At 69.1% G+C, this 112,761-nt stretch carries 112 protein-coding genes and 2 pseudogenes (2 of these 114 only partly in view); 67 read left to right on the forward strand and 47 right to left on the reverse strand.

The genetic code is table 11. From position 1 onward, the window contains the following. Window positions 1-862: the 5' portion of an ethanolamine permease gene (eat, locus tag ABFX45_RS26185; protein ID WP_109637787.1), read on the reverse strand. Its footprint begins 563 nt before the window's first position; 862 of the gene's 1,425 nt are visible here — the first part of the coding sequence; its start codon is at window positions 860-862; the stop codon falls past the left edge of the window. Window positions 863-973: 111 nt separating this feature from the next. On the opposite strand from eat, the gene ABFX45_RS26190 reads away from it, so the two are divergent. The 6 genes from ABFX45_RS26190 (at window position 974) to ABFX45_RS26215 (ending at window position 7,654) form a co-directional block, all read left to right on the forward strand. Then, on the forward strand, window positions 974-2,314 hold the full coding sequence (locus tag ABFX45_RS26190) for a glutamine synthetase family protein (RefSeq protein ID WP_346132561.1): 1,341 nt from the start codon (window positions 974-976) through the stop codon (window positions 2,312-2,314). Beyond that, a complete protein-coding gene (locus ABFX45_RS26195; RefSeq protein ID WP_215732628.1) occupies window positions 2,301-2,993 on the forward strand; it encodes a gamma-glutamyl-gamma-aminobutyrate hydrolase family protein in 693 nt (230 codons plus the stop codon). The genes ABFX45_RS26190 and ABFX45_RS26195 overlap by 14 nt, the downstream gene beginning before the upstream one ends. After that, window positions 2,990-4,342: an aldehyde dehydrogenase family protein gene (locus ABFX45_RS26200; RefSeq protein WP_346132564.1), complete on the forward strand. Its 1,353-nt coding sequence runs from the start codon at window positions 2,990-2,992 to the stop codon at window positions 4,340-4,342. The genes ABFX45_RS26195 and ABFX45_RS26200 overlap by 4 nt, the downstream gene beginning before the upstream one ends. Before the next feature lie 14 nt (window positions 4,343-4,356). Beyond that, the gene (locus ABFX45_RS26205; RefSeq protein ID WP_109637790.1) at window positions 4,357-5,124 is read left to right on the forward strand and encodes a 3-oxoacyl-ACP reductase; all 768 of its coding nucleotides are present in this window, start codon (window positions 4,357-4,359) and stop codon (window positions 5,122-5,124) included. Next, window positions 5,124-5,819: a FadR/GntR family transcriptional regulator gene (locus tag ABFX45_RS26210; RefSeq protein ID WP_346132566.1), complete on the forward strand. Its 696-nt coding sequence runs from the start codon at window positions 5,124-5,126 to the stop codon at window positions 5,817-5,819. The genes ABFX45_RS26205 and ABFX45_RS26210 overlap by 1 nt, the downstream gene beginning before the upstream one ends. Window positions 5,820-6,004: 185 nt before the next feature. Further along, window positions 6,005-7,654: an AMP-binding protein gene (locus tag ABFX45_RS26215; RefSeq protein WP_109637978.1), complete on the forward strand. Its 1,650-nt coding sequence runs from the start codon at window positions 6,005-6,007 to the stop codon at window positions 7,652-7,654. Window positions 7,655-7,791: 137 nt separating this feature from the next. Here ABFX45_RS26215 and ABFX45_RS26220 read toward each other — a convergent pair whose 3' ends face one another. After that, window positions 7,792-8,427, reverse strand: coding sequence for a hypothetical protein (locus ABFX45_RS26220; RefSeq protein ID WP_346132569.1), 636 nt, complete (start codon window positions 8,425-8,427; stop codon window positions 7,792-7,794). Further along, window positions 8,424-8,738, reverse strand: coding sequence for a hypothetical protein (locus ABFX45_RS26225; protein ID WP_109637793.1), 315 nt, complete (start codon window positions 8,736-8,738; stop codon window positions 8,424-8,426). Before ABFX45_RS26225 ends, ABFX45_RS26220 begins: the two co-directional genes overlap by 4 nt. A 199-nt stretch (window positions 8,739-8,937) precedes the next feature. On the opposite strand from ABFX45_RS26225, the gene ABFX45_RS26230 reads away from it, so the two are divergent. The 10 genes from ABFX45_RS26230 (at window position 8,938) to ABFX45_RS26275 (ending at window position 17,678) form a co-directional block, all read left to right on the forward strand. Then, window positions 8,938-9,429, forward strand: a complete 492-nt coding sequence (locus tag ABFX45_RS26230; protein WP_346132571.1) for a GNAT family N-acetyltransferase — start codon at window positions 8,938-8,940, stop codon at window positions 9,427-9,429. Between the two features lie 75 nt (window positions 9,430-9,504). Further along, entirely contained in the window at window positions 9,505-11,511 is a 2,007-nt protein-coding gene (gene thrS / locus ABFX45_RS26235; protein ID WP_109637795.1) for a threonine--tRNA ligase, read from the forward strand. Continuing rightward, window positions 11,508-12,056, forward strand: coding sequence for an HIT family protein (locus ABFX45_RS26240; protein WP_428834189.1), 549 nt, complete (start codon window positions 11,508-11,510; stop codon window positions 12,054-12,056). Before thrS ends, ABFX45_RS26240 begins: the two co-directional genes overlap by 4 nt. A gap of 48 nt (window positions 12,057-12,104) precedes the next feature. After that, entirely contained in the window at window positions 12,105-12,284 is a 180-nt protein-coding gene (locus ABFX45_RS26245; protein ID WP_346132575.1) for a hypothetical protein, read from the forward strand. A 294-nt stretch (window positions 12,285-12,578) separates the two neighbouring features. Beyond that, complete coding sequence (locus ABFX45_RS26250; RefSeq protein ID WP_109637798.1) at window positions 12,579-13,418, forward strand: helix-turn-helix domain-containing protein; 840 nt, start codon at window positions 12,579-12,581, stop codon at window positions 13,416-13,418. Window positions 13,419-13,575: 157 nt separating this feature from the next. Continuing rightward, a complete protein-coding gene (gene pgsA / locus ABFX45_RS26255; RefSeq protein ID WP_346132577.1) occupies window positions 13,576-14,178 on the forward strand; it encodes a phosphatidylinositol phosphate synthase in 603 nt (200 codons plus the stop codon). Further along, window positions 14,175-15,077, forward strand: a complete 903-nt coding sequence (locus tag ABFX45_RS26260; RefSeq protein ID WP_109637800.1) for a phosphatidylinositol mannoside acyltransferase — start codon at window positions 14,175-14,177, stop codon at window positions 15,075-15,077. Before pgsA ends, ABFX45_RS26260 begins: the two co-directional genes overlap by 4 nt. After that, window positions 15,074-16,186, forward strand: a complete 1,113-nt coding sequence (locus ABFX45_RS26265) for a glycosyltransferase family 4 protein (protein ID WP_346132580.1) — start codon at window positions 15,074-15,076, stop codon at window positions 16,184-16,186. The genes ABFX45_RS26260 and ABFX45_RS26265 overlap by 4 nt, the downstream gene beginning before the upstream one ends. Then, window positions 16,183-17,133, forward strand: a complete 951-nt coding sequence (locus ABFX45_RS26270) for an NUDIX hydrolase (protein ID WP_346132582.1) — start codon at window positions 16,183-16,185, stop codon at window positions 17,131-17,133. Before ABFX45_RS26265 ends, ABFX45_RS26270 begins: the two co-directional genes overlap by 4 nt. 122 nt (window positions 17,134-17,255) lie before the next feature. Next, window positions 17,256-17,678 (forward strand): hypothetical protein, encoded by a 423-nt coding sequence (locus ABFX45_RS26275; RefSeq protein WP_346132584.1) that lies wholly within the window; start codon window positions 17,256-17,258, stop codon window positions 17,676-17,678. A gap of 30 nt (window positions 17,679-17,708) precedes the next feature. Here ABFX45_RS26275 and ABFX45_RS26280 read toward each other — a convergent pair whose 3' ends face one another. Continuing rightward, the gene (locus ABFX45_RS26280; protein ID WP_346132586.1) at window positions 17,709-19,787 is read right to left on the reverse strand and encodes a tetratricopeptide repeat protein; all 2,079 of its coding nucleotides are present in this window, start codon (window positions 19,785-19,787) and stop codon (window positions 17,709-17,711) included. 59 nt (window positions 19,788-19,846) lie between these two features. Between ABFX45_RS26280 and ABFX45_RS26285 the strand changes: the two genes are divergently transcribed. After that, complete coding sequence (locus ABFX45_RS26285) at window positions 19,847-20,338, forward strand: hypothetical protein (RefSeq protein WP_346132588.1); 492 nt, start codon at window positions 19,847-19,849, stop codon at window positions 20,336-20,338. A 45-nt stretch (window positions 20,339-20,383) separates the two neighbouring features. Here the strand turns inward: ABFX45_RS26285 and ABFX45_RS26290 are convergent, their stop codons facing one another. The 8 genes from ABFX45_RS26290 to ABFX45_RS26325 form a co-directional block, all read right to left on the reverse strand. Further along, window positions 20,384-21,376, reverse strand: a complete 993-nt coding sequence (locus ABFX45_RS26290) for a TIGR03842 family LLM class F420-dependent oxidoreductase (protein ID WP_346132590.1) — start codon at window positions 21,374-21,376, stop codon at window positions 20,384-20,386. Between the two features lie 11 nt (window positions 21,377-21,387). Further along, window positions 21,388-22,773, reverse strand: coding sequence for a dihydropyrimidinase (hydA, locus tag ABFX45_RS26295; RefSeq protein ID WP_109637807.1), 1,386 nt, complete (start codon window positions 22,771-22,773; stop codon window positions 21,388-21,390). Then, window positions 22,770-23,612 carry a nitrilase-related carbon-nitrogen hydrolase gene (locus tag ABFX45_RS26300; RefSeq protein ID WP_109637808.1) on the reverse strand — a complete coding sequence of 281 codons (843 nt, stop codon included), beginning with the start codon at window positions 23,610-23,612 and terminating at the stop codon, window positions 22,770-22,772. The genes hydA and ABFX45_RS26300 overlap by 4 nt, the downstream gene beginning before the upstream one ends. Continuing rightward, on the reverse strand, window positions 23,609-25,114 hold the full coding sequence (locus ABFX45_RS26305; RefSeq protein WP_346132593.1) for an NCS1 family nucleobase:cation symporter-1: 1,506 nt from the start codon (window positions 25,112-25,114) through the stop codon (window positions 23,609-23,611). The genes ABFX45_RS26300 and ABFX45_RS26305 overlap by 4 nt, the downstream gene beginning before the upstream one ends. Before the next feature lie 168 nt (window positions 25,115-25,282). Further along, window positions 25,283-25,780, reverse strand: coding sequence for an RDD family protein (locus tag ABFX45_RS26310; RefSeq protein ID WP_346132595.1), 498 nt, complete (start codon window positions 25,778-25,780; stop codon window positions 25,283-25,285). 51 nt (window positions 25,781-25,831) lie between these two features. Next, window positions 25,832-26,440 carry a class I SAM-dependent methyltransferase gene (locus tag ABFX45_RS26315; RefSeq protein ID WP_112231573.1) on the reverse strand — a complete coding sequence of 203 codons (609 nt, stop codon included), beginning with the start codon at window positions 26,438-26,440 and terminating at the stop codon, window positions 25,832-25,834. 10 nt (window positions 26,441-26,450) lie between these two features. Further along, complete coding sequence (locus ABFX45_RS26320) at window positions 26,451-27,104, reverse strand: hypothetical protein (protein WP_346132597.1); 654 nt, start codon at window positions 27,102-27,104, stop codon at window positions 26,451-26,453. An 80-nt stretch (window positions 27,105-27,184) separates the two neighbouring features. Beyond that, a complete protein-coding gene (locus ABFX45_RS26325; protein ID WP_346132745.1) occupies window positions 27,185-27,817 on the reverse strand; it encodes a MerR family transcriptional regulator in 633 nt (210 codons plus the stop codon). A gap of 205 nt (window positions 27,818-28,022) precedes the next feature. On the opposite strand from ABFX45_RS26325, the gene ABFX45_RS26330 reads away from it, so the two are divergent. Then, the gene (locus tag ABFX45_RS26330; RefSeq protein WP_112231577.1) at window positions 28,023-28,469 is read left to right on the forward strand and encodes a hypothetical protein; all 447 of its coding nucleotides are present in this window, start codon (window positions 28,023-28,025) and stop codon (window positions 28,467-28,469) included. 29 nt (window positions 28,470-28,498) lie between these two features. On the opposite strand, the gene ABFX45_RS26335 is transcribed toward ABFX45_RS26330, so the two are convergent. Next, window positions 28,499-30,091, reverse strand: a complete 1,593-nt coding sequence (locus ABFX45_RS26335; protein WP_346132599.1) for a PucR family transcriptional regulator — start codon at window positions 30,089-30,091, stop codon at window positions 28,499-28,501. 108 nt (window positions 30,092-30,199) lie between these two features. On the opposite strand from ABFX45_RS26335, the gene ABFX45_RS26340 reads away from it, so the two are divergent. From ABFX45_RS26340 to ABFX45_RS26350, 3 genes are read left to right on the forward strand one after another with little or no spacing between them, the layout of a single operon-like run. Next, a complete protein-coding gene (locus ABFX45_RS26340) occupies window positions 30,200-31,483 on the forward strand; it encodes an aspartate aminotransferase family protein (protein WP_346132601.1) in 1,284 nt (427 codons plus the stop codon). After that, a complete protein-coding gene (locus ABFX45_RS26345) occupies window positions 31,480-32,961 on the forward strand; it encodes a CoA-acylating methylmalonate-semialdehyde dehydrogenase (protein WP_346132603.1) in 1,482 nt (493 codons plus the stop codon). Before ABFX45_RS26340 ends, ABFX45_RS26345 begins: the two co-directional genes overlap by 4 nt. Window positions 32,962-32,983: 22 nt before the next feature. Continuing rightward, window positions 32,984-33,622: a class I SAM-dependent methyltransferase gene (locus ABFX45_RS26350; protein WP_346132604.1), complete on the forward strand. Its 639-nt coding sequence runs from the start codon at window positions 32,984-32,986 to the stop codon at window positions 33,620-33,622. On the opposite strand, the gene ABFX45_RS26355 is transcribed toward ABFX45_RS26350, so the two are convergent. After that, window positions 33,577-35,634 (reverse strand): elongation factor G-like protein EF-G2, encoded by a 2,058-nt coding sequence (locus ABFX45_RS26355; protein ID WP_109637979.1) that lies wholly within the window; start codon window positions 35,632-35,634, stop codon window positions 33,577-33,579. The genes ABFX45_RS26350 and ABFX45_RS26355 overlap by 46 nt on opposite strands. Window positions 35,635-35,841: 207 nt before the next feature. Between ABFX45_RS26355 and pdxS the strand changes: the two genes are divergently transcribed. Further along, a complete protein-coding gene (gene pdxS, locus ABFX45_RS26360; RefSeq protein WP_109637819.1) occupies window positions 35,842-36,774 on the forward strand; it encodes a pyridoxal 5'-phosphate synthase lyase subunit PdxS in 933 nt (310 codons plus the stop codon). A gap of 56 nt (window positions 36,775-36,830) precedes the next feature. Here the strand turns inward: pdxS and ABFX45_RS26365 are convergent, their stop codons facing one another. Beyond that, entirely contained in the window at window positions 36,831-37,091 is a 261-nt protein-coding gene (locus ABFX45_RS26365; protein ID WP_346132607.1) for a hypothetical protein, read from the reverse strand. A gap of 82 nt (window positions 37,092-37,173) precedes the next feature. Here ABFX45_RS26365 and ABFX45_RS26370 point away from each other — a divergent pair, with 82 nt between their 5' ends. After that, window positions 37,174-38,058 carry a hypothetical protein gene (locus tag ABFX45_RS26370; RefSeq protein WP_346132609.1) on the forward strand — a complete coding sequence of 295 codons (885 nt, stop codon included), beginning with the start codon at window positions 37,174-37,176 and terminating at the stop codon, window positions 38,056-38,058. Between the two features lie 5 nt (window positions 38,059-38,063). Here the strand turns inward: ABFX45_RS26370 and ABFX45_RS26375 are convergent, their stop codons facing one another. Genes ABFX45_RS26375 through helR form a run of 3 tightly spaced genes read right to left on the reverse strand, consistent with a single transcriptional unit; the run spans window position 38,064 to window position 40,974 of the window. Then, window positions 38,064-38,468 carry a type II toxin-antitoxin system VapC family toxin gene (locus ABFX45_RS26375; protein ID WP_109637822.1) on the reverse strand — a complete coding sequence of 135 codons (405 nt, stop codon included), beginning with the start codon at window positions 38,466-38,468 and terminating at the stop codon, window positions 38,064-38,066. Continuing rightward, a complete protein-coding gene (locus tag ABFX45_RS26380) occupies window positions 38,465-38,755 on the reverse strand; it encodes a hypothetical protein (RefSeq protein WP_146231605.1) in 291 nt (96 codons plus the stop codon). The genes ABFX45_RS26375 and ABFX45_RS26380 overlap by 4 nt, the downstream gene beginning before the upstream one ends. A 35-nt stretch (window positions 38,756-38,790) precedes the next feature. Beyond that, the gene (gene helR / locus ABFX45_RS26385) at window positions 38,791-40,974 is read right to left on the reverse strand and encodes an RNA polymerase recycling motor ATPase HelR (protein WP_428834190.1); all 2,184 of its coding nucleotides are present in this window, start codon (window positions 40,972-40,974) and stop codon (window positions 38,791-38,793) included. A 233-nt stretch (window positions 40,975-41,207) separates the two neighbouring features. Between helR and ABFX45_RS26390 the strand changes: the two genes are divergently transcribed. Beyond that, on the forward strand, window positions 41,208-42,500 hold the full coding sequence (locus tag ABFX45_RS26390; protein WP_346132613.1) for an FG-GAP repeat domain-containing protein: 1,293 nt from the start codon (window positions 41,208-41,210) through the stop codon (window positions 42,498-42,500). A 45-nt stretch (window positions 42,501-42,545) separates the two neighbouring features. Then, window positions 42,546-43,367 carry a hypothetical protein gene (locus ABFX45_RS26395; RefSeq protein ID WP_346132615.1) on the forward strand — a complete coding sequence of 274 codons (822 nt, stop codon included), beginning with the start codon at window positions 42,546-42,548 and terminating at the stop codon, window positions 43,365-43,367. Here the strand turns inward: ABFX45_RS26395 and ABFX45_RS26400 are convergent. After that, window positions 43,364-43,918 carry a helix-turn-helix domain-containing protein gene (locus tag ABFX45_RS26400; protein WP_233439615.1) on the reverse strand — a complete coding sequence of 185 codons (555 nt, stop codon included), beginning with the start codon at window positions 43,916-43,918 and terminating at the stop codon, window positions 43,364-43,366. The genes ABFX45_RS26395 and ABFX45_RS26400 overlap by 4 nt on opposite strands. Window positions 43,919-43,975: 57 nt before the next feature. On the opposite strand from ABFX45_RS26400, the gene ABFX45_RS26405 reads away from it, so the two are divergent. From ABFX45_RS26405 to ABFX45_RS26420, 4 genes and pseudogenes are all read left to right on the forward strand, one after another. Then, complete coding sequence (locus ABFX45_RS26405; RefSeq protein ID WP_109637826.1) at window positions 43,976-44,671, forward strand: AzlC family ABC transporter permease; 696 nt, start codon at window positions 43,976-43,978, stop codon at window positions 44,669-44,671. Then, a complete protein-coding gene (locus ABFX45_RS26410; protein ID WP_109637827.1) occupies window positions 44,650-44,958 on the forward strand; it encodes an AzlD domain-containing protein in 309 nt (102 codons plus the stop codon). The genes ABFX45_RS26405 and ABFX45_RS26410 overlap by 22 nt, the downstream gene beginning before the upstream one ends. Before the next feature lie 144 nt (window positions 44,959-45,102). Beyond that, window positions 45,103-45,492 (forward strand): annotated as a pseudogene (locus ABFX45_RS26415) (ATP-binding protein); the annotation flags it as partial. Between the two features lie 51 nt (window positions 45,493-45,543). After that, window positions 45,544-45,675, forward strand: a complete 132-nt coding sequence (locus ABFX45_RS26420) for a LuxR C-terminal-related transcriptional regulator (protein WP_346132747.1) — start codon at window positions 45,544-45,546, stop codon at window positions 45,673-45,675. Here the strand turns inward: ABFX45_RS26420 and ABFX45_RS26425 are convergent. Then, on the reverse strand, window positions 45,672-46,112 hold the full coding sequence (locus ABFX45_RS26425; protein ID WP_109637830.1) for an Lrp/AsnC family transcriptional regulator: 441 nt from the start codon (window positions 46,110-46,112) through the stop codon (window positions 45,672-45,674). The genes ABFX45_RS26420 and ABFX45_RS26425 overlap by 4 nt on opposite strands. 74 nt (window positions 46,113-46,186) lie before the next feature. Here ABFX45_RS26425 and ABFX45_RS26430 point away from each other — a divergent pair, with 74 nt between their 5' ends. The 5 genes from ABFX45_RS26430 to ABFX45_RS26450 all read left to right on the forward strand — a co-directional run bounded on the left by ABFX45_RS26430 (window position 46,187) and on the right by ABFX45_RS26450 (window position 50,722). After that, the gene (locus tag ABFX45_RS26430; RefSeq protein ID WP_346132619.1) at window positions 46,187-47,374 is read left to right on the forward strand and encodes a trans-sulfuration enzyme family protein; all 1,188 of its coding nucleotides are present in this window, start codon (window positions 46,187-46,189) and stop codon (window positions 47,372-47,374) included. A gap of 139 nt (window positions 47,375-47,513) precedes the next feature. Next, the gene (locus ABFX45_RS26435; protein WP_233439643.1) at window positions 47,514-48,857 is read left to right on the forward strand and encodes an amino acid permease; all 1,344 of its coding nucleotides are present in this window, start codon (window positions 47,514-47,516) and stop codon (window positions 48,855-48,857) included. Between the two features lie 115 nt (window positions 48,858-48,972). After that, the gene (locus tag ABFX45_RS26440) at window positions 48,973-49,269 is read left to right on the forward strand and encodes a hypothetical protein (protein WP_109637833.1); all 297 of its coding nucleotides are present in this window, start codon (window positions 48,973-48,975) and stop codon (window positions 49,267-49,269) included. A gap of 80 nt (window positions 49,270-49,349) precedes the next feature. After that, window positions 49,350-49,976 carry a pyridoxal 5'-phosphate synthase glutaminase subunit PdxT gene (pdxT, locus tag ABFX45_RS26445; protein WP_346132621.1) on the forward strand — a complete coding sequence of 209 codons (627 nt, stop codon included), beginning with the start codon at window positions 49,350-49,352 and terminating at the stop codon, window positions 49,974-49,976. Continuing rightward, a complete protein-coding gene (locus ABFX45_RS26450) occupies window positions 49,973-50,722 on the forward strand; it encodes a YebC/PmpR family DNA-binding transcriptional regulator (protein WP_109637835.1) in 750 nt (249 codons plus the stop codon). Before pdxT ends, ABFX45_RS26450 begins: the two co-directional genes overlap by 4 nt. A 30-nt stretch (window positions 50,723-50,752) precedes the next feature. On the opposite strand, the gene ABFX45_RS26455 is transcribed toward ABFX45_RS26450, so the two are convergent. Both ABFX45_RS26455 and ABFX45_RS26460 read right to left on the reverse strand, forming a co-directional pair. Then, complete coding sequence (locus tag ABFX45_RS26455) at window positions 50,753-50,923, reverse strand: DUF397 domain-containing protein (RefSeq protein ID WP_346132624.1); 171 nt, start codon at window positions 50,921-50,923, stop codon at window positions 50,753-50,755. Further along, entirely contained in the window at window positions 50,923-51,759 is an 837-nt protein-coding gene (locus ABFX45_RS26460; RefSeq protein ID WP_346132626.1) for a helix-turn-helix domain-containing protein, read from the reverse strand. Before ABFX45_RS26460 ends, ABFX45_RS26455 begins: the two co-directional genes overlap by 1 nt. Before the next feature lie 127 nt (window positions 51,760-51,886). Between ABFX45_RS26460 and ABFX45_RS26465 the strand changes: the two genes are divergently transcribed. Then, the gene (locus tag ABFX45_RS26465) at window positions 51,887-52,387 is read left to right on the forward strand and encodes a DUF4262 domain-containing protein (protein ID WP_233439616.1); all 501 of its coding nucleotides are present in this window, start codon (window positions 51,887-51,889) and stop codon (window positions 52,385-52,387) included. Then, window positions 52,384-52,887 (forward strand): GNAT family N-acetyltransferase, encoded by a 504-nt coding sequence (locus ABFX45_RS26470; protein ID WP_346132628.1) that lies wholly within the window; start codon window positions 52,384-52,386, stop codon window positions 52,885-52,887. The genes ABFX45_RS26465 and ABFX45_RS26470 overlap by 4 nt, the downstream gene beginning before the upstream one ends. Before the next feature lie 298 nt (window positions 52,888-53,185). Here ABFX45_RS26470 and ABFX45_RS26475 read toward each other — a convergent pair whose 3' ends face one another. After that, window positions 53,186-53,719 carry a TIGR03086 family metal-binding protein gene (locus tag ABFX45_RS26475; RefSeq protein ID WP_109637983.1) on the reverse strand — a complete coding sequence of 178 codons (534 nt, stop codon included), beginning with the start codon at window positions 53,717-53,719 and terminating at the stop codon, window positions 53,186-53,188. A 177-nt stretch (window positions 53,720-53,896) separates the two neighbouring features. On the opposite strand from ABFX45_RS26475, the gene ABFX45_RS26480 reads away from it, so the two are divergent. Next, on the forward strand, window positions 53,897-55,366 hold the full coding sequence (locus ABFX45_RS26480) for a peptide MFS transporter (RefSeq protein ID WP_346132630.1): 1,470 nt from the start codon (window positions 53,897-53,899) through the stop codon (window positions 55,364-55,366). Window positions 55,367-55,522: 156 nt separating this feature from the next. Here ABFX45_RS26480 and ABFX45_RS26485 read toward each other — a convergent pair whose 3' ends face one another. Beyond that, entirely contained in the window at window positions 55,523-56,809 is a 1,287-nt protein-coding gene (locus tag ABFX45_RS26485; RefSeq protein WP_346132632.1) for a cytochrome P450, read from the reverse strand. Between the two features lie 31 nt (window positions 56,810-56,840). Next, a complete protein-coding gene (locus tag ABFX45_RS26490) occupies window positions 56,841-57,434 on the reverse strand; it encodes a TetR/AcrR family transcriptional regulator (RefSeq protein WP_109637841.1) in 594 nt (197 codons plus the stop codon). Between the two features lie 166 nt (window positions 57,435-57,600). On the opposite strand from ABFX45_RS26490, the gene ABFX45_RS26495 reads away from it, so the two are divergent. From ABFX45_RS26495 to ABFX45_RS26525, 7 genes are all read left to right on the forward strand, one after another. Beyond that, window positions 57,601-57,753, forward strand: coding sequence for a hypothetical protein (locus tag ABFX45_RS26495; RefSeq protein ID WP_170154995.1), 153 nt, complete (start codon window positions 57,601-57,603; stop codon window positions 57,751-57,753). 213 nt (window positions 57,754-57,966) lie between these two features. Continuing rightward, complete coding sequence (locus ABFX45_RS26500) at window positions 57,967-60,876, forward strand: PQQ-dependent sugar dehydrogenase (protein ID WP_428834192.1); 2,910 nt, start codon at window positions 57,967-57,969, stop codon at window positions 60,874-60,876. Window positions 60,877-61,005: 129 nt separating this feature from the next. Next, window positions 61,006-62,205 carry a glutamate-cysteine ligase family protein gene (locus tag ABFX45_RS26505; protein WP_346132637.1) on the forward strand — a complete coding sequence of 400 codons (1,200 nt, stop codon included), beginning with the start codon at window positions 61,006-61,008 and terminating at the stop codon, window positions 62,203-62,205. Beyond that, window positions 62,202-63,491 (forward strand): ergothioneine biosynthesis protein EgtB, encoded by a 1,290-nt coding sequence (gene egtB, locus ABFX45_RS26510; protein ID WP_109637844.1) that lies wholly within the window; start codon window positions 62,202-62,204, stop codon window positions 63,489-63,491. Before ABFX45_RS26505 ends, egtB begins: the two co-directional genes overlap by 4 nt. Before the next feature lie 3 nt (window positions 63,492-63,494). Continuing rightward, a complete protein-coding gene (gene egtC / locus ABFX45_RS26515) occupies window positions 63,495-64,220 on the forward strand; it encodes an ergothioneine biosynthesis protein EgtC (RefSeq protein ID WP_346132639.1) in 726 nt (241 codons plus the stop codon). After that, window positions 64,217-65,188, forward strand: a complete 972-nt coding sequence (gene egtD / locus ABFX45_RS26520; RefSeq protein ID WP_346132641.1) for an L-histidine N(alpha)-methyltransferase — start codon at window positions 64,217-64,219, stop codon at window positions 65,186-65,188. Before egtC ends, egtD begins: the two co-directional genes overlap by 4 nt. Window positions 65,189-65,374: 186 nt before the next feature. Continuing rightward, window positions 65,375-66,985, forward strand: a complete 1,611-nt coding sequence (locus tag ABFX45_RS26525; protein WP_346132643.1) for an alpha/beta fold hydrolase — start codon at window positions 65,375-65,377, stop codon at window positions 66,983-66,985. Here the strand turns inward: ABFX45_RS26525 and ABFX45_RS26530 are convergent. Together ABFX45_RS26530 and ABFX45_RS26535 are read right to left on the reverse strand one after the other, a co-directional pair. Then, entirely contained in the window at window positions 66,970-67,512 is a 543-nt protein-coding gene (locus ABFX45_RS26530) for an ABC transporter permease family protein (RefSeq protein ID WP_346132645.1), read from the reverse strand. The genes ABFX45_RS26525 and ABFX45_RS26530 overlap by 16 nt on opposite strands. 438 nt (window positions 67,513-67,950) lie before the next feature. Next, window positions 67,951-68,670, reverse strand: a complete 720-nt coding sequence (locus ABFX45_RS26535; RefSeq protein WP_346132647.1) for a TSUP family transporter — start codon at window positions 68,668-68,670, stop codon at window positions 67,951-67,953. An 82-nt stretch (window positions 68,671-68,752) separates the two neighbouring features. Here ABFX45_RS26535 and ABFX45_RS26540 point away from each other — a divergent pair, with 82 nt between their 5' ends. Continuing rightward, window positions 68,753-70,513, forward strand: a complete 1,761-nt coding sequence (locus tag ABFX45_RS26540) for a LamG-like jellyroll fold domain-containing protein (protein ID WP_346132649.1) — start codon at window positions 68,753-68,755, stop codon at window positions 70,511-70,513. Here the strand turns inward: ABFX45_RS26540 and ABFX45_RS26545 are convergent. Next, window positions 70,473-71,390, reverse strand: a complete 918-nt coding sequence (locus ABFX45_RS26545) for a sigma-70 family RNA polymerase sigma factor (protein WP_346132651.1) — start codon at window positions 71,388-71,390, stop codon at window positions 70,473-70,475. The genes ABFX45_RS26540 and ABFX45_RS26545 overlap by 41 nt on opposite strands. Continuing rightward, window positions 71,387-72,349: a helix-turn-helix transcriptional regulator gene (locus tag ABFX45_RS26550; RefSeq protein WP_346132653.1), complete on the reverse strand. Its 963-nt coding sequence runs from the start codon at window positions 72,347-72,349 to the stop codon at window positions 71,387-71,389. The genes ABFX45_RS26545 and ABFX45_RS26550 overlap by 4 nt, the downstream gene beginning before the upstream one ends. Window positions 72,350-72,532: 183 nt before the next feature. Between ABFX45_RS26550 and ABFX45_RS26555 the strand changes: the two genes are divergently transcribed. After that, window positions 72,533-72,724: a S1 RNA-binding domain-containing protein gene (locus ABFX45_RS26555; RefSeq protein WP_109637851.1), complete on the forward strand. Its 192-nt coding sequence runs from the start codon at window positions 72,533-72,535 to the stop codon at window positions 72,722-72,724. Between the two features lie 171 nt (window positions 72,725-72,895). Here the strand turns inward: ABFX45_RS26555 and ABFX45_RS26560 are convergent, their stop codons facing one another. The 3 genes from ABFX45_RS26560 to ABFX45_RS26570 are packed head-to-tail and all read right to left on the reverse strand — an operon-like array spanning window position 72,896 to window position 75,111. Then, a complete protein-coding gene (locus ABFX45_RS26560; RefSeq protein ID WP_211337401.1) occupies window positions 72,896-73,756 on the reverse strand; it encodes a hypothetical protein in 861 nt (286 codons plus the stop codon). Continuing rightward, complete coding sequence (locus tag ABFX45_RS26565) at window positions 73,753-74,214, reverse strand: hypothetical protein (RefSeq protein ID WP_109637852.1); 462 nt, start codon at window positions 74,212-74,214, stop codon at window positions 73,753-73,755. Before ABFX45_RS26565 ends, ABFX45_RS26560 begins: the two co-directional genes overlap by 4 nt. 15 nt (window positions 74,215-74,229) lie before the next feature. Continuing rightward, window positions 74,230-75,111 (reverse strand): alpha/beta fold hydrolase, encoded by an 882-nt coding sequence (locus tag ABFX45_RS26570; protein WP_346132656.1) that lies wholly within the window; start codon window positions 75,109-75,111, stop codon window positions 74,230-74,232. A gap of 49 nt (window positions 75,112-75,160) precedes the next feature. On the opposite strand from ABFX45_RS26570, the gene ABFX45_RS26575 reads away from it, so the two are divergent. After that, window positions 75,161-76,843: an AfsR/SARP family transcriptional regulator gene (locus tag ABFX45_RS26575; protein WP_346132658.1), complete on the forward strand. Its 1,683-nt coding sequence runs from the start codon at window positions 75,161-75,163 to the stop codon at window positions 76,841-76,843. A 27-nt stretch (window positions 76,844-76,870) separates the two neighbouring features. Here ABFX45_RS26575 and ABFX45_RS26580 read toward each other — a convergent pair whose 3' ends face one another. Together ABFX45_RS26580 and ABFX45_RS26585 are read right to left on the reverse strand one after the other, a co-directional pair. Continuing rightward, window positions 76,871-77,323, reverse strand: a complete 453-nt coding sequence (locus tag ABFX45_RS26580) for a hypothetical protein (protein ID WP_233439620.1) — start codon at window positions 77,321-77,323, stop codon at window positions 76,871-76,873. 23 nt (window positions 77,324-77,346) lie between these two features. Further along, complete coding sequence (locus tag ABFX45_RS26585; protein ID WP_233439621.1) at window positions 77,347-78,780, reverse strand: helix-turn-helix domain-containing protein; 1,434 nt, start codon at window positions 78,778-78,780, stop codon at window positions 77,347-77,349. A gap of 380 nt (window positions 78,781-79,160) precedes the next feature. Between ABFX45_RS26585 and ABFX45_RS26590 the strand changes: the two genes are divergently transcribed. The 7 genes from ABFX45_RS26590 (at window position 79,161) to whiA (ending at window position 86,486) form a co-directional block, all read left to right on the forward strand. After that, window positions 79,161-79,655: a hypothetical protein gene (locus tag ABFX45_RS26590; protein ID WP_109637855.1), complete on the forward strand. Its 495-nt coding sequence runs from the start codon at window positions 79,161-79,163 to the stop codon at window positions 79,653-79,655. Between the two features lie 120 nt (window positions 79,656-79,775). Then, window positions 79,776-80,063: a Rieske (2Fe-2S) protein gene (locus ABFX45_RS26595; RefSeq protein ID WP_346132661.1), complete on the forward strand. Its 288-nt coding sequence runs from the start codon at window positions 79,776-79,778 to the stop codon at window positions 80,061-80,063. A 106-nt stretch (window positions 80,064-80,169) separates the two neighbouring features. After that, a complete protein-coding gene (locus ABFX45_RS26600; protein ID WP_346132663.1) occupies window positions 80,170-80,652 on the forward strand; it encodes a Rieske (2Fe-2S) protein in 483 nt (160 codons plus the stop codon). A 42-nt stretch (window positions 80,653-80,694) separates the two neighbouring features. Further along, window positions 80,695-82,755 carry an excinuclease ABC subunit UvrC gene (gene uvrC / locus ABFX45_RS26605; RefSeq protein WP_346132664.1) on the forward strand — a complete coding sequence of 687 codons (2,061 nt, stop codon included), beginning with the start codon at window positions 80,695-80,697 and terminating at the stop codon, window positions 82,753-82,755. Between the two features lie 922 nt (window positions 82,756-83,677). Next, window positions 83,678-84,535, forward strand: coding sequence for an RNase adapter RapZ (gene rapZ / locus ABFX45_RS26610; RefSeq protein WP_428834193.1), 858 nt, complete (start codon window positions 83,678-83,680; stop codon window positions 84,533-84,535). A 5-nt stretch (window positions 84,536-84,540) separates the two neighbouring features. Continuing rightward, window positions 84,541-85,509: a gluconeogenesis factor YvcK family protein gene (locus ABFX45_RS26615; protein WP_346132749.1), complete on the forward strand. Its 969-nt coding sequence runs from the start codon at window positions 84,541-84,543 to the stop codon at window positions 85,507-85,509. Continuing rightward, a complete protein-coding gene (gene whiA, locus ABFX45_RS26620) occupies window positions 85,500-86,486 on the forward strand; it encodes a DNA-binding protein WhiA (protein ID WP_109637858.1) in 987 nt (328 codons plus the stop codon). Before ABFX45_RS26615 ends, whiA begins: the two co-directional genes overlap by 10 nt. 41 nt (window positions 86,487-86,527) lie before the next feature. On the opposite strand, the gene ABFX45_RS26625 is transcribed toward whiA, so the two are convergent. Together ABFX45_RS26625 and ABFX45_RS26630 are read right to left on the reverse strand one after the other, a co-directional pair. Continuing rightward, on the reverse strand, window positions 86,528-88,588 hold the full coding sequence (locus tag ABFX45_RS26625; RefSeq protein WP_346132751.1) for an acyltransferase family protein: 2,061 nt from the start codon (window positions 88,586-88,588) through the stop codon (window positions 86,528-86,530). 97 nt (window positions 88,589-88,685) lie between these two features. Then, window positions 88,686-90,875, reverse strand: coding sequence for an ATP-binding protein (locus ABFX45_RS26630; RefSeq protein WP_346132667.1), 2,190 nt, complete (start codon window positions 90,873-90,875; stop codon window positions 88,686-88,688). Window positions 90,876-91,133: 258 nt separating this feature from the next. On the opposite strand from ABFX45_RS26630, the gene ABFX45_RS26635 reads away from it, so the two are divergent. From ABFX45_RS26635 to ABFX45_RS26670, 8 genes and pseudogenes are all read left to right on the forward strand, one after another. After that, on the forward strand, window positions 91,134-91,343 hold the full coding sequence (locus ABFX45_RS26635) for a hypothetical protein (protein ID WP_346132668.1): 210 nt from the start codon (window positions 91,134-91,136) through the stop codon (window positions 91,341-91,343). A 114-nt stretch (window positions 91,344-91,457) separates the two neighbouring features. Next, window positions 91,458-92,462, forward strand: a complete 1,005-nt coding sequence (gene gap / locus ABFX45_RS26640; protein WP_346132669.1) for a type I glyceraldehyde-3-phosphate dehydrogenase — start codon at window positions 91,458-91,460, stop codon at window positions 92,460-92,462. Window positions 92,463-92,473: 11 nt separating this feature from the next. Further along, window positions 92,474-93,667: a phosphoglycerate kinase gene (locus ABFX45_RS26645; protein WP_109637863.1), complete on the forward strand. Its 1,194-nt coding sequence runs from the start codon at window positions 92,474-92,476 to the stop codon at window positions 93,665-93,667. Between the two features lies 1 nt (window position 93,668). After that, entirely contained in the window at window positions 93,669-94,457 is a 789-nt protein-coding gene (gene tpiA, locus ABFX45_RS26650; RefSeq protein WP_112231629.1) for a triose-phosphate isomerase, read from the forward strand. Window positions 94,458-94,551: 94 nt separating this feature from the next. Next, window positions 94,552-94,794, forward strand: a complete 243-nt coding sequence (secG, locus tag ABFX45_RS26655; protein ID WP_109637865.1) for a preprotein translocase subunit SecG — start codon at window positions 94,552-94,554, stop codon at window positions 94,792-94,794. Window positions 94,795-94,860: 66 nt separating this feature from the next. Further along, window positions 94,861-95,205 (forward strand): RNA polymerase-binding protein RbpA, encoded by a 345-nt coding sequence (locus tag ABFX45_RS26660; protein WP_030470277.1) that lies wholly within the window; start codon window positions 94,861-94,863, stop codon window positions 95,203-95,205. Window positions 95,206-95,297: 92 nt separating this feature from the next. Continuing rightward, window positions 95,298-95,423 (forward strand): annotated as a pseudogene (locus tag ABFX45_RS26665) (NUDIX domain-containing protein); the annotation flags it as partial. A gap of 82 nt (window positions 95,424-95,505) precedes the next feature. Then, window positions 95,506-95,757 carry a hypothetical protein gene (locus tag ABFX45_RS26670; RefSeq protein ID WP_346132755.1) on the forward strand — a complete coding sequence of 84 codons (252 nt, stop codon included), beginning with the start codon at window positions 95,506-95,508 and terminating at the stop codon, window positions 95,755-95,757. A 4-nt stretch (window positions 95,758-95,761) separates the two neighbouring features. Here the strand turns inward: ABFX45_RS26670 and ABFX45_RS26675 are convergent, their stop codons facing one another. After that, window positions 95,762-96,643, reverse strand: a complete 882-nt coding sequence (locus tag ABFX45_RS26675) for a hypothetical protein (RefSeq protein ID WP_233439623.1) — start codon at window positions 96,641-96,643, stop codon at window positions 95,762-95,764. A 217-nt stretch (window positions 96,644-96,860) separates the two neighbouring features. On the opposite strand from ABFX45_RS26675, the gene ABFX45_RS26680 reads away from it, so the two are divergent. Then, window positions 96,861-97,484 (forward strand): hypothetical protein, encoded by a 624-nt coding sequence (locus tag ABFX45_RS26680; protein ID WP_346132671.1) that lies wholly within the window; start codon window positions 96,861-96,863, stop codon window positions 97,482-97,484. Next, complete coding sequence (locus ABFX45_RS26685) at window positions 97,481-99,079, forward strand: serine/threonine-protein kinase (protein WP_346132673.1); 1,599 nt, start codon at window positions 97,481-97,483, stop codon at window positions 99,077-99,079. Before ABFX45_RS26680 ends, ABFX45_RS26685 begins: the two co-directional genes overlap by 4 nt. On the opposite strand, the gene ABFX45_RS26690 is transcribed toward ABFX45_RS26685, so the two are convergent. Beyond that, on the reverse strand, window positions 99,066-99,689 hold the full coding sequence (locus ABFX45_RS26690) for a TetR/AcrR family transcriptional regulator (RefSeq protein ID WP_109637868.1): 624 nt from the start codon (window positions 99,687-99,689) through the stop codon (window positions 99,066-99,068). The genes ABFX45_RS26685 and ABFX45_RS26690 overlap by 14 nt on opposite strands. A gap of 38 nt (window positions 99,690-99,727) precedes the next feature. Between ABFX45_RS26690 and ABFX45_RS26695 the strand changes: the two genes are divergently transcribed. Beyond that, entirely contained in the window at window positions 99,728-100,828 is a 1,101-nt protein-coding gene (locus ABFX45_RS26695) for a glycoside hydrolase family 113 protein (protein ID WP_346132675.1), read from the forward strand. Window positions 100,829-101,000: 172 nt separating this feature from the next. On the opposite strand, the gene ABFX45_RS26700 is transcribed toward ABFX45_RS26695, so the two are convergent. From ABFX45_RS26700 to ABFX45_RS26710, 3 genes are all read right to left on the reverse strand, one after another. Then, window positions 101,001-102,257, reverse strand: coding sequence for a sensor histidine kinase (locus ABFX45_RS26700; protein WP_109637870.1), 1,257 nt, complete (start codon window positions 102,255-102,257; stop codon window positions 101,001-101,003). Between the two features lie 130 nt (window positions 102,258-102,387). Continuing rightward, on the reverse strand, window positions 102,388-103,017 hold the full coding sequence (locus tag ABFX45_RS26705; protein WP_109637871.1) for a DUF4360 domain-containing protein: 630 nt from the start codon (window positions 103,015-103,017) through the stop codon (window positions 102,388-102,390). Between the two features lie 72 nt (window positions 103,018-103,089). Continuing rightward, the gene (locus ABFX45_RS26710; RefSeq protein WP_109637872.1) at window positions 103,090-103,716 is read right to left on the reverse strand and encodes a DUF4360 domain-containing protein; all 627 of its coding nucleotides are present in this window, start codon (window positions 103,714-103,716) and stop codon (window positions 103,090-103,092) included. Between the two features lie 194 nt (window positions 103,717-103,910). On the opposite strand from ABFX45_RS26710, the gene ABFX45_RS26715 reads away from it, so the two are divergent. Beyond that, window positions 103,911-104,300, forward strand: coding sequence for a response regulator (locus ABFX45_RS26715; protein ID WP_109637873.1), 390 nt, complete (start codon window positions 103,911-103,913; stop codon window positions 104,298-104,300). Here ABFX45_RS26715 and ABFX45_RS26720 read toward each other — a convergent pair. Further along, window positions 104,288-107,194, reverse strand: coding sequence for a substrate-binding domain-containing protein (locus tag ABFX45_RS26720; protein ID WP_346132678.1), 2,907 nt, complete (start codon window positions 107,192-107,194; stop codon window positions 104,288-104,290). The two genes, ABFX45_RS26715 and ABFX45_RS26720, sit on opposite strands and share 13 nt — an antisense overlap. A gap of 117 nt (window positions 107,195-107,311) precedes the next feature. Here ABFX45_RS26720 and ABFX45_RS26725 point away from each other — a divergent pair, with 117 nt between their 5' ends. Further along, window positions 107,312-108,667 (forward strand): hypothetical protein, encoded by a 1,356-nt coding sequence (locus ABFX45_RS26725; protein WP_346132680.1) that lies wholly within the window; start codon window positions 107,312-107,314, stop codon window positions 108,665-108,667. Between the two features lie 175 nt (window positions 108,668-108,842). Here ABFX45_RS26725 and ABFX45_RS46560 read toward each other — a convergent pair whose 3' ends face one another. The 5 genes from ABFX45_RS46560 to zwf form a co-directional block, all read right to left on the reverse strand. Next, the gene (locus tag ABFX45_RS46560; RefSeq protein WP_407656957.1) at window positions 108,843-109,175 is read right to left on the reverse strand and encodes a GNAT family N-acetyltransferase; all 333 of its coding nucleotides are present in this window, start codon (window positions 109,173-109,175) and stop codon (window positions 108,843-108,845) included. Beyond that, window positions 109,096-109,275, reverse strand: a complete 180-nt coding sequence (locus ABFX45_RS26735; protein WP_233439627.1) for a hypothetical protein — start codon at window positions 109,273-109,275, stop codon at window positions 109,096-109,098. Before ABFX45_RS26735 ends, ABFX45_RS46560 begins: the two co-directional genes overlap by 80 nt. A 221-nt stretch (window positions 109,276-109,496) precedes the next feature. After that, window positions 109,497-110,276, reverse strand: a complete 780-nt coding sequence (gene pgl / locus ABFX45_RS26740) for a 6-phosphogluconolactonase (protein ID WP_109637877.1) — start codon at window positions 110,274-110,276, stop codon at window positions 109,497-109,499. Continuing rightward, a complete protein-coding gene (opcA, locus tag ABFX45_RS26745; protein ID WP_346132685.1) occupies window positions 110,273-111,295 on the reverse strand; it encodes a glucose-6-phosphate dehydrogenase assembly protein OpcA in 1,023 nt (340 codons plus the stop codon). Before opcA ends, pgl begins: the two co-directional genes overlap by 4 nt. Continuing rightward, on the reverse strand, window positions 111,292-112,761 hold the 3' portion of the coding sequence (gene zwf, locus ABFX45_RS26750; protein WP_346132687.1) for a glucose-6-phosphate dehydrogenase. 66 nt of this gene lie beyond the right edge of the window; 1,470 of the gene's 1,536 nt are visible here — the last part of the coding sequence; its start codon lies beyond the right edge, outside the window; its stop codon occupies window positions 111,292-111,294. Before zwf ends, opcA begins: the two co-directional genes overlap by 4 nt.

The raw sequence follows: 112,761 nt of genomic DNA on the forward strand, positions 1-112,761 counted from the left end.
AGTTGTCGCCGCCGTAGGCCGCGCGGACCGCCTCGGGCAACGGGTTTCCGGACGCCTCCAGCACCTTCGAGCCCGCGCCACCCGGTGCCACGAGCAGGATCGCCGCCGCGAACACCAGCAGCGTCACCATCGCGGCGATGATGCCGCGCGGCATGTCGCGCTTCGGATCCCTGGCTTCCTCGGCGGCCAGCGGCACACCCTCGACCGCGAGGAAGAACCAGATCGCGAACACGATCGCGCCCCACGCACCCGTGACGCCCATCGGCAGGAACGAGCCGTCGCCGATGTCGAACAGCTTGGCGGAGTCGAACTTCGGGATCATGCCCGCCACGAACGCCACCAGCGCCACGACCGCGACACCGGTGATCACGAACATCACCCGCAACGCCTCGCCGACGCCCCACAGGTGAATTCCGACGAAGATCACGTAGCACGCCAGGTACACCGGCCACGTGGCGTCGAGCAGGCCCAGAGCCTTGACGTAGTCGCCGATGAACACCGCGATCGCCGCGGGAGCGATGGCGTACTCGATCAGGATGGCGATGCCTGTCGCGTAGCCGCCCAACGGGCCGAGCGCGCGCCTCGCGAACCCGTAGCCGGCGCCTGCGACGGGCAGTGCGGAGGCGAGTTCGGCGAGACCGAACACCATGCAGGTGTACATCGTCGCCATCAGGACCGTGGCGATCAGCAATCCGCCCCAGCCGCCCTGGGCGAGCCCGAAGTTCCACCCGGCGAAGTCACCGGAGATGACGTACGAGACACCCAGCCCGGCGAGCAGGACCCAGCCCGCCGCGCCACGTTTGAGCTGACGGTGCTCCAGGTAGTCGCTGCCAACCTTCTCGTACTCGACGTGCTTGGCCATATGGACTCCTAATAGTCCTTTAACCGGTGGTTGAGGGTGGCGCCCGTCACCCACAAGTGTCAAGATGGTGCCGCCAATGGCTCGCAGACATACCTTTGGAGGAACGCTCAGATGCTGACCGTCGAGGAGTTGCGCGAGGCCGTGGACACCGGTGAGATCGACACCGTCCTGGTCGCGATCGTGGACATGCAGGGACGGCTGCAGGGCAAGCGGTGCGCGGCGCGGTACTTCCTCGACGAGGTCCTCGGGCACTCCGCGGAGGGCTGCAACTACCTGCTCGCCGTCGACGTCGAGATGAACCCGGTCAGCGGCTACGCGATGTCGAGCTGGGACCGCGGGTACGGCGACTTCGTGATGAAGCCGGACCTGGAGACGCTGCGCTGCGTGCCGTGGCAGGAGGGCACCGCGCTCGTCATGTGCGACGTCGTCTGGGAGAACGGCGACCCGGTCGTCGCCTCACCGCGGCAGATCCTGCGCAAGCAGCTCGACCGGCTGGCCGCGCTCGGGCTGGAGGCGTACGTCGGCACCGAGCTGGAGTTCATCGTCTTCGACGACACGTACGAGCAGGCCTTCAACGCCGGCTACCGCAACCTCACGCCGTCGAACCAGTACAACGTCGACTACTCGTTGCTCGGCACCGCGCGCGTCGAGCCGTTGCTGCGGGCCATTCGCAACGGCATGACGGGCGCCGGAATGGTGGTCGAGTCGGCCAAGGGGGAGTGCAACCCCGGTCAGCACGAGATCGCGTTCCGGTACACGACGGCGCTGCGGACGTGCGACCAGCACGCGATCTACAAGAACGGCGCCAAGGAGATCGCGTCGCAGCAGGGCAAGTCGCTCACGTTCATGGCGAAGTACAACGAACGCGAGGGCAACTCCTGCCACATCCACCTGTCCCTGCGCTCCAAGGACGGCGACCCGGTCTTCGCCGAGGGTCACGGCATGTCCGAGATGATGAAGCACTTCCTCGCCGGGCAGCTGGCCGCGCTGCGGGAGTTCACCTACTTCCTCGCGCCGAACATCAACTCCTACAAGCGCTTCGTGAAGGGCTCGTTCGCGCCGACCGCGGTGGCGTGGGGCCGGGACAACCGCACCTGCGCGCTGCGGGTCGTCGGCCACGGGCAGTCGCTCAGGTTCGAGAACCGGGTACCCGGTGGCGACGTGAACCCGTACCTGGCGGTCGCGGCGCTGATCGCGGCCGGCCTGCACGGGGTCGAGCGGAAACTGGAGCTGGAGGACGAGTTCGTCGGCAACGCCTACGCCTCGGACCGGCCGACGGTGCCGACGACGCTGCGTGAGGCCGCGGACCTGTTCGCCGCCAGCGAGATCGCGCGGGAGGCCTTCGGCAAGGAGGTCGTCGACCACTACCTGAACGCGGCGAAGGTCGAGCTGGACGCGTTCGAGGCGGCGATCACGGACTGGGAGAAGGTGCGCGGGTTTGAGCGCCTCTAAGCCGCTCATCGGCATCAGCACCTACCTGGAGCGCACGCGCTTCGGGTTCTGGGACGTGGAAGCCGCCGTGCTCTACCGCGGCTACCTCGACTGCGTGGTGCAGGCGGGCGGCAACCCCGTCATGCTGCCGCCGGTCGGCACCTGGACCGCCGAGACCATCGGTTTCCTGGACGGCCTGGTGATCGCGGGCGGCGCGGACATCGACCCCGCCACGTACGGTGCCGACCCGCACCCGATGACCGGCGAACCGCGCCCCGACCGCGACGCCACCGAGTTCGCGCTCGTCGAGGCCGCGTTGAAGCTCGACCTGCCGGTGCTCGGCGTGTGCCGGGGCATGCAGGTGCTCAACGTGGCGCTGGGCGGCACGCTGCACCAGCACATCGAGGGCCACAACGAGGCACCGGGCGTGTTCGGGCACACCGACATCACCGTCGTTCCGGGCACGCAGCTGCACGCGATCCTGGGCGACCACACCAACGTGCAGTGCCATCACCACCAGTCGCTGGACCGGATCGCCGACGGGCTGCGGGTCACCGCGCAGGCACCCGACGGCACGGTCGAGGCGGTCGAGATGGAAGGCGCGCGGTTCGTCGTCGGCGTGCAGTCGCACCCCGAGCAGGACATCGAAGACCTGAGGCTGTTCGAAGCGCTTGTCGGCGTTGCAAGGAGAAAAGCGTGACCTTTGACGTCATCAACCCCGCCACGGAGAAGGTCGTGCGGTCGGTACCGCACACCTCTCTCGAAGAGACGGATGCCGCGATCGTCAAGGCGCACAAGGCGTTCGAGACCTGGCGAAACGTCGCGCCCGGTGATCGCGCGCGGCTGCTGCGCCGGTTCGCGGAGCTCGTCGACGCGCACAACGAGGAACTGGCGCGGCTGGAGGTCGAGAACTCCGGGCACACCATCGGCAACGCGCGCTGGGAGGCCGGCAACGTCCGTGACGTGCTGCACTACTACGCGGCCGCGCCGGAACGGTTGTTCGGCAAGCAGATCCCGGTCCCCGGTGGCCTGAACGTCACGTTCCACGAGCCCCTCGGCGTCGTCGGCGTGATCGTGCCGTGGAACTTCCCGATGCCGATCGCGGGCTGGGGTTTCGCACCGGCGCTCGCGGCCGGCAACACCGTCGTGCTGAAGCCCGCCGAGCTCACCCCGCTGACCGCGATCCGGCTCGGCGAGCTGGCTCGCGAGGCAGGCCTCCCAGAGGACGTCTTCCAGGTGCTCCCGGGCAAGGGCTCGGTCGTCGGCAACCGGTTCGTCACGCATCCGCTGGTGCGCAAGGTCGTCTTCACCGGCTCGACCGGCGTCGGCAAGCAGATCATGGCCGGCTGCGCGGACCAGGTGAAGCGCGTGACGCTGGAGCTCGGCGGCAAGTCGGCCAACATCGTCTTCGCGGACTCCGACCTGGAGAAGGCGGCCGCGACCGCGCCCTACGGGGTCTTCGACAACGCCGGGCAGGACTGCTGCGCGCGGTCGCGGATCCTCGTGCAGGCCAGCGTCTACGACCGGTTCATGGAGCTGCTGGAGCCCGCGGTCAAGGGCGTGAAGGTCGGCGAGCCCGGCGACGACGCGACCGAGATGGGGCCGCTCATCAGCGCGTCGCACCTCGGGAAGGTGGCGTCTTACGTCCCAGACGACGCTCCGGTCGCGTTCCGCGGCTCAGCACCGGACGGACCGGGATTCTGGTTCCCGCCGACGGTCCTCACGCCCCCGGCGGACCACCCGGCCGTCCACGAGGAGATCTTCGGACCGGTCGTGGTCGTGCTGCCGTTCTCCGACGAGGCGGACGCGATCAGGATCGCGAACGACTCCGAGTACGGGCTGTCCGGTTCCATTTGGACGCGGGACGTCGGGCGGGCGATCCGGGTCTCGCGGGCCGTCGAGGCCGGGAACCTGTCTGTGAACTCGCATTCATCCGTCCGCTACTGGACACCGTTCGGCGGCGTGAAGCAGTCCGGGCTCGGCCGTGAGCTCGGACCGGACGCCTTGGACGCCTTCACCGAAGTCAAGAACGTCTTCATCGCTACCTGACAGGAGAACAAGAGATGGTGCAGCGACTCGAGGGCCGCGTGGCCGTCGTGACGGGTGGCGGCAGCGGCATCGGACTCGCGACCGTGCGCAGGTTTGCGAGCGAGGGCGCGAAGGTCGTCGTCGCCGATGTCGACCCGAACGCGGGCAAGGCGGCCGCGGACGAGGTCGGCGGGCTGTTCGTCCAGGTCGACGTGACCGACGAAGAGCAGGTCAAAGCGCTCTTCCAGACCACTGTGGACACTTACGGCAAGCTGGACATCGCGTTCAACAACGCCGGCATCTCGCCACCCGACGACGACTCGATCCTGACGACGGGCATCGAGGCGTGGGAGCGCGTGCAGAAGGTGAACCTCACGTCAGTTTATTTGTGTTGCAAGTACGCCATCCCGCACATGCAGGCCAACGGCAAGGGTTCCATCATCAACACTGCGTCGTTCGTGGCGACGATGGGCGCGGCGACGTCGCAGATCTCCTACACGGCGTCGAAGGGTGGCGTGCTCGCGATGTCCCGCGAGCTCGGTGTGCAGTTCGCGCGCGAGGGCATCCGGGTGAATGCGCTTTCCCCCGGGCCGGTCAACACGCCGCTGTTGCAGGAACTGTTCGCGAAGGATCCGGAGCGGGCCGCGCGGCGCCTCGTCCACGTCCCGCTCGGCCGGTTCGCGGAACCTGAGGAAATCGCCGCCGCTGTCGCGTTCCTGGCGTCGGACGACTCCTCGTTCATGACGGCGTCGAACTTCCTGGTGGACGGCGGCATCGCCGGCGCGTACGTGACACCGCTCTAATGGAGCACGCGGAGGAGGCGTTGTTCCGCCCGGTCCGGGCGGGCAACGCTTTCGAAGAGACCGTCGAACGGCTCATGCAGGCCATCCGGCTCGGCGTCGTCGCGCCGGGTGAGCGGCTGCCGTCCGAACGGGAGCTGGCCACCCGGCTCGGCGTGAGCCGGGTGACCGTGCGTGAAGCGATCAGATCGTTGCAGGAGAACAACTACGTCGAGTCCCGCAGAGGACGGTACGGCGGCACGTTCGTCAACGACGTGATTCCGAAGTCCGCGCCCGGCAAGGAGCTCGGCGACATCCACGACGCGCTCACGCTGCGCAAGGTCCTGGAAACGGGCGCCGCCGAGGCCGCCGCGGGCCGTTCTCTGGGGTCCGCCGAACGCCGTGGGCTGCGAGTACGCCTGGAAGAGGCGTCCACCGCGACGCTCGCGGAGTACCGGCGCAAGGACTCGCGGCTGCACCTGGCGATCGCCGAGGCGACCGGGTCCGCGTCCCTCACCGCCGCGGTGGCGGAGTCCAGGATGCGCGTGAACGAGCTGCTCGACACCATTCCGCTGCTCGAGCCGAACCTCGCGCACTCCAACGCGCAGCACGAGCGCATCATCGCCTCCATTTTGGACGGAGACCCGGCGGTGGCGCGGCAGGCGATGGCCGAGCACCTCGACGGAACCGCGTCTTTGCTGCGGGGGTTTTTGGTCTGACCGGTCAGACTCCCGCATCGGGAGCAGTCGACGGGGATTCGGGCGGGAACCGGGCAACGTGAAAACGTTTGCAGGTACAGTTGTCGGGTTGTCATGCGAATTCCGCATGGAACAACACTTGGCGTGGGGCTTGCGGACAGTTACCGTCCGAATACCTCGGGGACTTGCAGCGCGAGGAGCTGTTGATGCCAGGGTTGCGCAAGGTGTTTCGCGACGCCATGGGCCGGGTGCACTCACTCCGTGTCTTGTCCGCCGCGGGCATGGTGAGTCTCAAGAACTTCAGGATGTCCGTCCAGGCGCTGAAAGAGGTCAAGGTCTGGGGGCCGAACGTCACCGCGCTGCGCCGTTCCGTGCGGTTGAACCCGGACGGTGTCGCGGTCGTCGACGAACGCGGTTCGGTGACCTACCGGCAGCTCGACAGACGGTCCACCGCGATCGCGCAGGGCCTGCGCTCGCTGGGGGTGCAGCACACCCACATCGTCGCGCTGATGTGCCGCAACCACCGCGGAATGGTCGAGTCGTTGCTGGCGTGCGCGAAGCTCGGCGTCCGCGTGCTGCTGGTGAACACCGGCTTCGGCGCGCCGGTCGTTCTGGATCTCCTGCAACGTGAGCGCGCTTCCGTCGTCATCCACGACGAGGAGTTCACGCCGCTGTTCCACCAGCTGCCGCCGTCGATCCCGCGCTGGCTCGCGTGGTCGCGCGACGGGCTCGACCGTCGTACCCCGACACTCGACCAGCTGGTGGCCAAGGCGCCTCGCGGCGAGCTGGAACCGCCGCGCGAACCAGGAGTCGTCATCCAGCTGACGTCCGGAACCACGGGCGTGCCGAAGGGAACGGCCCGCGAGATCAAGTCGGTGCTGACGGCGTCGGACTTCCTCGACCGCATCCCGATGCGCTCCGGCGAGTCGACGTTCATCGCCGCGCCGATCTTCCACTCGGTCGGCTACTCGCACCTGACGCTCGCCATGTCGCTGGGCTCGCGCGCGGTGCTGCAACGCCGGTTCGACCCGCGCAAGACGCTGTGGTCGGTGCAGGGCCAGCGCTGCACGACGATCGTGCTGGTGCCGACGATGCTGCAGCGCATCATGGAGCTCGACCGGCACGTGATCGACTCGTTCGACCTCTCGCACCTGCGCGTCGTGTTCTGCTCGGGTTCCACGTTGTCGACGGACCTCGTGCACCGGACGCAGGCGGTGCTGGGCCCGGTGCTCTACAACCTCTACGGCAGCACGGAGGTCGCGGTCGCCACCGTGGCCACACCGGAAGACCTCGCGGCCGCACCGTCGAGCGTCGGCATGCCACCGCACAACTGCATCGTGCGGATCTACGACAAGGACGGGAACCGGATCACCCGCTCGTTCGTGACGGGCCGCGTCTTCGTGCGCGGCTCGCTGACCGTCGACGAGTACACGGACGGCTCGCAGAAGGAACGCATCGACGGCCTCGTCGCGACCGGCGACCTCGGCCACTTCGACCCGAGCGGACGGCTCTACTTCGACGGCCGCGAGGACGACATGATCGTGTCCGGCGGGGAGAACGTGTACCCGGTCGAGGTGGAGAACCTGCTGATGACGCACTACCGGGTGCGCGACGCGGCGGTGCTCGGTGTGCCGGATCCCGAGTACGGGCAACGGTTGCGCGCGTTCGTGGTGCCGGTGGCGGGGGCGCGGATCGACGTGCGGGAGCTGCGCGAGTTCGTGCGGACCCGGCTGGCGAGGCACAAGGTTCCGCGTGAGGTCGTGGTCGTGCCGAACCTGCCGCGCAACGCGACCGGGAAGGTGCTGCGGCGTCAGCTGCTGGCGATCCGGCTGGGGCCGCAACAGGCTTCGCAGTGACGGCTTGGGGCGGAACGCGCGGCACGGCAGAACGAGGGGGACTAATCCAGCCGTGACGCGCGTTCCTGGTTTTGGGGAGCGCACGACCCGCGTCGTCGGGGACTCGGGCAGAAACGCGGGTCGTGCGCTCGGTCGGGTTACCGCTCGAAGCGGTCACCGCGGTCGCTGAACGGGCCGCGCTGCTCGAAGCGGTCACCCCGGTCACCGCGGTCGGGCCCGCGGTCGCCGCGCTCGTAGACGCGGACGTGGCCGGGTCCCCGGTGGTCGTCGAAGCGGTTGGCCGCGACCGCGCCCACGATGCCGCCGCCGAGGACGAGGCCCAGCAGGCCCACGGCGACCAGCTGGGTGGTTCGGTGGCCGGCGAAACGCCGCACCCTGCCGGGACCCGCGGCTGGGGGGATCGGTGCCGCTGCCGGTGGTGCCTCCGCGGCTGTCGCTGCGGGTGTGTCTGCGGGCGTCGCGCCGGCGGGTGCTCCGGCCGAGGGTGCCGCGGTGGGCGTGTCTGCGGGTGTCGCGCCGGCGGGCGCTCCGGCGGCAGCGGGCTGCTCGGCCGCTGACTGCGGTCCGGGCGCGGCTGTCTGCGCATCGGCCGGTTGTGATCCGGGCACGGCCGGAAGCTCGGCGGTCGGCTGCTGCTGACCGGGCGTGGCCGGCGCGTCGGCCGGCAGCGGGGTCGTTGCCTGGTCCGGTGCGGGCCGGGCCGCCTGCGGTTCGTTCTGTGCCCTGTCCCGGGGCGGCTCCGGCGGTGGAGGCGCCTGTCCCTGCTCGCTCATGTCCTCAACGATGCGCCGTTCGGCTGAGCTGAGCCTGACAGCCACCTGTTCGTTTCCTGAAGCCCGGCGGTGTCGCGCGTGGAGTTCAGGATCGGGCGTGAGGCGGTGAAGATGTGCCGCTGGTCGGCGTAGGTCGCACCGAAGAGCTCGGGATCGAGGACGCCCGACCACACGAAGTGCAACGTCGTGCGCGTGCCGTCGCGGGCGTCGCGGCGCGCGTAGTGGTCACGGAGGTCGGCGTACAGCAGGCGCAGTTCGTCCCGGTTCGACTCGGTCAGGCGGACCGGGCATTCGACCACCAGGTCGTGCATGGCGTGCTCCTATCGGCGGGCGGGGCCGGGCACACAGACTGCTCTCCCCGTCCTGCGCGACGCATCCGAAAAACCACTCAGACGGGCTGCGTATGAATCGCGAGCGGAAACCACCCGGTCGAGCTAACTGACGCGGGCTCCGCGCGTCCGGTTCCAACGCCGCCCGAAACCGGTTGCGGTCACGGGGTTCGATAGAGCCATGGAACTCGTACCGCTCCGCAAGGAGCTCGCCCCGCAGATGCTCCTCGGCGGGCCGAACGAAGCCGAGGTCAGGAAGCTGACCGGGTCGCACGCCACGTTCACGCTGGAGGACTACGAGGCGTACATCGAGCGGACGCTGAACGACCCGAACCGCTACACCCGCGCCATCACCGAGGACGGCAGGTTCCTCGGCGAGGTCGTGCTCACGATCAACCCGCACAACCGGTCGGCCGGCCTGCGGATCTTCCTGCAGGACGGGTTCGGCAAGGGCTACGGCACCGCCGCGATCAAGCACGTTCTCGGCTACGCGTTCGGCGAGCGGGACCTCCACCGGGTGGACCTGGAGGTGTACGAGTTCAACGACCGGGCGATCCACGTCTACAAGAAGTGCGGCTTCCGGGAAGAGGGGCGGCTGAGGGACGCGCTCCTCTGGGAAGGCGAGTTCTACGACGCGATCGTCATGTCCATCTTGAGCACCGATAACATCTGACCTGAAAACCCAAACTTCCAGCTAGGAGTCATCGTGTCCGAGTCGCGCCCAGCAGTCGCCCAGAACCCGCCGCGCGTGGTGGTTCCGGCTGGGACGACGGCGGGCACGGCCGTGCGCGAGGCCGGCCTCCCCGGCAAGGGCTCCGACGCGATCGTCGTCGTGAAGGACGCCGAGGGCCACCTGCGCGACCTGTCGTGGACCCCGCAGGTCGACGTCGAGGTCGAGGCCGTCGCCGCGGACACCGAGGACGGCCGCAGCGTCATCCGCCACTCCGCCGCGCACGTGCTGGCCCAGGCGGTGCAGCAGCAGTTCCCCGAGGCCAAGCTCGGCATCGGCCCGCCCGTGAAGGACGGCTTCTACTACGACTTCCAGGTCGACAAGCCCTTCACCCCCGAGGACCTGCAGGCGCTCGAGAAGCGCATGAAGCAGATCATCAAGTCCTCGCAGCGGTTCTCCCGCCGCGTCGTCGAGTCGGTCGACGCCGCGAAGGAGGAGCTCGCGAAGGAGCCGTTCAAGCTGGAGCTCGTCGACATCAAGAGCGACGTCGACACCAGCGAGGTCATGGAGGTCGGCGGCGGCGAGCTGACCATCTACGACAACCTCGACCCGCGCTCGGGCGAGCAGGTGTGGGGCGACCTGTGCCGCGGCCCGCACGTGCCGACCACCAAGCACATCCCGGCGTTCAAGCTGACCCGCGTGGCCGCCGCCTACTGGCGCGGCAACGAGAACAACCCGCAGCTGCAGCGCATCTACGGCACCGCGTGGGAGTCGCAGGAGGCGCAGGACGCGTACCTGGAGCGGCTGGCCGAGGCCGAGCGGCGCGACCACCGCAAGCTCGGTGTGGAGCTGGACCTGTTCAGCTTCCCCGACGAGATCGGCTCCGGCCTCGCGGTGTTCCACCCCAAGGGCGGCGTGATCCGCAAGGCCATGGAGGACTACTCCCGGCAGCGGCACGTCGAGGCGGGCTACGAGTTCGTCTACTCGCCGCACATCACCAAGGGCAACCTGTTCGAGGTCTCCGGCCACCTCGACTGGTACCGCGACGGCATGTACCCGGCGATGCACCTCGACGCCGAGCTGAACGAGGACGGCACGGTCCGCAAGCCCGGCCAGGACTACTACCTCAAGCCGATGAACTGCCCGTTCCACGACCTGATCTTCAAGTCGCGCGGGCGTTCGTACCGCGAGCTGCCGTTGCGCATGTTCGAGTTCGGCTCGGTGTACCGCTACGAGAAGTCCGGCGTGGTGCACGGTCTCACCCGAGTGCGCGGCATGACGCAGGACGACGCGCACATCTTCTGCACCCGCGACCAGATCCGCGACGAGCTGAAGTCGCTGCTGACGTTCGTGCTGGACCTGCTGCGCGACTACGGCCTGGACGACTTCTACCTGGAGCTCTCGACCAAGAACCCCGAGAAGTACGTGGGTGCGGACGAGATCTGGGAGGAGGCGACCGAGACGCTGGCGTCGGTGGCCCGCGAGTCCGGTCTGGAGCTCGTGCCGGATCCCGGCGGCGCCGCGTTCTACGGCCCGAAGATCTCGGTGCAGTGCCGTGACGCGCTCGGCCGCACCTGGCAGATGTCGACCATCCAGCTCGACTTCAACCTGCCGGAGCGGTTCGAGCTCGAGTACACCGGGCCGGACGGCGCGCGGGTGCGTCCGGTCATGATCCACCGCGCGCTGTTCGGTTCGGTGGAGCGGTTCTTCGGCGTGCTGACCGAGCACTACGCGGGCGCGTTCCCGGCGTGGCTCGCTCCGGTGCAGGTCATGGGTATCCCGGTGACCTCGGAGAACGCCGACCACCTGTTCGCGGTGCGCGACGTGCTCAAGCGCAAGGGCATCCGGGTCGAGGTCGACGCGTCCGACGACCGCATGCAGAAGAAGATCCGCAACCACACCATGCAGAAGGTGCCGTTCATGCTCCTGGCCGGCGCCAAGGACGTGGAGGCGAACGCGGTGTCGTTCCGGTTCCGCGACGGCACGCAGATCAACGGCGTTCCGGTCGAGCGCGCCGTCGAGCAGATCGTGGAGTGGGTGCAGCGCCGGGAGAACGCCTCGCCCACGGCGGAACTGCTCTCGTGACGCCTGAGTTTTCCGAACAGGACGGTGTGGGGGTCCCCGACGCTTTGCAGCGTTTGTGGACCCCGCACCGGATGTCCTATGTCCGCGGTGAGGGCAAGGCCGACGGTGACGAACCTTCCGGTTGCCCGTTCTGCCGAGTTGTCGAGTTGGACGACTCGGCGGGTCTGATCATCGCGCGCGGTGCCGAGGTCTTCGCTGTTTTGAACCTCTACCCGTACAACCCGGGGCATCTGATGGTGCTGCCGTATCGGCACGTGCCGGACTACGCGGATCTGACTCTCTCGGAGACGGCGGAGTTCGCCGCGTTCACGCAGAAGGCGATGCGGGTGGCGCGGCACGTGGCGGCGCCGCACGGGTTCAACATCGGCATGAACCAGGGTCTTGTCGCGGGCGCGGGGATCGCCGCTCATCTGCACCAGCACGTGGTGCCGCGGTGGGGCGGGGACGCGAACTTCATGCCGGTCATCGGGCACACGAAGGTGCTGCCGCAGCTGCTGGGGGAGACCCGCGAGCTGCTGGCGAAGGGTTGGAAGGCTGTCGACTGACGATCGCTGCCTATTGACTTTCGATAGATGGTGAGTGATAGTCGATCCATGCCTCGACTGCTGCTGCCCTTGGTCGGTTGTGTTCTCGTCGTCGCTCTGGGCGTCGGCGCCATCATGTACGCCCACCACGACGACGCGCCCGGTCTCGGGCTCATCGGTTTCGTGCTGATCTTCGGTGCCATCGGATTCAGTGTGCGCGCGGTATTGCGCGGACGTAAGTCCGTCTGACTAAACGCGGCGTTTAGCGAACACGTGCTGTGATTGAAAGCCGTACCAATTCCTGGACAAAAGAGTGACAAAAACCACCCACGTTGTCCGGGCGGGACAATCAGGCGGGTTTCCAGCTCGCACGGAATAGCATCGTTGCAACTTTCGGGTGTTTCTCGTCAGCCGGTCGAGACGAAATGCCAGCGCAAAGCGATTCCAGGTAGGTGAGATCACCCACCTGGAGGTGTCAAGGGTGAGTCAAGTCCCCGCCGATGGCCGATCGTCTGAGCGTGCACAGATGGTTACGGTGCGAACATGACCGCACCTGAGCGTTCGCGATTAGCAAGAGAACGGCTTTCGCGTGAGTTACGCCGGTTGCGCACCGAGGCGAAGATGACCGGCACGGCGACCGCCCGTGCCACCGGGATGAGCCAGTCCAAGCTGTCGAAGATCGAGAACGGCATGCTGCTCCCGTCCGTCACGGACGTGGAGCGTCTCGTCGCCGAGCTGGCCGCGACGAGGGAGACGCGCATCGAACTGGTCGAACTCGCCAGGTCGCTGCACGCGGAGGCGGAGACCCGCCGCGTCGTGCTGCACCGAGGGGCGCACCGCCACCAGCAGACGATCAGCCGCGTGGAGGCACGCGCTGCGACATCGAGGTTCTTCCAGGTCAACCTGGTGCCCTCGTTGCTGCAGTCCGAGTCCTACCTGCGGATCGTGCTGGGGACGATGCCGCAGTCCGAACAGGAGGCCGCCGTAGCCGCTCTGCGCATCAGACGCTCGCGGATGGACGACCTCGCGAAGCAGTTCGTGTTCGTGCTGACCGAGAGCGCGCTGCGCTGGCGGATGGGCTCGGCGGAGCTGATGGCGGAACAGGTCGAGCACCTGGCCGCGATCCAGCGCCGCCCGAACGTCCGCCTCGGCGTCGTACCGTGGTCGGCCGACGCGAACGTGGTGGCACTGCACGGTTTCCAGATCTACGACGAGCGCGTCGTCACGGTCAGCGTGCTGACCGGCAACGCCACCATCACCGACCCGCTGGACGTGCGGGAGTACCTCGCGCTGTTCGGCAGGCTGGAGCGGCTGGCGGTGCGCGGGGAGGAGCTGCAGGCGTTGCTGAAACGGATCGCGGAGGATCACCGCAGGCTCGGCTAGAGGGGGCGGGGGATTCTCTCGGGGGTCATCTTCAGGCGTGCGTGTGCTCGCCGTGGGCTCGTCCGGGCCGCGGCGATGGAAGCTGGAAGCCTCTTCGCGGGTGCCGCCTCACCCGCGAGCAGCGCGTTTCGGCAGTCCAGCTAGGCTGCGACACGCCATGCTGAACATCTTCGCTCGCGCGTCCGTCTCGCGCGTCACCGATCCGATCGGGGCGTGGCTGCTGGCGCGTGGCCTCACGCCCAACGTCGTCACCGTGATCGGCACGGTCGGCGCCGTCGCGAGCGCACTGTGGTTCATCCCCCGCGGGCAGCTGTTCCTCGGCTGCGCGCTGGTGACGTTCTTCGTGCTGCTCGACCTGATCGACGGCGCGATGGCCCGTGCCCAGGGGCCCACGAAATTCGGCGCCGTCCTCGACGCCACCTGCGACCGCATCGCCGACGGGGCCCTGTTCGCCGCGCTCACCTGGTACGCGTTCGCCAGTGGCAGCACCTGGACCGCCGCGGCCGGGTTCATCTGCCTGGTGGCCTCGCAGGTGATCTCCTACGTGAAGGCGCGCGCCGAGGCGTCCGGGCTCAGCGCCGACGGTGGCCTCGCCGAGCGCGCCGAGCGGTTCATCGTCGCCCTCGTCGGCGCCGGTGTGCAGGGGCTCGGCGTGCCGCACCTCATGGACATCTCGCTGTGGCTGCTCGCGGTCATGACGGTGGCCACCGTGATCCAGCGCGTCCTCGCCGTGGCGAAGTCGGCGCGGGAGGCGGCGTGAACCTCGCGACGCTCGGATACACCGCCGGGTGGCGGCTCATCCGCCTGTTGCCGCAGTCGTGGGCCCGCGCGCTGTTCCGGCTCGGCGCGGACTACGCGGCCAAGCGCGGTGGTGCGAGCGTCGAGCAGCTGCGCACGAACCTGCGCAGGGTCGTGCCGCAGGCGGGCGAGGACGAGCTGGACGACCTGGTGCGCGACTCGCTCCGGTCGTACGCGCGGTACTGGTGCGAGGCGTTCCGCCTGCCGTCGATGGACCTGCGCGCCGTCTACGAGAAGTGCGACTCGCAGGTGTCCGGCCAGGAGAACCTCGACGCGGCCCTGAAAGAGGGCACCGGCGCGGTCGTGGCCCTCCCGCACAGCGGCAACTGGGACATGGCCGGCGTGTGGCTCGTTGGCCACTCCGGCACGTTCACGACGGTCGCCGAGCGGCTGAAGCCCGAGTCGCTGTACCGCAAGTTCGTGGAGTTCCGCGAAACCCTCGGCTTCGAGGTGCTGCCGCTCAACGGCGGCGACCGTCCACCCGCGACGGTGCTGGCCGAACGGCTGCGCGCCAACAAGGTCGTCTGCCTGCTCGCCGACCGCGACCTGACCTCGACCGGTGTCCCCGTCACGTTCTTCGGCGAGCAGACCCTGATGCCCGCCGGTCCGGCGCACCTGGCCATGACGACGGGGGCCGCGCTGCTCCCGGTCGGCTGCTGGTTCACCCAGGACGGCTGGCACTTCCGGATCCACCCGCCGATCAAGGTCAGCACCGTCGCGGCCGCGACGCAGGCCATCGCGGACGTGTTCGCCGCCGACATCGCAGCGCACCCCGCGGACTGGCACATGCTGCAACAGCTCTGGCTCGCCGACCTGCCGGAAAGCCGCCGTGCCGCCCTCTCCAGGAGGCTCTCGCGGTGAAGGTGGGGATCGTCTGCCCGTACTCCTTCGACGTGCCAGGGGGAGTGCAGGCCCACGTCGTCGACCTCGCGCGCGCCCTGATCTCGCTCGGGCACACGGTCGACGTGCTGGCGCCCGCGGACGACGACCAGTCGCTGCCGGAGTTCGTCACCTCGGCCGGCCGTGCGGTCGGCATCCCGTACAACGGTTCCGTCGCCCGGCTTTCCTTCGGACCGGTCTCGTACGCGCGGGTGCGCCGCTGGATCGACGAGCACTCGTTCGACGTCCTGCACCTGCACGAGCCCACCGCGCCGTCGCTGTCGTTCCTGGCGCTGATGGTCGCCGACGGCCCGATCGTCGCCACGTTCCACACCTCGACCCCGCGTTCCAAGATGCTCTCGGCGTTCCAGGGCGTGCTGCAGCCGTTCCTGGAGAAGGTCACCGCCCGCATCGCCGTGTCCGCGCTGGCCCGCCGCGTCCAGGTCGAGCACCTCGGCGGCGACGCCGTGGAGATCCCCAACGGCGTCGACGTCGACTTCTTCGCCTCGGCGTCCACTTTGGACGGCTATCCGCGTCCCGGCGGCACGATCGGCTTCGTGGGCCGCTACGACGAGCCGCGCAAGGGCATGCCGATCCTGTGGGAGGCGTTCGGCCTCATCGCCGACGAGTTCCCGGACCTGCGGCTGCTGGTCGTGGGCCGCGGCGAGACGTCGTTCGACGGGCCGTACGCCGACCGGGTCGATCTGCTCGGCCAGGTCGACGACGCCGAGAAGGCCAGGATGCTGCGCAGCTGCGACGTCTACGTGGCCCCGAACACCGGCGGCGAGTCCTTCGGCATCATCCTGACCGAGGCCATGGCCGCGGGCACCGCCGTGGTGGCGAGCGATCTCGACGCGTTCCGCCGCGTGCTGGACGACGGCAAGGCCGGGGTGCTGTTCCCGGTCGGCGACGCGGCCGGCCTGGCCGACGCGCTCCGTTCCGTGCTGCGCGACTCCGCTCTGCGCGCCGAGTACGTCGACCTCGCCTCGCAGCGCGTGCAGGCCTTCGACTGGTCCGTCGTCGCGAGCCAGGTCCTGCGCGTCTACGAGACGGCCATCGCCGCCGACCCGCGCCGGGTGGGCGAGGCATGACCACCGCGCTGGTCGTCGTCCTCGTCTCGCTGCTGCTGGCCGCCTGGATCATCTCCATCGCCAACCGCCTGGACCGCCTGCACGTCCGCACCGACGCCGCCTGGGCCGCCCTGGACGCCGCCCTGGCCCGCCGCGCCGTCGTGACGCGCGCTCTGCTCGACCCGGCGTTGTCGGCGGCGGCCTCCCGTGCCGAGTCGGCGTCACGAGCCGACCGCGAGCTGGCCGAGAACGAGCTCTCCGGGCTGCTGGGCGCCCTGGACCGCTCGGCGCTCGCTCCCGCGCTGGCGTTCGAGCTCGCCGACGCCGAGGAACGCGTCGTGCTGGCCCGCCGCGTCCACAACGACGCCGTCCGCGACACGCTCCTGCAGCGCCGCCGCCGCATCGTCCGCTGGCTGCGCCTGTCCGGCACCGCGCCGCAGCCGTCGTACTTCGAGATCGCCGAACCCGCGGCGCCCTCCGACGCCGTGATGCTCACGCCCCGGCCGTCCGCGCGTGTGGTGCTGACGGACCCGTCGGGTCGCGTGCTGCTGTTCCAGGGCTTCGACCCGGCGCGCCCCCAGGAACTCTTCTGGTTCACCGTCGGCGGCGGCGTGGAGGACGGCGAGGAGCTGCGCGACGCGGCCCTCCGCGAGGCCTTCGAGGAGACGGGCCTCAAGCTCTCGCCGGACGCGTTGATCGGACCGGTGTGGCGCCGCCGCGCGGTGTTCAGCTTCGACGGCGAGACGTTCGACGCGGAGGAGTGGTTCTTCCACGCCCGCGTCGACGGTGATCCGGCCATCGACACCTCGGGCTTCAACGACGTCGAGGAGAGCACCATCTCCGGCCACCGGTGGTGGAGCGCCGAGGAGCTGGAGTCCACTGAGGACACCGTGTACCCGGTGCAGCTGGCCGAGCTCCTGCCTGCGTTGACCGCTGACTGGGATGGCCAGACCCGGACGGTCCGCTGATCTCCTGTCGCTTGTGGACAGTGCAGATGATCACGATTCGAACCGAGCTGTTGGATCTTGGTCGGGCACGGTGCATGATCCCTTCGGTCACCCAAATGGGTGACACTCGGAAGGAGTAACACGTGCGTTTGTTCACGAAGGCCCTGGCACTGCTGGCGACGGTCGTCGCCGTGGTCGGGATCGGCACCTCGCCCGCGCTCGCCGCCACGAGCTACAGCGTCACCGAGTCCAACGACGTCGGTACGCAGCACGCGCGCGCCTGGGGATCGATCAACTGGACGGGCGCGCGCAGCTTCAACATCGGCACGGCCTACCTGCGGGACCTCGCGTGCGACAACCAGCCGGTGTTCTGGTACATCGACGTCGACAACCGCTGGACCGGCACTGAGCGCTTCTGGCACGGCGGCTGCAACACGCAGACGTCCTGGTCGAACGTCGGCGCGAGCGACACGTTCAACATCAGGGTGATCGTGATCTACGTCTGCCGCGACACGCTCTTCCCGGAGTGCGACGCCAAGTCCTACCGCAACCCGAACGTGGCGTGACGAGGTCGTGAGCCGGGCGTTGTCCCCGGCTCACAGCACGGCCTGTTGCCGCCAGAAGGCGAGTCCCTCCAGGGTGGCCTGCACGTCCGGATGGCCGGGGCCGAGCACTCGCAGGCGATCGGCCAGCAGCTGCTCGAACTCCCTCGCCGCACGTGCCGGATCGCCGAGGTGACCCACGCAGTCGAGGAGGACGGACCGGGTCGACAGCGTTTTGGGGTGGTCGGCACCGAGCACGCGCGTCGAGTCGGTGAGCAGTTGCCGCAGTTCGGCGTGGCCACCGGCCACGTCGCCGGACTCCGCGCGTTCACACGCCAGGTTGTGCCTGGTGGCGAGGGTCTGCGGGTGATCAGGTCCGTAGACCCGGAGCTGGTCGGTGAGCAGCCGTTCGAACTCCGCCGGCTGACTGCCGGGGGTGGCCTGGCCGCGGAGGTTCGTGAGGTCGTGCTGGACGGCCAGCGTGTCGGGGTCGTCGGGCCCGAACAGCTCGACGTGGGTGGAGAGAAGCTGTTCGAGCTCGGCGATGGCACCGGTCAGGTCACCGGTCTCGGCGAGCAGGCGCGCGCGATCGTGGCGTGCCCGCATCACATCGGCGAACATCTCGGCGCGATCTGATCGGCGCACCCGTGTCGCGGCGGCGAAGAACCGGTCGTAGTCGGCGAAGGCGCCGGCCGTGTCACCGGATCGGCCGCGCCACTTGGCGAGGCTGCTGAGCTGGATCAGCGTGAAGTAGTTGTACGGGCCGAGGCTCTGGACGCTCGAGTGGTACAGCCGCTCGAAGTGGTCCCTGGCCTCGGCCACGAGTCCGCACAGGCCGAGGCTGCTGCCCAGCTTGAACGGCAGCAGATGGGTGTCGCGTCCCTCCAGGTGTGTGCCACCCGCTGCCACCAGAGCCGTGGCGTTGGCGCGGATCACCTGCCCGCGTTCGTCCATGCTTTCCAAGGCCGGCCAGGCGTCCACGAGGGCGTCGGCGGCGGCCCGCACAGACCTCTTCTCCTGCTTGACGTTCCACGTGTCGCGCGTGGCCTGCTGCACCAGGGCGTGGATCCGGGCCTCGCCGCCGTCCAGGGTGACCAGGCTCAGCCGGTGCAGGCCGGCGAGCACGTCCCGCACGCCGGCCTCGTCGAGCCGGTACCCGGTGCGCGAGGTGAGGTACTCCCGCACGGACGGTCCGGTGAGCACGTCGAGCGGAATGCCGTTGGGGCTCAGGACACTCGCGATGTCGAGCAGCAGCCCTGCGACCTTGCGCGGCCTCAGCGTCTCCGCCTGCTCCATCGACAACGACCAGGTGGCGGCGATGGTGGTCAGGTGTTCGTCCGCGGCGTTCCCACGGCGGAGCTTCCCCAGCCGGGCAACGTAGTCCGCGCACGACAGATGCGCGTCGAGCATGTACGCACCCGCCTGGGCCAGTGCCAGCGGCAAGCTTCCCAACGCGCGCACCACTTCGGCCGCGCCGTGGAGCAACGTGGGCTGACCGCCGAGCACGGCCTGCAGATAGGTCAGTCCCTCGTGCTCGCTGAAGACACCGACGTCGACGACCTGCCGCCCGTCTCCCAGCAGGGCCGCGTCCCGGCGCCGGGTCGTGACCAGCACCAGCCCGTCCCCCGGCGGCCACAGCCCGGCGAGATCGGCGGGATCCTGGAGGTCGTCGAGCACGACGAGCCACGGCTCCTCGGTGCGCGCCAGCCACTCCAGCAGCCTGCGCGCGCCCTTCTCCGGTCCGAGGTCGTCGCGCCCGGTGAGCTCGGCCGCCGCCTCGGCGTACGCGGACACGACGGCTTCCCGCGTGCCCGCGGTGACCCAGACCAGCAGGTTCACCTCGCGCCCTGACCACATCCGCTGGGCGAGGTCGGCTGCCAGCTGGGTTTTGCCGACGCCGCCCATGCCGGACAGGACCGTGGTCCGCGACGGGGTCAGGCCGGGCCTTGCCTGGAAGGACGCCGTGCGCTGTGGCACCACACCGATCTGGAGCGGCAACTCCGCGGGAGGCCGCGTGGCCGAGTGCTGGTGCAGGGTGAAGTCGCCGGCGATGTAGCCGATCTGCACGTTGTCACCGAGCACGTCGCCGTGGACGGTGTTCTGCACGGACAGCGGCTCGACCTCGTCAGGCATCAGATCATTCTGGCCGAGTCCGATCGAACGTGTCCTCCGAATCGGAGGAGGGCACTAGCGTGGCTGACCGGGGGAAGGAGCACTGGTTGCCGATGAGGAACCTCGTCGCCGCTGTCGTGGCGCTGGGCCTGCTCGTCGGCGGGTGCGTCCCGCAGGCGCCGTACGACCCCATCGCGGTGCGCCTCACCGAATCCGGGCAGGTGGAGATCGTCTACACGAGCTGTCAGCCGCTGCCGGTGGTTACCGCGGAGGTCGTGGCCCCGAGGGAGCAGATCTTCGACGACGGTGACCCGCGGCTGTGGCACGTGGGCTTCTCGCCACCCGTGGACCTCAAGCAGTTCGTCGTCGGTGAAACACCGTCCGGCGCGGTGGACCGGGTTCCGTTCCAGCAGCCGCAGCCGGGCCAGATCCTCGTCGCGCGCATCGTGCTGCACGGTGACCTGGCCCTGTACCTCGACTTCACGCTGGACGATCTATCCGGCGGGAAGGTGACGTACCGGCAGAAGAACATGGCGCCGGAGGACTTCCGCCGCGAGACCTCGTGCGGCTGAGCCGGTGGGGAGGGCACGCGTGGTTCGCCCGCCCTCCCCGATCTGCTACACGGCTGGGATGATCGCGGAGCCGTAGGCGTCGCGGGTCTTGTCCTTCTCGTCGTGCATCAGGTAGAGCGCGAAGTTGTCGACGCCGATCTCCTTCAGCTCCTGCAGCCGCTCGATGTGCGCGGACTCGGGACCGACCAGGCAGAACCGGTCCACGATCGCGTCCGGCACGAAGTCGGTCGAGCGGTTGCCCGCCTTGCCGTGGTGGGAGTAGTCGTAGCCCTCGCGGTCCTTGATGTAGTCGGTGAGGGCCTTGGGGACGACGCCGGAGTCGCCGTACCGCGCGACGAGGTCCGCCACGTGGTTGCCGACCATGCCGCCGAACCAGCGCAACTGATCCCGCTGATGGGGGAGATCAGTTCCGACGTAGGCGGGTGCGGCCACGCACATCGTGATGGACGACGGATCCCGGCCCGCGGCGGTGGCAGCCTCCCGGACGGAACCGATGGTCCAGCGGGCGATGTCCGGGTCGGCGGTCTGCAGGATGAAGCCGTCGGCCTGCTCGCCGACCATCTTCAGCGCCTTCGGACCGTAGGCGGCCATCCAGATCTCGAGCTTTCCGTTGCGCACCCACGGGATCCGCACCGGCGTGCCGTGATGCTCGACCTCGCGGCCCTCGGCCAGTTCCTTGATCACGTGCATCGCGGTGCCCAGCGTCGACAGGGACGCGGGTTTCTGGCCGATCACGCGGCGGGCCGAGTCGCCCCGGCCGATGCCGCAGACCGTGCGGTTGCCGAACATGTCGTTGAGCGTGGCGAACAGCGACGCCGTCACCGACCAGTCCCGAGTGGACGGATTGGTGACCATGGGGCCGATGATCAGGTCACGGGTGGCCGCGAGCACCTGGGAGTAGATGACGAACGGCTCCTGCCACAGCACGCAGGAGTCGAACGTCCAGCCGTAGCGGAAGCCGCAGTCCTCGGCGGCGCGGAGGCCGTCCACCACGTCCCGCGCCGGCGGGTCGGTCTGCAGCACGATGCCGAAGTCCACGATGATCCTTCCTAGACCAGGTACTGGTTGAGGTCGCGGGACACGAAGCGGCCGTGGCCCGTCGAGCCGTGGTAGGCACCGTCCGCGATCACCTTGCGGCCTCGCGAGAACACGGTGTCGACCTTGCCCGTCACCTCGAAACCCTCGTAGGCCGAGTAGTCCACGGCCATGTGGTGGGTCTCCGACGAGATGGTCTGCGTCGCCGCCGGGTCGTAGATCACGACGTCGGCGTCGGCACCCGGAGCGATCACGCCCTTGCGCGGGTACATGCCGAACATGCGTGCCGGGGTGGTCGAGGCGATCTCCACCCAGCGCTCGCGGGTGATCTCGCCCTTCACCACGCCCTGGTGCAGCAGGTCGACGCGGTGCTCGACGCCCGGCATGCCGTTGGGGATCTTGGAGAAGTCGCCGAGGCCCAGCTGCTTCTGGTCCTTGAAGCAGAACGGGCAGTGGTCGGTGCTGACCACCGAGAGGTCGTTCGTCCGCAGGCCCCGCCACAGCGACGACTGGTGTTCCTTGGGGCGCAACGGAGGCGACGCCACGTACTTCGCACCCTCGAAGCCCGGCCTGGCGAGGTCCTCCAGTGACAGGTAGAGGTACTGCGGGCACGTCTCGGCGAACACGTTCTGGCCCGTGTCCCGTGCGGCCGTCACCGCGTCAAGCGCCTGCGCGGCGGACAGGTGCACGATGTACAACGGAGAACCGGTCACCTTGGCCAGCTGGATGGCGCGGGACGTGGCCTCGCCCTCCAGCTCCGGCGGGCGGGTCAGGCCGTGCTGGACCGGATCGCCCAGGCCGTTGGCCAGCGCCTGGGCGACGAGCTGGTCGATCGCGATGCCGTTCTCCGCGTGCATCATGATCGTGGCGCCGGTCTCGCGGGCCTTCTGCATGGCGCGCAGGATCTCGCCGTCCGTGGCGTAGAAGACGCCGGGGTAGGCCATGAACATCTTGAAGCTGTTCACGCCGGCCGCGATGCAGGACTCCATCTCCTTCAGCGACTCGTCGGTCACGTCGGAGATGATCATGTGGAAGCCGTAGTCGATGGCGCAGTTGCCGTCGGCCTTGCTGTGCCACTTGTCCAGAGTGGACAGCAGGGAGCTGCCCTTGGGCTGCACGGCGAAGTCGACGATCGTGGTGGTCCCGCCCCACGCCGCCGCGGTCGTGCCGGTCTCGAAGGTATCCGCGGACTGCGTGCCGCCGAACGGCATCTCCATGTGGGTGTGCACGTCGATGCCGCCGGGGATGACGTACTTCCCCGCCGCGTCGACGACCTCGTCGGCCTGCACCTCGAAGCCCGGCGTCACCAGGGCGGCGATGTGCTCGCCGTCGATCAGCACGTCGGCGGCGTGCGAGCCGGTCGCGTTGATGACCAGGCCGTTGCGGATCAGTGTGCTCACGGCGTCACCAGACCCTCGTAGGTGTCGGGGCGGCGGTCGCGGTAGAACGCCCAGGTGTCGCGGACCTGGGTCAGCAGGTCCATGTCGAGGTCGCGCACCACGAGCTCTTCCTCGGTGTCGGACGCCGCGTCACCGACCAGCTGGCCGCGCGGGCTGACGAAGTACGTCTGCCCGTAGAACTCGTTGTCGCCCAACGGTTCCACGCCAACGCGGTTGATCGCGCCGACGAAGTACTCGTTCGCGACGGCCGCGGCGGGCTGCTCCAGCCGCCACAGGTACTCGCTCAGCGACCGCGAGGTCGCCGACGGGTTGAACACGATCTTCGCCCCGGCCAGGCCGAGCGCGCGCCAGCCCTCCGGGAAGTGGCGCTCGTAGCAGATGTACACGCCGATCCGGCCGACCGCGGTGTCGAACACGGGGTAACCGAGGTTGCCCGGCTTGAAGTAGAACTTCTCCCAGAACCCCTTGACCTGCGGGATGTGGTTCTTGCGGTACTTGCCGAGGTACGTGCCGTCCGCGTCGATCACAGCCGCGGTGTTGTAGTAGACGCCCGGCTGCTCCTGCTCGTACATCGGCACGATCAGCACAATGTTGTTCTGCGCGGCTACTTCCTTCATCAGCTCCGTCGTGGGGCCGTCCGGAATGCCCTCGGTGTAGGAGTAGAAGTCCGCGTCCTGCACCTGGCAGAAGTAGGGGCCGTAGAAGAGCTCCTGGAGACACAACACCTGCGCGCCCTGAGAAGCGGCGCTGCGGATGTGCTCGACCGCGTTCGCGATCATCGACTCCTTGTCGCCCGTCCACTTCTGCTGGACGAGCGCCGCTCGGATGATGTTGCTCACCTGGTCTTCTCCTTTGCGGTGTTCTCCTTGAGAGCAAGGAAAACCAGGAGGCCGGCGACGAAACCGACCACCCAGTTGTAGTCGTAGAGCGGCTTGAGAAACGGAATCAGCCCGTCGGCGGGGAAGGGCCCGCCGTAGGCACCACCGACCGCGAGCACGCTGCCCACGAGCGTCGCCGCGACAGCGCGCCAGTTCCAGCCGCCGCTGAACCAGTAGCGCCCGCGTTCCAGATAGAGGTCCGCCAGCTCCAGCCGGGTGCGCGACCTCACCCAGTACCCGGCGACGAGAACGCCCGCCACGGCGGCGAGCACACCGCCGTAGAAGCCGAGCCAGGCGAAGATGTAGACCCGAGGGTCGGAGATCAGCCGCCACGGCATGATCGCGATGCCCAGCACGCCGGTGATCAGTCCGCCGACCCGGAAGCTGATGAGCTTCGGCACGGCATTGGAGAAGTCGTAGGACGGGCTCACGACGTTCGCCGCGAGGTTGGTCGAGATGGTGGCGAGGATGACCATCACCAGTCCGATGATCACCGCGACGGGGTTGTCGAACTTGGCCGTCAGCGCGACCGGGTCCCAGATCGCCTCCCCGTACACCACGATCGTGCCCGACGTGGTGATCACCGACAGCAGCGCGATGAACGACATCGTGGTCGGCAGCCCCAGGATCTGTCCCCAGGCCTGCTTGCGCTGGTCGCCGCCGAACCGCGTGAAGTCCGGCATGTTCAGTGACAGCGTCGCCCAGAAGGCGATCATGCCCATCAACGAGGGCGCGAACACCTTCCAGAAGTCGACGCCCCAGCCCAGCTTCGACGGCTCCGAGAAGATCGGGCCGAAGCCGCCGGCCCGCGTCAGGACCCACGCGGCCAGCGCGACCAGGCCGACGGCCACCAGCGGAGCCGCCCAGTTCTCCAGCACGCGCACCGCTTCCATGCCGCGCCAGATGATCACCATCTGCAGCGCCCAGAACGCGAGGAAGCTCAGCCACAGCGTCCACGGCTGCCCCAGCACCTGCGGAGCCGCGCTCCACCCCGTCCCCGCGAGCTTCCCGACGATGATGTGGATGGCCTGTCCGCCCACCCACGTCTGGATGCCGAACCAGCCGCACGCGATGAACGCCCTCAGCAACGCCGCGAGGTTGGCCCCGCGAATGCCGTAGAACGCCCGCGCGAACACGGGGAAGGGGATGCCGTACTTGGTACCGGCGTGGCTGTTCAGCAACATCGGCACCAGCACGATGATGTTGCCGAGGGTGATGGTGAGGAAGGCCTGCAGCCAGTTCATCCCGATCGCGACGAGCCCGGCGGCGAGCAGGTAGCTGGGGATGTTGGTGGCCATGCCCATCCACAGCGCGAAGAAGTTGTAGGTCGTCCACGTCCGCTGCTTGATCGGCACGGGCGCGAGCTCGGGGTTGAAGAACCTGCTGTCCTCGATGGGACGCACGTCGCTCAGTTCGACGCGGCCATCAGGTGTGACCTGGGGTGGTGAGGACTCGACTGCCATCGTTCAACCCCCTGTTACGCTGCTGAAACAACGCCAACGCGGTCGGTTTCCATCCCGGAATCCTGGGTGCGCTGCCGCAGGACTGGCAGTGTCAGAGTGTCCACGCTTGTCATGATCGGCGCACATTGTGTTCCGATTCGGTGCGGGAGAGATGCGCCGCGGCGCGGGTCACCGGTGCGATGCCACGATGACCGCCGTGCCCGCCTTGCGGTCGTGCCACGTCCGGGTCCCGCGCAGATCCAGCGACTCCACCGCGGACAGCACGAGCAGCACGAGCCCTCCCACCAGTAGAAGCGGGGCGAGCCACCCCGCAGACCCCGTGCCGACGCGCTCGCCGATGACGACCCACGGCTGTTGCCAGCCGAGGCCCGCCATCAGCGCCGGCTCCCGCCAGCCCAGACCGGTCAGCACGAGCACCACGCCCCCGCCTGGGAGGGCGGTCGTGATGAGCGTGCGGGCCAGCGCCCGTCTGAGGCTGAGGCCGGACGCGGGGCCCACCACCCGCAGACCTGTCAGGGCCTTGCCGAGGGTGTTCCAGCGCAGCAGCAGAGCGTCGTACGCGGCTGCGCCGAGCACCACCAGCACGGGTTCGTGGGCCAACGGCCACGCCACGACCAGCACCAGGAGCCAGTCGAGCAGGCGGGCGAGCAGCCGACGAACGAGCATGATTCACGCTATGCGGCAGAAGTCGGTCATAAGTGGCCAGTTCATGGCCAGTTAACGCACGAACTCAGCCACCCACCTGGGGTGATCGCGCCGGATCGAGCGCGCGGTCAGGCCGTCGCAGGCGAACGCCTCGATCTCCGACGGCGTGAGCGGCCAGGGCGGGCCGTCCGGGGCGGGGCCCTCGTCTCGCGCCACGGCGAGCACCAGCAGCGTCGACCCGGTCAGCCAGGCCACGCGTTCGATCGCCCGGGCGTGCAGGTCGACGGGAAGTGCCTGCACGGTCATGTTCTCCACGACCAGGTCGAACGCGTGGTGCCACTCGGCGGGCGGGTCGAGCAGGTCGGCGACGACGTACTCCACCTTCGACTCCGGGTAGCGCGCCCGGACGGTGGCGATGCCGGTGGGGGAGATGTCGAACGCGACCACGTCGTAGCCGAGGGAGGCGAGGAACTCCGCGTCGCGGCCGTAGCCGCAGCCCACGACCAGCGCGCGCCGACCGGCGCCGTCGGTACCGGAAGCCCACTCGACGAGGTGCGGTTGCGGATGGGGCTGGTCCCACGGGACGGAGGCCTTGCCGGCCTCGGCCTCCGCGTAGAGGTCTTCGAACCAGCCGGTCGGGTTGGCGGTCTGGAGTCGGCGGGCATCGTCATCAGCGGACATACCCCCAGTTCTACCGAGTCTGCGCCGAACCCACCTGTGAATTGAGTCCACGCTTGCGCAGCGCGATCAGTCGTCCGGTGAGCACGGCGAAGAACGCGAGGAACACCAGGGCCCCGTTGGCGCCGCGGCTGCGCGGATCGCCGGGGTCTGCGAACAGTTCGGTGGTGAACCCGAACAGCCACAGCGCGGACGCGCACCCGGTCAGGACGGCGAGCGCGTTGGTCGACAGTGCGATGAGGGTGCTCGGCGTCGCCTTGCCGAGAACGTGGTGGAGCAGGTGCACGACGCGCCGGCCGGACACCCCGGACCAGAAGACGATCACGGTGCCGCCCAGCACGAGGATCGCGACGTCGATGAGGCGCCGTACCGCGATGTTCGTTCCCGCCGCGACCGCGTCGGCGGCGGCGGCGATCGCGGTGGAGCAGATCAGCAACGGGAGCAGCGCCACGAACCACCTGCCGATGTGCGGCCAGACCCGCGAGGGCTGCCGGACGGGGCCGGGGTGAACGACGTAGGCGGTGGGCTGCGGAGCAGGCGTGGTCACGTTGTAGTAGTGCAGCCCGCCTTGGACCGATCCGGCCTGGAAGACCGGCCCGGTCGCGGTGCTGTTCTCGATGCTGTTCCGGACATCAGGCGACTGGTCCGGCGAGGGCGGTTGCGTCACGCGAGGTCCCCGTGCTCGTGGAGGGAAGCCGCAATCCTAGGGGACCAGCGTTTGCGGCGAAACGTTTGGCGACTCACGGGTCACCGGGCGGCGCGTGCCTGGTTCACGTAGTCCACCAGGCCGTCGTCCTCAGGCCACTCGATCTGCGTGCTGATCGCGGACCTGTTCTCCTCCCACGACCGCTGCGCCGCCGCCTGGATCGCCGGGTCGCCCCCGGTGAACTTCGCGCCGAGCGCGTCCCACCGCCGCGACAGCTCGGCGACGCGCGGGTCGGTGGCGGGCGTGCCGTCGGCCATGTGCCGGCGCAGCTGCCCGACCAGCTCCAGCCACGACGCCTTCAGGCCCTCGACGGCCTCCGTGCCCAGCTCGGCTGCCCTGGAGCGCAGGTCGGCCAGCTGGTCGGCGGTGAAGTAGCTCTCGTACACGGACATCAACTCCAAAGTGGACAGAAGTGACTCTGCGGTGTGCCCGTCGAGCAGCGCGGCGATCCGCGACCGCAGTGTCTCCACCTGCCGGGCCTGCGTGGTCAGAGCGGCGAGTTGCGCCTCGAAGATCGGGCGCAGCGAGTCCGATCGGGACAGTGCCGATCGGATTCTTTCCAGGGAAAGGCCTAGCTGCCGCAGCGATCTCACCTGATAGAGGTGGCGAACGTCCTCCGGGGTGTACCGACGGTGACCGGATGCCGTGCGCTCGGACGCGACGACAAGGCCGATCTCGTCTTAGTGGTAGAGCGTGCGGACGGTCAGCCCGCTTGCTTTGGCCAGGTCACCAATGCTTCAACGGGTCACACGACGACCGTAGGACCTCCCGTCGCGCGAGGTTCAAGTCCTCAACACCCGATCGAGCGGATCAACCGGCGAACCAAACCAGCCGATGAATACGAAGATCGGTCCCCCCAAAACCAGATTGAGGAAAACTGTGTCTCGTTCCGGACTGTTCCGTGCCGCCGCTCTGCTCGCCGCTGGTGCCGCCCCGCTGCTCGCGGGCTCGGCCAGCGCCGTCGAGGCGCCCGCCCTGGGCGGTGGCGTTCCCGAGGTCGGCGCGGACAAGCTGCTCGACGCCACGAAGCACGCCAACCCGCTCGACTCCGTGGGCGGGCTGCAGCTCGGCCACATCCAGGCGCCGGTCGCCGGCGACGTGCAGACCCCCGTCGCCCCCAGGGTTCCGGCCGCGCAGGAGCGCAGCGTGCCGAACCCGCTCGCGGCCGAGCTCGGCACCCTCCCGGCGCTGCCGAACGCCGAGGGGCTGGTCGGCAACGCGCAGGTCGGCGGCCTGAAGGCCCCGAGCCTCTCCGACCTGCCCACCAACGGCGTCGTGCCGAACCCGAACGTCCTGTCGGGCACGCTGCCGACGATCAACGGCTGAGTGTCACGCTGAAAATGGGCTCGTGCTCGTCACGGGCCCATTTCGTGCACCAACAGAGCTACGTACAGCGACAGCACTGATTCCGGGTCCTCCAGCGACACGCCCAGGACCTGCTCGATCCGCGCCAGCTGCTGGTAGTAGGCGGTGCGGGAGAGGTGGGCCGCCACCGCCGCCGCCGACTTGTTGCCGCCGTTCTCGCACAGGCACCGCAACAGCTCGACCAGCCGCGAACCCTGAGCGGAATCGCGCGCCAGCAACGGCCCCAGCTCGCGGTCCGCGAACGCCCGCACCCGCTCGTCCTCGCGCAGCAGGTGCAGCAGCCCTCGCAGCCGCACGTCGTCCAACCGGTGGTAGAGCTGGGATCCCGGTGCCCGCAACGCCGCACCGGCCACGTGGGCGGCCTCGCCCAGCGAGCGGCGAACGTCCGTTGTGGACGTCACGGTCGTGCCCACGGCGATCACCACGGTCGACGCCGCCGTGCGGTGGATCTCGCGCGCGACCTTGCGCAGGACCCCTTCCACCCCCACGGTCATCGGCACCGACAGCAGCGCGCGCACCGACGTGTCGTCCACGACGCCGACCAGCGCCGCGACGGTCACCCGCCGTCCCGCCAGCGCCGTCGCCTCCGCCAGATCGCGCAGGACCTCTTGTGTCGCAAGCGTTTGCCCGAGCTGCACGGACACGGGCCGGATCGCCACGCCGATCAGCTGCCGCCGTTCCAGCGGCACCCCCAGCGCCGCCGCGCGAGCGCCGAGATCGGGTGCCTGCGGGGACTGGCCGAGGAGCTGGGCCAGCAGAGTTCGGTGGGTCTGCCGTTCGAGCGACTCCCGGTCACGCGCCACGAGCCGGTGCACGGCGAGCGCGGAAGCCGCCCGCTCCGCGACGACCACGTGCCGGTGCGGCGGCGGCTCCGGCGACACCAGGACCAACCGTCCCCAGTCCGCGCCGCGTGCCCCGACGATCGTGATCAGCCAGCCGGACCCGGAGTGGTACGCGGTCCGCTCGGTCACCGTGACCGCCCGCGAGCGCGCCGCCCAGTCGTCGAGCAGCAGAACAGGATCGTGGCCCGCCGCGTCGTAGGCCAGCACGTCGTGGCCCAGCGTCTCCAGCACGACGGGCAGCCCGGACGTCCGCGCCACCTCGCGCAGCACCTCGGCGGGCTCGGCACCGGCCACGGTCAGCGCGGTGAACGTCTCGTGCACCTGTTCCGCGGCCCGCAGCTCGGCCAGCTGGGCGTCCACGATCAGGCCGACGACCGCCTCGGTCACGGCCACGTACTTCGTCTCCTCGGACAGCGTGACCAGCGGTAACCCGTGTCGTTCCGCCGCGGTGACCAGCGCCGCCGGCACATCGTCGCGCCAGCGCCGGCCCAGCTCGATGACCAGCCCTGCGCAGCCGACGGCAGCGAGCTCCTCGATGTACCGGGCGAGGCCGGACTCGGGCAGCATCACGCCGGTCGTGAGCACCAGCTCGCCTCCGCGCAGCAGTGGCGCGATGTCTGCGATCTCCGCCACATGCACCCAGCGGACCCGTCGCGACAGTCCGGCCGATCCAGCCACCAAGCGCGGCTTTCCCTGCCGGATCACCGGGAGAGCGACCACTTCGGCGACAGTCGGATACATGGACACAACGTAATGCCAACCAGCTGATCCGGGTACAGGTTGTGCATGGCGGCGAACCGGGCGCCACAGCAGACTCCGAGGACAGGCGTAAGACCCCTGGAGGACGTGATGGCCCACAAAGAGCTGCTGGCACGACACCGCGCGGTCATGCCGAAGTGGCTGGCCCTCTACTACGACGAGCCCATCGAGATCGCGAGCGCCAGCGGGCGCCGGGTGACCGACCGCGAGGGCACGACCTACCTGGACTTCTTCGCGGGCATCCTGACCAACGCCATCGGCTACGACGTCGCGGAGATCAGCGACGCGATCCGCTCCCAGCTCGACACCGGCGTGCTGCACAGCTCGACGCTGTACCTGATCAAGAACCAGATCGAGCTCGCCGAGAAGATCGCCGAGCTGTCGGGCATTCCCGACGCCAAGGTCTTCTTCACGAACTCGGGCACCGAGGCCAACGAGACCGCGCTGATGCTCGCCACGCAGGCCCGCCGCAGCGAACAGGTGCTGGCCCTGCGCAACAGCTACCACGGCCGGGCGTTCGCCACGATCGCCATCACGGGCAACCGCGGCTGGTCCGCGTCCGCGCTGTCACCGATCAAGGTCAGCTGGGTGCACGGCGGCTACCGCTACCGCAGCCCGTTCAAAGCGATGGACGACAAGGAGTACATCAAGGCCTGCGTCGACGACCTGCGCGAGATCATCGAGACCACCACGTCCGGCGACGTCGCGTGCATGATCGCCGAGCCGATCCAGGGCGTCGGCGGGTTCACCTCGCCGCCCGACGGCCTGTTCCGCGCGTTCATGGACGTCCTCGACGAGTACGGCATCCTCTTCATCTCCGACGAGGTGCAGACCGGCTGGGGCCGCACCGGCGAGCACTTCTGGGGCATCCAGGCGCACGACGTGGTGCCGGACGCGATGACGTTCGCCAAGGGTCTCGGCAACGGCCTTGCGATCGGCGGCGTCGTCGCCCGCGGCGACCTGATGGACGTGATCAACGCCAACTCGATCTCCACGTTCGGCGGCAACCCCGTCTCGACCGCGGGTGCGCTGGCCACCGTGAACTACCTGCTGGACCACGACCTGCAGGCCAACGCGGCCAAGCTCGGTTCGCGGCTGCTCGGCGGGTTGCGCGAGCTCGCGGAGAAGCACCCGGTCATCGGTGACGTGCGGGGCAAGGGCCTGATGATCGGCATCGAGTTCGTCGGGCCGGAGGGCGAGCCGAACCCCGGTGCCGCGACGACGGTGCTCAACGAGTCGAAGGCGCGCGGGCTGCTCGTCGGCAAGGGCGGCCTGTACGGCAACGTGATCCGGCTGGCGCCCCCGATGACGCTGACGGAGGACGAGGCCGAGGAGGCGCTGGGCGTCCTCGCTCAGGCGGTGGAGCGCGCATGATCAAGCACTGGATCAACGGCAAGCACTGGGAAGACGCCCCTGAACGCGCCGGTGACGTCTACGACCCCGCGACCGGCAAGGTGGCGAACCAGGTCGCGTTCGCCTCGGTGTCCGAAGTGGACGCCGCCGTCTCCGCGGCCGCGGAAGCGTTTGCGTCGTGGCGCAACGCCTCGCTGGCGCAGCGCTCGACGGTGATGTTCAAGTTCCGCGAGCTGCTGAACGCGCGCAAGGGTGATCTCGCCGCGATCGTCTCGGCGGAGCACGGCAAGGTGGTGTCGGACGCGGGCGGCGAGATCCAGCGCGCGCTGGAGTCCGTCGAGTACGCGTGCGGGATCCCGCAGCTGCTCAAGGGCGGGTTCAGCGAGAACGCCTCGACGCGCGTGGACGTCTACTCGATCCAGCAGCCGGTCGGCGTGGTCGGCGTGATCTCGCCGTTCAACTTCCCGGCGATGGTGCCGCTGTGGTTCGTGCCGACGGCGATCGCCTGCGGCAACGCGGTGGTGCTCAAGCCGTCGGAGAAGGACCCGTCTGCGTCGATCTTCATCGCCGAGCTGTTCGCGGAGGCCGGGCTGCCCGACGGCGTGCTGAACGTCGTGCACGGCGACAAGGTGGCCGTGGATCGGCTGCTGGAGCACCCGGTGGTGAAGGCGATCTCGTTCGTCGGTTCCACGCCGATCGCCCGATACGTCTACGAGACCGGCACCGCGCACGGCAAGCGCGTGCAGGCCCTGGGCGGCGCCAAGAACCACATGGTCGTGCTGCCCGACGCCGACCTCGACCTCGCCGCGGACGCCGCGGTGTCCGCCGGCTTCGGCTCGGCGGGGGAGCGGTGCATGGCCATCTCGGTGGTCGTGGCCGTCGGCCCGGTCGGCGACGAGCTGGTCTCCAAGATCAAGTCCAGGATCGCCGACGTGCAGGTGGGTTCCGGGCCGTCGTGCGAGATGGGCCCGCTCGTCACCGGCGCGCACCGGGACAAGGTCACGTCCTATTTGGACGCCGGCGTCGAGGCGGGCGCCTCGCTCGTCGTGGACGGCCGCAACCACCCGATCGACGGCGACGCGAGCGGGTTCTGGCTCGGGCCGACGCTGTTCGACCACGTCGGCACGGACATGACGATCTACACCGACGAGATCTTCGGGCCGGTGCTGTCGGTGGTGCGCTGCGACTCGTACGAGGAAGCCGTCGAGCTGGTGAACAGCAACCGGTACGGCAACGGCACCGCCATCTTCACCAATGACGGCGGTGCCGCCCGCCGGTTCCAGAACGAGATCGAGGTCGGCATGGTCGGCGTGAACGTGCCGATCCCCGTGCCGGTGGCCTACTACTCGTTCGGCGGCTGGAAGGAATCGCTGTTCGGCGACTCGCACGCGTACGGCCCGCACGGCGTGCACTTCTTCACCCGTTCCAAGGTGATCACCTCCCGCTGGCTGGACCCGTCGCACGGAGGCGTGAACCTGGGATTCCCGCAGAACACCTGAGGAACGGTGCAAGGATGGCCGCATGACCGTCCGGCACTCCTACGACGTCGTGGCTGCGCGGTACGCCGCCGAACTGGGTGACGAGCTCGCGGGCAAGCCGCTGGACCGTGCGCTGCTCGACGCACTCGCCGAGCTCGCGGACGGTCCGGTGCTCGACGTCGGCTGCGGACCGGGCCACGTCGCCGGGTACCTCGCCGGGCGCGTGCCCGTCGTCGGTGCCGACCTGTCACCGCAGATGTGCGCGCACGCCTCGGTTCCGGTGTGCGCGGGCGACATGAGGGCGCTGCCGTTCCGTTCCCACTCGGTGTCCGCGCTCGTCTGTCTGTACGCGGTGATCCACCTCGCCGCGGCGGAACGGGCGGCGGCCTACGCGGAGTTCGCCCGCGTGTTGCGACCAGGCGGGCACGCGCTGATCGCGTTTCACGTGCGTGACGCGGAAACGCAAGCGGGCGAGGAGAAAACGCTCACGCAGTGGTGGGGGAACGAGGTCGAGCTGACCTTCCGGTTCCTCGACCCGGACGCGGAGACACGCGCGTTGGCGGAGGCGGGCCTCACCGTGACGGCCCGCCTCGACCGCGCCCCCGATCCGCGGGTCGAGCACCCGAGTGATCGGTGCTACTTGCTCGCGCGGGCCGCCAGCGCCTCCGGCAACGGGTCGTAGCGGGAGAAGCGGCGCGTGAACGTGCCGGTGCCCGACGTCATCGCGCGCAGCTCGATCGCGTACCGGAGCAGCTCGGACGACGGCACCTCCGCCCTGATCACGGTCCGCCCGCCCTCGTCGGCCTCGGTGCCGAGCACCCGCCCACGCCGTCCGGACAGGTCGCCCAGCACGGTGCCCAGGTGCTCGTCCGGCAGCCGGATCGCGACCTCGTCCATCGGCTCCAGCAAGACGGTCCGCCCGTTGGCCGCGGCTTCCTTCAACGCCAGCGCGCCCGCGGTCTGGAACGCCGCGTCCGACGAGTCGACCGAGTGGGCCTTGCCGTCGACCAGGGTGACCCGGACGTCGACCACCGGTGTGCCGTCGTGCAGGCCCTTCTCCAGCTGGGCGCGCACGCCCTTCTCGACGGAGGGGATGAACTGGTTAGGGATCGCACCGCCGACGATCTTGTCGACGAACTCGAAGCCGGAGCCGCGGGGGAGGGGTTCGACGACGATGTCGCACACGGCGTACTGGCCGTGACCTCCAGATTGCTTGACGTGCCGACCGTGGCCTTTCGCCGGTCCCGCAAAGGTTTCCCGCAACGCCACGCGCACCGGTTCGGTGTCGATCTCCGCGCCGCCCGCCCGCAGCCTCGCCAGCACGACGTCGGCGTGCGCCTCGCCCATGCACCACAGCACCATCTGGTGCGTCTCGGCGTTGCGGTCCAGGCGCAGCGTCGGGTCGCTCGCGACCAGGCGGTTGAGGTTGCGGGCCAGGTTGTCCTCGTCGCTGCGGGTGCGCGGGACGACCGCGACGGGCAGCAGGGGCTCCGGCATGTCCCACGGGGCCATCAGGAGGGGTTTCTCGGGGGCGGAGACGGTGTCGCCGGTTTCGGCGGTGGTCAGCTTCGTCAACGCGCACAGGTCGCCGGCCACGCAGTAGGGGACCTCGCGGAGGTTGGCGCCCAGCGGCGAGTAGATGTGGGCCACGCGTTCGTCGGCGTCGTGGTCCTCGTGACCCCGGTCGGACATGCCGTGGCCGGACACGTGCACCGGGCGTTCCGGGCGCAGCGTGCCGGAGAAGACGCGGACCAGGGACACGCGGCCCACGTAGGAGTCGACCGCTGTGCGGACGACCTCGGCGACCAGCGGACCGGCCGGGTCGGCGGCCATGCGGGGCTGGGGGATGCCGTCCACCGATGTCACGGAGGGGACTTCGTGCTCCAGCGGGGAGGGGAACGCGCGCGCGATGCCGTCCAGCAGTTCGGTGAGGCCCATGCCCGTCGCGGCGCAGACCGGCATCACCGGGTGGAAGGAGCCGCGTGCGACAGCGGTCTCCAGGTCGGCGATGAGGGTGTCCTGGTCGATGTCCTCGCCCGCCAGGTAGCGGTCCATGAGGGTCTCGTCCTCGCTCTCGGCGATGATGCCCTCGATCAGCGCCGCCCGTTCGTCCGGGTAGTTGTCGCCCTGGGTGAGGAGACCGACGAGCTGGTCGCCCTCCTGCATGTACAGCGGCACGACTCCAGCTCCGAACGCGGCCTGGCAGGCCATGATCTCGTTCATCACGTCGGCGCGGTGGTGGTCGGTGCGGGTGATGATCACGGCGCGGGGCATGCTCACCTGGGCGCACTCTTCCCACAGCGCGATGGTGGCCGCGTCCACGCCCTCGAAGGCGTTGACAACAAAAAGGGCCGCGTCCGCGGCCCGTAGTCCTGCCCTCAGTTCGCCCACGAAGTCGACGTATCCGGGGGTGTCGATGAGATTGATCTTGATGTCGCCGTGCTGGATCGGGGCTACTGCGAGGCCTACCGATCGTTGTTGTCGGACCGCCGCCGGATCGTGGTCGCAGACGGTCGTGCCCTCGGTGACCGATCCCGCTCGGGTCAGGACGCCGGTGGCGGCTAGCAGGGCTTCGGTGAGCGTCGTCTTGCCCGCGCCGGACGGGCCGACGAGCACGACGTTGCGGACCTTGGCCGGGTCGTCCACAGCGACCGCGCCTGCCGGTGTCCCGTTGTCGGAGTGCTTGCTTCCCATTGCTACCTCCGTCAAGTCGTAGTGTTCGATCTCACACCCGTTCACCTCCCGGTACAAGTGGGAGACCCCGACTGGACGCGGCCACGTTCACGAGGCCGTTTTGACGAAGGTGCGAGTGACAGGGCTCACGACCTGCGGTTGATCGCGAAGTGGCCTTCTGATTCCGGGCTCCAGTGGCTTGGGTGAGGGGGCCACACCAGACGTAGGATGGGTTCACCGAAACTTCCCCTCGTGAAAGGTTGGCCCGTGAGCACTGATCAGGTCACTGGCACCGCCCGCGTCAAGCGAGGCATGGCAGAGATGCTCAAGGGCGGCGTGATCATGGACGTGGTCGACGCCACTCAGGCGAAGATCGCGGAGGACGCCGGCGCCGTCGCCGTCATGGCGCTCGAGCGCGTGCCCGCCGACATCCGCGCGCAGGGCGGCGTCGCCCGCATGAGCGACCCCGACCTGATCGACGGGATCATCAACGCCGTCTCCATCCCCGTGATGGCCAAGGCCCGCATCGGCCACTTCGTCGAGGCCCAGGTCCTCGCCTCGCTGGGCGTGGACTACATCGACGAGTCCGAGGTGCTGACCCCGGCCGACTACGCCAACCACATCGACAAGTGGGCGTTCACCGTGCCTTTCGTGTGCGGTGCGACGAACCTCGGCGAGGCCCTGCGCCGCATCACCGAGGGCGCGGCGATGATCCGCTCCAAGGGCGAGGCCGGCACCGGTGACGTCTCCAACGCCACCACGCACATGCGCAAGATCCGCCAGGAGATCCGCCGCCTGCAGAACCTCCCCGAGGACGAGCTGTACGTCGCCGCCAAGGAGCTCCAGGCGCCGTACGAGCTGGTCAAGGAGGTCGCGCAGAACGGCAAGCTCCCGGTGGTGCTCTTCACCGCCGGTGGCATCGCGACCCCGGCCGACGCCGCGATGATGATGCAGCTCGGCGCCGAGGGCGTGTTCGTCGGTTCCGGCATCTTCAAGTCCGGCAACCCGGCCCAGCGCGCCGAGGCCATCGTGAAGGCCACGACCTTCTACGACGACCCGGACGTCATCGCCAAGGTCTCGCGCGGCCTGGGTGAGGCCATGGTCGGCATCAACGTCGACGACATCCCCGAGCCGCACCGCCTGGCCGAGCGCGGCTGGTAACTCCCTTTTCTGCAACGAAAGGCGCATCGCGTTCGCGCGGTGCGCCTTTCGTCGTCCTATGTGGACAGCAAGAAGATCGCGGCGCCCAGCAGCAACGCGAACACCGCGAGCACGACGACGAGCGTCACGCCCGCGCCCGCCTGTCGGGGTGCCACGGGGATGGCCGGCTCCGGCACCTCGTAGCTGCCGATCGGCCGGGTGGCGCCGGTGGGCGGTGGCGGTTGCTCAGGGCCCTGGGAGAAGGCGGAGAACGGATCCGCGTGCTGCGCGTACAGGTCGCGCTCGTGGAACGGCTCGTTCGGTGGTTTGGTCATCATGTCCCCCCAGACTCGATGGTTCGAGCGTAACCGGAGACGTGTTCTCCCGGCGCGGGAGTTGTTCTGCTGTCATGATCGGCACATGTCCGGGGGAGTTCGCGCGCTTGCGCTGGTCGTGGCGTTGCTGGCGACCGTGACGGCATGTGGGCGCAGCAGCGAGGAGATCGCGAGGTTGCGCCAGGCGGTCGAGGCCGAGATGGCCAATGCACCGTTGCCGCCGGGAGCCCAGCTTCTGCACGGGCGGTTCGACAAGGGCTGCCGCGACTTCTGGGAGTGCGCCGACGGCCCGGACCGGCCCGCGGTCTACGAGGCCGATCTCTACCTGGGCAGGCCGCTCTCCGGTCCGGCGAGCATGTGCGCCTACTTCGTCACGATGCTGCGCCAGGCCGGCTTCCAGCTGTTCGGGAGGTGGGACAACGCGTGGTTCGCGATCAGCGCGGGTGACTGCGCCGCCGGGCATCCCGGCAACGGCGTCGTGATGAGGAACAACGGCAGCCCGTTCAGCGACAAGGCGACGCTCGAGTTCACGCTGCTCGACGGAGGCAGGGTGGCGCCGAGGTACGAGCTCACCTACCGGCGTCCCGTCGAGGTGGAGCGGTCCGACGTCCGCCTGACGCGTTCGATGATCGCGCACCTCCGCAACGAGCTCGATCGCGAGTTCGTGCTGGCGGCCGACCCCGTGGCCGACGGGATCGCCGCCAGCCGCACCACGGGCCGTCAGTGGACGGTGGATCCGAGCACGACCTCGTTGCGGTTCGAGGTCACGTGCGACCAGCAGCGCGAGGTCGAGCTGACGGCCAGGGATCCCGTCATCATCGGTCAGGACATCCGCACGGGGCAGCGCACCGTGCCGTGCACCGGCGCCGCCACCGTGATCGACATTCCGGTGTCCCTCAAGGGGGACAAGGCATTCGTCGCTGTCAGCGCGGAACAGCCGTACCTGGTCAGGTTCGTCTCGGCCAGCTGACCCGGTCAGGACATCGGGTACAGCTCGACCTCGGCCTTGTGCCCGGACGCGCCCGCGAGCCGGGCGTCGCAGGTGACGAGCGGCACGTCCAGTTCCTCGGCGAGCGCGAGGTAGAGCGCGTCGTAGGCCGAGGCCACGTGCCGCAGCTCCCACGCCCTCCTGGCCAGCGGAACGTGGTCGATCAACGCGATCGGCACGTCGAGCAGGTTGTCCAGGGCTTCCTCCGCCTGCTCGTCGGTGATCAAGCCCTGACGCACGAGTTTGCGCAGCACGTGCAACGACTCCGCGGTCAGCAGCTGCGGTGCTGCCGAGGTGCTCGTGAGGAGTCGTTGCACGAGCTTGTGGCCGGGGTCCGCGCCGATCAGGAACTCCATCAGCGCGGACGTGTCCACGACGGCGGTGAAGCTCACTCGTCGTCCTCGCGGAGGTCGCGAACAGCGCTCACGATGGTGGCGCGGTCGACGCCCCAGTCCCGCCGGCGTGACCGCTCGTACAGCTCGGTCATCGTCGGCTTCCTGGCCAGCTCGACCAGGTGGTTGCGCAGGTACGTGGTCAACGACAACCCGGCCTTGGCGGCCCGTGCCTGGAGGACGTCCACGACGTCGCCGGGCACCTCGCGGATCTGCACCGCGCGGTACGGCAGGTCGCTCGGCTCACCCATGCGCACCACGTTACCTTCGATGCGTGCAATCTGCATGCACTCATCGTCGCCGTGCTTGCTCTCCTGGGCAATCACATGATCGTATGGTCCGAAACCTTCGCTGTGAGGCCCGCGAGGGCGGCGGGCAGCGGTTCGTGATGCAGCACGCCGAGCCGTTGCGTGGCACGGGTCAGCGCCACGTACAGCTCGGCCGCGCCACGCGGCCCGTCGGCCAGGATCCGCTCCGGCGCGACGACGAGCACCGAGTCGAACTCCAGGCCCTTGGTCTCGGAGGCGGGCACCGTGCCGGGCACGCCGGGTGGCCCGATCACGACGCTGGTGCCTTCCTCCGACGCCTCGGCGAGCACGAACTCGTCGATCGCCGCGGGCAGCTCGGCGGCGGTAACCTGCCGGGCCCACGGCTGAACACCGTTGGCACGAACGGATTCCGGTGCCCGCACGTCCGGCGCGAACTCGGCGAGCACCTGCGCGGCGACCGCCATGATCTCGGCGGGCGTGCGGTAGTTGACCGTCAGCGACCGGTACTCCCAGCGGCCCGGCACGTACGGGTCGAGCATCTCGCCCCACGACGTGGCGCCCGCCGGCGAACGGCGCTGGGCCAGGTCGCCCACCACCGTGAACGAACGGCCGGGGCAGCGCCGCATCAGCACGCGCCAGTCCATTTCGGACAGTTCCTGGGCCTCGTCGACCACCACGTGCCGGTAGGTCCAGCCGCGGTCGGCGGAGGCGCGTTCGACGAGGGTGCGGGTGTCGTGCTCGTCGAAGCGATCGGCCAGGTCCTCCGCGAACATCAGGTCCGTGGCGAACAGGTGGTCCTCGTCGTCCATGTGGTCCTGGCGGCCGACGAGGCTGTCCAGCACCTCGGCGGCGTACCGGGCCTCTGCCTGCCGTTCGGCCGTGGCGGCCTGGGCGGCGGCCTGCTCGGTGCCGTCGCGGCCCAGCAGTTCGTGCAGCTCGTCGAGCAGCGGCACGTCCGGCACCGTCCACGCCTCGCCGTCGGTGCGGTACAGCGACGGGTCGGCGCCGGCCGCCGCAAGGCGTTCGGGAGACGAGTAGAGCGAGGCCAGCAGCTGCCGAGGGGTCAGCACGGGCCACATCTCGTCCAGCGCCGAGGCGAACGCCTCGTCGTCCGCGAGCTCCTTGACCAGGCCGGACCGCATGTCCTCCCAGCCCTGGCGGTCGGACCGGGACAGCCAGCCCTTGCCGATCCGGCCGAGCGCTCGTTCGGTCAGGACGTACGTGATGATCTCGGTGAACACCTTGCGGGCCTCGTTGTGCGGCAGGCCGCTGTCGCGCGCCTCCTGCCGCGCCCACTCGGCGACGTCGGCGTTGATCTGGACCACGACGTCCTTCATCGTGATCGGGATCGGCGAGGACGGCAGCCGCTGCCGGTCGGCCACCGCCGACTTCAGCACGTCCACCATCTTCAGCGAGCCCTTGAGCCGCGTGACGTCCGGCGGGTCCTCCAGGACCGCGTCGAGCCCCGGCAGCAGACCGCCCGCGGTGGCGAACACCACGTCGGACTCGCCGAGCGACGGCAGCACGCGGCCGATGTGGTTGAGGAACGCGGGATTCGGGCCGACGACGAGGACGCCGTGCCGTTCCATGCGCTCTCGTTGCGTGTACATCAGATAGGCGACGCGGTGCAGCGCCACGACGGTCTTGCCGGTGCCGGGGCCGCCCTCGATCACCAGCACACCGGGGTGGTCGAGCCGGATGATCGCGTCCTGCTCGGCCTGGATGGTCGCCACGATGTCGCGCATGCCCTCGCCGCGCGGCGCGTTCAACGCCGCGAGCAGCGCCACGTCCCCGCGCTCCTCGCCGAGCTTGCCGAACACCTCGTCGGTGAAACCGGTCACGGCACGGCGGCGGGCGTGGAACTGGCGGCGCCTGCTCATGCCCTCCGGCTGCGCGCCGGTGGCGGTGTAGAACGGTCGCGCGGCCGGTGCACGCCAGTCGAGCAGCACCGGTTCGAACTCGTTGTCCTCGTCGAACAGGCCGATCCTGCCGATGTAGGACGTCTCGCCGTCGAGGCTGTCCAGCCGTCCGAAGCACAGCCCGTAGTCGGCCACGTTCAGCCGCTTCATCTCGCGGTGCCGGGCCCGCACCTCGTTGTCCCGCTCCATGACGGTCTCGCCGGTGCCACCCAGCGCTGACTGGTACGCGGCTTTCACCCGCGCCCGTTCGGCATCGAGCCGTGCGTAGAGACCGGCGACGTAGTCGCGTTCGGACCGCAGTTCTTCTTCGTACCCCACGTGCTCCCCACAGCGCCTGTGAACTGGCATAGGGCGATGAGTCTGAGGCACGCACCGGGCCTTGTGGCAAGGCCCCCCGCCTGCTATACGTTCAAGTGGGAAGGAGCGGAGATCCGCTCCTTTTTGTTTTCCAGGTCCCCCGGTGCGTGTGGAGCGCGTGTAGAGGCCGTGTAGCCCGTCTCCCCAGGCTGAGCGTCATCCACTCGACAGGGGAGATACCGACCGTGAAGAGGATGTTCGTAGCGCTCAGCGCTGCCGTGATGACGTTGGCGGCACTTCAGCTGCCCGCGGAGGCCGCACCACCGACGCCCGCCTTCGGCCCGGCGATCGACAGATACGCCACCTACGTCGGCCAGACGACCTGCGACCCGGACGCGAAGCCCGGCGTCATCGGGTTCCGCGACCTGCTCAAGGCCGAGTACGGGCGCGCCGACCTCGGCATGGTCCGCGCGTGCGACAGCGGCGGGCAGAGCGAGCACAAGGAGGGCCGCGCGCTCGACTACCCGTTCAACGCCTTCAACTCCGGCCAGGCGGCGGAGGCCAGGGACATCATCAACTGGCTGCTCGCCACCGACCAGCACGGCAACACCCACGCACTGGCCCGCCGCTTCGGCATCATGTACATGATCTGGGACCACAAGATCTGGAAGGCGTACGAGGCGTCGAAGGGCTGGCAGTCCTACAGCGGCGCGAGCCCGCACACCGACCACATCCACTTCAGCTTCAGCTGGGCCGGCGCCCGCAAGCAGACGACGTGGTGGACGGCGGCGCGCAGCCTGTCCGCGGAGAGCGTGAACGGCGACCGCTACGACGACGTGCTCGCGGTCGGCCCCGACAACACCATGCGCCTCTACCCCGGCACGTCCAGCGGAACGTTCGGCGGCTCGAGCGAGGTCGGCCCCGGCTGGTCGTCGTCGTTCAACCGCATCGGCGTCGGTGACACCAACGCCGACGGTTTCGCGGACATCCTCGCCACGGACACCGGCGGCGCGCTGCACTACTGGCACAACTCCGGCCGCGGCACGTTCACCAAGCTCGCCAACTCCGGCTCCGGCTGGGAGACGCTGGAGTGGTTCGCGGTGCTGGACGTCAACGGCGACAACAGGGCCGACGTCGTGGGCCGCGACGGCGGCCGGCTGTACTGGTACCCCGGCGAGGGCTCCGGCAAGTTCTCGCAGCGCCTCTTCATCGGCGAAGGCTGGGCCACGTACCCGAAGTTCGCGGGCGGTGACGCCGACGGCGACGGTGACGGCGACCTGTGGGCGACGAACACCGGCGGCGAGCTGTGGTTCTGGGAGGGCAACGGCAACGGCACGTTCTCCAGCGGGCGCCAGGTCGGGGCGGGCTGGAACGGCTTCGGCCCGATCAACGTGCTGGACGTGAACGGTGACGCGAAGGCCGACGTCGTGGCGGTGCGGTCGAGCGACGCGACGTTGTGGCGGTGGACAGGACAGGGCGACGGCACGTTCGCCACGGCCGCGCAGGTCGGGTCCGGGTGGAGCGGCTTCCGCCCTGCTCACCACTAGAAAATTCGCGAGCGGCACGTTCCTGCGGCCGGTCATCATGGCCGCATGAACGTGCCGTTCCGCTGGGATCTCGTCGCGCCCGACCAACTGGGGTCGATGCTCGACGGTGTCACCACGCCCGAACCCTGGTATCTCGGCGATCTCGCCGAGTGCGCGGGAAAGGTGTTGGCGCGCAGTGGAAACGGCGACCTGGTCTTCGTCGGACGGTCACTCGACTCGATGTTCGACCTCCTCGGCGGCGCGCTGCCGGACCGCACCCTCGCCCGGTTGCCGGTGTCGTTCTACGGCTCCCGCACGGTCGCCAGGGAGAACGTGCCGCACGCCAGGGAACTGGCCGCCGCCATCGGCATCACGCCCGCCGCACTGGCCCGGCGCGACCGGCCGGTGACCTTCGTCGACGTGGTGCACGGCGGCTCGACGTTCACCAAGCTCTTCACGATTCTCGACGACTGGATCGCCGAGGAACGGGAGACGTGGCCGGTGATCCGCCACAAGCTGAGGTTCGTCGGCATCACGATCCGCATGCAGACCAGCCCCAAGACGTGGCGCTGGCAGCAGCACGCCGCGTGGACCCGCCGCCTCCCCGCCGGTGCCGTGGTGAACGTGTCGCTCGACAGTGCCGTCTGGTCCTACTTCGGCGACGAGCAGACCAAGCTGACCCGGTCCTACCAGCTGCACCGGTGGCGGGAGTACCTGCACGAGGTCAGGAGGGACGAGCACACGCGGGAGGCGTTGGCGGAGGCCGTGCACCTGGTGTCGCTGGGCCGCACCAAGGAGGTCCGGCGGCTGGTCGCGCGGGGGATCGACGGCGAGCCCGCGCTCACCGAGCCGTGGCTGCGCACGCTGTTCCGGCAGCTTTCCGCCTAGACCGTGTGCTCCATGACCATCATCGCGGTGGTGCCGGGTTCCAGCGCCTTGCAGATGTGCGGCAGGTCGCCGGGATAGACGATGTAGTCGCCGGGCCCGAGCTCGATCGGGTCCTCCGCGAGCCCGGCCAGGCAGCGCCCGGACGCCACGATCATGTGCTCGACGCTGCCCGGCACGTGCGGCTCGGACTCGCGCGCGCCGCCCGGTTCGAGCGCCAGCCAGTAGATGTCGTGCTTGGTGCCCGGACGGCAGGCGGCCAGCAGGGTGGCGGAGTAGTGCGCGCGCTCGGAGTGGATGACCGGGCCCTCGCCGGCGCGGATCACCTGGACGCGGGGCACGGCGGGTTCGACGAGGCGGCTGAACGGGACGCCCAGCGCCACGCCGAGCGCCCACAGGGTCTCGACGCTGGGGTTTCCGGCGCCGGACTCCAGCTGGGAGAGCGTCGACTTCGCGATGCCCGCCTTCTTGGCGACCTCGCTCAGCGACATGCCGGTGCGGTCGCGCTCACGCCGGAGGTTGGCGGCGATGAGGTCGAGTGGTGCGTTCGACACAGAAGTCCATCCGTTCGGCTTGACGAACACCCGTTCAGGTGTTCATCGTAGTGGGTGATGCGTTCGATATGGCGAACCCTTGATGCTGTGCTTCTGCGTGACGTGGCCGCAGTCGCACTTGGTGCCGCGGTCACCGGCGCCTCCTTCGGTGCGATCTCGGTCGGCTCCGGCCTGCCGTGGTGGCTGCCGGTGCTGATGTCGGTGGCGATCTTCGCGGGCGGCTCGCAGTTCATGGCTGTGGGCATCGTCGCCGCTGGTGGCAGCCCTGCCGCCGCAGTGGTGGCAGGGCTGGTGCTCAACGCAAGGCATTTGCCGTTCGGGCTGGCGATCGGGGATGTGCTGGGCAAGAGCCCGCTCGCGCGGATCGTCGGCAGCCACCTGCTGATCGACGAGTCGACGGCCTTCGCGATGGCGCAGAAGGACCCGGCCAGGGCCCGCGCGGCCTACTGGGCGTGCGGCGTGGCGCTGTTCTTCAGCTGGAACACCGGCGTGCTCATCGGCGCGCTCGCGGGCCAGGCGATCGGCAACCCGTCGACGTTCGGGCTGGACGCGGCGTTCCCCGCCGCGATGCTCGCGCTCACCCTGCCGGCGCTGAAGGACGCGGCGACGCGCAACGCGGCGCTCGTGGGTGGGGCGATAGCACTGGCGACCACGCCGTTCTTGCCCGCGGGTGTGCCCGTGCTGCTCGCGCTCGCCGGACTGTTCGTGTTCAAGACGAAGAAGGAGGAGCCGTGCCCGTCGCCGCAGTCCTGATCCTCGCCGCCGGCACGTTCGCGATCCGGTTCGCGGGGCCGTTGCTGCGCGACCGCGTCACGCTGCCGGACAAGGTCAACGAACTGATGACGGCGTCCGCGACCGTTCTGCTGTTCGCACTGGTGGCGGTGTCGACGTTCACGAACGGCAAGCAGTTCGGCGGCTGGGCGCTCGTGATCGGTGTGCTGGTCGGTGGGCTCGCGGCGTGGCGGAAGCTGCCGTTCGTCGCGGTGATCGTGCTGGCCGCGGCCACGACCGCGGGGTTGCGGCTCATCGGCGTGGCCTGAAGCGGGCGTGGCAATGCCTCCGCGAGAGGCGGCTGATGGGCGCCGGGCCTCAGATGGACCCATGGCTGCGAAACCTGGACTGGCCGGGCGGGACCGGGAGACGACTCAGCTGGCGGGTGCGCTGACCGCGGCGGCGGCGACGGGCACCTGGTGGTGGCCACCGGGGGACTGGGGGCAGGCAAGACCGCACTGCTCACCACCACGCGGGAGCTGGCCGCGCGGCGCGGGTGCACGGTGCTGGCGGCGCGGGGGAGCTATCTCGAGCGCGAGCTGCCGTTCGGGCTCGTGAGCAGGTTGTTCGTCTGCGTGCGGCCGGGCGAGGAGGTTCAGCACCTGCCGCGCATCGCCGCCGCGCTGGGGCAGTCCGACACGCTCGCCGAGCCGGGGCCGGTGACGTTGCCCGAACTGCCCGTCCTGCACCGCGCACTCGCGCGCATGGCCGCCGAACGGCCCGTCGCCATCGTCGTCGACGACGCGCAGTGGGCCGACCAGCCGTCACTGCAGTGGCTGAGCACCCTCCCGCACCGCATCGAGCACCTGCCCGTCTTCGCGCTGGCGGGGAGCGGTGCGGGCGAGGGGTGCAAGATGAACCGGGAGATCGCGGACGCGCTGTTCGTGCAGCTGCGGACCGTGGAGATCCACCTGACCAAGGTTTATCGCAAACTCGGCATTGACGGCCGCGATCAGCTCGCGCCCGCATTGCGGCTCGTCGGCTAGTGCTTTCGAACGTGCGAGAAAAGCAGGTTTGTATGAACCTCTGTCACCTCTCGCCGACTGGTGAATTTGTCCAGCACGAGCCGTTGCAGGTGACCGACGTCCGATACCGCGACATGCACCAGGAAATCTTCCGGGCCTGTCACGTGCGATAGCGCAAGTGTTTCGGGGAGGGAGAGGACGTACGCCATGAACGGGTCGACGATCTCCTTGGTGTGCGGCCGGATCTTCAGCGCGAGCATCGCCTGCACCGGCCGTCCGATCGCGCCGAGGTCGATCTCCGCGTGGTAGCCGGTGATCACCCCGCGCTCCCGCAACGCCCGGTGCCGGACCACCGCCGTGGACTGCGCGACGTTCACGCGTTCCGCCAGGTCCTTGTTCTGCAGCCGCGCGTCCTTCCGCAGCTCCCGCACGATGGCCTCGTCGATCGAATCCAGCACGGCGAATCTCCGTTCCGTCGAATCTGCTGCGGTTCATCATCCGTTGTGACGAGGAAGTCTCCACCATTCCGGCCATGACGCGCATCGAGACCATCGCAGTGCACGGCGGCCGCGACGACCTCGCGGAGCTCGGCGTGCACGCACCTCCCATCGACCTGTCCACCACCTACCCCGTGCCTGACCAGGCGCTCGGCGGGGAAGCACTGGGTGAGTGGGCCACGGGCGCGGCACAGGCCTCGTCGCCGGTGTACGCGCGGCTGCACAACCCGACGGTCGCCCGGTTCGAGAAGGCGCTGGCCGGGCTCGAGCACACCGAGGCCGCCGTCGCGTTCGGCAGTGGCATGGCCGCGGTGACCGCGGTGATCCAGGCAGCCTGCGTGATGGCCGGAAAGCCGCACGTCGTGGCCGTGCGGCCGCTCTACGGCGGCACCGACCACCTGCTGTCGTCAGGTCTCCTGGGCGTCTCCACCACCTATGTCGAAGCAGGCCTCGTGTCCTCCGCGATCCGGCCGGACACCGGGCTGATCGTCGTCGAGACGCCGGCGAACCCGAACCTGGACCTGGTCGACATCGACCACGTCGTGCGCCAGGCCGGTTCGGTGCCGGTGATGGTCGACAACACCTTCGCGACCCCGATCCTGCAGAACCCGGCCCTGCACGGTGCCTCGTACGTGCTGCACTCCGGCACGAAGTACCTCGGCGGGCACGGCGACGTCCTCGGTGGCGTCGTGGCCTGCTCGGAAGCGCTGGCAGCGGCGTTGCGGCAGGTCAGGATCATCACCGGTGCCGTGCTGCACCCGCTCGGCGGCTACCTGCTGCACCGCGGCCTCGCGACCCTGCCGCTGCGCGTCGAGGCTGCCTCCCGCTCCGCCGCCGTGCTGGCCGCGCGGCTGGCCGAGCACGACGCCGTGGAGTTCGTGCGCTACCCGTCCGCGTCGCTGCAGATGCGGGGGACCGGCGCGATGATCGCGTTCGGCGTGCACGGCGACCCGACGTCGATCGTGCGGCGGCTCCGGCTGATCACGCCGGCCGTGTCGCTGGGCTCGGTCGACACCCTGATCGAGCACCCGTGGGCGCTCACCCACCGCCTGGTGCCCGGTGAAGAACTGCGTGCATCGGGCGTTCCGGAGAATTTGCTTCGCATTTCCGTCGGGCTCGAGCACGTCGAAGACATTTGGAACGACCTGAACAGCGCGTTGTGTGACGTCGATTACGTTAAGCCTTCCCCAGGTGATTACTTGGTGATGACCGCCACTCACTAAGGTCCCAACGCATCAGCGCGTCGGGGCGCGGGAGGTTCCGACGCGAGCATTTTTCCGTTTCGGAAGGAACCTCCTAGTGAGTTCTGTGGAAACTGATGCGGACGGCTACACCAAGTCGCTGAGCAAGCGTCAGGTGCAGATGATCGCCATTGGTGGCGCGATCGGCGTCGGCCTCTTCCTGGGCGCGGGCGGACGCCTCGCCGCGGCGGGGCCGTCGCTGATCCTGTCGTACGCGGTGTGCGGTCTCGCGGCGTTCTTCGTCATGCGCGCGCTGGGCGAGCTGGTGCTGCACCGCCCGGTCGCCGGCAGCTTCGTGGAGTACGCCCGCGAGTTCATCGGCCCGTGGGCGGGCTTCACCTCCGGCTGGATGTACTGGGTGAACTGGGCGATGACCGGCATCGCCGAGATCACCGCCGTCGCGATCTACATGCACAAGTGGTTCCCGGACCTGCCGCAGTGGATCACCGCTCTGGTGGCGCTGGTGGTCCTGGTGGCCATCAACATGCTGTCGGTGAAGCTGTTCGGTGAGCTGGAGTTCTGGTTCTCCGTCATCAAGGTGACCGCGATCGTCGTCTTCCTGGTCACCGGTGTCGGCCTGGTGATCGGCGCCGCGGACATCGGAGGCACCACGGCGTCCGTCAGCAACACCCTGGGCCACGGCGGCCTGTTCCCGGCCGGCTTCGGCGTCGCCCTGATGACCCTGCAGGCCGTCGTCTTCGCCTACGCGGCCATCGAGCTCGTCGGCATCGCGGCCGGCGAGACCAAGGACCCCGAGAAGATCATGCCGCGCGCCATCAACGGCGTCGTCTACCGCATCGCGATCTTCTACGTCGGTTCGGTGCTGCTGCTCACCATGTTGTTGCCGTGGCACCACTTCACCGGCACCGAGTCGCCGTTCGTGACCGTGTTCTCGGCACTGGGCATCCCGGCGGTCGGCGACATCATGAACGCCGTCGTGCTGACCGCCGCGCTGTCGTCGTGCAACTCGGGTCTGTACTCCACCGGCCGCATTCTGCGGTCGCTGGCGCAGAAGGGTGAGGCCCCGGCCTTCACCGGCAAGATGAACTCCCGGCACGTGCCCTACGGCGGCATCCTCTTCACCGGTGTCGCGTACCTGTTCGGCGTGGTGCTCAACTACATCGTGCCCAAGGACGCGTTCGACATCGCGATCGCCATCGCGTCGCTGGGCGTCGTGTCGACGTGGGCCACGCTGATCATCTGCCAGATGAAGCTGCGGCAGAAGGCGTTGAAGGGCGAGGTGCAGCGGCCCTCGTACCGGATGCCCGGCGCGCCGTACACGGGCTGGCTGACGCTCGCGTTCCTCGCGCTGGTGGTCGGGCAGATGGCCTTCTCGTCCGGTCACGCGGAGCGGATCGCGTTCTGGTCGATCCCAGGCCTCGCTCTCGTGCTGTTCCTGGGGTGGCGCTACGTGAAGTCGCGTCAGCCGGCCGCGGCGCAGGAGCAGCTCGTCACCGTCGACTGACCGAAGTCGGGTGATTGATCGCGAGCCGTCCCCTCACGAAGGGGGCGGCTCGCGGCTTTCACCCGGCCGGGCGGCTGAAAGCGCGGAAAACGGCGCGGAGGAGCAGCCTGATTCCATGACAACGAGCCACATGGAGCACCGCGAGCACTCTCACCGGCACGGCGAGGGCTGCGGACACGTCGGGGTGCCGCACAGCGACCACGTCGACTACGTCCACGACGGGCACCTGCACAGGGAGCACGACGGTCACTTCGACGAGTGCGAGCCGGAAGGCCACAACGAGCACGGTGCGCACGACCACGCGCACGGCGACGGGTGCGGGCACGTGGCGGTCCCGCACGCCGACCACGTCGACTACGTCCACGACGGACATCGCCACGCGGAACACGACGGGCACTACGACGAGCACTGAGCGGTACGGCCCCGGCTCGCGGTCACACCGCCGGGCCGGGGCCTGCCAGCGGGCTGACCAGGCTCAAATATGCTGGTGGCATGGTTGTCACCGCCCCACCCGTCATCGGCGTGCTCGCCCTGCAGGGCGACGTCCAGGAGCACCTGGTCTCGCTGGCCAAGTGCGACGTCACCGCACGTCCCGTCCGCCGCCCGGAAGAGCTCGACGAGCTCGACGGCATCGTCATCCCCGGCGGCGAGTCGACGACCATCAGCAAGCTGCTCGACAACTTCGGGCTGCTCGAGCCGCTGCGGGCCAAGATCAAGGCGGGCTTCCCCGCGTACGGGTCGTGCGCGGGCATGATCCTGCTGGCCAACAACGTGCTGGACGGCCGTGAGGACCAGCACCAACTCGGTGGCCTGGACGTCACCGTGCGCCGCAACGCGTTCGGCAGGCAGATCGACTCGTTCGAGACGGACCTCGACCTGGCGGGCGAGACCGTTCACGCCGTGTTCATCCGCGCACCCTGGGTGGAGGCGGTGAGCGGCGAGGTCGAGGTCCTCGCTACGGTGCCTGTTACGGCTGAGGCGGGGGATGCCGCCGGTAGGATCGTCGCGGTCAGGCAGGGCAACGTGCTGGCGACGGCGTTCCACCCGGAGCTCACGGGCGACGAGCGCGTTCACCGCCTGTTCGTTGACATGGTCCGAGGTTCGACGGAGGAGAAATGAGCGGCCACTCAAAGTGGGCGACCACCAAGCACAAGAAGGCCGCCATTGACGCCAAGCGCGGCAAGCTCTTCGCGCGGCTGATCAAGAACATCGAGGTGGCCGCCCGCACCGGCGGCGGCGACCCGGACGGCAACCCGACGCTCTACGACGCGATCCAGAAGGCCCGCAAGAACTCGGTGCCGCTCGACAACATCGAGCGCGCCCGCAAGCGCGGCGGCGGCGAGGAAGCCGGCGGCGCCGACTGGCAGACGATCATGTACGAGGGCTACGGCCCCAACGGTGTCGCGGTGCTCATCGAGTGCCTCACGGACAACCGGAACCGCGCCGCCACCGAGGTCCGCACGGCGATGACGCGCAACGGCGGTTCGATGGCCGACCCCGGCTCGGTGTCGTACATGTTCAGCCGCAAGGGCGTCGTGATCGTGCCGAAGGCGGGCACGACCGAGGACGACGTGATGATGGCCGTGCTGGAAGCGGGTGCCGAAGAGGTCAACGACCTGGGCGAGGCCTTCGAGGTCGTGTCCGAGGCCGGTGACCTGATTCCGGTCCGCAAGGCGCTGCAGGACGCCGGCATCGACTACGAGTCGGCCGAGTCGAGCTTCCTGCCGTCGGTCTCCGTGCAGCTGGAGGCCGAGGGCGCGAAGAAGATCTTCAAGCTGATCGACGCGCTGGAGGACTGCGACGACGTGCAGAACGTCTTCGCGAACTTCGACGTGTCGGACGAGGTCATGGCCGAGGTCGGCTGACCGCGAGCTGTACGACGGCCCCGTACCCGATCATGGGTGCGGGGCTGTCTTTTTGATGGTGCTCAGGAACGCCGACCACGCCTCCGCGCTCACGGACAGGTGCGTCGCCGGCGCCTTGCTGTCCCGGACGCCGACGCCGTGACCGATCTCGACGCAGTCACCGCTGCTGCCGCTGTAGCTGCTCTTGCGCCAGACGGTCATCAGAAGCCCTCCAAGATGCTGTCGATCACCGCCCTCGATTCTTCCTCATCCAAAGCAACGGCAGCCAGCCGCTCGAGGGTGGTCTCGTACACCTTGACGGTGTCGGCGTCATCGAAGAAGAGGCAGCAGTTCAGGCTGTCCAGGAAGACGACGGGCGGGAACTTCGGGAACCTCATCAGGTAGAAGCCGCCGGTCGTACCCGCGTGGATGCCTGCCGATGCCGGAATGACACGGATGCTGACGTACGACCGCACCGAGACGCGCAACAGGTGGGCCAGTTGCTCTCGCCAGATCTCCACGCCTCCCACCTGGAACCGCAGGGCGAACTCGTGGATGTAGAAGACGAACTTCCGGCTCCCGTCCAGCAGCTTCGCGCGGGCGGTCCTCGCGGCCGCGACCGTCGGCACGTCCGCTGCTTCGATCACCGGTGAGGCCTCGGTGACCACGTAGGCGTACTCCGGTATCTGAAGCACTCCGGACACGAGCGTCAGCGACCACACGGTGATCTCGTTGGCCGACTTCTCAAGGTCGATCAACGTGTGGACCTGGTCCGGCACACCATCTTCCGGGAACTGGAGCCAGCCCTTCTCCCCGGACTCCAGGAACAGTGCGATCAGGTGGCTGCGTTCCTCGACCGTGGCTTGGCAGAACGCCAGCAGTTCCCGGACCTCCATCTCGCTGACGCCGCCCTTGCCCGCCAGCAGATCGGAGATCTTGGCCTCCTGCCAGCCGAGCAGCTCGGCGATTCTGCGCTGGGTCAAGCCGGTTCGTTCGATGATCTTGCGGACTCCGTTGCCGAACTCTCGGCCCACCACGCTGGATGACCTCTTGGGCATGGAGGAACGCTAGGAGCCGAAGCCGGATGGACTCCATCGTTTCCGGCCAAATCTGCCTGAAGGTGGGAGTCTTGGAGCAGCTCTAAGCAGGCCTAAGGCACAGAAACGGTGCCGTAGGGTGGATGCCGTGCTCTCCGACGAAGACATCGAACTGCGGGCCCGGCTGCTCTCCGCCGCCGACCGGCACGGCCACACCAACATCGTCGTGAACCCGGACGCCGAGGGCGCGGGCTACGTGTTCTCGGTGGGGGCGTGGCGGCGGTTCGGCGTCGCGGAGGCCGTCGTGATCGGGCTGCCGCAGGGCATGGGCGAGAACCTGATCAACCTGTACGTGCGGCGGGCGAGCAGCGGCGAGCGGTTCGTGCCCGGCCAGCTGTACCACGACTTCTTCGAGGGCGTGCCCGTCACGTTCGAGCGCGTCTACAAGGGCTACTACCCGGAGTTCTTCGGCAGCGCGTACCTGCTCTACGACGGGTCGGACTTCGCCGCCGTGCAGATCATCGTGCCGACGCCGCAGGGGCACTGGCCGTGGCAGCCCGACGCGCCGGAGGGGTTCCACGACCACCAGCTGATCCTCACGGAAAGCGGTGTGCCGGAGAGCTGGACACCGGGGGTCACCGGGCCGTGAACATCCATCTCGGACCATTGAGGCCCGCACACGCCGGTGAACTGCTCACGGTGCAGAAGGCCGCGTACGTGAGCGAGGCCAGGCGCTATGCCATGTGGGAGCTCCCGCCGCTGATCGAGACACTCGACGAGATCAAGCGGCACATCGAGTCCGGTATGCCGGCCATCGGGGCGTGGGACGGGCATCGGCTCGTGGGTTCTGTCCGCGGCAACGTGGGCGGTGAGCGCATGGAGGTCGCGCGGTTGTCGGTCGCGCCGGACATGGGCGGCCGCGGCATCGGGCGGCGCCTGCTCAGAGAGATCACGGAGGCCGCGCCCGCGGACGTGCGGGTGGTGTGGCTGTTCACCGGCGGCGAGAGCGCGGGAAGCCTGGGCCTGTACGAGAGCGAGGGGTTCGTCAGGGTGGACGAACGCCAGGACGACTTCGGGATCCGGGTCACGCTGGAGAAGACGGTCATCCGGCGTTCAGCGGCTGGCCACGAGACCCTGGCAGGCTTCTGAAGCGGTCCACCCACGACCACTCACCGGTGCGGACGTAGATCACACGTCGGCTGATCCGTCCGGCACTCGTCGGCCCCGGCGCATCCGGCGCCGGGGCCGGCGCTGTGCGGAGACCGAATCGTTGTCCGAACCTCGTTGTCCGCTCAACGCGCCTCGACACCGGACAACGGCCAACCGGTAGAAATGCGGTGCGGCCAGCCAGTCCGGGGGGATCTGGGGACGCCGCGACCGGGGGAGGAGCGCCCCGCCTCGCAGGAGGCAGAGGGGGATGCGAAGCGGGGCGCTTCAAGTACCCGGCCTACGGCTTGCGACCGAGAAGGCCTATCAGTCGTGTCTGGTCGTCCGCGTCCGGCGCCACCGGTACCGGCGAGTCGAACATCGGGCTCGCGCTCCACTCGTCGACGCTCTGCTCCACGTACTTCAGCACCGTCGAGGCCAGGTCCGCGTCGATCTGCTCGTCGGCGCCGATCGAGCGCGCCAGGTCCCACGCGTGCACGGCGAGGTCCGTGGTCATCTGCCAGCAGTACTCCTCGGCGCCGATCACGCCGGACGACACGTGCACCTGCTTCGACAACGCGGACGGCTCCAGCCACGCCTCGCGCGCCGCCGCGGCCGCGACCACCCAGGACACCAGCGGATCATCGCCCAGGTTGTCGTGGTCGAACCGGTCGCCGACCTGGCTGACGGTGCACCCGGCGAGCAGCTCCGGGGCCCAGAGCTGTTCGTAGACGAGATGACCGACCAGGTCTCTGACCGACCACTCCCGGCAAGGCGTCCCGAGCGCCCACTGATCCGGTGCGATCTCCCGCACCCGCTTGTCGAACTCCGTCATCGCTAGTCCGTGCGCCTGGATCAAGTCCACCTGAGCAGTGCATCAAATCCTGCCCAAGTGCGCACCCCGGCGTGAGAGTTGGGCCACTCAGACGCAACCCCGACTGCAACCGTACGGGCGTTCGGCGTAATGTGCGTCGAATCCGCCGTGACATCGTTGACACGAGAGGACGATGACGTGAGCGCCCCTAGCGCCAGCATCTCCGAGCAGGACAAAGGATTCTTCGGGCACCCCCGAGGCCTGTCCACGCTCTTCTTCACCGAACTGTGGGAACGGTTCTCGTTCTACGGGATGAAGGCCATCCTCGGCCTCTACCTGTGGACGGCCGTGGCCGAGGGCGGCATGGGCGTCGACAAGGCGCTCGCCCTGTCGGTGGTCGCCATCTACGGCTCGTCGGTGTACATGTCCGGCGTCGCGGGCGGCTGGCTCGCGGACCGCGTGTTCGGTGGCCAGCGGGCCACGTTCTACGGCGGCCTGCTGATCATGTGCGGCCACCTCGCGCTGGCACTGCCGATCGGGCTTGCAGGTGTCTACCTGGGCCTCGTCCTCATCGTTCTCGGCACGGGCCTGCTCAAGCCGAACATCTCCACGGTCGTCGGCGGCCTCTACGAGCAGCACGACACCCGTCGTGACGCGGGCTTCACCGTCTTCTACATGGCGATCAACATCGGTGGCTTCGTGTCGCCGCTGATCACCGGCGCACTCGCGGACGGCATCAACTACCACGTCGGTTTCGCCGCCGCCGCGGTCGGCATGGCGCTCGGCCTGATCCAGTACCAGCTCGGCCGCAAGCACCTGCGCGGCTCGGCCGCCGTGCCGCCGAACCCGCTCCCGCAGCAGGAGAAGGGCCGCGTCTACGGCCTCATCGCGGCCATCGCCGTCGCGCTCGTCGCCGCCGGGTTCGTCGCGTACCAGCTGTGGGACGTCGACGGTGTCATCGCTGTCATCTCGATCCTGTCGGTGCTCCTGCCGGTCACCTACTTCACGATCATGATCCGCAGCAGGAAGACGACCGCCGAGGAACGCCCGCGCGTCATCGCCTACATCCCGCTGTTCATCGCGGCGGCGATGTTCTGGCTGATCTTCGAGCAGAGCGCGTCGGTCATCGCGGAGTTCGCAGACTCGCACGTGGACAACCACGTGTTCGGCTGGGAGTTCCCGGTCGCCTGGTTCCAGTCGATCAACCCGATCATGATCATCGTGCTGGCGCCGGTGTTCGCGCTGCTGTGGGTGAAGCTCGCCGACCGCGCGCCCAGCACCCCGCGCAAGTTCGCCGGCGCGCTCGTGCTGGTCGGTTTGTCGTTCGTGCTCATGTACTTCGCGAGCAACTCGGCGGCCGACGGCAAGGTGACGCCGCTCTGGCTCGTGGTGATGTTCCTGATCATGACCGCCGGTGAGCTCATGCTCTCGCCGGTCGGCCTCTCGGTGACGACGAAGCTCGCGCCGCGCGCGTTCGCCTCGCAGACGATGGGCCTGTGGTTCCTCGCCAGCGCAGCGGGTTCCGGCATCGCCGCGCAGCTCGTGAAGTTCTACACCAGCAGCCCGTCGGCGTACTTCATGACGCTGGGCGGCGCGGCGATCGTGCTCGGCATCGCGCTCGCGGCGGCGGCCCCGGTCATCCGGAAGTTGATGTCCGGCGTCGAGTAGTCCCTTGACGAGGCGAGAGGGAGGCCCGTCGCGGCGGCGGTGCGGCGGGTCTCCCTCTCGCCTTCAAGGATGCACTACGGAGATGTGTCATTGGGGCACGAACATTGCTCCAGCCGGGTGAAGTCGAGCACGTGCTGCGACGGATTTCGCCCCAAGTCAGCTGTTCTTCACGGCCAGTGACCGTTTGGTTTCGTTCGCCCGCACTGGAAGTCGCAACGCGCCGCGGATCAGCTTCGACTTCCTGCGCGCCACCGGACCGTCCGGCGCGAGGTCCGGGAACCGCTTGAACAGCTCGTGCAACGCGATCGCGCCCTCGATGCGGCTGAGCCCCGCGCCGATGCAGTAGTGGATGCCCGCGGAGAACGACAGGTGCTCACGCGCGTTGGACCGCGTCGGGTCGAACTTCAGCGGGTCGGCGAAAACCCGCGGGTCCCGGTTCGCCGCCGCCAGCATCAGCAGCACCGGCATGCCCTTCGGCAGCGTGACACCGGCCAGCTCCAGGCGTTCCTTCGGCCACCGGATCGTGTACTGCACCGGCGGGTCGAGCCGCAGCACCTCTTCGACGAATCCCTCGGCATGTTCGGGGCTTTGCGCGAGCGGGGCGACGGTGTGCGGGTTCTCGAAGGCTTTCAGCACGCCGTTGCCGATGAGGTTGACCGTCGTCTCGAACCCGGCGAACAGCAACAACCCGGTGGTGGCAACGAGATCCTCGCGGCTGAGGTCCGCGTGCTGCGTGACCAGGTGGCTGACGATGTCGTCCTTGGGGTTGCGGCGGCGTTCGTCCATCAGCCCGTCGATGAAGTCGTTGTACTCGATGATGGTGGCGTGCAAGCTCTTCAGCTGCTTGTAGGACCACACGCCGTCGAGCGTCTCGGCGAGTGAACTGCCCCAACGGGCAAAGGTTTCCTTGTCGTCGTCGGGCACGCCCAGCAGATCTGCGATGACCTGGATCGGCACCTGCGCGGCGAACTCCGTGACGACGTCGAACCGGTCGTCGAGCCTGTCCAGGTAGTCGGTGACGATCTTCTGGATGGACGCGGTGCGGTCCTTCAGCGCGCGTGGCGTGAAGAACGGCTGGACGAGCTTGCGCAACCGGGTGTGGTTGGGCGGGTTCATCATCAGGAACGAGTCCTGCACCGGGTTGACGATCTTCTCGCCGTTCTTGACCAGCGTGATCGGCACCATCGACGCCTCGTCGAAGGTCGCGGTGATGAATCTGTTGTCCCGCAGGACCGAGTCGCAGATCTCGCGCGACGGGCTCACGTAGGCGCCCATCCTGCTGCGGACCATGTCGCCCTTCGCGCGCACTTTCTCGTACATGGCGTACGGGTCGCGGTCCGGCGGCGAGGCGATGACGGCTGCGTACGGGTCACCAATCAGCGCGTACCCGCGGACGAGAGAGCGGAGCGCGAAGAACTGGGCGGCGGTCTTCAGCGTGGACATGCGTCCACAGTGCGGGGTACGTGAAGAAGCTTCAAGAGTTCCGGCGGTGTCGCCGCACGGTTTCTTCGACGAGATCGAGCACGGGCTCCATGTCGTCCGCGGGAAGGCCCATCGCGAGGTGCGAGACCAGGCCTTCCAAGACCAGTTCCAGGAAGCTCGTCAGGACGGTCACGTCGACGTCGTCGCGCAGGTTGCCGGCCTCGCGCTGACGGATGAGGCGCTGCCGGGTGGCGGCGGTGAGCTGTTCACTCCGCTCGGCCCACCTGGCCCGGAAGTCGGGGTCGGTGCGGAGCCTGCGCGAGACCTCCAGCCGGGTGCCGAGCCAGTCCGCGGCGTGCTCTTCGTCCCGTTTCTCCGGTTCGTCCAGCAGATCGCGCATGACCTGGACGAGGCCCTGCTCGGCCACGACGTCCGCCATCCTGAGGGCGTCGTCCTCGGCGAGCGCGAGGAAGAGCGACTCCTTGTCGCGGAAGTGGTGGAAGATCGCACCGCGGGACAGTCCCGTCGCCTCTTCCAGGCGGCGTACCGTGGCACCCTCGTAGCCGTGGCGCGCGAAGCACGCACGCGCGCCGTCGAGGATCTGACGGCGGCGGGCGTCGAGGTGGTCCTGGCTCACCCTGGGCACCGGTAGATGGTCGCAGGGCCGGGGCGGGAAATCCAATCCGTACGTACGGATTGGACACGTCCAAGAGTGTGATCTTTTGGGCGGTCACCGTTGATGATCCCTTTCGTGTGGATCATCGGCCGGGCTTGCGCGACCAGGGCCGCCGCTACCAATATTCTGCACCGCCATGGAGACGCAGGAGATCATCAAGCTGTCGGCGCTCGCGGAGCGCCTCGGGTGGCAGCGGCGTGAGTCCACCGGCGTCCACGTGGTCGATCTGCTGGTGAGCCGCTCGGTCTCGGATCTCATCGCCGCGCTCGCGCAGAACCGGGACCTGTAACGGACTGTTTCACGGCTTTTGGTAAGCGCTTTCCCGCACTTCGGCATGGGGTTGACAGCGGTTGTCATGCGGTGGTGTGATCTGCGCGACAGATAGGAAAGTTTCTATCCAATAACTGAATCCGCCGCCGCTCTGAGTGATCCCCCTACCCGTCTCGTGGGAGGCACAACAGTGGCACCGAGCAGAGGCCGGGCGTTACGCGCGGTCGGCACGATGGGCGTCGCGTTCGCGACGGCCATCGCAGTGATGTCGGTACCTGAGGCCGCTTTCGCGGCGCCGGTCAGGTACGAAGCGGAGAGCGCGACGATCTCCCAGGGCGTGGTGGAGTCGAACCACGCCGGGTTCTCCGGTACCGGTTTCGTCAACTTCGACAACGTGGCCGGGAGCTCCGTGGAGTTCAGCGTCACCGCGTCGAAGGCCGGCGAGGCGAAGCTGACCTTCCGGTACGCCAACGGAACCACGGACAACCGGCCGGTCGACGTGAACGTCAACGGTGGCCTGGCCGTCGACGAGCGCGCGTTCGCGGGCACGGGCGCGTGGACGACGTGGACCTCGGTCACGAACACGGTCCAGCTCAACGCGGGCGTGAACACGATCCGGCTGACCGCCACGGGTGGCACCGGCGGTCCGAACCTCGACTACGTCGAGATCGAGGAGACCGGCGCGGTTCCCGCTCTCGAGCAGGAAGCGGAGAACGCGAGCATCTCCCAGGGCGTGGTGGAGTCGAACCACGCCGGGTTCTCCGGTACCGGTTTCGTCAACTACAACAACGTGGCCGGCTCGTACGTCGAGTACACGATCACCGCGGACCAGGGTGGTGAACACGACCTCACGTTCCGCTACGCCAACGGAACGACGACCGACCGGCCGGTCTCGGTGACCGTCGACGGCGGCTCAGCGCAGACCGTGTCGTTCCCCGGCACCGGCGCGTGGACGACGTGGCAGACGCGCACCGCGAAGGCGACGCTGAAGGCCGGTCCGAACAAGATCCGCGCGACCGCGACGACCGCGAACGGCGGCCCGAACGCGGACAAGCTGACCGCGGTGCTCGTCGGCCCGCCGGACACCGAGGCGCCGACGCCGCCGAAGAACCTGCAGTTCGTGTCCTCCACGCACGACTCCGTGACGCTGAAGTGGGAAGCGGCCACGGACAACGTCGGCGTCGTGGGCTACGACGTCTACCAGCACGGCCAGCTCGTCACGAGCGTCGGCAACGTGCTGGAGGCCACCGCGACCGGCCTGCAGCCCGACACCACCTACGACTGGACCGTGTTCGCGAAGGACCGCGCGGGCAACGTCTCGCAGGCCTCGAACAACGTGCCCGGCCGCACCCAACCGGCGCCCGCGGACACCCAGCCCCCGACGACGCCCGGCAACCTGCGCGGCACCGGCGTGACCGAGACCAGCGCGTCGATCGAGTGGAACGCCTCGACCGACAACGTGGGCGTGACGGGCTACGAGATCCACGTCGACGGCGTGCTGAAGCAGACCGCGGACGGCTCCGCGACGACGGCGACCATCGCCGGCCTGACCAAGGGACAGGCGTACAAGGTCAAGGTCCGCGCGAAGGACGCGAAGAACAACCTCTCCGGCTTCTCCAACGAGATCACCGTGACGCCGAACTCGGGCGGCCCGCAGGGCGTGCCGAACCCCGGCACCGTCAAGCAGATCGCCGGCGGCGTCGACGTCGCGTGGGGCCTCGCGTTCCTGCCCGACGGCTCGGCGCTCGTCACCGAGCGGGAGTCGTTCAACATCCTGCGCGTGACCGAGGCCGGCTCGAAGACCGTCATCGGCAAGATCCCCGGCGCCATGGGTACCGGCGGTGAGGGCGGCGCGCTCGGCATCGAGGTCTCGCCGAACTGGGCCTCCGACCGGTTCATCTACGTCTACCACACCTACAGCGGCGGAAACCGCCTGGTCAGGGCGCAGTTCGACGGCGCGCAGCTGTCCAACTGGACGACGTTGCTCGACGGCGTGCCGAAGAGCCGGTTCCACAACGGCGGCCGCCTGCGCTTCAGCCCCGACGGCCGGCACCTGTTCATCTCGACCGGTGACGCGCAGAACGGCTCCAACGCGCAGAACCTGAACAACAACGCCGGCAAGATCCTCCGGGTCAACCCCGACGGCTCCATCCCGTCGGACAACCCGTTCCCGGGCAAGGCGATCTGGAGCTACGGCCACCGCAACGTCCAGGGCCTCGACTTCGACTCGAAGGGCCGCCTGTGGGCCTCGGAGTTCGGCAACTCGCAGCAGGACGAGGTCAACCTGATCACCAAGGGCGGCAACTACGGCTGGGACCGCTGTGAGGGCACCATCGGCGACTGCTCCGGCACCATCCCGCCGAAGAAGACCTGGTCGACCTCGCAGGCCTCACCGTCGGGCCTGACGATCATCAACGACTACGTCTTCGTCGCCACGACCGTCGGCCAGCGCATCTACCGCATGCGCATCGACGCCAACGGCAACCTCGTAGAGCAGCAGACCTACTTCCAGGGCACCTACGGCCGCCTGCGCACGGTCGAGGTCGACAAGGAAGGCGACATCTGGCTGACCACGTCGACCGACAAGGACGGCTCGCCCGGCAACGACCGGATCATGCACATCGACATCGTCTACGAGGGCGGTGGCGGCGGCGGCTTCAAGCTGACGTCCTCGGCCTTCGCCGACGACGCGATGATCCCGGCCAAGTACACCTGCGCCGGCGACGGAGTGGCGGGCCAGGACCCGTCGCCGCCGTTCGCGTGGGGCGAGTCCTCCGGGGCCCAGGCCTACGCCATCGTCTTCGCCGACCGCGTGAACAACGGCAACAAGCTGCACTGGGCGATCTGGGACATTCCGGCGACTGCCCGCTCGCTGCCGGAGAACCTGGGTGCCGGGTTCAACGTGCCCGGTCAGGGGCCGGCCAAGCAGAAGGCGATGGGGTCGGGTGCGAACTCGCAGAAGTTCTTCGGGCCGTGCCCCGGTGGGTCCACCAACCCGTACACGTTCACGTTGTACGCGTTGAACACCGCCACGGTGCCGGGGATCACCTCGTCGTCGACGATGGCGCAGATCGAAACGGCCATCAAGAACGCGTCCACGGCCAACACCGTGCTGCGCGGACGTTCGAACGCTCGTACGTGATCTGAGGAACGTGCCCGTGCGCACACGTGCGCACGGGCACTCCTTGATCTGTAAGGATTTCGGCCGTGCAACTGTCAGACCCCGCGTGTAGCGTCGAGTGCGCCAGACGATCACGGGGAGTGTGGCAGCGTGACTGCGTTGCGTGACCAACCGGCGCCGGTGACGTTCACCGACCGCGCCGAGGCCGAGGCTTACGTCGCCTCGGTCTGTTTCAAGCACGGACCTCCGCGGCTGTTCGGCGTGGAGCTCGAATGGACGGTGCACCACGCGGAAGACCCAGGTCAGACCCTAGATCCACACCGGTTGGCCGCGGCTCTCGGAGACCACGCGCCACCCACCCTCGTTCCAGACAGCCCCCAGAGGCCGCTACCGAGCGGCACCCCGCTGACCGTCGAGCCGGGCGGGCAGGTCGAGATCTCGACACCTCCCTGCACCAGCCTCCCGGACCTCTTCCGAACGGTCGCTCAGGACATCTCCCACCTCACCGCCATGCTGGCGGACCAAGGTCTCGTGCTCGGCGATCGTGGCGCCGACCAGCACCGCGGGCCCACGCGCATGTTGCAGGTGCCCAGATACGCGGCGATGGAGCACGCGTTTGGCCACGTCGGTGCCGACGGCATCGCGATGATGTGCAGCACCGCCGGTCTGCAGGTGTGCCTCGACTTCGGCGAGGAGAAGCACCTCAGAGACCGGTGGGCCGCCGTGCACCAGCTCGGGCCGGTGCTGAACGCGTTGTTCGCGAACTCGCCGGGTATCGGTGGCAGGCACCAGGACTGGGCGTCGGCTCGCATGCGGACGCTCTACGGCACGGATCCCGTGCGCACCAGGCCCAGCGCTGTGTGCGCCGATCCGGCACAGGCTTATGCGAAGAGAGTCGTCGACACACCGGTGATCGTCGTGCGCGGGCCGAGTCCCAGCTGGATTCCGCCGCGAAGACTGACGTTCGCGGAGTGGATCGACGGGGCGCTCGACCGCAGCCCCACCAGTGACGACCTCGACTACCACATGACGACGATGTTCCCGCCGGTGCGGCCGCGCGGGTACATCGAGATCAGATACCTCGACACGCCCGCGCCTGGCGGGTGGATCGCGCCGAGTGCGCTGCTCGTCGCGCTGTTCAGCGACCCGTCCGTTGTGGACGGTGTGCTGGCGGCGACGGAACGGGCGGCCGGGCGGTGGCTCGTCGCCGCACGGCACGGGATGGCGGACGAACGCATCGCCAGGGCTGCCGAAGACGTTGTGGCCCTTGGTGTTGAGGCGTTGTGCCGCACCGGTCTCCCACACGACCAGATCAGCACGATCAGCCGGGAGCTTGAGGGGAAGCTGTGACAGAAGAACTCCGCGAGCACGTGGCGGAGGAACTGTTGCGTTCGCGCGCGCGTTCCACCGCATTGACCGACGCCGTCGACGAGCACGATCTCGTCCGGCAGCACTCCAAGCTGATGTCGCCGCTGGTCTGGGACCTGGCGCACATCGGCAACCAGGAGGAGCTCTGGCTCGTTCGCGACGTCGGCGGTCGCGAACCGGTCCGCAGTGACATCGACGAGTACTACGACGCGTTCAAGTACGGGCGCAGCGTCAGGCCCGAGCTGCCGCTGCTCAACCCGAAGGAAGCCCGCCAGTACGTCGGGGACGTGCGCGGCAAGGTGTTCGACGTGCTGGAGAAGGTGCCGCTGCAGGGCCGCAGGCTCGTCGAGAACGGGTTCGCGTTCGGCATGATCGTGCAGCACGAGCAGCAGCACGACGAGACGATGCTCGCCACGCACCAGCTGCGCACCGGTGAACCGGTGCTGCACGCACCCGCGCCGCCGCGCGGAAAGCTCGTTCCCGCAACGGAAGCGTTCATTCCGGGCGGACCGTTCGAAATGGGCACGTCGGACGAACCGTGGGCGTTGGACAACGAACGTCCCGCGCACACCGTCCACGTCGACGCGTTCTTCATCGACACCACACCGGTCACGAACGCCGAGTTCGCCGAGTTCGTGCTGGCCGGCGGCTACGACGACCGTCGTCTGTGGACGGAGGCGGGCTGGGAGCACCGGACGACGGCCAAGCTGGTCGCTCCGCGCTTCTGGCAGCGCGAGGGGAACTCGTTCACCCGCACCGCGTTCGGCGTGACCGAGCCGATCGTGCCGGACGAACCCGTTGTGCACGTGTGCTTCCACGAGGCGCAGGCGTACGCGACGTGGGTGGGCAAGCGACTTCCGACCGAGCCGGAGTGGGAGAAGGCCGCCCGCTTCGATCCTGAAACCGGGCGAACCCGCCGTTACCCCTGGGGCGACGGGGAACCGACGGAGCTCCACGCGAACCTCGGCCAGCGCCACCTGCGGCCGGCACCGGTCGGGGCCTACCCGGCGGGGGTGTCCGCGAGCGGTGTGCACCAGCTGATCGGTGACGTCTGGGAGTGGACCTCATCGGACTTCCACGGCTATCCGGGCTTCGAGGCCTTCCCGTACCGCGAGTACTCGGAGGTCTTTTTCGGGCCGGACTACAAGGTGCTGCGCGGTGGCTCGTTCGGCACCGACAAGTCCGCGATCCGGGCGACGTTCCGCAACTGGGACTACCCGATCAGAAGGCAGATCTTCGCCGGCTTCCGCTGCGCCAGGGACGCCTAGGCGATGTGCCGCCATCTGGCTTACCTGGGCCCCGCCGTGCCTGTGGCGGGCCTGGTCTACGACGCGCCGCACTCGCTGGAGCGCCAGTCGTACGCGCCGAAGGACATGCGGGCCGGGGGAACCGTGAACGTCGACGGCTACGGCGTCGGCTGGTTCCCCGGTCCGGTCCGGTACCGGCGCGCGGGCACGTTGTGGAGCGACCCGAACCTGCGGCAGCTGGCGTCCGCGGAGTCGACGGCCTTCCTGGCCGCGGTCCGCTCGGCGACCACCGGGATGCCCGTCGCCGACGCGGCGTGCGCGCCGTTCACCGACGGCACCTGGTTGTTCAGCCACAACGGACGCGTCGACGGCTGGCCGCACACCGTGGCCGGGCTGGCGAAGACGCTGGACGTGACCGATGTGCTCACGATGGACGCGCCGACCGACTCCGCGCTGTTGTGGACGGTGCTCAGACGCCGGCTGGAAACGGGGAAGAACCCGGCGCAAACGCTTGTTGAACTGGTGCGGGAAGTGACGGAGGCGGCGCCGAAGTCGCGCCTGAACTTCCTGCTGACCAACGGAGAAGTGCTCGTGGGGACAACTTGGACACACGCCCTGTGGGTACTCGCCAAAGGACAGAGCGTGACGCTCGCGTCCGAACCGCTTGACGACGACCCGGACTGGCGGGAGATCCCCGACCGGCACGTGGTCACCGCCGTTCCATCCACTGTGGAGGTTCGACCGATATGACCGAGCCGGTGCTGGACGTTCATCTCACGCCGGAGGACGCCGCACACGCGCTACGTGCCGACGTGCGCGCCGGGCTGACGGCAAGCCCGAAGTGGGTGTCGCCGAAGTGGTTCTACGACGCGGTGGGCAGCGCGTTGTTCGAGGACATCACGCGACTGCCCGAGTACTACCCGACGCGCGCCGAACGCGAGGTGCTCGGCGACCGCGCGAGCGAGATCGCGGCGACGACCGGGGCGCATTCGCTGGTGGAGCTGGGGTCCGGGTCGTCGGAGAAGACGCGGCTGCTGCTCAGCGCCCTTCGCGAACACGGGACGTTGCAGGAGTTCGTGCCTCAGGACGTGTCGGTGTCGGCGTTGACGGACGCGGCGCACGCGATCATGGCGGACTATCCGGGGCTGCGCGTGCACGGTGTGGTCGGCGACTTCACGCAGCACCTGTCGCTGCTGCCGGGTGAGTCACCGCGCCTGGTGGCGTTCCTGGGCGGCACGATCGGCAACCTGATCCCGGAGGAGCGGGAGAAGTTCTTCCGCACCGTCCGCGACGTGGTGCAGCCGGGGGAGTGGCTGCTGCTCGGCACGGACCTGGTGAAGGACGAGCAGACGCTGGTGCGCGCGTACGACGACGCGCAGGGTGTCACTGCGGAGTTCAACCGCAACGTGTTGAACGTGCTCAACCGCGAGGTCGGCGGCGACTTCGACGTCGAGTCGTTCGAGCACGTGGCGTTGTGGAACGCCGAGCGGGAATGGATCGAGATGCGGTTGCGCGCCAAGCGGGACATGCGGGTGACGCTCGCCGACCTCGGCCTGACCGTGGAATTCCGCGCGGGTGAGGAACTGCGGACCGAGGTGTCGGCGAAGTTCCGCGAGGGAGGCGTGCGGCGGGAGCTGGAAGACGGCGGATTTTCCTTGCACCGCTGGTGGACCGACACAGAAGGCAGGTTCGCGGTGTCGCTGGCCCGGGCTGTCTAGTGCCCTGACCGCCAGCCTTTGCCCCGTTTTTCGCCGGTCAGACGGGTGCACGAGGTGCCCTGTCGGGCGCCGGAAAACGCGGTGAAGCTGGCGGTCAGGGCACTGGGGACACAACCCTCCGATAGGCGGGTACAAACGGCGCACCGTGGGTGATGGGGTGCTTCCGTGACGTCATCACCTGCATCTGTGCGTGCCGTGCGTGCCGCGCTTGCCAGCGCGCTCGTGCTGGGCACCATCGTTTCCGGTCTGGGCACGGCGAGTGCCCAGACCGAGACCTCCGCCGTCAGACCCGCTGCCTGGGGGCAGTGCGCGGCAGGCGAACTCGCCAACCTCCCGGCCAGCGTGACCCCCGAGGAGAAGGCGCGGCTCAGCTGCGCCGTCCAGGAGGTGCCCGTCGACCACTCGCGCCCGCGAGGTGAGAAGACCGGCATCGCCATGATGAAGCGGCCCGCCAACGACCCGGCGCGCAAGATCGGCACGATCTTCCTCAACCCCGGAGGTCCCGGCGGTTCCGGCTACGTCCGCGGTGCCGTCGCGAAGAACTACTTCCAGCCTGCGGTGCTGGACCGGTTCGACATCGTCGGCTTCGACCCGCGCGGTGTGGCCCGCAGTGCCCCGTTGCGCTGCTTCCGCACGCAGGAAGAGGCGGAGGCGGTGGCGCAGGGCTGGTACGAGCTGCCCATCACCAAGGAGGAGATCGCGAGCTCGCTGCGGCAGTCCAAGGTCTACACGGACTACTGCAAGATCAACGCCGGCCCGCTGCTCAACCACATGTCGACCGAGGCCGTCGCGCGCGACCTCGACGTCCTGCGCGAGGCCGTCGGCGACAAGCAGCTCAACTTCGTCGGCTTCTCCTACGGCACGCTGCTCGGCTCGACGTACGCCAACATCTTCCCGCACCGCACGCGGGCGATGGTGATCGACGGCAACGTCGACCCGCGGCTGCGCCTGACCAACGGCACCGAGTACGACCGCCAGCGCGCGCAGGGCTTCGAGATCGCGCTCGACGCGATGCTGAAGCGCTGTGACGCGGTGGGTGCGGCCAAGTGCGCGTTCGCCGGCAACGCCCGCCAGAAGTTCGAGAACATGAAGGCCGCGCTGCGCAAGAACGGCCCGGTCGCGGTGCCGGGCGAGCCCGCCCCGGTCTCGCTGGCCACCGTCACCGGCAGGGTGGCGGGCGACCTGTACTCGGTGGCGCGGATCAACACTCTGGTGCCGTGGCTGCAGAAGGTTCACGTGGCCCTCAACCCGGCAGAGGCGTCCGCCGCGGCGCTGAGCGTTCAGTCCGCTGTGGACGTTCCCGAGCCGGCGAACAACAACGGTCGCTGGGACGTGGACGCGCTGCCGGACACCCCGTACACCGCCGACGACTCCTACTACGCGGTCAACTGCACCGACAAGCCGTTCGCGCGTACGAACCGCTTCTGGGAGCAGACGGCGAACAAGTGGGAGAAGGAGTCGCCCACGTTCGGCCGCTACCAGGCCGCGTCCGACCTGATGACGTGCCCGACCTGGCCGACGCGCCACCCGGACCGCTGGATCGGCCCGTGGAACCGCCACACGAAGAACCCGATCGTCGTGGTGGGCAACTACTACGACCCGGCGACGCAGTACCTGTTCTCGCAGCGCATGGCCAAGCAGCTCGGTAACGCGCGGCTGATCAGCGTCGACTCGTTCGGCCACTGCATCCTGGGCCGCTCGGCAGCCACCGACGCGGCCGTGGCCGCGTACCTGGTGGACCTCGTCGCGCCGGTTGACGGCTCGGTGTTCCGGCCGAACGTTCAGCCGTTCGCCTGATCGGGCTCGCGGCGGTGGCGGTGCCGGTACAGCGCCGCCACCGCCGCGCCGGCCAGGAGCACTCCGCCCGCGATCAGCCAGATCGGGGAGCTCTGCTCTTCGGTGAAACCGGTGTCCACAGGCACAGCCCTGAGCGTGGCGAACGTCTGCGCCTCGTCGCGGGGCACGAGGGTCTGACCCACGGCCACCGCACCGAGTGCGCAGACCGCGACCACGGCCAGCGTGCGTTGCTTGATCGCCGACGCGACCAGCAGCACTCCCGCACTGAGGAACGGCGTCAGCGCCGCCGAGGCCAGCGACACCAGGGCCACGGCACCGTCGACGCCGTTCTTCTTGACCCAGGCCCAGATTCCCAGTCCGAGCGTCACGGTGATCGCGATGATCGTGACCAGCAACGTCCACGGTCCCCGCTGGTCGATCAACACGAGCGCGAGAATCCCGATGCCGGTCAGGTAGCGGGCGTCCCTGCGCGGCCCGATCGCGGCGGCAGCGGCGGCGAAGAGCACGATCGGAGCCTCGAACGGCATCTGCCACACCAGCCACGGCGTACAGGGCGCCTGCGACAGCCACGCGCCAGCTGAGGCACCGGATCGCCCAGCCCAGCACGCCGGCGACGATCAGCCAGGCGGGAACGATCGGCAGTTCGAGGAAGAACCGCGTCACCTCGGGGGAGTAGAACGGATCCTCGGTGGCGTACCAGCCGGGCCGGCTGCCGCTGCAGATCGCGCTGCCGTTGAGGCAGACGGCGTCGAGGTGAGTGAAGTCGACCATCAGGAACACCGAGCGCACCGAGAGGGCGGCCAGCCCGGCGATCAGGAGCGCGACCCAGGCCGGCCGCGGTGCCACGACGACCAGCAGCACCGAGATCGCCAGCGCGGCGAAGGTGAGCGGCGGCAGCCAGTGCATCTGGTCGTTGATCAGGGAGAGAGTGACGAGCGCCGCCCCGAAGATGATCGTCCGCCAGATCACAGCAGTGCGCTCCTCACGATCAGCACCACGGCACTCGCCCCCGCCACGACCAGCATGGGGGTCCTGATGCCGCCAGCGTCGAACCTCTTGCGCAACGGCCCGGACAGCAGGAAACCCGCCACCAGGAACGGGATCAGCGCGAGCCCCGCCCACAGCTGGTGCGCGGTGACGTTACCGGTGGCGGTCAGGCCGATGATCGAGACCACCGAGCCCAGCGTGAAGAACGCCGCCAGCGTCGCCCTGACCTGCGGGCCCGACTGGTTCTGGTAGAGCAGCGCGACCATCGGGCCGCCGATCGACGTCGCCGTGCCGAACGAGCCGCTCGCGACACCGGCCGTCACGAGCGATGGCGGCGTGGGCTGCGGGCGCCAGGAGATGACAGACAGCAGCACGCACGCCAGCACCGCGGCGCCGACCACGACACCGAAGCTCTTGGGGTCGAGCGAGTCCACGATCCAGATGCCGACGACCGTGCCCGGCAGGCGGCCCAGCATCGCCCAGCCCACACCGCGCCAGTCGACGTGCCCGAACTCCCTGACCAGCGACATCATCGCGTGCGCACTGGCGACGACCAGCACGGGCACCGGCACGAGCGCCGGGTCGAGCAGCGCCAGCAGCGGCACGGCCACCAGCGCCAGGCCGAAGCCGATCAGGCCCTGCAGCAGTCCCCCCAACGCGACCACGACACCCGCCACCGCCAACAATCCCCAGGACATGGTTAGCAAGGCTACAGATCAGTGCTCGGAGGTTTTCTCTCCGTTCGCCTGGCGTTGGTGCAGGCCACCTACAGTCCGCGCCATGACTGCGTCCCGCCGCTCCTTCCTGCTCGGCACCGGTGCCACCGCTGCCGCCCTGGTCGCACCTGGTTCCGCGGCGGCTGACATCGTTGTCCAGGGCGGCAGGCCGGACCCCGAGGCGCGCCGGTTCACGCTCGCCGTGATCCCGGACACGCAGTACATGTTCGACCTGGACCGCGGCGACCCGGCACCGTTGAAGGCCACGCTGCAGTACCTGATCGACCACCAGAGGTCGGAGAACATCGTCTTCGTCAGCCACCTCGGCGACCTCGTCGAGAACGGGCGGCAGAGCGAGATCGACGACATCAGCGAACGGTTCGAGGTGCTCGACCGGCGCCGCGTCGGGTACAGCGTGCTCGCGGGCAACCACGACCTGCCGGACTCGCGCACCGACGACCAGCGCGGCCGCACGCCCTACCTGGACAGGTTCGGGCCGCAGCGGTTCCGGCACTCGCCGACGTTCCGCGGGTCGAGCGCCGACGGCTACAACACGTTCCACGTGTTCCGGGCCGCGGGCAAGGAGTGGCTGGTCCTGGCGCTGGACTGGCGCATGTCCGCCAAGGGTTTCGAGTGGGCGCGCTCGGTGCTGAAGCAACACGCCAAGCTGCCGGTCATCCTCACCACGCACGAACTGGTCTACGACGGCGGCGACGGTGTCGCGGCGATGTCCGACTACGGGCACAAGCTGTGGGACGACCTGATCAAGGGCAACGACCAGATCTTCCTGGCGCTGAACGGGCACTTCTGGCCTCCGGCACGGGCGACGCTGCGCAACGCCGCGGGCAACGACGTGCACGTGCACATCACGAACTACCAGGACCGCTACTACGGTGGCGGCGCGATGATCCGGCTCTACCACTTCGACCTCGACCGCAAGACCATCGACGTGCGCACGCTGTCGCCGTGGCTGGTGGGCAAGAGGACGCTCAACCCGCTGGAGCGCAAGGAGATCGAGCTGACCGGGCCCGTCGACCGGTTCAGCGTGCCGATCGACTTCGAGCAGCGGTTCGCCCGGTTCGACCCGCCGGTGCTGCCGTCGGCACAGCCCGCCCGCGACGTCCTGGTGCACGGCACCGTCGCGTACTGGCGGCTCGGCGAAGGGCTGAAGGACCTGTCCGGCAACGGCAACGACCTCACGCAGACCGGCACGCTGACGGCGTCGGACGACCATCACCGGTTCGCGCCGTCGCACCGGTCGCTGTTCTTCGGCAAGAGCGGCTACCTGACCACTGTGGACGGTGCGCCGCTGAACCGGCAGACGTTCGAGCGCGGTTACACGATCGAGCTGTTCCTCAAGCTGCCCAAGGACTTCAATCACCCGTGGTGCGGTCTGTTCACCAAGCTCGCGCCCGGTTCGGCGGCCGGCAAGACCGGGGACGACCCGAGCGAGCCGATCGCCACGCTGAACCTCGCCGGCGGCGGCAGCCTGCAGTGGGCGGTGTTCCCGCGCAACCTGCCGGGGCTGTCCACGAACTGGGGCCACGAGATGGACTACGAGACGTGGTGGCACGTCGCGGTGGTCAACGACGGCGTGCACACCACGATGTACGTCGACGGATCTCCCTTGCTGCGCAACCCTTCGACGCCCGCGCGCGGCATCTCGACCGCAGGCGACCCGTGGCTCGTCGGCGCCTACGCGTACAACAAGGTCGTCGAGAAGTCGTTGCACGGCTGGATCGGCGACATGCGGGTCGTGAACAGGCCGCTCGACAGGTCCGAGTTCATGCGGTCGAAGGCAGCCCGAACTTCGGGAACAGACTGAGGTCGAAGAACGACGAGACGCGCGTGATCCGGTCGTCCCGCACTTCCAGCACCTGGAGGTTGAACGGCCGGAACACACCGTCGGCATCTCTCAGGTACAGCCCGTAGGCGGGCTGGCCGTTCGCTTCCACTTCGATCATCCGCGCGCCGTGGGGGACGGCCGGGCACTGGTTCGCGAGGTGCCACGCGACCATCTCGGGACCGCGGTACCACTGCGGGTACGGCGGCATCTCCCAGACGACGTCCTCGGTGAACATGCCGATGATCGCCGGGATGTCCTTGGCCTCGAACGCCGTCATCCACCGGTCCAGCAGCTGCTTCGCGTCCGCGGGTTCGGTGACCGAGTCCTCGGTGAGGTCCTTGAGCTGCGCGTGCGCGCGTTGCAGCGCGCTGTTGACGGCCGCGACGGTCATGTCGAGCTGGTCGGCGGTCTCGGCGGCGGTCAGCCGCAGCACGTCGCGCAGGATCAGCACCGCGCGCTGCCGCGGCGGCAGGTGCTGGAGGGCGGCGACGAACGCGAGCCGGGTGGACTCGCGTTCGGTGACGATCGCGGCCGGGTCGGTCGGGAACGGCTCCAGCCACGGGATCTCGTGGTCCTGGGTCAGCGGGTCGTCCTGCGCCGAGCTCGTGGACAGCCCGAACGGCATCGGCCGGCGGGTCCGGCTGTCGAGCGCGGTGAGGCAGACGTTCGTCGCGATGCGGTACAGCCACGTTCGCACCGACGAGCGGCCCTCGAACTGGTCGTACGCCTTCCACGCGCGCAGGTACGTCTCCTGCACCAGGTCCTCGGCGTCGTGCACTGAGCCGAGCATCCGGTAGCAGTGCGCGAGCAGCTCGCGGCGGAACGGGTCCGCGACGGTCGCGAAGTCCACTGTCACGGTTGCACTCCAATCGCGTTCTGCAGCCTGTTGATGAGTGTTCGCGCGTAGTCCCTGAGCTCGGGCGGCTCGTGCACGTCGAACTCGAAACCGAGGAACATCAGGTGCCACAGGATCCGGTCGGGCGTGTCGGCGCCGGTGATCATCCGGCACGAGCTGTCGTCGATCGGTTCCAGCGACGCCGACATCGGCGAGGTGCGTTCGGCGACGGTCTCGAGCGGGGCGTGGATCGTCAGCACCGCCTGGTAGGTGTAGACGTTCGAGGAGACCTGCCGGGACACGAACTCGCCGAGGCTCTCCGCCGGCGGCCGGCGGGGCGTGCAGCGGGCGGCGAGCGTGGGCTCGGTGGTGATGCGGTCGACGCGGAACGTCCGCCAGTCTTGTTTGGACAGGTCCCAGGCGACGAGGTACCACCGGCGCCCGGTGTGCACGAGGCCTTGGGGTTCGACGAGCCGTTTCGCGGGCTCGCCTTGCGTTGGGGCGTAGGTGAACCGCAGCTGCTGGTGGTCGCGACAGGCGGCGGCGATGATCGTGAGCGTCTCCGGGTCGACCGTGGGTCCCGCGGCCGTCAGTGGAGTCGTGTGGGCCTGCAGCGCCTGCACCCGGCGGCGTAGACGGGACGGCAGGACCTGTTCGAGCTTCGTGAGCGCGCGGACCGACGTCTCCTCGATGCCCGCGATCGTGCCGTTGGCGGCGGTCCGCAGCCCTACCGCCACGGCGACCGCTTCGTCGTCGTCGAGCAGCAGCGGCGGGAGCTCCGCGCCGGCGCCGAGCTGGTAGCCGCCGGTCGCACCGGGCAGTGACGTGACGGGGTAGCCGAGGCTGCGGAGCTTGTCGACGTCGCGGCGGATCGTGCGGACGTCGACGCTGAGCCGTTCGGCGAGCTCGGGACCCGTCCAGTCGCGCCGCACCTGCAGGAGGGAGAGGAGCTTCAGCAGCCGTGCGGACGTCTCCAGCATGTGAGGGAGTCTAAGTTCCATTGCGGACAACGGCCTGTGGTGGCTAGGGTTTGCGTCATGACTGCCGGGTCGGCCTTGTGCCGTGAGCGGAACGGTTGCCCGGCCCTGACTTGATCAGGGCCCCTCCTGCCCCCGCGCTATCCGTTCTTCGGGATACGCGCACGGGAGAGGAGGTGATGCGCAATGCTCCCCAACGTTGGTGATGTCTTTTCCGGGAAGGTCGTCTCGACCGTCCCGTTCGGTTCGTTCATCGAGCACCCCGCCGGTGCACACGGGCTCCTGCACGGCAGGCAGGCCGAGGTCGGCTCGTCGGTGCAGGTGAAGGTGCTCGCGGTGGACGCCGAGCAGCAGCGGTTCAGCCTCGAGCTGGCGTGATGTGAGTGCTCGGGCAGTGAGTTCGCGTCGGTCGTCCGGTCAACCGCTCGCGCCGAATCCGGCGAAGCCCAATTCGGTGCGAGCGATTCGGCCGGACGACCGACTCGAAGGCGAGCTCACCGCCGTCTCCGAAGGAGCGGCAATCAAACACAGTGCCCTGTCCGGTGCATCTCACGGCTTGCGGTAGTCCGCGCACTCCACGATCAGACGGTCGTGGAGGGTTCTGCGATGCCCTTGTTCCTGGGGTGCCGTACCCAGCGCGCTCGCCGGGCTCGTGATGTCGTGCAGCAGCCGGTACAACACGACATCCGTTGCGGTGTAAAGCCAATCGTCCGCCTTGCCGGGCGGTGCGGCCGGCCCCAGCATGTTCTCGAACCACGCCGGGAACAGCAGGTCGTTCGCGACCGCGTCCTCGATGCGGGCGCGGATCAGCTCGCGTGCCTGGGCGACGGCCTCGTTGCCCGCCGTCTTGGCGGCGGCGTCGCCGGCGTGCTCGTTGTCGTCCGGTGCTTCCGGGCGTTGTTTGCCGACGATCGTCTGCCACTGCTCGTACTTCTTGCGCCACAACGATTCCGCGTTGGGTGGCAACGTCGTGAGCGCTTCGGCGGCGTCGATCGCCTCGTGCGCCTGCCGGTCGTACTCGGCGACGGCCCTGCGCCTGGTCTTGGCCTCCTGCGGCGTGAACGTCCTGCGCGCGTAGGCTTCCTGGCCCGCGAGGATCCTGGCGATGAGCGGTTTGCCGATCTCCGGCCAGGTGTCGAAGTCGGCCTTCCGCGTCTCGCCGGCCCGGACCTTCCTGTTGAGCGCCACCAGCAACCGCTCCAGCCGGTGCACGCTCTCCGCGAGCTCGGTGACCCTCTCGTTGGTCTTGGCGATCTTGCGCGTGGTGTCGCGGACCTGGTTGGTCGTGCTGAGCTTGTGCTGGGCGGCGTCGGTCTGGGCGTTGTCGATGCGGTCGCCGAGCGACTTGAGGTCCTTCTTGAGCCGCTCGACCTTGTCGTCCAGGGCCTTGACCGGGTCGATGTTCTTCATCGCAGAGTCCTCCACGCCCACCAGGCGACGCCCGCCAGCACGGCCAGGGAGGCCCAGCCGTTCGCCAATGGTGTCAGCACGACCGCGAGGAGGGCCGCCGCGGCCGCCGCCGTCCTCGCCCGCGGCTCCCAGATCCCGCGGCCGACGGGATCGACCAGGACCGCGGCCGCGACGGCCACCGCGAGCAGGACGGACAGCAGCGACCAGCCGTCGAACCAGCCGATCACCACGACGAGGGCCGCGATGGCGGTGCCCGCCGCGACCGCCCTGTTCGGGACGGTCAGGCGGGCCGCCTCGACGTCGCGGCGGGCGTGCATCACGGCCTCGACCTCTTTGTCGGTCTCGGCTAAGAGCGCGGGGAAGTCAGGGCTGCCGGGTCCCGCTGCCTGCAGTGCTCGTAGTGCTGTTCGCAACGCGTGCTGGCGGTCGGCCAGGCGGGCGAACGGTTCGGCTGCCATGCCCCGAAATCGTGATCAACGAGCCCCGTGGGCCGCCAGACCTGTCGCCTGAGTTGGTCCGGTTGCCGACGAACTTCCCTCAACCGGAGCAACGAGGTCCCGGATGAACGAGACGACCTCGTCCGGTGCCTCCTCGGCCATGAAGTGGCCCGCGCTGGTGGTGGTGTACCGGAGGTCGGTCGCCCACTTGCGCCAGAGCTCGGTGGGGTCGAAGCCGAGCTGACTGCCCCAGTCCTGTTGCATGACGGCTACGGGCATCGTGAGTTTCCTGCCCGCTTCGAGGTCGGCGCGGTCGTGCTCGACGTCGATGGTCGCCAGGGCGCGGAAGTCGGCGACGATCGAGGGCACGGCTTCTCGTGCGGCTTTGAGGTAGCCGGCCCTGATGTCGTCCGGGAACGGGCTCTTCGCCCACACGTCGAGGAAGTGGCCGAAGAACGCGTCGGCGCTGTTGGAGATCAGTTCCTCCGGCAGGCCTTCCGGCTGGGCCATCAGGTAGAGGTGGAAGGCCGCCGCTGCCTCGCGTCCGCGCAGCACGTCCCAGGTGTCCAGGGCCGGGACGCTGTCCAGCAGGCCGAGGTGGCTGATCCGGTCCGGGTGGTCCAGGGCGGCACGGAAGGCCACGTGCACGCCCCGGTCGTGGCCGACCAGGGCGAACGTGCCGAGTTGGAGCTCATCGGCCAGGTCGATGACGTCCTGGGCCATCGTGCGCTTGTCGTAACCGTGCCGCGGCTTGCTGCTGGCGCCGTAGCCGCGCAGGTCGGGGCAGATGACGGTGTGGTGCTCGGCGAGCTTCGGCGCGACGTGGCGCCACATCAGGTGGGTTTGCGGGAAGCCGTGCAGCAGGACGATCGGGGGGCCTTCGCCGGTGATGACGGTGTTGAGGGCGATCTCGTTCATGGGAACCAGGATCGGGCGGCCTGATCAGCAGGCGATTAGCATCCGGTTCGTGCAGATCAGGGTGCTTGGACCGGTCACGGTCATCGGCACTGATGGTCGTGTTGTGGCCGTTGGCAGCAAACGTCGTCGTGAGCTGCTCGGTCGTCTCGTGGCGGCTGGTGGGCGGGTCGTGTCGCTCAATGCGCTGATCGACGATCTCTGGGAGGACCCGCCCGCCGGAGCGGTCGGTGCGGTGCGGACGTTCGTGTCCGAGCTGCGTGCCGCTCTCGGGGCGGACGCCATCGCGACGGTCGGCCGTGGCTATGCGCTGCGGGTTGCCGAGGTGGACGCCTGGCGGCTCGAGGAGGGGTCTTTCCCGGTCAGCTGGGGCGAGCCGTACGCCGATCTCGACCCGTCGCCGTGGGTGCTGCAGGAGCGCGCTCGGCTGTTGGAGTTGCGTGCGCGCGCTCTGCTCGACCAGGGCCGTGGGGCGTCGTTGGTCGCCGAGCTTTCATCGTTCGCCGCGGCGCATCCGTGGCGGGAGAAGGCTCATGTCCTGCTGGCGCACGCGTTGTTCCAGGACGGGCGGCAGGTGGAGGCGCTGGAGGTGCTGCGCGAGGCCCGCGGCAGGCTGATGGGCCGGTTCGGGCTGGACGCGGTGCCCGATCTCGACCGCGCCGAGGAGGACATCCTCCGCCACGCCGTGACCCGGACCGGCGGATATGCCCGGTTGCGGTCCGCGAGCGTGGTCGCGGGACAGGCGGCGTTGACCGGCGGCTTGGCGCTGGCGCAGGCTCAGCGCTTCGCCGCGGTCGCCGAAGCCGAGCGGCTGGGCGATCCGCTGCTCACCGCTCGCGTTCTGACCGCCTACGACGTGCCGGCGAACTGGACCGTCAGCGACGACGCCGCCCAGGCCGCGGTGCTGGTGGAGACGGCTCGGCGCACGTTGCGGCTGCTCCCCGCGGATGCTCCGGTCGCGTTGCGGGCGCGGCTGCTCGCCGTGATCGCGCTGGAGCACCGGGGGACGCGGGATGCCCGGGCGTGGGAGGCAGCTCACGAGGCTGAGCGGCTTGCCCGCGAGCTCGGCGACCCGGCGGTGCTCGCGGTCGCTCTCAACGCGCGGTTCGTGCAGTCGTTCCAGCGGCCTGGACGATCTGCCGAGCGGGGTGCGATCGCGGATGAGCTGATCGAGGTGGCGGCCCGCCACGACCTGCCCGCGTACGAGATCCTCGGTCACCTCGTGGCGATGCAGGCGCATTCGGCTCTCGGTGCTTTCGAGGCGGCCGCGCGTCATGTGACGGCGGTCGAACAGCTGGCCGAGATCCACGAGACCCCGCTGGTGCGCGTTTTCACGCAGGGGTTCCGCGTGATGCGTGCACCGGATGAAGCCGGCTACCGCACGCTGGACCTGTCGGGCATGCCCGGCGTGGAGGCCGGGTTCCTGCCGCTGGCGTTGTTGTCGATCGGGCTTCCGCCGGATCCCTTGCTGGATTGGGGACCGTACCGGCCGTGGGCGCAGCCGCTGCTGCATCTCGCTGACGGCGACGTTGCCGCGGCTCGTCGTGCAGCGGCTGACCTGCCCACGCCGCGCGCAGACCACTTCTACGAGGTGCTTTGGACGATCACGGCGCACATCGCTCGGCGGCTCGACGATCGTGCACTGGCTGAGGCCGCGCGGGAGGCGCTCGAACCCGCTCGTGGAGAGATCGCGGGCGGCACCACGGCGATGATCGGGTTTGGAGTGATCCAGTGAGTGATCGGGTAGAGGAGTTCGACTGAGTCAGGACTTCCGGCGCGCTTCCGAAGGCCACACGACCTCGATCGGCACCCCGGAAGCCCGCGCCTGCTCCACCACGTCGGCCGTCCCGCCCCTGCCCTGCTGCGGCACCCCGTCCCACACCGCCACCAGTAACTCGACGGACGCGAGAATGCGTTCGTTGGCGGCCACGTAGGCGAGCCGCCCGGACGACATGTGCGGTAGCACGCTCACGACCGTGGCGGCTGCGCGCAACTCGTCGTACTCGGCGACCTGGTGCGGTTTGAGCTTGTCCCGGTAGTCCAGGGCGGGCAGCACCACCTCGACCTGCCCGCCGATGCCCAGCACGGCGCGGGCGAACACCTGGTCGGCGCCCGGCGCGAGGCACGTCACGCCGACCACGGGTTGCCCGAGCCGTTCCAGCACCTCGGTGATCGCGGCTTGCACGGCCGGGACGCACTCAGGCACCAGGTTCATGTGTCCGGTGATCCCGACCCGCATCACGCCGTCCGAATCGCTCTGATGGCGTCCCGTGTCTCCTGCACGGCGCGGATGTGGCGGTGCCGTGCCGCTTCCTTGGCGAAATCCTCCAGCTTGCGGAGCACGCGCCCCGAGGAGAGCTTCGCCGCTGTCGGCAGGACCTCGTTGATCAACCCGCACGCTGCCTCCGGGTCTCCCGCGACCATCTTGGTGCGCGCCAGTCCGATCACGTCGAACGCGCGGTTGCGCAGCTTCGACGGGTCTCGCAGCTCCAGCGCCCGCCGGATGTGCTGCTCGGCGAACACGGCCTGAGCCGGATCGTGCATGGCGAGGTCGCGGCACCGTGCCCCGATCACGCCCTCCAGCTCGGCCTCGTCGAAGTTGTGCAGGTAACGCGGTTCGTTGTCCGCGTCACGCTGCGAAAAACTGTCCTGGGCCAGGCCCACCGCCTGGTGGAACTCGCGGACCTTGCCCATCTGCGCGTACGCCCACGCCTCGCGCGTGAGCAGCAGCGCCTTCAACGTCGGCGTGCCCGTGCGGCGCGTGCCGTACTGACCGAGCTGCACCAGTTCGAGCCCGTCCTCCGGCCGGCCGAGGTCGAACATCTGCCGGGCCATGGCGGCCAGGCACAGCGCCGCGAAGCCGTCGTTGTGGCCGGCCTTCGCCATCCGGATGGCCAGCACGTAGTAGCGCTGGGCCGCGTTGTGCAGGCCGGCGTCGAACGACATGCTCGCCGCCACCTTGGACAGCTCGGCACCGATGAAGAACGCCCGCTCCGTCGTCGGCCCCGCAGGCGCGCGCTGCAGCCGTTCGGCCAGCTCGTCGAGCTGCCCCAGCACGGCCTTGCGCGCCAGTCCGTACCCGCCACGCCCGCCCCAGCCGCGCAGCCCGTCCGCGACGCGCTGCAGGGCTGCGAGCTCCTCCTCGCTGATCGCCGAGTGCGACGACCACTTCGACAGGTTCTGCAGGGGGTGCAACCACCGCTGCAGCGGCTCGACCAGTGCGGACCCCACCGTCACCGCGGCCGCTCCAGTGAGCGCCGCTCGTCTGCTGATCGCCAAGTCGCTCCTCGCCGTCTCCTCGACCGAACGGGCAATGCTCGTCGCCTCCCACGCAGCGGCGAGCACATCTGGCGGGCCCGTGTCGGGAGAGCCCACCTGAGCTGGGATGACGACTCGGTCGAACCACAGTCGTTCGCCGGGCACCCCGAGCACGAGCGCGAAGTGGCGCAGCCGGTCGAGCCGGTCGATCTGGTTCTCGCCCGACTCGTAACGCGAGAGCTGCGCCTGGCTGATGCCGAGCCACGCCGCCATGCGGTCCTGCGTGACCCTGCTCAGGTGCTGGGGGTGGTGCCGGTATGCGGAGATCAGCGCGCCCATGTCGCGGTCGGAGCAGGCGGCCGCGATCGCTGGGTGGTCCCAGAAGTCGGAGGGGACCTCCGGAGGGCCGTGCACGCCGGAACGAGCGTTGCGGCGGCACCGGTGACACAGCCGATCGGTGTTGTCAGCGGCGATGAACGCTCCACACGGGCAAGCGCGCCTGGATTTGGGTCTCGCGGTATCCATCGGCCTCGCCCCCGTCACTGAGCGTTTTCCAAGTGTACGGAGACGTGATCGTCAGTCCATCCATCTCATGCATAAGACGTAATGAGTTCGCGTGTCGCAGTGCCGGTACCCCCGTTGGGCGGATGAGCTTCATGCGTCCGCTGAATGAGGCTCATGCATCGGACGAGTGGTGTTGGGGCCAAGTGCGACGCACCCTGCACATCGCAGGCCGCGGGCCGATCCCCGTGGCCTGCCAGTGCCTGACCCACCACCGGGGAGGACGACCGCCGATGAGCATCACGACCGCGGAGACCGGCACAGGGAGTGCCGGGATCCCACAGAACAGGGGACACGCACGGGCGATCGGGGAAGCCGTCGCCGGCTACCGGTTGCTCGGCTGGCAGGTGACGGTCACCGAGCAGGGCGTGTTCCTACCTCTCGGACCCGCCACCACAGCGCTGGCCATGCCCGCGCGGATCGGGTCGCGCGTGCTGGCCGACCTGAAGTCGCGCATGCTCGCCGGTCCCGTCACCGTCATCCCCGGCCCGCGCGAACACTGGATCTTCCTGGCCGAGCTGGTGGCCCTGCTGCCGACGCACCTGAAGGCGCCGCCGGAGGTCCAGTTCGTGCGATCCCCGCACCGGATCGCGCTGCCACCCACGATGACCAGGTACGGATCGCTGCGGTGGGCGAACCCGCCGTCGCACTCGCGGCACTGGTTCCCGCCGTTCACCGCCGTGCTTGCGCTGGCCCGGACGGCTGCCGCGGAGGACCAGCGCCGATAATCGGCACTCGTGGATCGTCGTTCTCTGATGTTGTGTGGGCTCGCTGCCGCGTTGAGCGCCTGTGGCGAGCCCGCCCCTCGCAAGACGGGTGGTGTGGGGACCGCCAGGCCGGGGGATCGCGTGGCTTCCGCTGCCTCGGTACCCGTCGGCGGTGGCGTGCTGGTCGACATGCCCGGCAACGCCCAGCTGCTGGTCGTGCAGCCTCGATCGGGTGAATTCCGCGCCTTCAACCCCGCTTGCCCTCATGTGGGCTCGCTGGTCAACCCTCCCGCCGGTGGTGTCATCACCTGCCCGTTGCACGGGAGCGTTTTCGATGTCTCGTCTGGCGCGGTCCGCAAAGGACCTGCGACTTCGGGGCTGAGGGAGGTCGCCGTCGCTCGTTCGGGTGAGGATCTGGTGCTCGCCTGAGACCTGTGAGGTTGCTGTGCATCGGGCTTCTGGCTGAACTCTCACTGACCGGTTCGCGTAATGCTGTGGTGTGACCCCGGACACCCACCACCACGGAGGAACGGTCGTGAACACCGAAAGCCCGGTCAGCAGGCGCATGGCGTTGTGCGGAATCGTGGTTGCCCTCGCCGTGCCGAGTGGCCTTGTGACCGCGTGCGGTTCATCGGGTTCTTCAGGCTCTGGCTCGACAGGCACCGGTTCGACGCCCACGCAGGGTGGCTCGACGCCGACCGGATCCACCGGTTCCAGCAGTGGCAAACCGCTCGTCGCGCTGGCTGACGTCCCCGAGGGCGGCGGCGCGGTCGTGGACGGCCCGGGCGGCACGAAGATCGTGGTCGCGCGCGTCTCCGCCACCGAGGTGAAGGCGTACGACGCGTCGTGCCCGCACCAGGGTTCGACGGTCGCGGAACCTTCCGGCGGCACGATCACGTGTCCCTCGCACGGCAGCCAGTTCGCCGCTGCCGACGGCAAGGTGAAGAAGGGACCCGCGACGTCAGGACTGCGCGCGGTCGGCGTGCGCGTCGAAGGCGACCAGATCGTGCTGACCTGACCCTTTCAGTTTTTGTCAGACCGCGTCGTTAGTCTTGACGGCGTGGCAGATCCCTCGACGTATCGCCCCGCTGTGGGCACGATTCCTGAGGCTCCCGGCGTCTACAAGTTCCGCGACGCCGGTGGCCGGGTCGTGTACGTCGGCAAGGCGAAGAGCTTGCGCAGCAGGCTGAACTCGTACTTCGCGGATCTGGCCGGCCTGCACCCGCGCACCCGCCAGATGGTGACGACCGCCGCCTCCGTCGAGTGGACGGTCGTCACCACCGAGGTCGAGGCGTTGCAGCTCGAATACAACTGGATCAAGGAGTTCGACCCGCGGTTCAACGTCCGCTACCGCGACGACAAGTCGTATCCGGTCCTCGCCGTGACGCTGTTCGAGGACTACCCGCGGCTGCACGTGTATCGCGGCCCGCGCAAGAAGGGCGTGCGCTACTTCGGCCCGTTCGCGCACGCGTGGGCCATCCGCGAGACCTTGGACCTGCTGCTGCGCGTCTTCCCTGCGCGCACCTGCTCCGCTGGCGTCTTCAAGCGGCACAACCAGATCGGGCGCCCCTGCCTGCTCGGCTACATCGACAAGTGCTCGGCCCCTTGTGTGGGCAAGGTTTCCGCGGACGAGCACCGCGCGATCGTCGAGGACTTCTGCGACTTCCTGGCGGGCAAGACGGATCACATGATCCGCCGCCTGGAACGCGAGATGACGCTGGCCGCGGAAGAGCTGGAGTTCGAACGCGCGGCGAGACTGCGCGACGACCTCGGCGCGTTGCGCCGTGCCATGGAAAAGCAGGCGGTCGTCCTGGGCGACGGCACGGACGCCGACGTGATGGCGTTCGCCCAGGACGAGCTGGAGGTCTCGGTCCAGGTCTTCCACGTCCGCGGCGGCCGGGTGCGCGGCCAGCGCGGCTGGGTCCTCGACAAGGTGGAGGCGATCGACGACGCCGCCCTGGTCGACCAGTTCATCATGCAGTTCTACGGCGACAACACGGAAAGCACCCCGCGCGAGGTCCTCGTCCCCGTCCTGCCCGACGACGCCGCGGCCCTGGAAGACCTGCTCTCCGAACAACGCGGCTCCCGCGTAGCGCTGCGCGTCCCCCAGCGAGGCGACAAACGCGCCCTGATGGAAACCGTGGCCCGCAACGCCGCCGAAGCCTTCGCCCAGCACAAACTCCGCCGCGCCGGCGACCTGACCGCCCGCTCGGTAGCCCTGCAAGAACTCCAGGACGCCCTGGCGCTCGACACGGCCCCGCTGCGCATCGAGTGCGTCGACATCAGTCACGTCCAGGGCACCGACGTCGTGGCCTCCCTGGTCGTCTTCGAAGACGGCCTGGCCCGCAAATCCGAATACCGCCGCTTCGCCATCCGCGAGGCCGCCACAGAAGGCGACGTGGCCTCCATCGCCGAGGTCGTCCGCCGCCGCTTCCAAGCGATGCTCCGCGAAACCGCGTCCGGCGGCCCCAACCCGGGCATCGACCCGGACACCGGCAAACCCCGCAAGTTCGCCTACCCGCCCAACCTCCTGGTGGTGGACGGCGCCGCCCCCCAAGCCGCCGCGGCAGCCGACGTCCTGGCCGAGCTGGGCATCCAGGACGTGGCCGTGGTGGGCCTCGCCAAGCGCCTCGAAGAGGTCTGGGTCCCGGGCGAGCCCGACCCGGTGATCCTCCCGCGCACGAGCGACGCCCTGTACCTGCTGCAGCGAGTCCGCGACGAGGCCCACCGCTTCGCCATCGCCTACCACCGCCAGAAACGCTCGAAGCGCATGATCGCGTCCGAACTCGACGGTGTCCCGGGCCTCGGCGAAACCCGCAAAGCCGCGCTGCTCAAGCACTTCGGCTCGGTCCGCAAACTCCGCCAGGCCACAGTGGACGAAATCAGTGACGTCCCAGGCGTGGGTCGCCGCACCGCCGAGGCCGTGGTGGCGAGCCTTGCGGCGGGCGCGACCACCTCGGCTGCTGCCCCGGTTGCCCCGGCGAGCGTCCCGGCAGCTGCTCCGGGTGCTCCGGCGACCGCACCGGCAGCTGCTCCGGCGGCCCCGGCAGCCGCACCGGTGGCCCCGGCAGTCGGCCCGGTTGCTCCAGCGACCGCCCCGGCGGCCGAGGGCAAATCTTGACCGGCTCTTCGCTTCCCGGCCGCGCGTTGACCGAAGACGCGGGCCGGCGAACCCTGCCTCCGGAAGTCGCTTCGATCCTGGGGGCTCTGCAGGCCTCGCCACGGCTGGTGGCGCATCACGGTGCGGTGCACGGTGTGGCGTGCCGGCTGACGGGTGGGCTGGGCCGCGCCGTGCCGGGCGCCGTCGCTGGGCCGGTTTCCCGGTCGAGCTGCTCGATCACGGGGTGACCGGCGTGCACAACCCGCCTGGCCGTCGCGTGGTGGCTGGCCGCTGTGCCCCGCCCGGCAGCTGTGTGGTGGCTGGCCGCTGTGCTCCGCCTGGCCGTCGTGTGCTGGCCAGCCGTTGTGCCCCGCTCGGCCCTCGCGCGCTGACTGACCCTCGCGCGCTGACCGCCCGCTTTGCTGTGGCTGCCCGCCGTGCCCCGATCGACCGCCGTGTTGTGACCGGCCGGCGTGCCCCGATCGTCCGTCGCGCGACGACCGCCCACCACGACCGCCCACCACGTCCGACTCACCGGTGCGGCGCAAACCTCGTTCGTCACACCGATCACGCACTCCTGCGCCACCCTCCATGGCACAAGCTGCTCGCCCCTCCCTCCCCTTCCTTCTGTCGCGGCGAAGACGACCATGTTTTCCGGACATCAACCAGACGACGACAAGCGTGAATCGGGACAAGGTTCACCCGCCCGAGTGGCGGGCGCGCCCATGGCACGTAGCGTCTCAAGTGCTGAACCTGCCACGCGCAAGGGCCGTTCCGGTGGAGACTCACACCGGGCCGCGCCGGTAAGCGGTGCGACCCGGCGGACGTGGCCAAGCGCAAAGGGCCGTCCCTCAACATGAAGACTTGCCCAAACGAGAGCGGACGCAGCGTTCGCTCATGAACAGGTAACGGAGTCGTAGTCGTGAACGCGGAGAAGTCCGGCATCGAAGTCGCCGTGGTGACCGGGCTGTCCGGTGCGGGCCGCAGCACAGCGGCCAAGTGCCTGGAGGATCTCGGCTGGTTCGTCGTGGACAACCTGCCCCCGGAACTCATCGCCACCATGGTCGAGCTCGGCGCGCAGGCGCGTGGGGCCATCACCAGGGTCGCTGTCGTCATGGACGTGCGCAGCCGTGCGTTCACCGAGGACCTGGCGGCCATCATCAAGGACCTCGACGCTCGCGGGTACAAGCCGCGCGTGCTCTTCCTCGAGGCGACTGACGCCGTGCTGATCCGGCGGTTCGAGGCGGTGCGGCGCGGTCATCCCATGCAGGGGGACGGGCGGTTGCAGGACGGCATCGAGGCCGAGCGGATCCTGCTCACGCCGCTCAAGCAGGAGGCGGACCTGGTGCTCGACACCAGCGCGCTGAGTGTCCACCAGCTGCGGGCCAAGATCGAGGACACGTTCGGCACCGAGGCCGCGACCCGTACGCGGGTCACCGTGCTCAGCTTCGGCTACAAGTACGGGTTGCCGATGGACGCGGACCTCGTCATGGACGTGCGGTTCCTGCCCAACCCGTTCTGGATCCCGGAGCTGCGCGAGCAGACGGGGCTGGACGGTGAGGTGCGCAACTACGTGCTGTCGCAGGAGGGCGCGGACGAGTTCCTCGACCGGTATCACGAGCTGCTGAGGCTCATCGGCGCCGGGTATCGGCGTGAAGGGAAGCGGTACCTGACGCTCGCCGTCGGGTGCACCGGTGGCAAGCACCGCAGTGTGGCGCTGTCGGAGGAGCTCGCGGCTCGGCTCGCGAGTGAGGACGGCATGGCGGTCAAGGTCGTGCACAGGGATCTGGGACGCGAGTGACGAAGTTGAAGGCTGTTGCTCTGGGTGGCGGGCACGGGTTGCACGCGACGCTGACGGCGCTCAAGCGGATCACCGTCGACGTGACGGCCGTGGTGACCGTCGCGGACGACGGGGGGTCGTCGGGGCGGTTGCGGCGGGAGATCTCCGGGCTGTTGCCGCCGGGGGACCTGCGCAAGGCCATGGCGGCGCTTGCGGGGGAGGACGACGAGAGCAGGCTGTGGACGTCGCTGTTCCGGCACCGGTTCGGTGGGACCGGTGCGCTTGCCGGGCACGCGGTCGGCAACCTGGTGCTCGCCGGGCTGCTCGAGCAGCTCGGCGATCCCGTCAAGGTGCTCGAACACGCCTCCAAGCTGCTCGGGGTCCGGGGGCGGGTGCTGCCGATGTCCAACGAACCCCTCGACATCGAGGCGGACGTGACCGGGCTCGACGAGGACGTGAACGACGTGCGGCGGATCCGGGGGCAGGTCGCCATCGCGACCACGCCCGGGCTCGTGCGGCGCATCCGGTTGACTGCCCCGAACGGGCGACCTGTCGGCTGTCCGGAAGCGGTGCAGGCTGTACTTGACGCCGATCTCGTGCTACTCGGGCCCGGATCGTGGTTCACCAGCGTGTTGCCGCATCTGCTCGTGCCGGAACTGCACGACGCGCTGGTGCGCACGCGTGCCAGGAAGGCGCTGGTGCTCAATCTTGTCCCCCAACCGGGGGAAACTGCCGGTTTCTCTCCAGAGCGCCATTTGGACGTAGTCTGCGAACACGCACCTGAGCTGAAGGTGGACGCGGTGATCGCCGACGTCGACTCGGTCCCCACCCCGGACCGGCTGACGCGAGCCGCCTCGGCACTGGGCGCGCGGACGCATCTGGCCAGGATCGCCGCACCGGACGCCGTCGAGCGACATGATCCGGAGGCACTGGCCGGTTGCCTGAGGCAGGTGGTCGATGAGACCGGAATGGGAGGGACAAGCCCGTGGCGATGACGTCGGCGGTCAAGGACGAGCTGAGCAGGCTCGCGGTATCCAAGACCTGTTGCCGCCGCGCGGAGGTGTCCTCCCTGCTCAGGTTCGCCGGCGGCCTGCACATCGTGTCCGGCCGCGTGGTCGTCGAGGCGGAGCTCGACCTCGGCTCGGCCGCGCGCAGGCTGCTCAAGGAGATCCAGGCGCTCTACGGTCACCACGCCGAGGTCTTCACCATCCAGTCCAACGGGCTGCGCAAGGGCACGCGCTACGTCGTGCGCGTGGTCAAGGACGGCGAGGGGCTCGCCCGCCAGACGGGTCTGCTGGACCCGCGCGGGCGCCCGGTCCGCGGTCTGCCCGCGCCGGTCGTGTCGGGTGGCGTGTGCGACGCGGAGGCCGCCTGGCGCGGTGCGTTCCTCGCGCACGGCTCGCTGACCGAACCCGGCCGCAGCTCGTCGCTGGAGATCACCTGCCCCGGTCCGGAGGCGGCGCTGGCGCTCGTCGGCGCGGCGCGCCGGATGGGCATCTCGTCGAAGTCCCGCGAGGTCCGCGGGGCCGAGCGCGTGGTGATAAGGGACGGCGACGCCATCGGCGCCATGCTGACCAAGCTCGGCGCGCACGACAGCGTGCTCGCGTGGGAAGAGCGCCGGATGCGGCGTGAGGTCCGTGCGACGGCCAACCGGCTCGCCAACTTCGACGACGCGAACCTGCGCCGCTCGGCCCGTGCCGCGGTCGCGGCGGCGGCGAGGGTGGCGCGGGCGCTGGAGATCCTCGGCCCGGAGGCTCCTGATCACCTGGCCGCCGCCGGGCAGCTGCGTCTCGCGCACCGCCAGGCGTCGCTGGAGGAGCTGGGCCAGCTGTCCGACCCGCAGATGACCAAGGACGCGGTGGCCGGCCGGATCCGGCGGCTGCTGGCCATGGCGGACAAGCGCGCCAAGGACCTCGGGCTGCCGGACACGGAGTCGGCGGTCACGGCGGAGATGCTCGAAGCCGAGGTCTGACGACGACGATCAGTGCCCCGAGCAGTGGCGGGGCACTGATCTCAGATCATCCGCAGCTGGGTGAGCAGCGGAGTGGCGAGCGTTCGCGAGTACGTGTTCGTGATGTGGTTGTTGCGGTACACCACGACGTTGCCGATGACGGCTGGGCAGACGTCCTCGCGGCAGTACCACGGCGTCAGGTCGACGATCTTGGTGCGGGGGAAGCCGGCCGCCGCCTCAACCAGCGGGTCGCTTTCACCGGCGAACGCCTCGGCTCGCGGGGTTCCGCAGGCGGCCGCGTTGCCGGAGTTGCGTTCGAGGCACCGCGAGACCCGCCCGTCCGGCCTGGGAAGGTCCTTGATCACCGCGATCGCGATGTTCGCGGCGTCGAGCACGCGCAGCATTTCCCGGTAGCCGCGAACCATGTCTTCGCGGGAGTTCCAGGTCCACTTGAGGTCGCTCGCGTAGGACTCGCGGCTCATGCCCGACACCACGACGAGGTCAGGCTTGAGCGCCTTCAACCGCTCGGCCACGGCAAGGTTCTGCTCCGAGCAGACCTTGATCGGCCAGACCCCTTCGGACGGCGGCACCGACGTGAACGGGCAGCCGTTGCGGGTCATGGTCCTGACCTTCCACCGTCCGCGGCCGGGACCCTCGGCGAAGTCGATCAGCGGGGTGCTGTACTGCGCCGCGTGCGAGTCGCCGAGCAGCACGACCGTCTTCTGCGCCGAGGGCTCACCCCACGAACAGGCGTCCTCCGGGAGCGTCAGCAGGAAGACGTGGCATTCGGCTTTCCGATGGCTGCCGTAGGGACCGTCCTCGTTCGCCACGGCCGGGTCAGGTACCAACGGCACACCGGCTGGAGCCGGTAGCGGCCTGCGGGGGTCGAACGCCATGGCGCCGGGGTGGTCGGCGTCCAGCGTCGTGTTGTTCGCCAGCCGGTTCAGCTTGCCGGCGGCCGTGTACCAGGGAACCGAAGCTGCGACCACGGAGACGATCACGAGCACGGCACCGAAGGTGTAGGTGCCGCGGTGTCGGCCGAACCTGTTGCGGCGGAACGGATCCTCGATGAACCGCTTGGACAGCGCGGCGAGTGCGAAGCTCAGCACCGCGGCGGCGAGCATCTCCTTCGTGGACAGCCGCTCGTTCTCGCTCAGTTCGAGCATCACCACGATGACCGGCCAGTGCCACAGGTACAGGCTGTAGGAGATGTCACCGGCGTAGCGGACCGGCCGGATGCTCAGCAGACGTCCGAGCAGTGTGTCCGTGCCGACGAGCATCGCCGCCGTGCCGAGTACCGGCACCGCAGCCACCCAGCCGGGGAACTGCATCTCCGTGGTGTAGAGGACGGTGCTGAGCAGCACGGCCGCGAAACCCAGCCAGCCGAGCACCTCGCGGGCCGCGCGGCCGAGCGACACGCGGTGCAGCACCATCGCGGCCAGGCCACCGATGCCGAGCTCCCACATGCGGGTCGGCGTCACGAAGTACGCGGCGCCGTGGTCGACGCGGGTGTAGACCACGGAGAACACGAACGAGGCAACGGTCACGACCGCGATGGCGGCCACGGCGCACGGCACCGCGCGACCGTTGAACCGGCGGGCGAGTGTGGCGGCCGCGATCAGCAGCAGGGGAACGACGAGGTAGAACTGTTCCTCGACCGCGAGCGACCAGTAGTGCTGGACCGGCGAGGCGCCGATGGTGGCGTGCCCGTAGTCGTTGGACAGCACCGCGAGCAGCCAGTTCTGGGCGTTGAGCGCGGAACCGACGACCTCCCGCATGATCGTGGGCCACTGCGACTCCGGAAGGAGCAGCACCGTGGCGGCGACGACCGCGAGCAGCGTCGCGGTGGCGGCGGGCAGCAGGCGGCGGATGCGGCGCGCGTAGAAGTCGCGCAGGCGCACCGAGCCGGTGCGACGCACCTCGTTGGCGAGCGTGCCGATGATCAAGAAACCCGAGATGACGAAGAAGACGTCGACGCCGACGAAGCCGCCCGGCAGCCACGACGGCCTCAGGTGGTAGAGCAGCACCACGCCGACGGCAAGAGCGCGCAGACCCTGGATGTCACCTCTCAGCGCGTGCTGAGGGCGTGGGGCGAGCGCCGTCAGGGGACGCTCTTCGGACATGGTCGCCACAGGTAACTCCTGGTGAGGGAGATCTGCGGAACATGTCCGCTTCGGGGCGCGGATGCTAACCCGAAGGAGTGGCAAGCGTCGATTTGATCTACGGATTGTGATCGTACGACGCCCACACCGCCAGCTGAGCCCGCGACCGCAGCCCCAGCTTGGTCCGGGCATGTGTCACGTGCCGGGCAACGGTGTGGGGTGAGATCCCCAGCCGCTGCCCGATCTGCCGGTTCGTCAGTCCCTCGGCGACCAGCGTCGCGACGTGCAGCTCTCGCGCGGAGACCATCCCCTCGTCGTCCCCGGTGACCGGACGGGCGGTCAGGGCGTGGGAAACGGCCTGTGCCAACGACATCCGCTCGCCCGTCGACTCGGCGGCGCGCAGCCGCCCGGCCGTGATCCGGGCCCGGCACACCGAGCGGGCCTCGTCCAGCAACGCCTGCCAGTAGGGCTCGGCCCGGAAGTCGTACCGGGTGCGGACCGCGGAAGCGGCGGTCAGCAGGGACAACGCGCGCTCGTCGTCGTAACCGGCGCCGACCAGTCCCAGCGCCAGGCCCTCGAGGTCGTAGTACTGGTCCATCGGATGCTCCGCGCCCACCTCCAGGCCCTCCCGGAACAACGCCACCGCCTCGGGAAAGCTCTTGCGCGCCAACGCGATCGCGCCCGCGGTGTGCAGCACCGGGTTGAGCATGTGCGGCAGGCCCAGCAGCCGGATCAGGGTCAGCGACTCGCGGACCAGCGGCGCCGCCAGCTCCGCCTCGCCGTGCTGCAGCAACGTCCAGCCGTAGGAGTTCAGCAGCAGGCCGCGGGCGAGCTTGTCGTCCGAGGAACGGAGCAGCTCGGCGGACTCGTCGTAGAGCCGCCGGGCCAGCTCGGGATCGCCCGTGTGCGCCTCGGCCGACGCCAGCACCTCCAGCGCGCGGGCCAGCGTGCCGGGACGGCTCGTGCCGGTCCGTTCGACGGCGAGCGACTCCTGGGCGAAGCGGCGCGTCACGTGCCAGCCGCCGCGCACGCGGTGGTGCATGGCGGCGAGCACGGTCAGCACGCTGCGGTAGGCAGGCGGCAGGTCCTGGGACAGCGCGCGGTGCAGCAGTTCGGTCGGGGCGCCGCGGGGCCGGTGGGGCGTCGACGTCCAGGCCGTGGCGACGATCGCGAGCGCGTGCCGGGTCCAGTCACCGGCCTCGGCGGTGCGGGCCACCGCCAGCTCGATCAGGCCGATGTCGCGGTCGAGGCGCAGCACCACGGCCGGCGCCGGGAAGAACGACGAGATCTCGGGCTCCACGACCGAGCAGACCCAGTCCACCGCCCGGTCGGCCACCACGTCGGTCTCGCCGCACTCCTGCGCGCGTTCGCGGCAGTAGAGGCGGATCGACTCCAGCTGCCGGAACGTGGTGCGGCCGGCGGCGCGTTCCGCCACCAGCAGGGACTTCTGCTCGAGGCCGGTCAGCAGTTCCAGCGCGTCCGGGACGTCGCAGACGGCGCTCGCCACACCCAGGTCGAACGGCGCACCGAGCACCGCCAGCTGCCGGCAGGCGGTCTTCTCCGCGTCGGACAGCAGGTCGTAGCTCCAGCTGATCGCGGCGCGCAACGTGCGGTGGCGGTCGTCGGACGCGCGCGGCCCGGCGGTCAGCAGCGCCAGCCGGTCGCCGAGCCTCGCCAGCACGTCGGCGGGGGAGAGGACGGTGATGCGGCGCGCGGCCAGTTCGATGGCCAGCGGCATGCCGTCGAGCGAGCGGCAGACGGCGACGACGTCCGCCACGTTGGACGAGTCCACCTCGAACGAGCGGTCCACCGAGACGGCACGATCGCGGAAGAGCTGGACGGCGTCGTGACGCAGCGCCTCGGCGACGTCCGACCCGGCGGGCGGCAGCTCCAGCTCGCCGACCGCGAAGACCTGCTCACCGGCGAGCCGGAGCGGCTCGCGCGAGGTCACCAGCACCCGCAGGCGCGGGCAGCGGGCGAGGAGCTCGGAGACCACGCCGGCGACGTCGGCCAGCAAGTGCTCGCAGTTGTCGAGGACGAGCAGAGGACGCCGGTGCTGGTCGATCTCGGCGATCACGGCGTCGCGAGCCGAGCGGTGCGGCAGCGGATGGGCGCCGACGGCCTGGTAGACCGCCTGAACGACGTCCGGTGCGGCCGCCAGCGCCGTCCACCACACCTGTTCAGCGCGTCTGGTGACGTGCTGGACCGCCAGCCTGGTCTTGCCCGCCCCCGCCGGGCCGACCAGCGACACCAGCCGCTGCTCCGCGCCGAGCCGCGCCAGCGCCGCCAGCCTCTCGCGCCGGCCCACGAAGGTGTCCAGAGGTGACGGGAGACCCGAGTCGCGCGGTGAGTCTTCGCGCGCGGAAGAGCGTTCGCGATACGCGCGCTGACGACACGCGTTGGAGCAGTACCGGCGACCGGAAGTCGCCTCGTTGAGCGGGTTTCGACACGTCACACAGGCGGCAATGGCCGTCATGGGAACCGACCGTACCGGCGTGTAACGGTCCGTAACACCTGCTTTTTCGGTATTGCCGGTCCCTTCGATGCGTGGACAGGATCATGTTCCATGACAGCGCACACCGGACAGGGCGACATCCCGCTCGTGCCTCCGCAGGACCGGGAGGTGGTGGACGAGTGGCTCGCGCGGATCGCCGCCGTCGTCGGCAGGGACGCGAAGGAGCACGGTCCCGAGGCGTGCCGCACCGCCGCGGAGGCTGCGGAGGAGCTGAGCGCGTACCTCTGGATGCTCCGCGCCCTGCGCCGCCGAACGGCCTAATCAGCCCCACTTTTTCTGGCTCGATCAAGAGATACTCACTATCCCTGTGACCAGCGGCGCAGTTCGGCAGATAGGGTGGGCTTGTTCCTGCCAGTCGAACACAAGGAGTCCGTCGTGACGGTTCGCGTAGGTGTCAACGGTTTCGGTCGCATCGGCCGCAACTTCTGGCGCGCCGTGAAGGCCAGCGGCCACGACATCGAGATCGTCGCGTTCAACGACCTCGGTGACGTCAACACCATGGCGCACCTGCTCAAGTACGACAGCATCCTGGGTCGCCTGGACGCGGACGTGCAGGTCACCGACGAGGGCATCTCCGTCGACGGCAAGGTCATCAAGGCCCTCGCCGAGCGCGACCCCGGCGCCCTGCCGTGGAAGGACCTCGGCGTCGACGTCGTCGTCGAGTCGACCGGTTTCTTCACCGACGCGACCAAGGCCCGCAAGCACGTCGACGAGGGTGGCGCCAAGAAGGTCATCATCTCCGCGCCGGCCAAGGGCGAGGACCTCACCGTCGTCATCGGCGCGAACGAGGACCAGTACGACGGCTCGCAGACCGTCATCTCGAACGCGTCCTGCACCACCAACTGCCTCGCGCCGCTGGCCAAGGTCCTCAACGACAGCTTCGGCGTCGAGCAGGGCCTCATGACCACGATCCACGCGTACACGCAGGACCAGAACCTGCAGGACGCGCCGCACAGCGACCTCCGCCGTGCCCGCGCCGCCGCGCTGAACATCGTCCCGACCTCCACGGGTGCCGCCAAGGCCATCGGCCTGGTGCTGCCGGAGCTCAAGGGCAAGCTCGACGGCTACGCGCTGCGCGTCCCGGTCCCCACCGGCTCGGCCACCGACCTGACGGTCACCCTCAAGCGCGAGGTCACCCTCGACGAGGTCAACGCCGCGTACAAGGCCGCCGCCGAGGGCCCGCTGGCCGGCATCCTCAAGTACTCGACCGACCCGATCGTGTCGGCCGACATCGTCACCGACCCGCACTCGTGCATCTACGACGCGCCGCTGACCAAGGTCATCGGCAACCAGGTCAAGGTCGTCGGCTGGTACGACAACGAGTGGGGCTACTCCAACCGCCTCGCGGACCTGGTCAAGCTCGTCGCTTCCAAGATCTGAGGAAGTAACCGGTGAAGAACCTCAGCGATCTGCTCGCCGAGGGTGTCGCAGGTCGGCGCGTCCTGGTGCGCGCCGACCTGAACGTCCCCCTGGATGGCGACAAGATCACCGACGACGGCCGCGTGCGCGCGTCGGTGCCGACGATCAAGGCCCTCGCCGACGCGGGCGCCCGCGTGATCGTCACCGCTCACCTCGGCCGCCCCAAGGGCGAGCCGGACCCCAAGTTCTCCCTGGCCCCGGCCGCCGCTCGCCTCGGTGAGCTGCTCGGCGCCGAGGTCGCGCTCGCCGGTGACCTCGTCGGCCCGTCCGCCACGTCCGTGGTCGGCGCGCTGACCGACGGTGGCGTCGTGATGCTGGAGAACGTCCGCTTCGACGCCCGCGAGACCTCGAAGGACGACGCGGAGCGCGAGGCGCTGGCCGACGAGCTGGCGTCGTTCGCGGACGCCTTCGTGTCCGACGGCTTCGGTGTCGTGCACCGCAAGCAGGCCTCGGTCTACGACGTGGCGAAGAAGCTGCCCGCGTACGTCGGCGGTCTCGTCGACGCCGAGCTGGGCGTGCTGCGCAAGCTCACCGACGACCTGGAGCGCCCGTACGTCGTGGTGCTCGGCGGCGCGAAGGTGTCCGACAAGCTCGGCGTCATCGCGAACCTGCTGACCAAGGTCGACCGGCTGCTCATCGGCGGCGGCATGGCGTACACGTTCCTCAAGGCCCAGGGCCACGAGGTCGGTACGTCGCTGCTGCAGGAAGACCAGCTCGACCAGGTCAAGGGCTTCATCACCGAGGCCGACAAGCGCGGCGTCGAGCTCGTGCTGCCGGTCGACGTACTGGTCACCGCCGAGTTCGGCAACACGGAGCACGACGTCGTCGGCACCGACGCGATCCCCGCGGACAAGATGGGCCTCGACATCGGCCCGAAGTCGCGCGAGCTGTTCGCGTCGAAGCTCGCCGACGCCAGGACCGTGTTCTGGAACGGCCCGATGGGCGTCTTCGAGATCGAGACCTACGCCGGCGGCACCCGTGCCGTCGCGGAGGCTCTGGTCAAGTCGGACGCGTTCACCGTCGTCGGCGGTGGCGACTCGGCTGCGGCTGTTCGCGCGCTGGGTCTGCCCGAGGACGGGTTCTCGCACATCTCCACGGGCGGTGGCGCCTCTCTGGAGTTCCTTGAGGGCAAGGAACTGCCCGGCATCAGCGTTCTGGAGGCGTGAGATGGCAGCGCGTACCCCGCTCATCGCGGGCAACTGGAAGATGAACCTCAACCACCTCGAAGCGATCGGCCTCGTGCAGAAGATCGCCTTCTCCCTGCCGGAGAAGTACTTCGCCAAGGTCGAGGTGGCCGTTCTCCCGCCGTTCGTCGACATCCGCAGCATCCAGACCCTGGTCGACGGCGACAAGCTGCTGATCAAGTACGGCGCGCAGGACATCTCGCAGCACGACTCCGGTGCCTACACCGGTGAGGTGTCCGGCCTGATGCTCGCGAAGCTCGGCTGCCACTACGTGGTCGTCGGGCACTCCGAGCGCCGCGAGTACCACGGCGAGACGGACGCGCTGGTCAACGCCAAGATCAAGGCGGCGCTGAAGGTCGAGGTCACCCCGATCTTCTGCTTCGGCGAGAAGCTCGACGTCCGTGAGGCCAAGGGCCACCTGGAGCTGGTGCGCCAGCAGCTGGAGGACGGCCTGAAGGGCTTCACGGCGGAGCAGGTCGCCAAGATCGTGTTCGCCTACGAGCCGGTCTGGGCGATCGGCACGGGCCGCACGGCGTCGTCGGCCGACGCGCAGGAGGTGTGCTCGCTGGTCCGCTCGTTCGTGGCGGAGAAGTACGGCGAGGAGACCGCGGCCGTTGTTCGCGTGCTCTACGGCGGTTCGGTGAAGTCGTCGAACATCGGTGAGCTCATTCAGCAGAAGGACATCGACGGCGCCCTTGTCGGCGGCGCGAGCCTTCAGGCGGACGAATTCACCAAGCTGTGCGCTCTGGCTGCCGGCGGCCCTCTACCCTAAGTTGATCTGGTTAAGTCTCTAACCCCACTGGTTGCACACGTTCGGCAGTCGAACAGGTACTCTATGGCGTCGGCTGCCTGACAGCGAGGAAGAAATGATCCTGTTCCTGCAGATCCTGTTGATCGTCTCCAGCGTGCTGCTGGTGCTGCTCGTGCTCTTGCACCGCGGCCGTGGTGGCGGCCTTTCTTCGCTGTTCGGCGGCGGTATGCAGTCGAGTCTGTCCGGTTCCTCCGTTGTCGAGAAGAACCTCGACCGCCTGACGTTGTTCGTCGGCGCGATCTGGGTCATCGCCATCGTGGGTATCGGGCTGCTGATCAAGCTGCCTCCGGCAGCCTGATCAACCGTTCAGCGGCAGAAGCCCTCAGGGGCTTGGGGTAACCACTTGGTGGGGGTGTAACGGTCGATGTCCGGTGGTAACGCGATTCGCGGTACCCGCGTCGGCGCAGGCCCGATGGGCGAGTCGGAGCGCGGCGAGTCCGCGCCCCGCCGTCGGGTGTCGTACTGGTGCGCGAACGGTCACGAGTCCCGGCCTTCTTTCGCTGTCGACGCGGAAGTACCGGAGAACTGGGACTGCCCGCGTTGCGGCCTGCCCGCTGGGCGGGACGAGCAGACGCCACCCGCGCCTCCGCGCAACGAGCCGTACAAGACGCACCTTGCGTACGTGAAGGAGCGGCGCTCCGACGCGGACGGTGAGGCGATCCTCGAAGAGGCTCTCGCCAAGCTGCGCCGTCAGCGTGAAGAGCCGTAGACCTGGCTCGGTAGTTCGAACAGCTCAATGCGAAAGGCCCCCCTCGACTGCGGAGAGGGGGCCTTTCGCGTGTCCGGGGTGAGGGGACCGGAATGAGTTTCAGGTTGGCCGCGTACGCGGTGTGCGTCGAGCGGGAACGGGTGTTGCTCGTCCGCTGCGGGTCCGCGTGGACGCTGCCCGGCGGCGGCGTCGAGCACGGGGAGGACCCGTTCGACGCGGTGGTGCGCGAGTTCGCCGAGGAGACCGGCTGCGGCGCCGTGGTCGAGCGTCTGCTGGGGTGTCGACTCCAGGGTGATTCCCGTGGCCGAACGGAGTGTGCCCGGCTCGGTCCCGCACCAGAACGTCGGCGTCTTCTACCGGCTCCGGATCACGGGCGGCGAACTGCGGTCCGAACCGAGCGGCGCGACCGGCGAGCCGGTGTGGACGCCGATCGCCGACGTCCCCCACCTCCGTCGGTCGTCACTGGTCGACGTCGGTCTCGCACTGGCTCGCAGCCTCCCGCCGACCGGTCACGTCACGTCCGTCCCGGTCGGCGGCCTGGTCCAGCACTGAGGCGCTACCGGCGCAGCCCCGTGAACTGACGGCGCAGCATCGCCGCACCCACCAGCAGGAAGAACAGCAGCACCACGAGCGTGCTGGTCGTGCCGCCGGACGAGCTGGACAGCGTCACGTCGACGTTCCCGACGAGCACGATGCCGCACTCCGCCCGCACCTTGTGCCGGCCGGGTTCGATGCTCGCGAACTTCACCGGCGCCGTGAACTCGCCGTTCTCGTCGGCGGTGGCCTTGCCGACGTTCTGGCCCAGCGACTTCAGCGTCACGTTCGCGCCCTTGGGGCAGCCGGTGCCGGTCGCGGTCAGTGCGTCGCCCGGCTGGATGTTCTCCTTGTCGAGCACCAGGACGCCGTCACCGGGGTTGGACGGCTCGCTCGAAGACGGCGGTTCCGAGGACGACGGGGGCGTGCTCTCCGTCGTCGTGGTGGTGGTGACCGGAGGCGTCGTGGTGGTCGTCGTCGGACGCGGCGGGCGCGTGGTGACGGGCGGGTTGGTGACCGGCGGCTGGGTCACCGGGGGATTGGTGACGGGCGGCTGTGTGGTCGGCGGTGGGGTCGTCGTGGTGGTCGTCGGGATGCGGACGGTGAACGTCGTGCCCGCCGGACGCGTCGACTGGCAGACCGTCTGGATTTCGACCCGGTGCTGACCGGCGGTGGCGGTCGCCGGAACCGTTGCCGAACCGGAACCCGTTCCGCGACCCGTTCCCTGGCCGCTACCCACTACCGTCTTGCCGTCCCAGAGGACGTTCACGGCGTACGTCGTGCAGTCCGGGTCGAAGTAGACCCCGGTCCACGCGACCTTGAAGGCCGTTCCGGGGGCACCGGCGTTCGGGCTGGCCGAGAGCGCCGGTGGCTGCTGGGCCGCTGCCGATGTGGTGCTCAGCACCGTAACACCAGCAGCTATAGCCACGAGTAAGCCTAAAGACCGCATTCCCTCTCCCCGGATCAGAACCTAAGGTGCGCTAGTGAGACGTCGCTTGGCCGGTGCAGGTTTACTGCTGTGGTGCGGAATTATGCTGCTGCCGTCAACGGCCTCCGCACAGGACGGGTCCGTTCAGCTCGAGGCCGATGTGGACGGTAGGCCGGTTGGAGCAGGGACCCTGGTGCTGGACCCCTCGGAGACCGCGAAGGTTTCCGTCACGGTCCGCAACAACACGAACACCGTGCAGCGCGTCAAGACCGTGCGTATCAGCGGCACGGCGCTGGCGTTGACCTTCTTCTCCTACGACACAACGGTTCCCTTCGACGTCCCGCCGAAGTCGGAGGAGACCCGCTCGTTCCCGCTGGAGCCGACGGACCTCGGCTCGCAGGCGATCGGTCTCCTTCCGGTCACGGTCGAGGTGATCGACGTGCAACGCGAGTCGATCGCGTCGGTGCGGACGACCGGGGACATCCGCGGGTCGCTGTGGTCGGTGTACGGGGCGTTCGGGCTGGGGGTGCTGGTGCTGACCGCGTTGTCGTGGGCCGGTGCGCTGATCGCGCGGGCTCGCCGGCGGCTGCCCGCGAACCGCTGGCAGAGGGCCATGCGGTTCCTGCCGGCCGGGATCGGGACCGGTCTGATCGCCGTGATCTCGTTGTCGGTGCTGCGACTGGTGGCGCCGTCGCCGTCGGCCGAGATCCCGTTCATCGTGGGCGCCGCGGCTGCCGCGTTGCTTCTTGGCTATGTGACACCGCATCCGGGTGAGCAGCAACCGTCCGAAATGGATACCGTGAGGATTCAACGGTGACTTTGTCCAGTGTGGTCGCCGCGCTGCCGCAGTACGCAGTCGGAGAGCAGATCGGCGAGGGCGGGATGGGCGTCGTCTACGGCGGCGTGCACCGGCAGCTCGGACGTCCGGTGGCGATCAAGCGGCTGCCGCACGCGGTGGCCGAGGACCCGCGGATGAGCGAGCGCTTCGAGCACGAGGCGCGGTTGCTGGCCCGGCTCGACCACCCGCACATCGTCCCGGTCTACGACTACGTGCGGCAGCAGGGCGAGCACCTGCTGGTGATGGAACGGCTCGACGGCGGCACGGTCTGGTCGCGCTTCTCGCAAGACGGGCTGACCGCGCAGCAGTCGTGCGGGATCGTGCTGGCGACGCTGTCCGGGCTGCACGCGGCGCACGAGGCCGGTGTGCTGCACCTCGACGTCAAGCCGAAGAACCTGCTCTTCACCTCGACCGGGGTGGTGAAGGTGGCGGACTTCGGCATCTCGCAGGTGGTGTCGGAGGGTGCGACGCTCGTGACGCACGGCGGCGCTGTGCTCGGCACGCCCGCCTACATCGCGCCGGAACAGGCGATGGGCAACGCGCTCACGCCTGCCGCCGACGTCTACGCGACCGGCACCGTGCTGTACGAGCTGTTGTCCGGCGATCTGCCGTTCGAGCGCGGTGGCGGCCCGCTCGCGATGATCCAGAAGCGGGTCTACCAGGACCCGCGGCCGTTGCGGAACGTGCCGGAACCCCTTGCGGGCGTGGTGATGCGCAGCATCGCGCGGGATCCGGGCGCGCGGTACCGCAACGCCGAGACGTTCGCGATCGACCTGGCGGGCGCGGCCGGCACGTTGTTCGGCCCGGACTGGTTGACCCGGCTGGGAATTCCCGTGCACCTCGCGCCTCAGGTGTCGGCGTCGTCCACTCGTCCGTCGTTGCGGCCCGTCGAGCGCGACACGCTTTCGCTGTCGCAGCAGCCGATCCGCGCCACGCTGGTGGATCCGGTTCCCGCCGCGCGGCTCAGCGGCAGCAGCACGCTGGTGCCGGCCTCGTCGGTGATCAAGCCGCCGTCCACGCCGTGGGCGCTGTGGCTCGTGGCCGCGGTCGCTTTGCTGGCGCTGGTGGCCGTGCCGTTCCTGGTGTCCGGACGGGAACTCGTCAAGGTCACCACGAACCTCGCGAATCCCGTGCAGGAATCCGGAAACCAGCTCGTGGTCACCCTCGCCGGGATCGAACTGGCGAACGTGCAACGCGGACCGGGCGGGTTCGAGCTGCCCGGCGCCGCCCGGTGGATCGTCGGCGGCGGGGTGACGGCGGCCGCGGACGGGCGGGAGTTCCTGCTCGTCTCCGACCGGACGCCGTGGCTCAGCATCATGGGGACCGGATCGGCTCTGCTGCTGCTCTTCACGCTGGCGTACCTGGAGTCGAACCTGCGGGCGTTGCGGCGCCGGCAGACCGGGGTGGCCGCGGTGATCGCGTCGGTGCCGCTCGGGTTCGGGCTCGGCGTTGCCGTGTGGCTGCTGGTGTCCGTGCTGCGGACGAACGAGCCGACGCTGCCGATCGCGCTCACGTGCGGTGTGCTCGGAGCGGCGGCGGCCCTCAGCGCCTCGCTCGCCTCTAAGCGCGCCTGACCGCCAGCTCGAAGATGTCAGCGAGCTCCTTCGCGTAGGCGGTGACGTCGGTACCCGGCCTGGCCATCAGCTCGGCCGGGGTCGCCTCCATCGCGGCCATCACCGACACCGCCATCACGCGCGGCGCGAAGTCCCGGAACTCGCCGGCCTCCTGACCCTCGCGGAACATGTCCTCCAGCTCGGCCAGCGCGGTGGCGTTCTGCTCCTCGGCCCACGTCCGCGCGGCCTCGGCGTCACGTGCGGCGGCTGCGATCTGGCTGATCGCGATCAGCTCGGCGGGGTGCTCGGCGCAGTAGTGCACGAAGCCCTCGATCAGGCCGCGCAACGCCGCGCAGTAGCTCTCGGAGCCCTCGGTGCGTGCGGTCAGCTCCTGGTCCATCGAGTTGTGCACGGTCAGCATGACCTGCTTCATCAGCTCCTCGCGCCTGGCGAAGTGGTACGTGATGAGCCCGGGGCTGATGCCCGCCCGACGCGCGATCTGCACGAACGAGGCCTTCGCGTAGCCGATCTCGGTGATGGTTTCGATCGTCGCTGCCACGATCTGCCCCCGCCGGGCTTCCTCGATGAAGCTGCGCTTCTCCTGGTCGCCCGACCGATTTTCTGGTTGCATGAACAGTAGCCTAGTTGAGCAACTAGTCAGGGGGAACGATGATCAGCCGAAAGGTGTTCTTGAAATCGCTCGCGGGCGCAGCGGTCCTCGCGGGTGTCAGCGGGGGAAGGGCTTCGGCGGCACCGAAGCTGCGCGGCGGCGTTTGCTACGACACGGGCGTGCTGCACGCACCAGGGGATCCGCTCAGCCGCGTCCGGTGGAGCCGCAGGCAGCTGGAACGTGAGAGCGGGATGATCGCCGGCGACCTGCGCTGCCCGTCCATCACGGCGTTCGGCACCGACCTCGGCCGCCTCGCCGAGACGACGGACGTGGCACTGCGCCACGGCATGGAGGTGTTCGTCCAGCCGCGCCTCTACGACCACTCACAGGACGAGATCCTCAACCACATGGCTGAGGCCGCCCGCACCGCCGAACGCAAGCGCACGGGCGACAACATCACGTTCGTCACCGGCTGCGAGCACTTCCTGTTCACGCCCGGCATCGTCCCCGGCGACACGTTCCTGGAGCGGATCGAGAACATGCCCGGGATCCCGCAGTCGGAGTGGCAGGCGATCGTCCGCCGGTTCCGCGAGTTCATGGCGCGTGCCGTGGAGGTCGCCCGCCGCGAGTTCGGAGGCCGGATCACCTACGGCGCCGCCGCGGGTGCCGACGCGATGTGGAACGACTGGTCGCTGTTCGACATCGTCGGCCTCGACTACTACACGTACTTCAAGACCGATGCCGAGTACACGCCGGACCTCGGCAAGTACCGGCGCTGGAACAAGCCGATCATGGTCCTGGAGTTCGGCTGCTGCACCTTCACCGGCGCGGCCGAGGCCGGCGGCATGGGCTGGGACATCGTCGACTACGAGGCAGAGCCGCCGGTGATCAAGCCGGGCTACGAGCGCAACGAACGCGAGCAGGCCGAACACATCGCCCGCATGCTGCGCGTGTTCGGCAACGAGCAAGTCATGGGCGCGCACCTGTACTCGGTCATCTCACCGGACTCGCCGCACCACGCGACGTGCCGCGACCGCGACTACGACATGGCCTCGTACGGGCTGTTCAAGCCCATCCGTGAGCGGTTCGACGACGACAACTCGCCGTACCGGCTGGAGCCCAAGCAGTCGTTCCACGCCTTCCGGCGGCACAACCGCTAGTGGTGTGGCCCGGAAGGTTGCCGGGGGAATTCGCGGTCAGACGGGTGCATCGTGGTGCCGCCCCGCGTCCTCGTACTGGTTGTGCGGGGGCGCGGGGTCGGTGCCGCGAGGTCGGTGCCGCGAGGTGCCCCGCTGAGCGTGGATCACCTCGCCAACGGTCCGGGCCGCGCCACTAGGAGGCGGTTCGCTGCTTCGGGAACGACGCCGTCACCAGGAAGCCGCCGTCCTCGGTCGGTCCAGCGGAGAACTGTCCACCCAGCAACGCTGCCCGTTCGCGCAGCCCCACGAGGCCGTGGCCGCCGCTGGGCAGTGACGAACCCTCGTCACCGGACGGCGGCGTGTTGCGCACCTCGACCAGGACGTCGCCCGCGGTGTCGTCCGCGTCGATGAGCACCGTCGCGCTCGCCCCGGTGGCGTGCTTGCGGATGTTGGTCAGGGCCTCCTGCACCGTCCGGTAGACCGCGCCGGACACCGGTGCGGCGAGGTCCTCGACCGGCCCCTTGACCTGGATGGACACCTCGAAGCCCGCGTCGGCGGCCAGTTCGGGCAGCTCGTCGAGGCCCGGTTGGCTGTCGTCGGTGGTGCGCAGCACGGACACGAGCTGGCGGAGCTCGTCGAGGGTGCGGGTCGACAACGTGCGGATGGTGCCCGCGACCTGCTTGTGCTCGGCGTCGGCCACCGCCATCCGCAGCGCGCCCGCCTGCATGGCGATGAGGCTGACCTGGTGGGACACGACGTCGTGCATCTCGCGGGCGAGCTTTGCCCGTTCGTCGGCTCGGATGGCGTGTGCGTGCAGCACACGTTCTCTCTCGCGCGACTCGGCCAGCTCCACTATGCGGTTCGACAGCTCCTGGCGTGCGTGCGCCATGAGGGCGAGTGCAATCGGAAGGCCCGCCACCAGGAAACCGGAGATCGCCGAGGCGAAGTGCCCGTACGGGGGCCGCTCGATGAACTCCGACGGCGGCCACGCCATGAACCTGCTCAGCCACACCAGCACGCCGGCCACGATCGTCTGCCACGAGTTGATGTAGCGGCGCGCCACGGTGTACAGCGCGATCATCGACGCGAGCTGCGCGAAGCCGGTGAAGAAGCCGGGAATCGTCAGCAGGGCGACGAGGAACGGGAAGCGGCGCCTGCCCACCAGCACGATCGCGGAGATCCACGACAGCCACTCGGAGTGGAACGGCACCTCGGGCAGGCCCACCGGGTCGGCCTTCACCCACCGCAGCCGCAGCCACGCGTCGAGCAGCGCGATCAGCACGAGCCCCACGTCGAGCAGGACCATGCGGTAGTCGCCGAACAGCGACCTGCGTGAGCCGACCTCGGTGTCCGCTGTGCGGCGTGCCGGAAGCAGCGTGGTGGTCAGGATCCGGCCTCCCCTGTCAGGCGTTCGGTCCTCACCGTACTGCGCGTATGCCGCGGTTGGCATTGGCTGCCCCTTCACCCCGACCTGCCCCGTCACGGGGTAAGACACCCTAAGGCGCGGATTGGTACGGCGCGCGGCTCACATATGTGCTACCGCACACGCATCGGGGCGTGTGCGGTAGCCGGGGAGTGGTCTACGGGCAGGTCTTCCAGGCGAAGTGGTAGGTCGTCTCCAGGTTGCCGTCGGTCGAGTCCATCGTCATGAAGCTCGTCGTCGTGGCCGTGTCGGACGTGCCGGCGTAGACCCTGAGCTCGGTGTTGATGTTGAAGTTCCGCTTCTCGCCGCACGGGGAGTAGACGATCGCGGCCACCTCGGTGGTGTCCGTGGCCTGCCAGTCGTCGCTGTGGGGGCCGTTGTACCGGTGGGAGATGGACTCCGTCTGCGACATGCCCTGGAAGTAGTAGTTGGCCTTCTCGATGGCGTGAGCACCCCGCTCCAGATGAGCGAAGCCTCTGTAGTCGGCTTGAGCGATGCCGTAGGTGAAGCCCTGCGGCACGTTGACCCGCAGGTTGAGCTGGCAGTTCTTGCGCAGGTCGGTGGGCTTGGCACCCACACCGACCTGGGCCAGGTATTCGCTGTAGGTGACCGTGAAGGCCTTGTTGTCCTCGGACACCGCGACGGCCGCCGTGCCCGCGGGACAGCCGGAGCCGTTGATCGTGACGATGTCGATCGTGATGTGGTCGGGCGGCGGCGTGTCGTTCGGCGCGCCGGGCGGGATGATGATCGATGAGGCCAGCAGGGCAGCGGCAACCGCGTTGAGCATGAGGGGACCTTTCCGACGCATCTCGCAGGGTGTGGCGGCGGTGCTGAGGGTGGCGGCGGCCTTATCGAAAAATCAGCAGCGCTTCCACGAGAAGTGGAAGAGGGTGCGCACTTCTCCGCGCGTGTAGTCCATCGTCATGAAACTGTTTGTATTGGCATCCGCTGAACCCTTGTCGACGCGCAGGGCGCTGTTGACGTTGAGATTCCGCTTCTCGCCGCACGGTGCGTAGACGATGTCCGCGAACTCGGTCCGGTGAGTGATCGACCAGTTGTCGTCGAACGGTCCGGTGAACGTGTGCTTCTTGAAGTTGTTCGCCGACGAGCCCTGGAAGTAGTAGTTCACGCCCTGGTGGCCGATCGCGCCGCGCGCGAGGTTCGCGTAACCCGCGTAGGTCGCTTGCGCAATGCCGTAGGTGAAGCCCTGCGGGACGTTGATCTGCAAGTTCAGCTGGCAGTTCTTGCGGAAGTCGGTCGCACCGGCGCCCTTGCCCGCCTGGGCGAGGTAGTCGTTGTAGATCACCCAGAACGACGTGTTGTCCGATGAGACGATCACTTCCGCAGTGCCCTGCTTGCACCCGGAACCGTTCACCGTCAGCACGTCGATCGTCACCCGGTCCGAAGGAATCACATCGGCGTGCGCGGGTGTGGACGACAATGTGAACAGCACGGCCAGGGCGGCTGCTGCCGTCGCTTTACGCATGAAGTTGGCCTTTCCTGGTGCCTCTTTCTCAGCGTGGAGCGGCAGCGGTGCCGCGAAGGTTAGCGCAGACCCTCAACCAATGGTGTGATCCAAATGGCCCATGTCATCCTGATGGAGCAGTTCGTGAAGAATTACCAAAGGTTGCCGGCCACCTGGTGCTGAAGGCACGAATAGTTTCCGGCATACTGACGCGCATGTCGCAAGCTGGTCTGGTGCTCGTGGTCGAGGACGAGGACCCCGTGCGGAGGTACACCGTCAGCCTGCTCGAGGACCTCGGTTTCACGGTCCTGCAGGCGAGCGACGGCAGCGAGGCGATCGCGATCCTGCGCGAGCACAGCACGGAGATCAGCGCGATGCTGCTGGACCACAGCATGCCGGGCCTGTCCGGCGAGGAGGTGCTGGCCGAGCTGCGCGCCGAGGGCCTGTCCGTGCCCGTCGTGCTGACCAGCGGCCACGACCGCACCTCGCTGGAGCGCCGGTTCGCCGGGCACGACATCGCGGGCTACCTGCAGAAGCCGTTCCGTGCCGAGATGCTCGACGAGACGGTTCGCGTGGCCGTGGCGAAACGTGCTCAGGCTTCCTGATCCAGTACTTCTCTGACGCGTTCGAGCAGCTCCGACTCCACGTACGGCTTGGTGATCAGCACCTCGCCGTCGAGGACCTCGTCCGTCGTGTAGCCGGACATGTAGATCACCGCGGGCGCGGCACCGGTCGAGCGCAGCAGCCGCACCAGCTCGGGCCCACCCATCTTCGGCATCACGACGTCGGTGAGCACGAGGTCGATCGTGCTGCGGTGCGCCGTGGCGAGCTGCAGCGCCTCCTGCCCGTCGCTCGCCTCGATGACCGCGTAGCCCGCGGTTTCCAGCGATCGGCGGGTCATGATCCGCACCTGCGCGTCGTCCTCCACCAACAACACAGTGCCCGCGCCCTGGTGCGAGGTGATGCGGCGTGCGCACGGTGCTTCCGGCGTGCCATCGTGTTCGTACGGCACCGGCAGGTAGACCTCGACCGTCGTGCCCTCGCCGGGCGCGCTGATCACCTCGATCTGCCCGCCGGACTGCTGCACGATGCCGAACACCGTCGACAGGCCGAGACCGGTGCCCTTGCCGACCGGTTTGGTCGTGAAGTACGGCTCGAAGACCTGCGCCTGCACGTCCGGCGTCATCCCGGAGCCCGTGTCCTGGACGCGCATCACGACGTACTCGCCCGGCCGCACGCCGACGATCCGGCCGGTGTCGCCGTGGCCGAGCGTGGCGTTCTCGATCGAGATCCTGAGCGTGCCGCCGTCGGGCATCGCGTCGCGGGAGTTGACCGCGAGGTTGAACAGGATCTGCTCGACCTGACCCGCGTCCGCCCACACACGGGCGACGTCGCCCGGCAGGTCCATCTCCAGCTCGATGTGGTCCCCGACGAGCGTGCGGAGCATCGAGTGGACCTTGGTGAGGTTGCGCTTGAGGTCGAGCGACTCCGGGTGCAGGACCTGCTGGCGGGTGAACGCGAGCAGCTGCCTCGTGAGGTTCGCCGCGCGTTCACCGGCGTGCCTGATGTCCTCGATGGCCGTGCGGCGCGGATCGTCGGGCAGGGTGCGTCGCAGCAGCATCTCGCTGTTGCCGTTGACCACGGTCAGGATGTTGTTGAAGTCGTGCGCGATGCCGCCGGTCAGCCTGCCGATGGCTTCCATCTTCTGCGCGTGCCGCAGCTGGGCCTCGGTCTCGCCGACGCGTTCTTCGAGCCGTGCGCGCGCGTCCTTCAGTTCCTGCATCAGCCTGATCCCCCGCAGTGCGCTGCTGAGCTGCTGCTGCACGGCCTCGTAGATCCAGTTCGGTTCCGGGCCCTGCTCGAAGATCACGTAACCGAGGTGGTCCTCGTTGGTGTACAGCGGGGCGACGAGCGCGCTGAAGGGCTTTTCCCGGCGGAACGGGTACGGCGTCAGGTTCGTCGCGGGGAACGGGGTGTCTGGACGGTCGGTCCGCAGCTCACCGTTCTCGTACCGGACGAGCGCCCGCGCGATGCCCGGCTTGTCGTAGGCCATCACGTGGCAGCCGGGAATGCCGAGGCGGGGGAGCTCCTCGGCCAGCGCGCTCGACAGTTCCTCCACGTCGCGTGACGCGATGAGCCGTTGCCCGGCCTCGCGCGCGGTCTGGTCGCGGCGCTCGTGCGAGAGGTACTTGAAACGGGCGTCCGTGGCGAACGCGTCGTCCACGAGGAGCTGAACGCGCAGCCACAGGCCGTTGATGAGCGTGGCGTCGCTGATCCGCGCCGTCACGAACCGGTACAGGTCGAACAGCGGCGGCCACCACCGCTCCGGCTCGCACCCGGCGCGCGCGCTCGCACGGATGTACTCGGCCAGGAGGTAGAGGAACTCGGCGCCGTCGACCTCGCCGCGGCCGGCCGCCATCAGCTCGACGATCAGCTGTTCGGCCCACCCGTCCGGCAGCTCCGCCGACAGCGGCCCGAGCGAGCTGCGCAGGTGGTCGGCCACGGTGTGCGCGGTCGCCGACTCGGAGATGTTCAGCGGGCCGAGTGCCGGCGCGTGCAGACCCCGGCCGGACGGCAGGCAGCCGCACGACCTGCGCACGATCAGCTCGGTCGGCATGGTCTGCGCGGAGGGGGTGGGTTCGCCCCTGACCAGTGCCAGCGCCAGTTCCGCCGCGCGGAACCCCATCTCGTAGAAGGGCGCGCGGACCGTCGTGAACCCCGGGGTGGCGGCGTTGATGTTCACCTTGCGGTGGACCCTCGCGCGCTGACCGTCGCCGGTGGTGGTGATGTAGCCCAGGTCGTGTGTGCGGACGTTCGTGTGGTTGTCGTAGCCGACGACGGCGATGTCCTCCGGCGTGCGGAACCCCTGTTCCTCCAGCGCGGACACCACCCCCATGGCGAAGTCGTCGTTCGCCGCCGCGATGGCGTCGGGAGGGCTGCCGACGCGCGCGAGCATCTTGCGCACCGCGTCGGCCGCGCCGCTCGGCTCCCAGATGAACGAGTCGGGCATCGTGACCAGGTCGGGGTCCAGCGCGATCCCGTGCTTGCGCAGCGAGTTCACGTACCCCTGGTACCGCTCCTGCGCACCCGCGTGCGTTTGCGGACCCCGCACGAATGCGATGCGCTTCTTCCCATGCACCTCGATGAGATGGTCGACGGCCCGCTCCATGCCGTCCCGGTTGTTCATCAGGATGGCCGGCCACTGCGCGAGCGTCGTCTCCACACTCACCATCGGCATCGGCGCGTACCGCTTCACGTACTCCTGCATGCCCTCGGCGCCGATGAGCTGCCCCACGCGCGTGGTCCACACGACGAGCGCGTCGATCCGCCCCGGCGACACCAGGTCGTACACGGTGTTCGCCCGCCGTTTGGGCAGTTCGGGGTGGTCGATCTCGCTGCCCACGAAGCAGACGAGGTCGCAACCGAGGTGCCGTGCACCGTCACCGACCCCGCGCCACTGCTCGCCCGCGAGCTCGATGAGCGGGCCAGTGGTGATCATCCCGATGGTGGGACGCCGCTGCGCACTGCCGTTCGCCACAAAACCCCCGCTACTCAACGCGATTCGGGATGATACGCGTTGTCGGGGGGAATGCTTGCCGCGTTACCAGGGGGATTGGTGAACACCGTACTGGACGGCCTGGCGGAGAACCCCGCGCTGCCGGCCGCGCTCCTCGACCGCCTGATCGCCGCGGCGGACCCGGTGCTGGGTGCCGACCTGGCCGGCCGTCCGGACCTCTCCGACGCACAGGTACGGGCTTTGCTGGCGCGCGACGACCCCGCGATCGTGTCCGTGCTGCTGGCGAAGGGCCGGGTCCGGACGGCGGACGTGCCGCTGACGAACCCCGCGGTCGCGCTGGCGGTGACCGAGGCGCCCGACGCCCCGCCGGCCGCGGCACGCGCGCTCGCCCAGCACCCGGATTTCAAGGCCCGCCTGCCGGAGTGGGCCCGCACGCTGCCTCCGGACGTGATCGACCTGCTCGCCCACGACCCGGACGAGCACGTGGTGGCCGAACTGGTCACCTTCCACGCGCTGCCCGCCTCCTTGGCCCAGGAGCTGAGCCGGCACCCGAGCACCGAGGTGCGCCGTGCGTTGGCCGCCAGCCCGCACACACCTGCCGACGTGCTCGTGCGCCTCGGCTCCTTCGCGCGCGAGCTCGCCGGAAACCCCGCGACCCCGCCATCGGCCGCCGCGGACCTGGTGCGCGACCACAGGGCCCGCTACCAGCTCGCGACCAGGCCCGACCTTCCTCCGCACGTCTACGAACAGCTCGCCGCGGACGTCGAACCCGGCGTCCTGGCCGCGCTGGCGGCCAATCCCGCGGTCCCGGCTTCGGTGCTGCGTCAGCTCACGGGCACCCGCGCGTTGCAGCGCGTGCTCGTGCGGAACCCGGCGATTCCGCTGGACCTGCTGGCGGAGCTGGCCGCGACCGCTCGCATCGGGCCCGAGCCGGTGCCGCGCGTCGCGTCCGCGTCGGAGGCCGAGCTGCGGACGCTGGCCGCCACCGTGAAGGGACGGATGCTGGTGGCGCGGCGTGCTGATCTGCCGTTGGACATGGTGGAGCAGCTCGTTTCGGATCCCGATCCCGCTGTCGCTGCGGCGATCGTGACCAACCCGCTGGTGCCGGTCGATCAGCTGTGGGCGCTGGTCGAGCGGCACGGGGCGCGGTTGTACCCGCGGGCGGCGCGGAATCTCTCCTGCCCGCCGGAGTTGTTGCACCACATGGCTTTGCGGGCCGCCGGGGTCGAGGAGACCTGGCGGGCGGTCGCCCGGCACCCGCACGCACTGGGGGAGACGTTGTTGCTGTGCCTGGAGGATGCGCAGGCTCGGCACCTCGCAGCGGCGCATCCCCATCTGCCGGTGGAGAAGATCGTCGAGCTGCTGGGCAGTGAGTTCACGGCTCGACCGGCGGCGGCGAACCCGTCCCTGCCGGTGCACGTGATGGAAGAACTGCTGGACAGGAGTGGGGCATGACCGCGTTGCACGGGCTCGCGCGGAACCCGGCGCTGCCCGCGGACCTGCCGGCGCGGCTGGCCGCGATCCCGGAACTCGGGCCGGTGCTGTCGCGTCGGAACGATCCTCCACCACAGCCGCATGAACCCGTCGTGCACGACGGTTTCATGCGGCTGGTGTGCGAGGAAGAGGTGATTCACCCCGACGTCTTCGTGGCGCAGAGCCCTCGCACGTCACCGGTCGCCTTGTTCCGCCTCACCACGCATGCCGAAAGCTCGGTGCGGCTGGCGCTGGCGTCGCGCCGGGACCTGCCGGCGAAGGCGTACGAGCGTCTGGTGCGCGACCCCGATCCCGAGGTGGCCGCGGCCTCGAACCCGTCGCTGCCGGTGCACGTGATGGAGGAACTGCTCAGGACCACCACTTGATGCGGTTCGTCTCGCGCCCACTCCTCACCCGCCTGCAACAACAGCTTCCCCACACCACGACGCTGGTGCCGGGGTGAGATCGCCAGGGTGATGATCCGCGCCAGTTGGTCCTGTGGACTCCAGCGGGAACTCGTACCCCAGCGCCTCGCGGTTGATCTCCGCGATCGCGGCCGCGTCCTCCAGCCGCACATCACGCACAATCATGTTGCCCCCAGGGAAAGCGCCTCTTCGCGAGCTAAAGCCGGCTTCATGTCAGGGCATGATCAGGAGCGGACGACCTCTTCTCTCGCGCCGCCGCCGCGAGCATGGCACCTGAAGTCGACTTGAGGTCAAGCCCGACCAGGACAGCGTTGTCGCACACCGCGAACACGTTGTCCCACAACAAAAAGGCCCCCGGCGCGAACCGGGGGCCTTCGGAGAAAGCGTCACGCCAGTGGCGGTTTGAACAACGCCGGCACCTTCGACGCGGCAGCCGTGTCCAGCAGCCACAACGTCCGGCGCCGCCCCGAAGCACCGGCGGCCGGCAGCTGCACCTCACCCGCGCCGGTCAGGCCCATGGCCACCGCGGCGGCCTTGGCCTCGCCGGTGGTCATCAGCCAGACCTCCTGCGAATGCCGGATCGCCCCCAGCGTCAGCGAGACGCGCGTGGGCGGCGGCTTCGGGCAGTTGCGCACCGCGACGACGGTCCGCTCCTTCTCGTACACCGCGGGAGAAGCGGGGAAGATCGAGGCCACGTGCCCCTCCTCGCCGACGCCCAGCATGCAGACGTCGAACGTGGGCACGTCGCCGTGGTCCTCCGGCCGGGCCAGGGACGACAGCAGGTCGGCGTACGCGGAAGCGGCCGCCTCCGGGTCGTCGCCGTACTTGCCGTCCGACGGCTCCATCACGTGGACGCGCGCGGGATCCACCGGAACGTGGTCCAGCAACGCCGCGCGGGCCTGCGTCTCGTTGCGTTCCGGGTGACCGGACGGCAGGAAGCGCTCGTCGCCCCAGTACAGGTCGACGCGCGACCAGTCCACGGCGTCGCGGGCACCGTTGCGGTTCAGGTGTTCCAGGACCGCGGTGCCCGTGCGGCCGCCGGTCAGCACCACGGACGCGTAGCCGCGGGCGGTCTGGGCGTCGACCATGCGGGTCACGAGGCGGGCCGCCGCGGCGGCGGCCAGCAGGTCGCCGTCGCGGTGGACCACCACCTGGGGATTGCTCACGAACTCGCCTTCGCCTTGGACTTCTTCGGTGCGGCGGCCTTCCCGTTGGCCGACTCCGCGGAAGCGGCGTCCACCGGCTCGGCCTTCGGGGTGGCGGGGCGGCCCTTCGTCACCTTCGACAGCGACTTCAGGGCTGCCGCGTAGACCTCGTCCGGGTCGAGCCGGCGCAGCTCCTCGGCGAGGCAGTCGCGGATCGAACGGCGCTGCAGGGCCACGCGGCGCGACGGCTGGCCGGGCTGCGACAGCGTGCCCACCTTGCCGTCCGGGCGCAGCAGGTCGACGTCGCCGGACGCACGGCCCAGCTTGACCTGCACGATGCCCTCGCCCGACGTCGCCTTGAAGCGCTTCGCGGGCACCTTCAGCCTGTCCGTCAGCCACGCCGCCAGCAGGTCGGTCGACGGGGAGTCGGCCTCGCCGGTGACCTCGCCGTCCACGATCTTCTCGTAGGGCGGCAGGTCCAGCGACGCCGCCAGCATGGCGCGCCACAACGTCAGACGCGTCCACGCCAGGTCCGTGTCGCCCGGCGCGTAGTGGGCGCGGCGGGACTCCAGGGCCTTGATCGGGTTCTTCTCGGCGGCCGCGTCGGTGATGCGGCGCTGCGCGAGCTGGCCGATCGGGTCCTTGGACGGCGAGACCGGTGCGTCGAACGGCCACCACGCCACGACCGGGGTGTCCGGCAGGAGCAGGGGCATCACGCAGGACGCGCCCTCCTTGGCGAGCTCGCCGTACAACCGCAGCACGACGACCTCGGACGCACCCGCGTCGCCACCGACGCGGATCTGCGCGTCGAGACGGGGCGCGGCCTGACGGGCCCCGCGGGCCACGACGATCACGCGGCACGGGTGCTCGCGCGAGGCGTCGTTGGCCGCGTCGATCGCGGCGTCGGTGCGCTGGCCGTCCTCGGTCACGATGACCAGGGTCAGCACGCGGCCGAGCGTCGTCGCGCCGCCTTCGTCGCGCAGGCGAACCAGCCGCGAGTTGATCTGGGACGTGGTGGTCGAGGGAAGGTCGATGATCACGGACGCCTCCAGTGCCTTCCGGTCCTGGCGGTCATCGCGTCCGCCGACGGCGGACCCCAGGTGCCTGCCTTGTACTTCTCGAGCGCCGGTTCGTCCTTGCGGGCCCAGAAGTCGAGAATCGGGTCGAGGATCTCCCAGGAGAGCTCGACCTCGTCGTTCTTCGGGAACAGCGACGGCTCACCGAGCAGCACGTCCAGCAGCAGCCGCTCGTAGGCCTCCGGCGACGACTCGGTGAACGAGTGGCCGTAGCCGAAGTCCATCGTGACGTCGCGGACCTCCATCGTGTTGCCCGGCACCTTCGAGCCGAACCGGATGGTCACGCCCTCGTCCGGCTGAACCCGGACCACGAGAGCGTTCTGGCCGAGCTCCTCGGTCGCGGTGTCGTCGAACGGCAGGTGCGGCGCCCGCTTGAACACGACGGCGACCTCGGTGACCCTGCGGCCCAGCCGCTTGCCGGTGCGCAGGTAGAACGGCACCCCGGCCCAGCGACGGGTGTTGATCTCGCACGTGATCGCGCCGAACGTCTCGGTCTTCGACTCGGGCGAGAAGCCGCCCTCCTCGAGCAGACCGGGGACCTTCTGACCGCCCTGCCAGCCACCGGTGTACTGGCCGCGCGCGGTGGTCTCCTCGAACGGCTCCGCCGGACGCGTCGCCGAGAGGATCTTCACCTTCTCCGCCCGCAGGTCCGACGGCTTGAAGGAGACCGGCTCCTCCATCGCGATCAGCGCGAGCAGCTGCAGCAGGTGGTTCTGGATGACGTCCCGCGTCGCACCGATGCCGTCGTAGTACCCGGCGCGGCCACCGAGACCGATGTCCTCGGCCATGGTGATCTGCACGTGGTCGACGTAGTTCGAGTTCCAGATGGGTTCGTACAGCTGGTTCGCGAACCGCAGCGCCAGGATGTTCTGCACGGTCTCCTTGCCGAGGTAGTGGTCGATGCGGAACACCGACTCCTCGGGGAAGACCTCGTTGACCGTGCGGTTGAGCTCCTTGGCCGACTTCAGGTCGTGGCCGAACGGCTTCTCGATGACGACCCGGCGCCACTGGTCGGGAGCCGTCTGGGCGAGACCCGCGCGCTTGAGCTGGTTGATCACGGTCGGGAACGCTCCCGGCGGGATCGACAGGTAGAACGCGTGGTTTCCGCCCGTGCCGCGCTCGGCGTCCAGCGCCGCCAGGCACGAAGCCAGGTTGTCGAACGCCTGGTCGTCGTCGAACGTGCCCTGCACGAACCGGATGCCCTCGGCGAGCTGGGACCAGACGTGCTCGTTGAACGGCGTGCGGGCGTGCTCCTTCACCGCGTCGTGCACGACCTCCATGAAGTCCTGGTCGGCCCAGTCGCGGCGGGCGAAGCCGACGAGACCGAAGCCCGGTGGCAGCAGGCCGCGGTTCGCGAGGTCGTAGATGGCGGGCATCAGCTTCTTGCGCGACAGGTCACCGGTGACACCGAAGATGACCAGCGCGCTCGG

Source organism: Lentzea roselyniae, assembly GCF_039537795.1.
GTDB classification, from domain to species: Bacteria; Actinomycetota; Actinomycetes; order Mycobacteriales; family Pseudonocardiaceae; genus Lentzea; species Lentzea atacamensis.

Bases quoted from the DNA above. Each gene is read 5' to 3' on its own strand.
- ABFX45_RS26190 (WP_346132561.1), top strand. From the start codon at position 974: ATGCTGACCGTCGAGGAGTTGCGCGAGGCCGTGGACACCGGTGAGATC.
- ABFX45_RS26205 (WP_109637790.1), top strand. From the start codon at position 4,357: ATGGTGCAGCGACTCGAGGGCCGCGTGGCCGTCGTGACGGGTGGCGGC.
- ABFX45_RS26210 (WP_346132566.1), top strand. From the start codon at position 5,124: ATGGAGCACGCGGAGGAGGCGTTGTTCCGCCCGGTCCGGGCGGGCAAC.
- ABFX45_RS26215 (WP_109637978.1), top strand. From the start codon at position 6,005: ATGCCAGGGTTGCGCAAGGTGTTTCGCGACGCCATGGGCCGGGTGCAC.
- ABFX45_RS26220 (WP_346132569.1), bottom strand. From the start codon at position 8,427: ATGAGCGAGCAGGGACAGGCGCCTCCACCGCCGGAGCCGCCCCGGGAC.
- ABFX45_RS26225 (WP_109637793.1), bottom strand. From the start codon at position 8,738: ATGCACGACCTGGTGGTCGAATGCCCGGTCCGCCTGACCGAGTCGAAC.
- ABFX45_RS26230 (WP_346132571.1), top strand. From the start codon at position 8,938: ATGGAACTCGTACCGCTCCGCAAGGAGCTCGCCCCGCAGATGCTCCTC.
- ABFX45_RS26245 (WP_346132575.1), top strand. From the start codon at position 12,105: ATGCCTCGACTGCTGCTGCCCTTGGTCGGTTGTGTTCTCGTCGTCGCT.
- ABFX45_RS26250 (WP_109637798.1), top strand. From the start codon at position 12,579: ATGACCGCACCTGAGCGTTCGCGATTAGCAAGAGAACGGCTTTCGCGT.
- pgsA (WP_346132577.1), top strand. From the start codon at position 13,576: ATGCTGAACATCTTCGCTCGCGCGTCCGTCTCGCGCGTCACCGATCCG.
- ABFX45_RS26270 (WP_346132582.1), top strand. From the start codon at position 16,183: ATGACCACCGCGCTGGTCGTCGTCCTCGTCTCGCTGCTGCTGGCCGCC.
- ABFX45_RS26280 (WP_346132586.1), bottom strand. From the start codon at position 19,787: ATGCCTGACGAGGTCGAGCCGCTGTCCGTGCAGAACACCGTCCACGGC.
- ABFX45_RS26305 (WP_346132593.1), bottom strand. From the start codon at position 25,114: ATGGCAGTCGAGTCCTCACCACCCCAGGTCACACCTGATGGCCGCGTC.
- ABFX45_RS26310 (WP_346132595.1), bottom strand. From the start codon at position 25,780: ATGCTCGTTCGTCGGCTGCTCGCCCGCCTGCTCGACTGGCTCCTGGTG.
- ABFX45_RS26315 (WP_112231573.1), bottom strand. From the start codon at position 26,440: ATGTCCGCTGATGACGATGCCCGCCGACTCCAGACCGCCAACCCGACC.
- ABFX45_RS26335 (WP_346132599.1), bottom strand. From the start codon at position 30,091: ATGTATCCGACTGTCGCCGAAGTGGTCGCTCTCCCGGTGATCCGGCAG.
- ABFX45_RS26340 (WP_346132601.1), top strand. From the start codon at position 30,200: ATGGCCCACAAAGAGCTGCTGGCACGACACCGCGCGGTCATGCCGAAG.
- ABFX45_RS26345 (WP_346132603.1), top strand. From the start codon at position 31,480: ATGATCAAGCACTGGATCAACGGCAAGCACTGGGAAGACGCCCCTGAA.
- ABFX45_RS26350 (WP_346132604.1), top strand. From the start codon at position 32,984: ATGACCGTCCGGCACTCCTACGACGTCGTGGCTGCGCGGTACGCCGCC.
- ABFX45_RS26355 (WP_109637979.1), bottom strand. From the start codon at position 35,634: ATGGGAAGCAAGCACTCCGACAACGGGACACCGGCAGGCGCGGTCGCT.
- pdxS (WP_109637819.1), top strand. From the start codon at position 35,842: ATGGGTTCACCGAAACTTCCCCTCGTGAAAGGTTGGCCCGTGAGCACT.
- ABFX45_RS26365 (WP_346132607.1), bottom strand. From the start codon at position 37,091: ATGATGACCAAACCACCGAACGAGCCGTTCCACGAGCGCGACCTGTAC.
- ABFX45_RS26370 (WP_346132609.1), top strand. From the start codon at position 37,174: ATGTCCGGGGGAGTTCGCGCGCTTGCGCTGGTCGTGGCGTTGCTGGCG.
- ABFX45_RS26380 (WP_146231605.1), bottom strand. From the start codon at position 38,755: ATGCAGATTGCACGCATCGAAGGTAACGTGGTGCGCATGGGTGAGCCG.
- ABFX45_RS26390 (WP_346132613.1), top strand. From the start codon at position 41,208: ATGTTCGTAGCGCTCAGCGCTGCCGTGATGACGTTGGCGGCACTTCAG.
- ABFX45_RS26395 (WP_346132615.1), top strand. From the start codon at position 42,546: ATGAACGTGCCGTTCCGCTGGGATCTCGTCGCGCCCGACCAACTGGGG.
- ABFX45_RS26405 (WP_109637826.1), top strand. From the start codon at position 43,976: ATGCGTTCGATATGGCGAACCCTTGATGCTGTGCTTCTGCGTGACGTG.
- ABFX45_RS26420 (WP_346132747.1), top strand. From the start codon at position 45,544: ATGAACCGGGAGATCGCGGACGCGCTGTTCGTGCAGCTGCGGACCGTG.
- ABFX45_RS26430 (WP_346132619.1), top strand. From the start codon at position 46,187: ATGACGCGCATCGAGACCATCGCAGTGCACGGCGGCCGCGACGACCTC.
- ABFX45_RS26435 (WP_233439643.1), top strand. From the start codon at position 47,514: ATGATCGCCATTGGTGGCGCGATCGGCGTCGGCCTCTTCCTGGGCGCG.
- ABFX45_RS26440 (WP_109637833.1), top strand. From the start codon at position 48,973: ATGACAACGAGCCACATGGAGCACCGCGAGCACTCTCACCGGCACGGC.
- pdxT (WP_346132621.1), top strand. From the start codon at position 49,350: ATGGTTGTCACCGCCCCACCCGTCATCGGCGTGCTCGCCCTGCAGGGC.
- ABFX45_RS26450 (WP_109637835.1), top strand. From the start codon at position 49,973: ATGAGCGGCCACTCAAAGTGGGCGACCACCAAGCACAAGAAGGCCGCC.
- ABFX45_RS26455 (WP_346132624.1), bottom strand. From the start codon at position 50,923: ATGACCGTCTGGCGCAAGAGCAGCTACAGCGGCAGCAGCGGTGACTGC.
- ABFX45_RS26460 (WP_346132626.1), bottom strand. From the start codon at position 51,759: ATGCCCAAGAGGTCATCCAGCGTGGTGGGCCGAGAGTTCGGCAACGGA.
- ABFX45_RS26475 (WP_109637983.1), bottom strand. From the start codon at position 53,719: ATGACGGAGTTCGACAAGCGGGTGCGGGAGATCGCACCGGATCAGTGG.
- ABFX45_RS26485 (WP_346132632.1), bottom strand. From the start codon at position 56,809: ATGTCCACGCTGAAGACCGCCGCCCAGTTCTTCGCGCTCCGCTCTCTC.
- ABFX45_RS26495 (WP_170154995.1), top strand. From the start codon at position 57,601: ATGGAGACGCAGGAGATCATCAAGCTGTCGGCGCTCGCGGAGCGCCTC.
- ABFX45_RS26500 (WP_428834192.1), top strand. From the start codon at position 57,967: ATGGGCGTCGCGTTCGCGACGGCCATCGCAGTGATGTCGGTACCTGAG.
- egtC (WP_346132639.1), top strand. From the start codon at position 63,495: ATGTGCCGCCATCTGGCTTACCTGGGCCCCGCCGTGCCTGTGGCGGGC.
- egtD (WP_346132641.1), top strand. From the start codon at position 64,217: ATGACCGAGCCGGTGCTGGACGTTCATCTCACGCCGGAGGACGCCGCA.
- ABFX45_RS26530 (WP_346132645.1), bottom strand. From the start codon at position 67,512: ATGCCGTTCGAGGCTCCGATCGTGCTCTTCGCCGCCGCTGCCGCCGCG.
- ABFX45_RS26535 (WP_346132647.1), bottom strand. From the start codon at position 68,670: ATGTCCTGGGGATTGTTGGCGGTGGCGGGTGTCGTGGTCGCGTTGGGG.
- ABFX45_RS26540 (WP_346132649.1), top strand. From the start codon at position 68,753: ATGACTGCGTCCCGCCGCTCCTTCCTGCTCGGCACCGGTGCCACCGCT.
- ABFX45_RS26550 (WP_346132653.1), bottom strand. From the start codon at position 72,349: ATGCTGGAGACGTCCGCACGGCTGCTGAAGCTCCTCTCCCTCCTGCAG.
- ABFX45_RS26555 (WP_109637851.1), top strand. From the start codon at position 72,533: ATGCTCCCCAACGTTGGTGATGTCTTTTCCGGGAAGGTCGTCTCGACC.
- ABFX45_RS26560 (WP_211337401.1), bottom strand. From the start codon at position 73,756: ATGAAGAACATCGACCCGGTCAAGGCCCTGGACGACAAGGTCGAGCGG.
- ABFX45_RS26565 (WP_109637852.1), bottom strand. From the start codon at position 74,214: ATGGCAGCCGAACCGTTCGCCCGCCTGGCCGACCGCCAGCACGCGTTG.
- ABFX45_RS26570 (WP_346132656.1), bottom strand. From the start codon at position 75,111: ATGAACGAGATCGCCCTCAACACCGTCATCACCGGCGAAGGCCCCCCG.
- ABFX45_RS26580 (WP_233439620.1), bottom strand. From the start codon at position 77,323: ATGAACCTGGTGCCTGAGTGCGTCCCGGCCGTGCAAGCCGCGATCACC.
- ABFX45_RS26590 (WP_109637855.1), top strand. From the start codon at position 79,161: ATGAGCATCACGACCGCGGAGACCGGCACAGGGAGTGCCGGGATCCCA.
- ABFX45_RS26625 (WP_346132751.1), bottom strand. From the start codon at position 88,588: ATGTCCGAAGAGCGTCCCCTGACGGCGCTCGCCCCACGCCCTCAGCAC.
- ABFX45_RS26635 (WP_346132668.1), top strand. From the start codon at position 91,134: ATGACAGCGCACACCGGACAGGGCGACATCCCGCTCGTGCCTCCGCAG.
- tpiA (WP_112231629.1), top strand. From the start codon at position 93,669: ATGGCAGCGCGTACCCCGCTCATCGCGGGCAACTGGAAGATGAACCTC.
- secG (WP_109637865.1), top strand. From the start codon at position 94,552: ATGATCCTGTTCCTGCAGATCCTGTTGATCGTCTCCAGCGTGCTGCTG.
- ABFX45_RS26660 (WP_030470277.1), top strand. From the start codon at position 94,861: ATGTCCGGTGGTAACGCGATTCGCGGTACCCGCGTCGGCGCAGGCCCG.
- ABFX45_RS26690 (WP_109637868.1), bottom strand. From the start codon at position 99,689: ATGCAACCAGAAAATCGGTCGGGCGACCAGGAGAAGCGCAGCTTCATC.
- ABFX45_RS26695 (WP_346132675.1), top strand. From the start codon at position 99,728: ATGATCAGCCGAAAGGTGTTCTTGAAATCGCTCGCGGGCGCAGCGGTC.
- ABFX45_RS26700 (WP_109637870.1), bottom strand. From the start codon at position 102,257: ATGCCAACCGCGGCATACGCGCAGTACGGTGAGGACCGAACGCCTGAC.
- ABFX45_RS26705 (WP_109637871.1), bottom strand. From the start codon at position 103,017: ATGCTCAACGCGGTTGCCGCTGCCCTGCTGGCCTCATCGATCATCATC.
- ABFX45_RS26710 (WP_109637872.1), bottom strand. From the start codon at position 103,716: ATGCGTAAAGCGACGGCAGCAGCCGCCCTGGCCGTGCTGTTCACATTG.
- ABFX45_RS26715 (WP_109637873.1), top strand. From the start codon at position 103,911: ATGTCGCAAGCTGGTCTGGTGCTCGTGGTCGAGGACGAGGACCCCGTG.
- ABFX45_RS26720 (WP_346132678.1), bottom strand. From the start codon at position 107,194: ATGATCACCACTGGCCCGCTCATCGAGCTCGCGGGCGAGCAGTGGCGC.
- ABFX45_RS26735 (WP_233439627.1), bottom strand. From the start codon at position 109,275: ATGATTGTGCGTGATGTGCGGCTGGAGGACGCGGCCGCGATCGCGGAG.